Below are 114,547 nucleotides of genomic sequence, written 5' to 3' on the forward strand. Positions count from 1 at the left end.
TTGAGGAAAACATCGCTCTTGCAAGGCAATTTTTATTGGAGCAGTTTGTGAGCCGTGGCATGGTGGTTGACTTCGCTGTACACCAGCCAGACAGAGAGGACGGCGGCATACCCAATCCCCATTTTCATGTGCTTTGCCCCATCCGTCCCATCGAGCAGAACGGCAAATGGGGCTGTAAGCAGCACCGAGTTTACGAGCTGGACGAGGACGGCAACCGTATCCGGGACGCAGATGGAAACTTTGTGTTTAACGCCGTTCCCACTACCGACTGGGGTAGTCCCGAAACGCTGGAATACTGGCGGCAGACATGGGCGGAGCTATGCAACGCCAAGTTTGCTGAAAAGGGGCTTGACGTTAGTATCGACCACCGAAGCTATGAGCGTCAGGGCGTGGAGCTTCTTCCCACCGTCCATGAGGGCGCAACCGTCCGGGCAATGGAGAAGAAGGGCATACGCACCGAGAAAGGCGAGTTCAACCGCTGGATCAAAGCCACCAATGCCGTTATCCGGGACATTAAGAAGAAAATCGCTCTCCTGTTTGATTGGATTGCCGAAGCAAAAGCGGAGCTTGCCAAGCCGCAGGCACCCGACCTTGTTTCTCTGCTGAACGCCTATTACACCCAGCGCAAAGCCGGGGCGTATTCCCAGAAAGGTAAAATCAGCAACCTAAAGGAGATGAACGATACTTTCAATTATCTCCGGGCAAACGGCATTTACTCCCTTGAGGATTTGGAACGCCGTGTCAGCGAACACAGTGCGGCCACCGAGAGCTTGAAGAAAACGCTGGACGAGCAGACCGCCCGAATGAAAGCGATTAAGCGGCTCTATGACAGCTCCGCTGCTTTCCAGAACTTGAAGCCTGTCTATGACGGCTTGCAGAAAATCAAGTTTGAGAAGCCCAGAGCCAAGTACAAGGCAGAGCATGAAGCGGAACTGAAACAGTTCTACGCCGCCAGACGAAAGCTGACCGGGGAGTTCCCAGACGGCAAGGTGGATATGAAAAAGCTGTCCGACGAGTATGACGAGCTGGAACAGGCGCACGAAACCACCTATGGCGAGTTTATGGCTGTCAGAGACGATTTACACCGCCTTTGGAAGGTCAAGTCATGCGTAGATACTGCCGCCCGATTTAACGAGCGTACAGAGGAACAAAAGCTCCAAAATCGACCCCAAACACGACAGAAAAAGGAGGAACTATCCCGATGAATTACACCCAAGCACAGATTGACCGGGCAAACGCCGTCAGTCTGGAAGATTTTCTCCGCACACAGGGAGAGACACTGATAAAAAGCGGACGAGAATACCGCTGGAAAGAACATGACAGTCTGACTATCCGAGGTAACAAGTGGTTTCGCCACAGCCAGAGCAAGGGCGGCTATCCCATTGATTTTGTCATGGAGTTTTACGGCAAGTCCTTTCCCGAAGCCGTCCAGATGTTGACAGGCGAAAACGGCGAGGGACAGAGCGAAGCCAGCACAGCACCGCCCACAGCGTTTCACTTGCCCTTGCACAACAGAACAGCCGACAGAGCAATTCAATATCTTTGCGAAAGCCGAGGTCTCAACAAAACGCTTGTTGAGCCTTTTCTTCTTTCCGGGGACATTTACGAGGACGCAAAGCGGCACAATGTTGTCTTTGTTGGCAGAGACCGAAGCGGTACGCCGAGATACGCCCATGTGCGAGGAACGGCAGACCCATTCAGACAGGATATTACCGGGTCTGACAAGTCCTATCCGTTCCGCTATGAGGGAAACGGCAACCAGCTTTTTGTTTTTGAAGCGCCGATTGACCTTTTGTCCTTTATCTGCCTTTATCCGCAGGATTGGCAGACAAGAAATTATCTTGCCCTGGGCGGCGTTTCGGGCAAAGCCCTTGACCGTTTTCTTTCTGAACGCAAGGACACCCGAAAAGTATTCCTCTGCCTTGACAGCGACACCGCAGGAAGCGAAGCCTGTACCCGACTGGCACAGTCCATTCCCAGCGAGATCGCCGTCATTCGCCTTGTCCCGGCAAGGAAAGACTGGAACGATGTTCTCCGTCAGCAAGGGGACATTCCGAGCCGCAAATTTATAGCGAAAACAATCACGCTGCGAGAGCTGCCCACTGCCCAGCCTGTCCCCATGCTCCGTATGGCAGATGTGGAGCTGACGAGCGTGGATTGGTTATGGTTTCCGTATATTCCCTTTGGAAAGCTGACCATCATACAGGGCAACCCCGGCGAGGGCAAGACCTACTTTGCCATGCGTCTTGCGGCGGCTTGCACCAACCGAAAGCCTTTACCCGGTATGGAGACCCTTGAGCCTTTCAACATCATCTACCAGACCGCAGAGGACGGTCTGGGCGATACCGTCAAGCCCCGACTGATGGAAGCGGAAGCAGACCTTGAAAGAGTGCTTGTCATTGACGATAGGGACACACCGCTGACCCTTGCCGATGAGCGCATAGCAAGGGCAATCCGGGAGAACAACGCAAGGCTTGTTATCATTGACCCGGTACAGGCGTTTCTGGGCGTAGATGTGGACATGAACAGGGCAAACGAGGTGCGCCCGATATTCCGCAGTCTGGGAGACATTGCACAGGCTACCGGGTGCGCTATCGTGCTGATCGGACACCTGAACAAAGCCGCAGGAACGCAAAGCACCTACCGGGGATTGGGGTCTATCGACATTACGGCGGCAGTCCGCAGTCTGCTTTTTATCGGCAAGCTGAAGGACAGCCCCACAACGAGGGTGCTTATCCATGAGAAAAGTTCCCTTGCGCCGCCCGGACAGTCCCTTGCCTTTTCTCTGGGAGACGAGAAAGGCTTTGAGTGGATAGGGGCTTATGACATTACCGCTGACGAACTTCTTGCCGGGACAGACACCGCCAAGACCGAAAGCAAGACCGCACAGGCGCAAATGCTCATTCTGGAACTGCTTGCAGACGGAAAGCGTATGCCGAGCGCAGAGCTGGAAAAGACGGTCAATGAGCGTGGGATTTCCTCACGCACCATGAGAACGGCAAAGAGCCGTATCGGGGACAGACTTGTGACCGAGAAAGACGGCACGGCATGGGTCTGCTATCTCCGAGACTGACAACAGGAACACGGCAAGCGTGGCAAAGACGGCAAGGTTTTTATAGATACCTTAATGTTGCCGCCTTGCCTTGTTCCCTCATACTGACACCGCCCGATGATGAACAGTCACCGGGCATTTTTCATTTACAGGAGGATTTTGAATGAACAATACCGCAACCAACACCGCCACTTGCCCGACTGTCAGAAAGCAGATTGGCAAGACCACCTATATCGTCCGTGTCCATTTCAGCGAGACCGCCAAGGAGACGATGGAGGACAAAATCAAGCGTATGCTCCGTGAGGAAGTCCGCAAAATGTGACTTCTTTTTGAATTTGATGAAAAAGTCCTTGACTTTTCGTCTCTGGCAAAACGGCGAAGTCGATTTTGATTTCCTGTGGTGCCAGACTTGCCCCATTTGATATCGCAGAGCTTCGTGAGATCATGTCTTACGATGAAATGGAGCTGGATAAGATCGGAGACAGGAAAACAGCCTTGTTTCTGATTATGTCCGATACGGATACCACATTCAACTTTGTGATTGCGATGTTGCAGTCACAGCTTTTCAATCTGCTTTGCGATAAGGCAGATGATGAATATGGTGGAAGACTTCCGGTGCATGTGCGTGTCATCGCTGATGAGTTTGCCAACATCGGACAAATTCCTCAGTTTGACAAGCTGATCGCAACTATCCGAAGCAGGGAAATCTCTGCTTCTATTATTTTGCAGTCACAGAGTCAGTTAAAGGCAATGTATAAGGATAGTGCAGATACCATTCTGGGCAACTGTGATACGACTTTATTCCTTGGTGGGAAAGAGAAGACCACATTAAAGGAAATGAGTGAGCTTCTGGGTAAGGAAACCATTGACCTGTATAACACTTCGGAGACGAGGAGTAATCAGAAGTCTTTTGGATTGAATTACCAGAAAACAGGCAAACAGCTGATGACAGAAGATGAGATTGCATTCATGGATGGAGGAAAATGTATCCTGCAGATCCGTGGTGCCAGACCATTTTTCTCGGACAAATATGATATCACGAAACACAAAAACTATCGGCTTCTTGCAGATGAAAACGAGAAGAACCGATACAAAGTTGAGAAAGAGTTAAATCCGCAGTACACACCGAAATCTGAAGAAGAGGTGGAAGTAATTCATGTAGAACTGTCGGAGTAACCTTGGGAATGAACGAAAAATAATGAGGAAAGGAATAACTGACATTAGGTGCGCCGGCTTTTTAGTCGGTGTTTTTTCATTCCCGTAAACACCTGAAAAAAGTCAGTTTTGGTGAATGTATATGGCGTTTTTTAGCAGTGCAATTACAACTTTAAAAACTCTTGTAGTCGCAATCGGTGCAGGTCTTGGCGTGTGGGGTGTCGTAAACCTTCTGGAAGGATATGGGAATGACAATCCCGGCGCTAATGCTCATGTGCGGTAAAGAAGCTAAACCAAGACAAAGGCAGCCAAGGCTACCGCTATACCGTATAAGAATGGAGCAGTAACACCAAGATGTTGCTGCTTCATTTTCATATTTCCAAATTTCTTTGAACGCTGTTGACTTCTATTACGGTTAGTGATATATTTATTACAGTAACCGTAACAAGGAGGATAAACAATGCGTGATAATATGAAAGGTGGTGCGCTTACAGAAGTGACATTTTACATTTTACTTTCTCTCTATGCTCCAAAACATGGATATGCTGTCATGCAATTTATCGAAGAAAAAACAGGTGGGCGGCTTTCATTGGGAGCAGGCACTTTGTATGGTGCGCTAAACTCTTTGCAGGAAAAGAAATGGATTAAGCCTTGCGGAGATTGTGAAGGTAGAAAAAAAGAATACATCATTACCTCACTGGGAAAAGAAGTTGCGAAAAAAGAACTTGTAAGGCTTAATGAACTTGTAGAGGTTGCAAGTGGAATTATTGGAGGTACAGTATGAGAAAAAAATGTTATCATTTTTTTGGTGGTCTGTTGAATGCACAGGCGAATTGGCTGAATAAAATGTCGGAGAAGGGCTATCGTCTTATTCGAGCGGGGAAAATGTTATATGAGTTTGAAGAATGTAAACCTAATGAAGTAAAATACTGTGTAGAATTTATCGGAGAAAAATCGAAAGAGAATGCAAAAGACTATTCCCTCTTTTTGGAAGATATGGGCTATAAGGTATTTTTCAAAAATATCAATCTTAACTATTCTGTCGGTAAGGTGCGTTGGCGTCCATGGGCTGAAAAAGGCGGACGCATTGCGACCAACACTACAACCTTCAACCGTGAATTGTTGATTGTAGAAAAAGAGAATGATGGAAAGCCGTTTGAACTTCATACTTCCTATGAGGACAAGGAAAACTATTACAGAAATCTGCGTAATCCATGGTTGTTGATACTGCTTATGTTTGCAATATTTGCAGTTATAAATCATTCGATTGTTTTTGGTGTGCTTGCTTTGATTTCTCTGATTCCCGTTCTTATATATCAAATACAAATCATGCACAACAGACAAGAAGCAAAAACACAAGAATGATAATATAAATAGCAAATCCAGCCGAGCCAGTCAACGGCAAGTAAATGGGCTGCACCCACCGTTGACAGCCCCGCCTGTCCTTGCCGGTGGGTAATCAAGGGGCGACAGCAGAAAATGCTGCCGCCCTTTCCCATAATTGAAGAAAGGGGGATTTTCCATGACCGAACAGGAAGCCTATCAAGAACATATCCGCTATACCCATGATACCTATTGCCGGATTGTTATTCGCCATGCGTCCTTTGACGCTGCCCGTATGCTGGCGGCGAGGTGGAGACGGGAAATCTCTCTTGAATATTTGACCGAAGAAAAGTTTGTCCCACTAAGCACCACAGACGAGTATTTTCAAGTGCCGGACTATGGCGAAACTTATCTGTTTTCTGTCCGGGGGCAGACGATATTTTTAGATAGCTGTTCCCTTGCGGCGGCTCTTGCCGGGCTGCCGGAACAGACACAAGAGGAAATCTTTTTATATTACTTCCAGCACTTGACACAGAAAGAAATCGGAGAACAAAGCGGCTGGACACGCAGCACAATCGGGCGGCATATTCAGCTTGCCTTGAAGCGGCTGAAAGAGGAAATGGAGGTGTTGTCCCATGAGTAACCGACTTCTCCCCTATGACACTATCATAAAGGCACATGAGGGCGACCCCATAGCGATACAAGCCGTCCTTGACCGATACGCTGGATATATCCGCTACTTCTCCAACATGAACGGTTATTATAACTCTGATATGGAGGACTACATCAGAACAAAGCTGATTGAAAGCCTGTTCAAGTTTCGGCTTGACCGATAACATAAAAACTGAATATCCCGCCGCCCCGCAGCGGCACATGAAGCAGTAAATCCGAAAAAGATTTGCTGCTTTTTTTGCGCCCATTTTTGGCAAATTTCCAAATGTTCCGTATTAGACAGTGAAGCCAAAAAAGATTGCCGTTTTTTTCAGACGGCGAGCAAAACACAGTTTCCAAAACGCCTTATTGTCGGGAAAGACCACGCCGCAGGAAAAGTTCTTGCCGGAAAGTCCGTCATTTTTGCTTTTTGCGGTGTTGTAGGGAGTAAGGGGAGAACGCCGCCCGCAGCCTTTTATAAAAAAGCTGGTTATAGATTTCCCGAAAAAGTGGCAGTAGCAAGTGAACGGCAGTCCGGCAGTTTCTTAGAGCAAGATTCTACCGAGGTGCCAAAATTCGCTTATCGCTCATTTTGCCCCTGCGGGAATCTTGTTGGGGAGTGCCTTCCCCAAACCCTGCTATGCGGCTTGTGCCGCTTGAAAATCCCACCAAAAAATACTTAAAAAATCGCCCACAAAACGGCGGTAAGTGAAAGGAGTTGATACCCATAGGAAAGCGATACAATACGCCCCACCGAAGCCATGTAGTCAAGACACGCATGACCGAAGAAGAATATGCCGACTTCACAGAACGGCTAAAGAATTATGACATGAGCCAAGCCGAGTTTATCCGACAAGCCATTACAAGGGCGACCATTCGCCCCATTGTTACCGTTTCCCCGGTCAATGATGAACTGCTGTCCGCTGTTGGAAAGTTGATAGCCGAATACGGAAAAATCGGCGGCAACCTTAATCAGATCGCCCGTGCCCTCAACGAATACGGAACGCCCTACAATACGCTGTCCGTTGAAGTGCGAGCCGCCATTTCCGACCTTGCCGCCTTGAAGTTTGAAGTCTTGCGAAAGGTAGGTGACGCTGTTGGCAACATTCAAGCATATCAGCTCTAAAAATGCGGACTACGGTGCAGCCGAGCAGTATCTAACCTTTGAGCATGACGAGTTTACCATGAAGCCCACCCTTGACGAAGCCGGGCGGCTCATTCTCCGGGAGGATTACCGAATAGCCACGCTGAACTGCGGCGAGGAAGATTTTGCCGTTGCCTGTATGCGGGCAAATCTCCGATACGGCAAGAACCAAAAACGGGAAGATGTGAAAAGCCACCACTATATCATTTCCTTTGACCCACGGGACGCAGCGGACAACGGCTTGACCGTAGACCGGGCGCAAGCATTGGGCGAGGAATTTTGTGCCGAGCATTTCCCAGGACACCAAGCCATTGTCTGTACCCACCCGGACGGACACAACCACAGCGGCAATATCCATGTTCACATTGTTATCAATTCTCTGCGTATCGAGGAAGTACCCTTACTGCCCTACATGGACAGACCGGCAGATACCCGTGCCGGGTGCAAGCACCGCTGTACGGACGCTGCTATGGAATACTTCAAAGCCGAGGTCATGGAGATGTGCCACCGGGAAAATCTCTATCAAATCGACCTTTTGCATGGCAGCAAAAACCGCATTACCGAGCGTGAGTATTGGGCGCAGCGGAAAGGGCAGGCAAAGCTGGACAAGGAAGCTGCCGCCTTGCCAGCCGAGGAGCAGCCAGCCAAGCCCACGAAGTTTGAAACAGACAAGGAAAAATTGCGGCAGGCCATACGCACCGCGCTGTCCTCTGCCGCAAGCTATGGCGAGTTCGCCGCCGTTCTCTTGCAACAGGGCGTGACTGTCAAGGAGAGCCGAGGGCGGCTATCCTACCTCACGCCGGACAGGACAAAGCCCATTACCGCCCGCAAGCTGGGAGATGATTTTGACCGCGCTGCCGTTCTTACTCTTTTGGAGCAGAACGCCCACAGAGCCGCCGAAAAGACCGTACCCATACCCGAATACCATACCGCTGAAACAAACCGCACAGAGCGAGGAAAAACGCAGAAAATCGCCCCGACAGGCAACATTCAGAGAATGGTTGACCGTGCGGCGAAGCGAGCCGAGGGAAAAGGTATCGGCTATGACCGTTGGGCGGCTGTCCACAATCTCAAACAGATGGCGGCTACCGTTGCCGCTATGGAGCAATACGGCTTTACCCCGGATGAACTGGACGCAGCCCTTGTGTCTGCCAATGCGGATTTACACAGCAGCACCGCCAAGCTGAAGCCCATTGAAACGGCTATCCGTGAGAAAAAGGACTTGCAGAAACAGGTGCTTGCCTATGCCAAGACAAGAGATGTGCGTGACGGCTTGAAAAAGCAGAAAACCGATAAGGCACGCAAAGCCTACCGTGAAAAGCATGAAAGCGACTTTATCATAGCAGACGCAGCCGTAAGATATTTTCGGCAAAAAGACATTATCAAGCTGCCCACCTATAAATCGTTGCAGGCTGAAATCGAGCAGCTTACCGCCGAGAAGAACGCCCTTTACAACGAGTACCGGGCAAATAAAGAGCGTGTCCGGGAGTTGCAGACCATGAAAAGCAATCTTTCCCAAATGCACCACGGCGAACCGAGCAGACAGAAAAAGCATGAACAGGAGCGTTAAAAACCGCCCCGAAATGATACCGAAACCAAACAAAAACAGGGATATACCCTTACCCCTATCCGCAATACTCCCCGACCTCAAAACAGGGCGTACAGGGCAAAAAATCCCCGAAAATGATACCGAGAAGATACAGTTTTCCCGCCCTATCCGTGATACCCACGGAAACGGCAGAAAGGAGCGTACCAATGCCACGCATGAGCAACAAACGGCGGATTGAATGGAGCTTTTTCCTCAACCACCGAAACCGAATTACCTATAACGACCTTTGCCGGGGTTGCACCCACGATTGCAAGCAGAGTTTCCGAGCCGTGATTATCCTCTGCCACCGGTATTACTCCAAGCGTTGGAAACCAAAGGAGGACACCGCCTATGGCAGATAACCGCAAATATTACTACCTCAAACTGAAAGAAAGCTATTTTGATGATGACGCTATCGTGCTGTTGGAGAGTATGCCGGACGGTATTCTCTATTCCAACATTCTCTTGAAGCTGTACTTAAAATCGCTGAAAAACGGCGGCAAGTTGCAGCTTGACGAGAATATCCCTTACACAGCACAGATGATCGCCACTCTTACCCGTCAGCAGGTAGGCACGGTGGAACGGGCGTTAGGGATTTTTCAGCAGTTGGGGCTTGTGGAGCAGCTACACGGCGGCTTGCTCTACATGACCGATATTGAACTGATGATAGGGCAATCCTCTACCGAAGCGGAACGAAAACGGGCGGCAAGGCTTGCAAACAAGGCTTTGCCACCACCCCGGACAAACGGCGGACATTTGTCCGACATTCGTCCGCCAGAGATAGAGATAAAGAAAGAGATAGATATAGAGATAGAAAAAGAGAGAGAGTTAGAAACGGGACAAGCCCCCGCCCGCAGCTATGGCAGATACAACAATGTTTTTCTTTCCGATACGGAACTGGACGAGCTGAAAGCGGAACTGCCCGACAAATGGGAGTATTATATTGACCGCTTATCTACTCATATAGCGTCCAAAGGAACGAAATACCGCAGTCATGCAGCCACGATATACAAGTGGGCGCAGGAGGACGAAGCCAAGAAACCGCCGAAAAAAGGCATACCCGATTACACCTTTAAGGAGGGCGAGAGTTTATGACTGAACTTTTTACCGATACCGTTTTGAATATGATGACTACTACCGCAGAGCCGGAGGACTACACGGGCGAGGACGGTCTGCTTTACTGCAGCAAATGCCGCACGGCGAAAGAAGCCTACTTTCCCAAAGAAACCGCCGCATGGTTGGGGCATGACAAGCACCCGACAGAATGTGACTGCCAACGGGAGAAGCGTTTGGAATGTGAATCCGCCGAGGAACGCAGACGACACCTTAACACCGTTATGGAACTGAAACGCCGGGGCTTTACCGACCTCACCATGCAGGAATGGACTTTTGCACATGACAACGGCAAATGCCCGCAGATGAGCAAGGCACATTTATATGTGGAGCATTGGGAGCAGATGAGAGAAAACAACTATGGTCTGCTCTTGTGGGGCAAGGTAGGCACAGGAAAAAGCTATTTTGCCGGGTGCATTGCCAATGCCCTTATGGAACAGGAAATCTCCGTCCGCATGACAAACTTTTCTGCGATACTGAATGATTTAACTGCCAGCTTTGAGGGGCGAAACGAATATATCGAGCGTCTTTGCCGTTTCCCTCTGCTGATACTTGATGATTTTGGTATGGAGCGTGGCACAGAGTACGGTTTGGAACAGGTCTACAATGTAATTGACAGCCGATACCGCAGCCGAAAGCCGCTGATTGTCACCACCAATCTAAGCCTTACGGAACTGCAGAATCCACAGGACACCGCCCACGCCCGTATCTATGACCGAGTGCTTGAAATGTGTCTGCCTATCCTCTTTACAGGCAAGAACTTCCGAAAGGAAACGGCACAAGCCAAGCTCAATGGACTAAAAGAACTGTTGAAGTGAAAGGAGTTGCCTATGACAGAAAACAAACAGAATAACAATGACCGCACCGACCGCCGCCCGGACTGCGTGACGGAGATCCGCATGGGTAACACCGTGCTTGTTGTGTCCGGCTTTTTCAAGAAAGATACCACAGCCACCGCAGCCGACAAGATGATGAAAGTGCTGGAAGCGGAAACTGCTACACAAAAAACGGTGATTTAACATGATACTGAAAAGCGGTCACGCTTTTGGCGTGACCGCTGGCGGAGAAATTATAGGTTGAAAAATGCGGAGAGTGCTTTCCCCAAATCTTCGGGAGCGTCTATGTTTACTTCATGTCCAGAATTTTTAATCACTAATAATTCGGCTTGTGGTAACTGCGATTGAAGCTGTAAAGAAGCCTGTTTATTTGCTGCATCTTTCTCCCCGCAGATAACCATTACAGGGCTATTGATACACTTCAATTCTTTTTGGAAATCCAAGTTTATCATGGATTTTGACAGATTGATAAAATCCGTTTTACCAAGTCCCATGCTTTCAAATGTTCTTTTAGGCATAAACCGAAAGAGCATATTTTGAAATTGCAAGAGTTTTTTCGGCATTGTATATTGTGTCGCAACCAACGCCAAAGAGTTTATTTTATCTGGATTTTCAATCCCATATTGCAATGCGAGAATACCGCCTAAAGATAGCCCACAGATATTGACCGGTTCTGAAAATTGCTTACAGTATTCGGAGAAAGCAAGATATAAAACTTGATAGCAGACCTCTTTATCTTCAAACCAATCAAAAAGGTTCGGGCATAAAATGTCCGCACTTTTCCCCATAGTGTTAATCGTATTTTTCCAGCTTGATGATGTTTGCCCTAATCCATGAAGTAATATAGTTTTCATTTTCTCTCCTGCAATGTCTGATGTGTATTTACGGTAAAGTATATCACAGAGTTATGAACTTTTCTATCTTTTTTGCAGCGAGAAGCCGCACAGTAAAAAATCGTCATTTTACCGGGCGGTAAAGAAGCAGAAGCCGCTATACAGACAGCCGCCCCATGTGGTACAATCAAGGTACGGAATAGTGGGGCTGGCTGTCGGAAACGGAGGATTTTATGTTAAGACAGACCAACCAACAACCAATTACCGCCCTTTACCCAAGACTATCCCATGAGGACGAGCTGCAAGGCGAAAGCAATTCCATTTCCAATCAGAAGCGTATCCTTGAAACCTATGCAAAGCAGAACGGCTTTTCCAATCTGCGCTGGTACACGGACGACGGTTATTCTGGTGCGAACTTTCAAAGACCCGGTTTTCAAGCCATGCTTGCGGACATTGAAGCCGGAAAAGTCGGGACAGTTATCGTAAAGGATATGTCGAGGTTAGGGCGAAACTACCTGCAAGTGGGAATGTACACGGAAATGATTTTCCCACAGAAAGGTGTCCGCTTCATCGCTATCAATGACGGAGTGGACAGCGCACAGGGCGACAATGACTTTGCCCCGCTGCGGAATATCTTTAACGAATGGCTGGTGAGAGATACGAGCAAGAAAATCAAAGCAGTAAAACGCTCAAAAGGCATGAATGGCAAGCCCATCACAAGCAAGCCTGTGTATGGCTACCTCATGGACGAGGATGAAAATTTCATTATTGACGAGGAAGCTGCACCCGTAGTCAAGCAGATATACAACCTCTGTCTTGCCGGGAATGGTCCGACCAAGATAGCCCGTATGCTCACAGAGCAGCAAATCCCCACGCCGGGAACGCTTGAATACCGCAGGACGGGCAGCACCCGCCGCTACCACCCCGGCTATGAGTGCAAGTGGGCGACCAATACCGTAGTGCATATCCTTGAAAACCGGGAATACACAGGCTGTCTGGTAAATTTCAAGACAGAAAAACTTTCTTACAAAGTCAAGCACAGTGTAGAAAATCCCCCGGAAAAGCAAGTGATTTTCGAGAACCACCACGAGCCTATCATAGACACCCAAACATGGGAACGGGTGCAGGAGCTTCGCAAACAGCGCAAACGCCCAAACCGCTATGATGAAGTGGGTTTGTTCTCCGGCATACTGTTCTGTGCGGACTGCGGCAGCGTGATGTATCAGCAGCGATACCAGACGGACAAGCGCAAGCAGGACTGTTATATCTGCGGCAACTACAAGAAACGCACCCATGACTGTACGGCGCACTTTATCCGCACCGACCTCTTGACCGCTGGTGTACTCTCCAATCTGCGGAAAGTGACCAGCTATGCGGCAAAGCATGAAGCCCGGTTTATGAAACTCTTGATTGAGCAGAACGAGGACGGGGGCAAACGCAGGAACGCCGCCAAGAAAAAGGAACTGGAAGCCTCCGAGAAACGCATAGCCGAGTTATCCGCTATCTTCAAGCGGCTGTATGAGGACAGCGTGACCGGGCGCATATCAGACGAGCGTTTCACAGAGCTGTCGGCAGACTATGAAGCAGAGCAACGGGAGCTGAAAGAAAGAGCCGCTGCTATTCAAGCGGAGCTTTCCAAAGCACAGGAAGCCACCGTGAACGCAGAAAAGTTTATGAATGTTGTCCGGCGGCATACCAGCTTTGAAGAACTTACCCCTACTCTGCTGCGGGAGTTTGTAGAGAAAATCGTTGTGCATGAGTGCAGCTATGACGAGAACAAGACCCGCAGACAGGACATTGAGATTTATTATTCTTTTGTTGGCAAGGTGGACTTGCCCGAATAACCGCCCGACCTATCCGACACAAGAGCTAAGTGCCGGATAGGAACGGCAAAATTTTTTACACTTCTATTACTTCTTTATCGCACATCAATAAAGAGCCAGGGCATCAAACAGCTGATGGCTGGTGCCGGAATCATGCTGCTGGGAACTACCCTGATTCCACAGCTGGCAACATTGTTCTCTTAAGAGGAGTAGTAGATGAACACCATCATTGAGAGAATTACGGAAGCGATAAAGGATATCCTGATCGGGCTTATCAAGTCAAGTTTGGATAACATGTTCACGTCTGTCAATGAGCAGGTGGGAACCATAGCCGGGCAGGTGGGACAGACACCGCAGGGATGGAATGCAGGGATTTTTAATCTGATTCAGAATTTATCCCAAACAGTGATTGTCCCCATTGCGGGACTGATCATCACCTTTGTCCTGTGCTATGAATTGATCACGATGGTAACACAGAAAAACAATTTCCATGAATTTGAGACTTACAATATTTTCCTCTGGATCTTCAAAGCGTATGTAGCTATTTATCTGGTGACAAATACGTTCAATATCACGATGGCGGTCTTTGACGTTGGCCAGCATGTGGTCAACAATGCCGCCGGAGTAATTTCCGGAAACACAGCAGTGGACGCATCGGAAGCAATCACAAGGATTGTGGATGCACTGGAAGATATGGAACTGGGGGATTTGTTCCTGCTATCCATGGAAACGATGTTGATCAGTGTTACCATGCACATTCTGTCAATTATCATTACGGTAATCTTGTACGGCAGGATGATAGAAATTTACCTTTATACTTCCATAGCACCAATTCCGTTTGCCACTATGACGAATAAGGAATGGGGCAATATCGGAAACAACTATTTAAAAGGCTTGTTCGCACTGGCATTTCAGGGATTCTTCATGATGGTCTGTGTGGGAATTTATGCAGTTTTAGTAAATGCAATGACCATATCCAGTGACCTTCATGCAGCAATGTTTTCAGTAGCGGCTTATACCGTGATTCTTGCATTTTCATTATTCAAGACCGGAAGCCTTAGCAAATCAATATTCAATGCCCACTAACGGGCAGGAAAGGAGCGCATACCATGGCGTATGTACCAGTACCAAAAGACCTTACCAAGGTCAAAACAAAAGTAGCGTTAAATCTGACAAAGCGGCAGTTGATTTTCTTTTCACTTGCCGCAGTTGTGGGAATTCCGTTTTATCTGTTCATGAGAAAACCAATCGGTTCCAGTATCGCTGCCATTCTGATGGTAACGATCATGCTTCCGTTTTTCTTCATGGCGATGTATGAAAAAGACGGGCTTCCCTTTGAAAAAGTGGTGGCAAATATCATTCGACAGAAGTTTATATGTCCAGCGGTAAGACCATATAAGACAGAAAATTTTTATCAGGAGATTTCCACCCTTGTAAAAAAGGAGGGTGTGCCGGATGGCAAAAAAGACAAAGCAGGAGGCTCAGCAGGAGCGTCTGTCCCTGGCGGAAAAAAGAAACCGTCAGGAAAGAAGAAACAAAAAAAGCAGAAAAGAAAGAGAACAGGAAAAGCGTAGGAAGAAGCAGGAACGGGATCGTAGGAAACAGAAAAACATTCCTACAACTGCACAGCAGAGTATTCCGTATATTCGGATGCTGCAGGATGGTATCTGCCAGGTGACAAAGACCTTTTTCTCTAAGACAATTCAGTTTTATGACATCAATTATCAGCTGGCTTTAAATGAGGATAAGACCACGATATTTGAGAATTACTGTGATTTTTTAAATTACTTTGATTCTTCCATCAGTGTGCAGCTGTCCTTTATCAATCAGCAGGTGGATGTGGCTGAATTTGAGAAAAGTATTGATATTCCGGATCAGAACGATGACTTCAATGCCATTCGTGAGGAGTACCGGACCATGTTAAAAAATCAGCTTTCCAAGGGAAACAATGGTCTGGTGAAAACCAAGTATATCACTTTTGGAATCGAAGCAGAAAGCCTGAAGGTGGCAAGACCAAGGCTTGAAAGGATTGAAGCCGATATCCTGAACAACTTTAAAGTTCTGGGAGCACAGGCACATTCCTTAAATGGTCTGGAGCGACTGGAGATTCTGTATCATGTGTTCAACCAGGATCGGATTGAACCATTTAAGTTCCAGTACAAGATGCTGCCGGAAACAGGATTAAAGACCAAAGACTTTATTGCACCAACTTCCTTTAACTTTTCCAAGAATCAGACATTTCTGATGGGAAAGACCATGGGAAGCGTGAGTTATCTGCAGATCCTGGCACCGGAGCTTACAGACCGGATGCTTGCAGATTTCCTGGATGTGGATGACAGCATCAATGTCAATATTCATATCCAGTCCATTGACCAGAGTTCTGCGATCAAGATGATCAAGAGCAAGATTTCAGATTTGGATAAGATGAAGATTGAAGAGCAGAAGCGGGCGGTACGTTCCGGGTATGACATGGATGTGCTTCCATCGGATCTTGTGACCTACGGGGAAGAAGCAAAGAATCTGCTGGAAGATTTACAGTCCAGAAATGAGCGTATGTTTCTTGTGACAGTGTTGGTGATGAATACCGCAAAGAAGCGTCAGAAGCTGGATAACAATATCTTCCAGGTACAGGGTATCGCACAAAAATACAACTGTTCCTTAAAACAGCTGGACTATCAGCAGGAAGCAGCATTGATGTCCTGTATTCCACTGGGAGTCAATCGAATTGAGATTCAGAGAGGGCTTACCACATCGGCAACAGCGATCTTTGTGCCATTTACGACACAGGAACTGTTCCAGGAAGGGGAAGCTCTTTATTATGGATTGAATGCATTATCCAACAACATGATTATGGTTGACCGGAAGCGTCTGAAGAACCCGAATGGACTGATTCTTGGTACACCTGGTTCCGGTAAATCCTTCTCAGCAAAAAGAGAAATTACGAACTGTTTCCTGATTACGGAGGACGATATTATTATTTGTGATCCAGAAGCCGAGTATTATCCACTGGTGCAGGCACTGCACGGACAGGTCATCCGGATTTCACCGGTATCAGACCAGTATATCAATCCGATGGATCTGAACCTGAATTATTCAGAGGAAGATAATCCGCTGTCCTTAAAGGCAGATTTTATTCTGTCCCTGTGTGAACTGATTGTCGGTGGAAAGAATGGACTGGAACCGGTAGAAAAGACGATCATTGACCGTTGTGTGCGGCTGGTCTATCAGGAATATCTCGCTGATCCGGTGCCAGAGAAGATGCCGATACTGGAGGATTTATATAATCTGTTGCGGAAACAGGAAGAGCCGGAAGCACAGCGTCTGGCAACTTCATTGGAGATTTACGTTACAGGTTCCCTAAATGTATTTAATCATCGCACAAATGTGGACATCAACAACCGTATCGTATGTTTTGATATCAAGGAGCTTGGAAAACAGCTGAAGAAGATCGGGATGCTGATTGTGCAGGACCAGGTATGGAACCGAGTGACGATCAACCGTTCCGCTCATAAATCCACCCGTTACTATGTGGATGAATTCCATCTTCTCTTAAAAGAAGAACAGACAGCAGCCTACAGCGTGGAAATCTGGAAGCGATTCCGTAAATGGGGCGGTATTCCGACAGGAATTACCCAGAACATTAAGGATCTTTTAGCTTCCAGGGAAATCGAGAATATTTTTGAAAACTCTGATTTTATCTATATGCTCAACCAGGCATCCGGTGACAGGCAGATTCTGGCTAAACAGTTGAATATTTCACCAACCCAGCTGTCTTATGTAACCAACAGTAATGAGGGTGAAGGACTTCTGTTCTATGGAAATGTGATTATTCCGTTTGTAGACAGATTCCCGAAGAATTCCCTTTATAAGATTATGACAACCCGCCCGGAGGAAACAGCCGAAGCAGGGTAATACAGGAGGAGTAAAACAATGTTACAGGTAATTTCATATGGATTGACATTTTGTGGCGGTGCTGTATTTGGCATCGCTATTCTCTGTTTATTACAGGCAGGGAAAGGGTATCCGAAGAAGGAGGAGTAATCAGTGGCAGAACAGAGAATGAAAGTCAGGGATAAGAAAGTCCAGAAAATGACCAAGGATGGTCTGGTGGAAGAAAACCTGACGGATAAATCTTCTGTTCGTGTCAGTAACCGTGCCAGTGATGTGCAGATGGGAGGAAAACAGGGGGAAAAAGAAGTAAGCCTTGTGGATAAGTCTTCCCGCCAGTCTGAACGGAGTGGGAAAAATATTCGTCCCTCTGTGCAAAAATCCAGAGATGCACCGGAACTGATACGGGCAGAGAAGCAAAGTGAGGATCTTGGACAGAGTAGAAAACAGCAAAATAGAAAAAGAATCCGTGCTGAAGTCGGAAAAGAATCCAGACTTGCAGAAAAATCCGAAGCCGGACAGTCAGGGAGACTGAAAGAAAAACGTGCGGATCTATCAGAAAACAGAGGAGACAGCCGGAGAAATCAGACCGGTGGTAGCAAAAAGCCAAAACAAAAACAGCGTTTGAAGTTTGCTTATGAGGAAACTGGTGCTTCTGTGAAAAATGATAAAGATATGGAGAAATTGAACCAGATGGATACGGATGGAGTCAATTTCCGACATCAGAAACAGAAGGAAAAAGCCAAAAAGTTTTCTTATGAGGAAGCAAAAAAGAAGAAGGAAGCAAAGCAGCATTCCAAGAAGGCACAGGTCTATCAGGCAAATGATGGAGAAGCTCCTGGAAAGAAGAAATCCCGCTTGAAGTTTGGCGAAGGGGAATCTGTGAAAACAGAAAAAACTTCTGTTGTCAAGAAAGCAGGAAGTGCAGCTTCCGCAGCATTGCACCGTGAGATCAGCAAAAATGAAGACGATAATGCGGCGGTAGAAGGTGCCCATAAGTTAGAAGAAAGCGGCGAAGGTGTTTACCGGCTGGAACAGAGAAGTGCCAGACGCAGGAAACAGAGGGCATTCAGAAAAAGAAGCAGACTTGAAAGACAGGAAGAGAAACAGACACAGGCGGCAGCCCGTCAGGAACAGAAGAAACTGAAAAAACAGATTCAGAAGCAACAGATCAAACGGGATTATGCCAAAGCGAAGCGAAGTGAACAGACAGTAGGAACAGCTACAAAAGGTACGATTGATTATATCAAGAAGATTGGCGGCAAAGTCACCAACTTTTTTAAAGAAAACCGGAAGGTGTATATCAGTGTAGCAGTTCTGATCGGATTGATGTTTCTGATCATAACGAATGTCACGTCATGCTCTGCAGTGTTTTTACAAAATGTGATCACTTACACCGGAACCAGTTATCTGTCATCGGATCAGGCAATCCGGGAAGCGGAACTGTATTACACACAGCTGGAAGCTAATCTGCAGGAGCGGATCAACAATATGGAATCTGAAGAACCAGGACATGAGGAATACCGATATAACATCGGACCTATTGAGCATGATCCGTTTATCCTGATTAGTTATCTGTCTGCAAAGTATGAAGAATTTACTTTTGAACAGGTCAAGCCGGAGCTGGACGCCTTGTTTGCAGAGCAATATCATTTAACTACTGAAGCAGTCAATGAGACTGTAACGGAGACAGCAACAGTAAGAGTTGGAGAATCTTTGGGACAGGTTGTGACCAGTGGATATTGTAACTGTCCAATCTGTTGTGGTATTTGGAGCGGAGGACCGACTGCCAGTGGAGCATATCCAACTGCCAATCATACCTTAGCGGTAGATGCTTCCAATCCGTTTGTTCCAATGGGAACAAAGGTAGTTATGAATGGTGTCGAATATACCGTAGAAGATACCGGAGCTTTCGCAAGATACGGTGTACAATTTGATGTCTATTATGACAGTCATGCGGCAGCATCTGCACATGGACATCAGACCTGGGAATGTTATCTTGCAGATGATAACGGAAGCAATGAAGTCGAAGTGACCAGAATCAGAGATGTGGACACGCTGAATGTAACATTGACCAGTGGAAACCTGATGTCAATCTGTCAGGACAGGTTGGGATTTTTCCAGAAAGAACTGTTCAGTGCCTACAACGATACCAAAGGCAACCTGCAGATGTTTGCAACACCGGTTGATTTTAACTGGTATTCCAGTGTGACCAGCTATTATGGATATCGGATTCATCCAATATCAGGAGCAAATCAGTTACACAATGGTATGGATATCGGAGCACCGGAAGGGACAAAAGTAATGGCAGGGCTGACCGGAACGGTTACAACTTCTGCTTATAACGACAGCTATGGCAATTATGTTGTAATCAAGGACAGTAAAGGCTATGAACTGCGGTATGCACATTTAAGCAGCCGGAGTGTATCTGCAGGTGCATCCGTCACGAAAGGTGATGAGATCGGTCTTGTAGGAAATACCGGAAATTCTACAGGAAGCCATCTTCACATTGAACTTTTGAAAAATGGAGAGCGGTTAAACCCGATCTTTTATCTGGAAACAGGAGAAGGGACAGGCTTTGGTGGTAATGAATATACCAGTGAAGCAGCGCAACGTTTACTGGAAGAGGCTGCAAAATATCTTGGAACACCGTATGTGTGGGGCGGATATTCCCCAAGTGGATTCGATTGTTCCGGATTTGTCAGCTACTGTCTGGTTCATTCCGGGGTAAGAAATACGGGAAGGCTGACTGCACAGGGACTGTACAACATTTGTACGCCAGTATCCCAGTCAGAAGCACAGCCAGGAGATCTGATCTTCTTTACCGGAACCTACGATGCAGGAGAACCAGTAACGCATATTGGAATCTATGTGGGCAATGGTCAGATGATCCATTGTGGGCATCCGGTTCAGTACACGTCCATCAACTCTCCATACTGGCAGAGGCATTTCTATGGATTCGGGCGATGGTAAGGAAAAGGGCGGTATAACAGCCGCCCGGAAAGGAGAAGAGATGAAAAGTCTTGAAAAAGCAACGGCAGATTATGAGAAAGCCAAGGAAAAAATGGAAGCATCTAAAGCCAGATATGAAGCAGATTTAAAGCGGTTCAAGGCTGCGGAGATTGCAAAAACAGAAGCAGAAAATCTGGAAATTGTAAGAATTATCCGTGCAATGGATATGAGTATTCCGGAATTGGAAGCTTTTAAAAAGAAAATGAAAAATGAGTTGCCCGGCAGGGTAGAAATACAGAAGGAGGAAATAAAAGCCGATGATGAATCTGGAAAAAATGAAACAGAAGAAGAGAACAAATACTAAAAGCAGGGTAAAAAAGAGTCTGCTTGCAGCAACGACATTTCTTTGCCTGACAACACCTTTGCTCCAGACACAGACTGCTTATGCAGCTGAGAATACCACGCCTGCAATCACGATTGAGAAACCGGATGGATGGAAACAGGGAGAAACAACCATTGCTGTTACGGTAGATGCCAGCCATATGCCGGAAGGTTTCTCAATAGCAAAGATTGAAGCAAAAGCAGGAAAAGATGGAAGCTGGCAGGATGTAACTGGAAGCGGAAGTATCACGATCACAGGAAATCAGACAGTGTATGTGCGTGTGACAGATGGTGATGGAAAGGTGTATGAGCAGAATCGTTCTATTAAGTGTTATGACACGGAAAAGCCGACACTCTCTGCTTCCCTGACAGATGGTGTGCTGACGATTCAGGGGAATGATACAGTATCCGGGATTACTGCAGTAACAGTTAATGGCACCACTTATACAGATCTGAAGGATGGAATGCTAAGAGTGCAACTGACACAGAAAGATTTTACTACAAAACAGATTGAGATTACGGTAACAGACGGTGCCGGAAATACTTCTGAAAAGTATGTGTTGCAGAATCCTTATTATGAATGGGCAAAGAAGCAGGCAGAGAAACAGAAAACCTCCAGTGACAGCAATGGTGCAATGGCAACTACGACCAGTGCAGATGCAACGGGAACTGAAAAAACAACGACTTCTCCGCTTCCGCAGGATGCACAAGCTTCTGAGCCAACAGATGCAAAAGGAACTGTGGATGATCGGACAGTGACAGGTATTGAGGAACAGCTTAATAAAGAAGGCGAGACAGCAGATTCTGTTACTAAAACAGCTACGGAAGGCACAAAAGAGTTTTATACCATTTCAACTAAGAGTGGTAAGATTTTTTATCTGATCATCGACAATTCAAAATCTCAGGATAATGTGTATTTCCTTACAGAAGTCAGCGAGAAAGATCTGATGAACTTCACACTTTCTGATTCCGTGACACTTCCGGAAGTAGATACTGTTTATGCAGAACCAGAGAAACAGGCTGAAGAAGAAAAGCCGGAAACAACTGAGACAGCTGAGAAAGATAAGGTAGAGGATGAAATCCAGATGCCAGAAGATAAAAGTCCATTTGGAACGTATCTTCTGATTGCACTGGTTGCAGTAGGAGCTGCGGCAGGAGGATATTACTTCAAAGTCTATAAACCAAAGCATGAATATGATGACGAGGATGAGATGGAAGAGGATGAAGATGAATCCGAAGATTCAGAATCTGAAAAGCGGGAAGTAGACGATGCAGATGAGCAGGAAGAAAGTATAGAACCAGAAATCCTGAGAGACAAGGATTTTGATGATGCTGTGCTGGAAGATGAAGAAGAGGAGCAGGAGTAAATGAAATTAGTGATTGCAGAAAAGCCATCGGTTGCGATGGCACTGGCTTCCGTGATTGGAGCCAGAACAAGAAAAGATGGCTACGTGGAAGGAAACGGTTATCTCGTTTCCTGGTGCGTAGGACATCTGGTTGGATTATGTGATGCATCAGAATACGATGAAAAATATAAAAAATGGAGATATGAAGATCTGCCGATTGTGCCGGAATGTTGGAAACACAGGGTATTGGAAGGCACGAAAAAGCAGTTTGGAATCTTGAAAAAACTGATGCGAGATTCCAAAGTAGATGAAGTAATCTGTGCTACAGATGCCGGGCGGGAAGGAGAACTAATCTTCCGTCTGGTGTATGAGCAGGCAGGATGCAAAAAGCCGATGAAGCGGCTCTGGATCTCTTCCATGGAGGAACAGGCAATTAAAGATGGATTTGCGTCATTAAAAGACGGTTCGTGTTATGACAGTCTCTATCAGTCAGCACTTTGCAGGGCAAAGGCAGACTGGCTGGTGGGAATCAATGCGAGCCGTCTTTTTTCCGTTCTGTATAACCAGAATCTGAAAGTTGGAAGAGTACAGACACCAACACTTGCCATGATCGTGGATCGAAATCAGAAGATCAAGGAATTTACCAAAGAAAAATATTATATGGCTCATATCAAGTTTGACGAGATGGATGCGGTCACAGAGCATTTTCAGAAAAAAGAAGATGCAGATAGAGTGGCTGCGGACTGTATGGAGCGTATGTGCGAAGTGGAAAAGGATGATGTGAAAGAAAAAACGGTCCGTCCTCCGAAGCTCTATGATTTGACCACTCTGCAGAGGGAAGCAAACAGAATGTTTGGTTATACCGCACAGCAGACATTGGATGCCGTGCAGGAGATGTATGAGCAGAAGCTGGTCACTTATCCGAGAACAGACAGCCAGTATCTGACAGATGAGATGGGAGAAAGCACTGAAACACTGATTCAGATGTTACTTGGGAAAATGCCTTATGCTGAAGGTCTGGAATATCACCCAGACGTGAGTAAGGTATTAAATTCAAAGAAAGTATCCGATCACCATGCGATTATCCCAACCATGGAAGTAGCCAAAGCAGATATTGGTGAACTGAAAGAACGAAACCGCAAGATTTTGTATCTGATCAGTGCCAGGGTTCTGACAGCAACTGCAGATCCTTATATTTATGAAAGCCATAAATGCCAGATCACCTGCAATTATCATACGTTTTATCTCACAGCAAAGAAAACAAAGCAGGAAGGATTCAAGGCGATCGAAAATAAATTGAAACAGTTCTTTGGCGTAAAGATTGAGAAAGAAGAGCCGGAGCTGGATATCTGGGCAGGCAAGCATTATGGTCCCTGTGATTCTTTGGTATCGGAGCATTTCACACAGCCACCGAAACAGTACACAGAAGATACCCTGCTTTCTGCGATGGAACGTGCAGGGAATGAAGAACTGACCGAAGATACAGAAAAGAAAGGACTTGGTACTCCGGCAACAAGGGCAGCAATCATTGAAAAACTGATTCAGTCTGGTTTTGTGAAAAGGGAAAAGAAAAATCTGGTGCCGACAGATGATGGTAATGTATTGATTACAGTTCTGCCAGATGAGATTAAATCTCCGAAGATGACCGCAGAGTGGGAAATGGCATTGAATCACATTGCCCAGAATACAGAGACAGCAGATGAATTCCTAAATAGGATTACAGAACTGATGCAGGAACTGGTTGCCAGGTATCAGGGAATTTCAGAAGAAAAGAAAAATCAGTTTCAGGGAAAGGCAAAAGGAGAAGTCATTGGCAAATGTCCCCGATGTGGAGCAGATGTCCAGGAAGGGAAAGTAAACTTTTACTGTTCTGACCGGAACTGTACTTTTACCTTATGGAAGAATGATAAATTCCTTGCGAGTCAGGGAAAAAAGATGGATAAGACGGCAGCAAAGAAGTTCCTGTCTAAAGGAAAAATCCATTATAAGGATCTGGTATCAAGAAAAACAGGGAGACAGTACGAAGCAACTGTGGAGATGGTTGATCCCGGAGAGGGAAATGTACAGTTCAATCTGATTTTTCCACAACGATAAGTAGTGTATTGCAGGCAGTCTAAGGACTGTCTGTTTTAATACAAATATATGAAAGAGAGGACCTTAGCATGAAGAAAAAAGGTAATTTTAGAAAAGTAGTATCTGGCTTGTTGGCAGGCATGACAATGCTTAGTACAGTGCTATCTCCGATGACGGCATATGCAGCGGAGATCCAGCCAGAGGAGAAACCTCCACTTTATGAGGAAGTGAAAGACCTTCTGGATGAAGATGAGGTGGTGACTGCCAAAGATTATGAAATCGAAACAGGCAGTGTATTTAATGTGAAATCAGATTATACCGGACTGGAAATCAAGGATGATAACAAGGTTAAAGTCACATTTGAGGAAGCAAAGAATGATAAGAATGAGGATTTTACGACAGATCATGCGGACACTTACAAAGCGGTCTATTATGTGGAACCGGTAAATCAGGAGCATCCGAAGTACCAGATCAGCCGAAAGCTGATTGTGCGTGAGAAAGAAACAGAAGTGCAGACAGAAACTGAAGGGAGTGAAGCAGTAACCGAATCAGAAACAGCTGGCAGTGAACAGCAGACAGAGGAAACGGAGAATTCAGAAGCAGACTCGGAATTGCTTCCAACAGAGGAAGTGACGGAAAGCGAGATAGAAGAATTTGATTCTCAGGCAAGCGAACTATTACCGGATATGGAAGAAGATACTGAAAATACAACGGATTCGGAAACAGGTCTTACAGTATCGGATGCAATGGAGCAGGCGGAAGAGGAAGGAATTGATTTATACGCCATGGAAGCTGGTGAAACAGTCACTTTTATGGCAAAGACAAGTGCAAGAAGTGTACAGAAAGTATCTGTTACAAGAGGAACTCTGTATCGTTATGCGGATTATGGTTATGGTTCTTATCTTACCTATCAGTATACGGTTCAGTTTGGAAATGTATCTGCGACTGCTTACTGTGTACAGCCATCAAAACCGGGACCAGGAACAGGTAATTACACGATTAGTAAAGTCGGAGATGGAAAAACATTAGCTAAGGTATGTTATTACGGAACCAAGGCAGCAGGAGATGAAGGATTCTTTACAGAAGAGAATGGTTATGGAAATCTTAGTGCTGGAGCAAAATTCATTCTTGTTCATCTGGCGGCTTCTTATGCTAATGGAAGTGGCGACGCTTTTTCCGGAGCGAATAGTACAGCCAAGAATTTAGCAATGAAATTGTATAATTATTGTGTTTCACAGCCAGAAATACCGGATGTAGCAATGTCATTTTCTGATGGAGATGTAAAAGCTTATGTGGATGGCAATTCACAGAGAACCAAAGATATTACATTCAAAGCAGATAAGCTACAGACAATTACGATGAAGCTTCCGTCTGGTGTGAAACTTCATAATCTAAGCACAGGCACAACAAGTAAAGCTGGTGCAAGTGTAGAAATTTGCGGAGGAACAAAGTTTTATCTTTCTGCACCACTGACACAGGTGAGTGACGTGGCACAGAGCTGGTCTTCTACAATGAAGGGAAGTATTACAAAAGATTACTCTGCTTATAAAATCACCACCGGATCTGACACGCAGGATCTTGCGTTGGTATTTGGTGAAGGTGTGACAGATGAAAAATATATTGATTTCAAAGTGTCTTGGATTGAACAGGCTACGATCGAAATCGTAAAGAAAGACGATACAGCGGATGTCAATCTTGCAGGTGCAGTATTCGGTGTATACAGCGATGAGGCATGTACAAAGCTGATCACTCAGATGCCGGCAACAGATAAGAATGGAAAATCCTCTGTTACGATCATCAAGACACAGGATACCGTTTATCTGAAAGAGATCACAGCGCCACAGGGATATGTAGTAAATGCAACGGCAACAAATGTGAAACTGGTAGCAAGTAAGACCTCGGCTGTGACCGTGGAAAACAAGGAGCAGCTGGCAGAGCTTACCATTTACAAAGAAGGTCAGGTTCTTATCGGTGCAGAAGTCAGTGAGAGTGGAACCGTATTCCAGTATGAGAACCGCAGACAGAAAAATGCAGTATATAACGTGTATGCCGGAGCGGATATCGTAACTGCTTATGGCACAAAAGTGTACAGCAAAGGTGACTTGGTAAAAGAAAATCTGACAACAGGTGAGAATGGTTCTGTCACACTGAAAAACCTGCATCTTGGAACCTATGTGGTAAAAGAAGCAAAAGCACCGGACAATTTCTATAACGGCAGCGAAGAAAAGCCAGTGACTCTGACCTATGCCGGACAGAATAAAGAAGTTGTATTTGCAGATGTGACTTTTAACAACGAGAGACAGAAAGCAGATGTTTCCGTAGTAAAACAGGATAAAGACATCAAGAAACCACTGAATGGCGGTATTTTTGCTCTGTATGCATCCGATGATATTAGAAATGCAGACGGAACCGTTGTTGTGAAAAAAGGAACACTGATTGAGAAAGCAACTACTGGAGCAGATGGGAATGCAAAATTCACAGCGGATCTTCCGATTGGATATTCCTATTTTGTAAAAGAAGATCAGGCACCGGAAGGCTATGTAAGAAATACAGAAGATGTGTATACGTTCAAGTTTTCTTACACCAATGATAAAGAAGCAACCGTATCATTTGCCCATACCTTCAGCAATGACCGTGTGACAGCAAAGATCAATTTATTCAAAGTTGATAAAGAAACAGGAAAAGCAGTACCGCAGGGAGATGCCACACTGAAAGGTGCAGTTTATGGTCTGTATGCCCGTGAAGATATCGTGCATCCGGACGGAGCAACTGGAACTATTTATAAAGCAGGAGAACAGGTAGCTTCTCTTACAACAGATGACAAAGGACAGGCTTCTGTAAATGGCTTGTATCTTGGCAAATATTATATCAAAGAGATTACACCTCCGACCGGATACCTGGCAGATACAGAAGAGCATGATCTTACGTGCAGTTATGAAGGAGATATGACATCAGAAGTAAAAAGAGAGTGCACTTCCAGTGAGCAGGTCATCAAGCAGCCATTCCAGATCATTAAAGCAGCCAACAATGGAAAGACCGATGCAGATCTGTTATCCGGAGCTGGATTTACAGTTTATCTGAAATCTTCCCTTACAAAGAAAGCAGATGGAAGTTATGATTTTGATTCTGCAAAACCAGTAGTGAGTGGAGAAAATGGAGCAACTGAGATTTTCACAGATGAAAAAGGGTATGCCTGCAGTATTCCATTACCATTTGGAAGCTATATCGTGCGTGAGACAACAACACCGCACAACTACAAGCCAGTCGATGATTTTGAAGTGAATATCACAGAGCATCATCCAAATGAGCCACAGATCTGGCGAGTGCTTCTGGATGAAGAGTTTAAGGCAAAACTGAAAATCGTGAAAAAAGACGATGAAACAAAGAAATCCGTCCTGATTGCAGGAACAGAATTTAAAGTGTACGACTTGGACAACAAGAAGTATGTGGAACAGGTAACAACTTACCCAGTGACAACAACCCATAAGTCCTATTTTACGGACAGCCAGGGATATCTGATCATGCCGAAGAATCTGAAGATCGGACATTACCGCATTGAGGAAGTCAACGCACCGGAAGGGTACACAATCAACAAGAACTATGTAGAGATTGCGGTGGATGCAAACACAGCATACCAGATGGATTCTGAGAGCGGAGATGCCATTATTACGGTAGATTACGAGAACCATCCGGTAAAAGGAAAGCTGACGATCTATAAAAAAGGTGAAATGCTGACCGGATTCAAAAAGGATTTTGTTTATGAAGAAAGATACCTGAAGGGTGCGGAATTTAATGTCTATGCAGCTGAAAATATCTATACACCGGATTATCAGAAAGATGAAAACGGAAACAGACAGCTGATCTATGCAAAAGATGCACTGGTAACAACGGTAAAGACTGGAGAAAACGGAAAAGCAGTTGCAGAGAATCTGCCGCTTGGTTCTTACTATGTAGTAGAAAAGACTGCACCGGAAGGATTCGTACTGAACCATGACAGATCAGAAGTCGCATTTGTCTATGCCAATCAGGATACACCTGTGATCGAACAGGAAGTGACTGTTGGCGATGACCGACAGAAAGTTACAATCCAGGTAGAAAAACAGGATGCAGAAAATGGTGCAACCGTAGCTGGAGCTGTCTTTGGTATCTTTAACAAAGCGGATATTAAGGCGGATGGAAAAGTGATCGTGAAAGCAGACACACTCTTACAGGAAATGACTTCTGATAACGATGGACTTGCAGCATGTACGCTGGATCTGCCACTTGGACAGTATTATGTGAAGGAGTTAAAAGCACCGGCGGGATTTGTATCCTCTGATGAAGTTCTGAATCTGGATGCTTCTTACCAGGGACAGGATGTGAAGACAGTAAAACTGAAAACTGTGAAAAAGAACCAGCCGACAACAGTAGAAATCACGAAATCTGATGTAACAACAGGTGTGGAGCTGGATGGGGCAAAACTCACCGTTCTTGATAAAGAAGGAAATGTTGTGGATCAGTGGACGTCTGTAAAAGATCAGCCACATGTGATCAAACGCCTGACAGTTGGAGAGGAATACACTCTTCGTGAGGAAATGGCACCTTATGGATATCTGAAAGCAACGGGTGTGAAGTTCACTCTGGAAGATACCGCAGAGATTCAGAAAGTAGAGATGAAAGATGAAGTACCGACAGGACTTCTGATCATCAACAAAAATGGAGAGTTTTTGGATAAGGTAACACTTTTGGATCATGTAAAAGGTACCGTGGAGCATCTTTTTGAGTATGTAACCGGAAGCCTTACAGATGTGACGTTCGATGTATTTGCTGCGGAAGATATCAAAGCGGCAGATGGTGTCAGTGAAGATTATTTCAAAACCGATGAAAAAGTGGGAACCATTACCACAGATTCCAATGGTATTGCACAGATGGGAGATCTCCCGGCTGGAAAATACTATGTGAAGGAAGTAAAAACAGCCCATGGTTATGTGCTGGACAAAGAGCCGAGATATGTTGACCTTTCCTACCGTGATCAGGACACACCAGTCATCACTTATGATGAGAAATGGCAGAATGCCCGTCAGAAAGTAAAGGTTACGGTTCTGAAGAAAGAAAAAGATACAGAACGTGTCCTTGCAGGTGGTGTCTTCGGTCTTTATACCAGTGAAAATATCAAAAATGCAAAGGGCGAGGTACTCCTTGAGAAAGACAGTCTGATTGAGCAGCGAGTAACGGATGAAAAAGGACAGATTACTTTTACGGCAGATCTTCCAGTAGATGGAAAATACTATGTGAAAGAAATCTTTGCGCCGGACGGATTTATTACAACAGATGAAGTACAGGAATTTACCTTTGAATATGCCGGAGAAGACCAGGCAGAAGTAAGCTACGACTTTATTTTTGAGAATCAGCCAACTACAGTGGAGCTGACCAAAACAGACCTGACAACAGGAAAAGAACTTCCAGGTGCACACCTGAAAGTAACGGATTCAGATGGCAATACAGTAGATGAATGGACTTCTACGGAAGAATCCCATGTGATCAAAGAACTGGTTGTTGGTAAGGAGTACACCATGACAGAGACAAAACCAGCAGATGGATATGTCACTGCAGAAAGTATTACTTTCACAGTAGAGAATACAGCAGAGGTTCAGAAGCATGAGATGAAAGATGATGTGACAAAAGTGCAGATCAGTAAGACGGATATCACAGGAGAAACGGAGATTCCAGGTGCAAAACTGACGGTTCTTGACAAAGACGATCAGGTAGTAGAGAGCTGGACTTCCACAGAGGAAGCACACTATATCGAAAAACTTCCAATCGGTAAATATACCTTACGTGAAGAGCAGGCACCGAAAGGATATCTTCTGACATCTGATGTAACATTTGAGGTGAAGGATACCGGAGAAATTCAGAAAGTAGCTATGAAAGATGATACTGCCAAGGGAAAAGTGATTCTCAATAAGGCAGATAAATCGTCAGGAGAACCGCTGAAAGGGGTAGAATTTGAACTCCGTGACAGCAAAGGAAAGGTTCTGGAAACCTTAAAGACAGATGCTGCCGGTCATGCAGAAAGTAAGCTGTATGAGATTGCCACATTTAAGAACGGCAAATATGATACCGCTATCAAGTATTATCTGGTGGAAACAAAGACACTGGACGGATACACGCTGGATCAGACCAAGCATGAAGTGACATTTGCTTATGCAGATGACAGTACACCGGTTGTAGAAGTTACCTTTAATCTGACAAATGAGAAACCGGAAGTTCCGGAAACACCGAACACACCGGATACACCACAGTCCCATGAAGAGACGAAGGTATCAAATGCACCGAAAACAGGTGACAGCACGAATATCTGGCTGCCGATCCTGCTTCTTGTGATCTCCACAGGAGGTATGGCAGGACTTTATATCAGTAGAAAAAGGAAAACCAAATAAGGAAACTAAAACCAACGGTTATGATTGGGAGCCTCTATGTGAGGCTCCCTTTTTCATACAAAAAATCACAGAAAGGAACAGAAAACTATGATGAAAGCAATGGAAAAAAGACAGGAAGCACGAAAAAACCAGGAGAAAACAGTAAAGAGAATGATGGCTTATCAGAAGAAAGCTGAGCAGATGGTCAGCAGAAAAAGAATGAACCATCACATGATCAGAAAGGGGTAAAAGCGTATGATGAACAGAAAAGAATTTTATGAATATGTCAAAGACAATGTAAAGGAGTATCTGCCAGAGTCTTACAGGGACGCAGAAATTAAACTTCAGGAAGTAGAAAAAAACAACGGTTTGAAGCTGACAGGTATTACGATTCCAAACGGAGATCAGAGAATCGTACCGACGGTCTATCTGGATTCCCTCTACCAGGAATATATCAATGGGAAAGATGTAGATTCTTGTGTTGGGGATGTAGCTGATATGCGTATTGAAGCACAGGGTAAAGCAGAATTTTTTGATATGGGAGTTCCGGATATTCTTGATTATGAAAAGATGAAGGACAAATTACAGATGAGAATTTGTGACAAAGAATGGAATACCGATCGTTTGGCAGACAAAGTAGTCACAGAACACGGAGATTTTGCAGCTTATTATGCAGTAAATCTGGAGGAAAATGGAGAGGGAATCAGCAGTATTCCAGTAACTGTTTCTCTGATGAACGAATGGGGAGTATCTGTCGAACAGATTCAGGCAGATGCGATGATGGCAGATAAGAACAGAGGCGTGCAACTGGTGGATATGACACAGATTATCGAATCTATGATTTTTGGAGGAACACCGAAGAATCTTTTGAATGAAAAACTGGATATGGAAACTGTGGAGAATCCAATGTTCTGCCTTACCAATGAATCTAAGATGAATGGAGCTTCCCTGTTACTGCAGGAAGATATTCGAAAACAGATTGGGGAATGCCTGGGAAGTGATTACTTTGTCATCCCATCTTCCGTTCATGAAGTGCTGATTCTCCCGGATAACGGTATTTTACAGGTTCCAGAATTAAATGCGATGGTACAGGAAGTCAATGAGACACAAGTGGAAAGACAGGAACAGCTTTCTGATAAGGTTCAGTTCTGTGACAAAAAGACCGCAGTATTGGAAAATGCTGAGCGCAGGGAAGCACGTCTGGAGAAAGAAAAAGTAGCCGAAAAAGCGGAAGTAAAAGGTGGAATCCATGGAAGATTGGAGAAAGCTAAGGCAGAAATCAAGGCAAAAGGGACGGATACAATCCCAAAGAGTAAGGCGAGAGATCTTGCTACAGCATTATAAAGTGAAAAGAAAACGATGGCTTATGGGGACTGTGCAGAGCAGTCCCCAATTTTTTGAAGTTGGAGGAGAAAAGAATATGGATTGGTGTTTATATGGTGAAGACAAAAGGAGGGAAATTGATAGAGATTTAAAACCGGAATATCTTTTGGATGATTTACGGAGATATCAGGATGTATTTGGCGAAGAGTTTGGTGTGAAAGAACTTCTTATGCTGGAGGATATCAGGGTAAAGGCTATGATTGCCGGAGCACTTGCAGATATGCCGGAATTTCTTGTTGATCAGATTGGAAAAGCAAATAATAGCAGTAGCTTTCCTTCCGTGACAAGGGCAATGGAACGGATTGCCGATGTTGTAGAAGAAAAGTGGGAAGAAGAAAGGGAGTAACAGATGGCAAATAAATTATATGCAATGGAGCAGCTGACGGAGGAAGTGGCAAAGGACGTTTCCGCTAATCCGCAGGAGTGGATACGTTTTCTAAATACTGCATCCAGGCTGTACCGGTACACTTTTCCGGAACAGCTCTTGATCTATGCACAGCGTCCGGGAGCAACAGCGGTGGCTTCCATGGAAATCTGGAACCAGAAGATGTACCGATGGATTAAAAAGGGTTCCAAAGGAATTGCCCTGATAGATAACACATCCGGACCAAAAACGAAGTTACGATATGTTTTTGATGTGCAGGATACTTATAAGGTAAAAAATCTTGGCAGAGATCCACAGTTATGGAACCTTAATCCGGAAGGAGAACAACTGGTGGCAGATTATCTGCAGGAACAGCTTGCACTGGAAACAACAGAGGGAGGCTTGCCAGAGGTTCTTCACCAGGCGGCAGAAGAAAGTGTGCAGGCCTGGCTACCGGATGCTTTCGATGAATTGCAAATGGATGTATCAGGTACTTTTCTGGAAGATTTGGACGAGCAGAATCAGAAAGTGGAGTTCCGGGAATTGATGACAAACAGTGTCTGGTATGTATTACTGAACCGATGTGGACTGGATGTACAGGAATATCTGGATGCAGAGGATTTTCGGCATATTACGGATTTTAACCAGTTAAAGGTTATGGGACATCTTGGAAGTTCTGTGAATGAGATCAGCAGACCGGTATTGATGCAGATTGGACGATATGTATTGGATGATCTGGAAAAAGATCTGAAAACGGTTGCAAAAGAAAAGAAAGTAGCTTATAATAAATTTAACACGTTAATTCGTGAAAGTGAAACAAAGAACACAGAAGATAGAGAAAAAAATAAGGAGGAAACAGAGCATGAGAGAGATCACTTACAGCCAGAACGGAGAGTATCAGATTCCAGATATCAGCCTGGAAGAGACAAGAGGAACAATCGGGAAGTACGGAATGATGAGGAAAGAGTATCTGAGAAATTACAAGGTAGCCAGGTTCAACATTCTGACACTGCAGAACCGTCTGGACAGTCATCTGATGGAGATCGACAGTCAGGCAAGACAGAGAGTAGACAACCTGATGAACGAACTTCTAGAGAAAGATCCGGCACCAGACAAGATGGCAGACACAATGGCATGGACCAGACACATGAACCAGATCAAAGCACAGGCAGAGGAACTGGTGATCCAGGAGATTATTTACAGTTAAGCCTGTTCCCAACAGAAGAGGAACAGTTTGGAGAAATAAGGAAAGCGGCAGCTGCATTAGAACAGCCGGCCGCTTTTCTTATTTCCGATGAAGTAGTCGATCATATCCTTCGCACAGGTAGTGGGCAGAAAAATACACTGTTTCATATTACTGCAAGATTGATCGAAGGTCTGGACAATGAAGAAATGCAAAGCTTCCTGAAAGATGAATATGGCACCGGAGGAAAAGGATTTACCATAGATAATCAGAAAATCAGTATCTGGTACGACAACGATGGTATCCGTATCCGGCGAGGTGACTCTGCAAGAAGAAACTTTGACCGTATCGTTACGTGGGAAGAAGCTGCTGACAGGATCCGGGATATGTATGAGGAGGGAAATTACGTTGATAATCTTATCTCCAATAATGCTATCGAGCAGGAACAGAAAGAAATGACAGATCTTCTGGCACTTCATTTCCGAGATACAAATAGAAATACGGAAGAATACCGGTCTTATACGGATTGGCAGGATACCATTCGGAACGCTTGGACAGATCCAGAAGGAAAAAAAGAAATCTATCAGCAGTTTGAATGGTTACAAGCGGATATGAATGAAAATCCGAGTAATTATCATCGTTGGGAAATTCAGCACAATCCAGTATATTCTCAGCGTTTTCGTGACCTTCAGAGAGATTTCTCCTGGGTGGATCAACAATTTAAAGTAGAACGTCTAGGGCTTTCCTTTATCACACAGGATGAAATTGATGCAGTGTTAAGAAGAGGTGGCATTACTGCCGGAGGACGTAACCGGATTTACGAATATTTCATGGAACATTATGATATGAAAGATGCAGCTGAGTTCCTGAAAATGAATATGGAACAGGTGGTTCTTCACCCGGAATACCAGGAGCAGGTGCTTCCGACGCATCACATGATGCAAAAGGATTAAAACTTGCAAAAGGAAAAATTGGCAATCCAGAAGTAGAAGTTCTATTAAAGTGGAATAAGGTTGCAGAACGTGTCCGCCAGTTAATCCGCACAGATGATTATTTGTCATCGGAGGAAATGGAAAAGTACGAAGAGCGACAGGAAGCACAAAAACTGGCAGACTTGGAAGAAGCACAGCAGATGTTAGGAGAACAACAGGAGCAGGATACTTTAACCGCTGAAGATATAACTGATTTGCAATTAGTTGATTCAGAATATATGTCTGGTACCAGAACAACAATTCATGATTTTGATTGCAAAGTTAAGGGAGAAGAGAATCAACTTCAATACACATTAGAATATCATGATGATGGAGAAGGTTTCACGATTCATACGGAAAAAGATGATATTTGGAATCGAATGTCAACACAAGAATTGGAACGTCTGGATGTAAAACTTGGACAAGAAGTACTTTATTATCATTATCACAACAAAACAGTAAATGCGGATACCCTAGATAAATTACGGGAAATCAGGGAAGAAATAATGGAGGAAGAGTCCTCGTATTTCACTGCTATTTCTAATCGTGTGTGGACAGATTATGATAAAAAAGAAAAAGAATTATCTGGAGAAGTTGAGGTATCGGAAGAAAAAGAATCTTTGGAAGAGATTAACGGAATATCAGAACCGATTCCAGCAACGAACTTCCGCATCACAGATGATGAGCTTGGGCAGGGGACAGCAAAAGAAAAGTTCCGTGCCAATATCATGGCTATCCAGCTGTTAAAGAAATGTGAGGATGAGAACCGTAATGCGACACCAGAGGAACAGGAAATCTTATCCCGATACGTTGGCTGGGGAGGTCTTGCAGATGCATTTGATGAAACAAAAGCTGCATGGGAGACAGAATATCTGGAATTAAAGACGGTTCTTACACCAGAGGAATATGCGGCAGCCAGAGCTTCCACCTTAAATGCTCATTATACACAGCCGATTGTGATTGACAGTATGTATCAGGTGTTGGAGAATCTGGGATTTACAAAGGGAAATATCCTGGAGCCATCTATGGGAGTCGGGAACTTTTTTGGAATGCTTCCGGAGAATCTAAACCAGTCCAAACTTTATGGTGTGGAATTGGACAGCATCAGCGGCAGAATTGCAAAGCTGCTCTATCCTGATGCCAATATTCAGATCAAAGGTTTTGAGAAGACAGATTATCCCAATGATTTCTTTGACGTGACAATCGGAAATGTGCCATTTGGTGCATACAAGGTCAATGACCGTCAGTATGATCGCTTCAATTTCATGATTCATGATTACTTTCTTGCCAAAACGATAGATCAGTTACGTCCAGGTGGTGTGGCTGCTCTGATCACAACAAAGGGAACTATGGACAAGGCATCACCAGAAGTTCGAAAATATCTGGCAGAGAGGGCAGATCTGTTGGGAGCAATCCGACTGCCCAACACAGCTTTTAAGGCAAATGCAGGAACAGAAGTCAGTGCTGATATTTTGTTTTTCCAGAAGCGTGACAGCATGACAAAAGAGATGCCGGAGTGGGTGAATCTTGGAAGTGATACCAATGGAATTACAGTCAACCAGTATTTTGCAGACCATCCTGAAATGATTCTGGGTGAGATGAAAGAAGTATCGGGTCCATATGGTATGGAAACAACCTGTATGCCGATAGAAGGTGCTGACCTTGAACTCCAGCTTGCAGAAGCGGTCAAGAACATTCATGGAAGCATGGTATCGGCAGTAGATGTGGAAACAGAACTGGATGAGATGCCAGAGAGTATTCCGGCAGATCCGAATGTCAGAAATTACAGCTATACGGTGGTAGATGATCAGGTATATTACCGTGTCAACTCTTTGATGAATCAGGTGAAAATGCCTGCCGCCACTGCAGAACGTGTGAAAGGCATGGTTGCAATCCGTGATACTGTTCGTGAATTGATCGCCATGCAGATGGAGGAATTTGTAGCAGACGAAGAAATCCAGAAACAGCAGGAGAAACTGAATCAGGTATATGATACCTACACAGCAAAGTATGGAGTCATTGGAAGTAATGCTAACAAACGTGCATTTTCTGATGACTCTTCTTATTGTCTGCTGTGTTCACTGGAAGACTTGAATGAAGATGGAACGCTGAAACGAAAAGCGGACATGTTTACTAAGCGAACCATTAAAAAGGCGGTCGCTGTGACAAGCGTTGAGACAGCCACAGAAGCACTTGCATTGTCTCTTAACGAAAGGGCAAAGGTAGACCTTCCTTATATGGCAAAGCTGACTGGAAAGACCGAAGAGAAAATCACAGAAGAACTGGTTGGAGTTATCTTTAAGAATCCACTGACAGACCAGTGGGAAAGCGGAGATGAATATCTGTCCGGAAATGTCAGGGATAAATTAAATACTGCGAGAACCTTTGCAGAGAATCGTCCGGAATTTACACCGAATGTCCGTGCATTAGAGGCAGTTCAGCCGAGAAATCTGGAAGCGTCTGAGATTGAGGTGCGTGTTGGAGCTACATGGATTGAGCCTTCGGATTATCAGGCTTTTATGGTGGAACTGCTTCATACCCCGTGGTATCTTGCACAGAAGGAAATACAGGTAAAATACTCTGAGGTCAATGGTGAATGGCGTATTACTGGAAAAAATGCAGATAGTCCAAGGAATGCGTTTGCCTATGCAACGTATGGAACTGAGAGAGCAAATGCCTATAAGATTCTGGAAGATACCCTGAACCTGAAAGATGTCCGCATTTATGATAAGAGTGTCAATGAGAATGGTGATGAAATCCGTGTCCTTAATAAGAAAGAAACCATGCTGGCATCACAGAAGCAGGATGCCATGAAAGTAGCATTTAAGGATTGGATTTTTAAAGATCAGCAGAGGCGTGAAAGACTGGTAAAAGTTTACAATGAACGATTTAACAGTATCCGTCCCCGTGAATATGATGGCAGTCATTTGACTTTCCCAGGAATGAATCCGGAAATAGAGCTTCGCCCGCATCAGAAAAATGCTGTTGCACATCAGCTTTACGGAGAGAATGTGCTTCTGGCTCATGTAGTAGGAGCTGGGAAGACTTACGAGATGGTAGCGGCTGCAATGGAGAGCAAACGTCTGGGATTATCACAGAAGAATTTATTTGTCGTGCCGAATCATCTGACAGAGCAGTGGGGAGCAGAATTCCTGCAGTTATATCCGGGAGCCAATATCCTGGTAGCAACCAAGAAAGATTTTGAACCGGCGAACCGGAAAAAGTTCTGTGCCAGAATCGCTATGGGAAATTACGATGCTATTATTATTGGTCATTCCCAGTTTGAGCGTATACCAATCTCTGATGAGAGGCAGGAAGCTATGCTGCGGAAGCAGATTGATGATCTGGAAATGGCGATTCAGAGTGCAAGGTATGAACAGGATGGCGGACGTTATACCGTCAAACAGATTGAAAAAACCAGAAAGACACTGCAGACAAGGCTGGAAAAGCTGAATCAGAAAGAAAAAAAAGATCAGGTAGTTACGTTTGAAGAACTGGGAGTAGATCACTTGTATGTAGATGAAGCACACAGCTATAAAAATGCGTTTCTCTATACAAAAATGAGGAATGTAGCCGGGATTGCACAGAACGAAGCACAGAAGTCGGCAGATATGTTCAATAAATGTCAGTATCTGGATGAGATTACTGGAGGAAAAGGCATTACTTTTGCCACGGGCACACCAATCAGCAATAGTATGACGGAATTATATGTTATGCAGCGATATCTGCAGAACAGTAAATTACAAAATATGGGACTTGGACTGTTTGATTCCTGGGCTTCCACTTTTGGAGAAGTTGTCACGAGCATCGAACTTGCTCCCGAGGGCTATACTTTAGTAGGACGATAAATAATGCGTTCCTAAATTGAAAATAGGTTATCAAAGTCGGTTGCAGAATTTCAAAAAATATTTTTTTGATTCTTTGAAAAACAGTTCCGCTTTGTATCCCTATTTTCTCCTATTGGTAGAGGGAGTAATACTTTTAATACCAAAACAGATTACATAAAGAAAGGAGGATAAGAGAATGTCAAGGACTTCAAAGATTACAGCACTCTATGAGCGTTTATCAAGAGATGATGACCTCAATGGTGAGTCAAATTCAATCACCAACCAAAAGAAATACTTGGAAGATTATGCTCGCAGAAATGGGTTCACGAATATTCGCCATTTTACTGACGATGGTTTTTCGGGTGTGAATTTCAATCGTCCGAGTTTTCAAGAACTGATTAAGGAAGTAGAAGCAGGAAATGTCGCAACGATTATTGTTAAGGATATGAGCCGATTAGGACGAAACTATCTGCAAGTCGGCTTTTATACGGAAGTTCTGTTCCCACAGAAAGATGTCCGTTTTCTTGCAATAAACAACAGTATTGACAGCAACAATGCTTCGGATAATGACTTTGCCCCGTTTTTGAATATAATGAACGAGTGGTATGCCAAAGACACAAGCAATAAAATCAAGGCTGTGTTTGATGCCCGTATGAAAGACGGAAAGCGATGTAGCGGTTCTATTCCCTATGGATATAACCGATTAGCAACCGACAAACAAACGCTTGTCGTTGACCCTGTGGCTTCTGAGGTGGTAAAGCGTATCTTTCTGCTTGCCAACGAGGGCAAAAGTCCGAGAGCAATCGCTGAATTGCTTACCGAAGAAAAGGTTTTAATTCCGGCAGCACACGCAAAGGAATATCACCCCGAACAGTATAATGGAACGAAGTTTTCAGACCCATATACTTGGGGAATGTCAACCATAAGAGCGATTTTGAGCAGACAGGAATATCTTGGTCATACTGTTTTGCGTAAGTCGGTCAGCACCAATTTCAAACTGCACAAAAGGAAAAATACCGATGAAGATGAACAGTATGTATTTTATAATACGCACGAGCCTATCATCTCGCAGGAACTTTGGGACAGCGTTCAGAAGCGAAAGAAACGAGCCAACAGAACAGCGGCAAGAGGAACGCACAGCAATCGTTTAAGCGGTTATCTGTTCTGTGCTGACTGTGGCAGAAGAATGACCTTGCAAACGCATTACAGTAAAAAAGACCGTTCGTTACAGTATTCTTACCGTTGCGGTGGGTATGCCAGCAGAGTAAACTCCTGCACTGCCCATTCGATTAGTGCTGATAATGTTGAAGCCTTGATATTATCGACTGTAAAACGATTATCAAGATTTGTTCTGAATGACGAAGAAGCCTTTGCAAAGGAACTTCAAGTATTGTGGAACGAAAAGCAGACAGAAAAGCCAAAGCACAATAAATCGGAGTTGCAGCGTTTTCAGAAGCGATACGATGAACTGTCAAAACTTATTCGTGGGTTGTATGAAAATCTTGTTTCGGGATTACTGCCCGAAAGACAGTACAAGCAACTAATGAAGCAGTATGATGATGAGCAGGCTGAACTGGAAACGAAAATTGAGGAAATGCAAAAGGAACTGACCGAAGAAAAGGCGAATACGGTTGATATTAAGCATTTCATTTCTTTGATACGCAAGTGCAAAGAGCCGACAGAAATTTCCGATTTGATGTTTGCCGAACTCATTGACAAGATTGTGGTTTATGAAGCAGAGGGTGTGGGAAAAGCAAGGACACAAAAGGTTGATATTTATTTCAACTATGTGGGGCAGGTCGATATTGCCTACACAGAAGAAGAACTTGCTGAAATCAAGGCACAGGAAGAACAGATTGAAATGGAACGACTGGCAAAACAGCGTGAGCGTGAAAAAGTTTACCGAGAGAAGCGAAAGGCGAAAAAACTCGCTGAAAACGGTGGAGAAATCGTAAAAGCAAAGGTATGCCCCCATTGTCAAAAGGAGTTTGTACCTACAAGCAACCGACAGATATTCTGTTCAAAGGATTGTTGCTATCAGGCAAGGCAAGACCAAAAGAAAGCCGACAGAGAAGCAGAAAAAGGAAATCATTATTATCGTCAGCGTGTCTGTGCTGTGTGTGGCAGTACCTACTGGCCTACACACAGTCAGCAGAAATTCTGTTCCGAAGAATGTCAAAAACAAAATCACAACGAAAAATCTTTGGAATTTTACCATAAGAAGCAAAAGGAGAAATCAAAATGCAAAGATTTATTACAGACGAAAGAACCGGTATCCAGTACGAACTCATCGGAGATTATTACTATCCCTGCTTGACGATAGAAAACGAAGAACCGCCCACTCTCACAAAATACGGAAGAATGAGGGAAAGATATTTAAGGGAACACAGGAAAATCTTGTATATCAATCTGCTTACAAGCGGAAAGTTATATGAACACCTTGCCGATATTGATACTTCGGCGTGTGATATGGCGGAGTATCTGATAAAGGAAATGGCAAGAAAGCAGGGTGTGACGGAAGAACTGAAAGGAAAGGATATGATGAAATGGATAGGATTGATGAACAATATCCGAGCCTGTGCAGATGAGATTGTATTGAACGATATTGTGTATTCTTAATAGCATACCAGCCGAAAAGGAACTGCTGTCTTAACGGATGGCAGTTTTTCTTTTTCGGGAAGTATTTAAGAAGTTATTAAGTCGTGAGTATAATCGAAGTGGCTAAGTTGAAAAATTCACAAAAATATGGTACAATACGTCTAAATCAGCGAGATAAATCCGAAGTTGTGGAGGTAAAATATAGATGAATCAAGGTAGAATTATTGTAATCACAGGTGCGCCGGGGACAGGAAAAACTACAACGGCATCTGTTGTTGCAAAAGAATCAGATTTGGAAAAGTCTGTACATATGCACACAGATGACTTTTATCATTATTTGAGTAAAGGGGCAATACCACCGCATTTGCCAGAATCAAATGAGCAAAATTTGATTGTCATTGAAGCGTTTTTAGAAGCTGCGAAGCGATATGCTCGTGGTGGATATGATGTAATTGTAGATGGCATTGTAGGACCGTGGTTTTTAGAGCCGTGGCTCAACATTGTTCAAGAGCATTATGAAGTACACTATATCGTTTTAAGGGCAAGTAAAGAAGAAACCATGAAGCGAGCTATCGAACGCTCAAAGTTAGACAGAGAAACAAATATTGAATTAGTTGAAACAATGTGGAATCAATTTTCCAATTTAGGAATCTATGAATTAAATGTTATAGATACAACTGCGCATTCAATCAAAGATACTGTTTCAGCAGTAAAAGAAAAAATAGTAAGCGGTACGGCCTTACTATTTTAGACAATTATTGGTGGTAAGTTTGTTAAAATTAGAACATTCAAATTGCCTAATCAAGAATTGCCAGAAAATGTTTATTATTATGACTCTATTTAGTTATTAAGAATGAGGTGCAAAGATGGATATTATAAGTAGAAAATACATAAATGAAGGCTTTAATAGTAAGGCATATATTATAAATGATGATTATATTTTACTTGATGGAGTAAATCAAAATTCATATAAAAACTATCAAAAATATGTGAACGTAATTAATCAAATAAGTAATGTTAAATCGTTGGAAATACCAAGAATTATTGAATTGATTGAGCCTTGCGAAGAATATCCAAATGGCGCATTAATTTATAAAATGATTAAAGGACATACTTTTAGAAAAGAACATATTGAAATAGTTAATTTAGATAATATTGCTAAAAAACTCGCTGAATTTATGGATGAATTATATGAAATAAGAGTTGATTTTGATAAAGATGAATATATAAAAAATGAATTAGAAATAACTGAACAAAGTGTTATTGAATTAAAAGAATATTTAAGTGAATCTAATTATGAAAAAATATTATCTTGGTTTAATGAATATAAAAACTATTTATTAACATTTAATGATTATCATTTTATACACGGAGATTTATGGTATGAGAATTATATTCTTAACGATAATAACGAATTAGTTGGAATAGTGGATTTTGAAGGCTCTGGTATGGGTGATCCTGCTTATGATATTGCTGCACTTTATTATTTAGGAACAGGTTTTATAAATAAGGTATTAAGTTATTATAAATATACAGATGAAGATTTAATCAAAAGAGTATCAATGTTAATAAAGGCACGTGAAATTGCTGATTTTGATGATATGGTTAAAAACTATCCGGAAGAAGTAGAAGAACAAGTTGATAAAATAAAGAAAGTTTTATAAATGGTGGTACAAATGGATATATATGAGTTAATGAAACAAGTTAAACATCGGTGTACAAGGGGTACAAACAAGATAAAATAGAAATGAGGGGCGATAGAGCGGAAATGTCAGATTTTCCACTCTATCTGAACACGGTCGCTGGTGGCCTTGATTGTAGAGATCAAACCATCGGCGGCTTTTCTTTTGTCGTCAAAATCTATGCTGTTCCAGTTATCGAGATAATAGGATAACTTCTTTATCTGCTGGGGAGATATGGTTTCAACGCTCAATTCGGCGATTGCTTTTGAAATGGTCTGGCGTCGGGTGTCCAGTTCTTCAATTTTTTTGTTGGCGTAGGCAAGCAAGGTCGCATTGGCTCCGGTCAGCGTATCCAGCAGCTTTTCAATTTCTGCCTCCACCTGTGCCAGTTCCACTTGATAGGCGGTCAGCTTCGGATTGACTTTTTCCTCCCTGCCGTGGAGTATCTGAAAGTCTTTGAACTTCTCCTGCATGGCCGAGAAAATGAATTGCTCAAATTCTTCTTTGCGGATTTTCCCGCAGCCCGGACAGCCTTTGTTTTCCGTCCGTTTGGTACAGCGGAAATATCCGGTGCTGTTTGGTACATGGGTGGCTTTCAGAGCATACCCACAATGCCCGCATTTGACTTTTCCGGCCAGCCAAGTATTTTTCGGTTTCCGTCCCTGCTGGAATGTGGTATTTGCCATAAGTTTTTTCCGGCATTTAAGCCATGTGTCAGAGGAAATGAGTGCTTCGTGGGGAGCGATAACAAGTATCTGGTCTTTTAAGCACCTGTCCTTGTCCTCCTTCACATCCCGCCCCTGATAGAGATAGCAGCCGTTTGTTCCGGCAAAGTCGGAAGCGTCATTGACAATCGCTGCACCCTGACTCTTGAAAAATTCGTACAGCTCCAAGTCGGCCTGTGCATAAACGGGGTTTCTTAAAAGCTGGGAAAGAAATGTACGGAACATGGATTTGCCATAAATTTTTATGTCATGTTCCTCGAAGTATCGAGTAATATCTCCGAAGGAGGTTTCCGGTTCAGCGTACATTTCAAACATCAGCCGAACATGGTCGGCGGCTATGGGGTCGGCAACCATTTTCTTTGTGCGGATACCCTCTACCACAGTAGGCTCCAACTGATAACCGTATGGCGCCTGACCGCTCATGTGGAAGCCTTTCAGACACCGGGAATAGTAGGCGTCTGTGACACGCTTCTGAATTGTCTCACGTTCAAGCTGGGCGAATACAATGCAGATATTCAGCATGGCCCGGCCCATCGGGGTCGAAGTATCAAACTTTTCCGTGGAGGATACAAACTCTACATCATACTCTTGAAACAGCTCCATCATCGTTGCAAAGTCCAGAATAGAGCGGCTTATACGGTCCAGCTTGTACACGATGACCCGCCGAACCTTTCCCTTGCGGATCTCGCCCAACAGCTTTTGAAACTCCGGCCTGTCCGTATTTTTACCGGAATAGCCTTTGTCCTTGAATACCCGGCAGCTCCCACCTTTCAATTCATACTTGCAAAAGTCGATCTGACTTTCAATGCTGATACTGTCCTTGCGGTCTACTGACTGTCTTGCGTAAATACAATCTTCTCTGATAAATTCCATATTGGGCTCCTTTCCTTGTTGGAATGGAGCTACCAACCTTACAACTATATTATACCATCAGCAGCCCCGGACAACAATGTTGCGAATGATTAGGGAAATCTGTCTCCATATTTGCGGAACACCTCATAAAGACAACGCTCAATTTCTTTTTTGCGCTGTGCTTTCTCCTTCGGGGGAAGTACCGGCGTGAGGCTTTCCAGCACAATGATCTTCCCTTGAAATGCGACAGACTTTGTTTCTCGTTCATAAGTGACAGCTTGCGTCATTGAAAACCTCCTTTGCGAAAGTGCGTGTATATGCCTGCCTTTCCCACTTGTCCCGTGGGGAAATGTCAAAAGACGGCACCCAGCAGGTGCCGCCCTTTGAGCTTTCTCCACTTCGGGTCGATGTGACCCGAGGTCAGTAAGGACTGGAATGGTACTTTTCTTTGGCGTCCTCCACGCTGTTGAGGTCAAATACTTCATAAAGCTGCCCCACAACACGCCGTATATCCTTCTTTGAAAATCCGCAGTCCTCCATTGCCATAATGACATAACCGCGGCAGGCGTCATTGCTCCATTCGTCCGTTTCCAAGCCGGGGATCATTCCAAACGCATTTCCCATAAAGTGCTCCTTTTTTGAAAAGATGGGGAGCCACGCCGGATTGGTTGGCCTATCATCAGACAGCATTGCCGGGGGCTCCCCATAGGTTTTCACTTCATTTCAGACACACCGGACGGGCATAGGCTTCATGCCCCATAGTATTTCAACTCTCCCCATTCTGATGGCAAGGCGTTCTCATTGCCTGCGACGGCTCACGGCTTGCAAGGCCGCTTCAACGCTCGGACTGTGACTAAACGCAAGTATCCGGGTTCTGCGCCTGTTCCGGTGGAGCCAGCCTTGCCCCACCTATGGCATGGACCTGTTCGCTCGCTCAGTTTTACAAAGACTGTATTCTCTGAAATCCGAGGTCATGGCGGGTCTGTCACACAGCGCGTTCCCCTTCGTATCCGGGTGTCTTTTTATTCAATTTTCAATCTGCATGAGGCTTGTCTGAACCTCGGGCCATTGTGACCCGAAGTGTTTTGCCTCTCATAAGCCATTTCATTTTCCGGCCTAAATCGGTACGCCTTACAAAGAATTTTTCAAAATTTTTTCTAAGCGCCGCAGACCTCGCTCGATTGCGACACGAACCACTTTTTCATGGACGCCCTCTGCCCGGGCAATGTCCTGTTTGGTCATGCCGAGAATGAAATGAGCATAAATCCGTTTTGCCTGTTTGTCCGGCAAACTGGAAATCGCTGCGTGAAGCTCCTGCATGGTCACTTTCCGCTCATACAGTTCATGGGGCGATAAGGCGACAAAGACAGCTTCGTGCTCCAGCCCGTCGTCCCGATCAAGGGAATAGTAGGCTTTGTGGCGGTATGTACGCAGCCGATAAGCAGCCTCTTTACGCTCAAACTCTTTGAACATTTCTGCAACTTCTTCCGATACTTCCATGAAGCAATCCGATGTATAAAATGGGTAATAGTCCCGCAAATTGATAATAGCCATATTGACCTCCGTTTCGGTTGTTGGTTGACGAGTGACCGAAACGAAGGCGGCGGGGAGCGGCACCGGGGAATGACTTCGGGCCAACATGACCCGAAGCTAACGCATAAGAACGCAAAAGCGCCCGGGCGGCATGAAGCCACACGGACGCATGAAATGACATAATAATTAAGGTTCCAACAAATTTCGCATACATAGCCGGAATAACCCGGAGGCGGAGCTATGCTTTTTTTAACTGATGTAGGTCATGGGTGCTATGAAAAAAGGCAAAAATAGACACGGCGGCAATCCTCCTATATGCCGCCGTGGATTTACACGGTGTTAGGTCGTCGTTGGTTTAGGATAGACGAAAAGAAACGGCGGCTCTGATTTTCTCAAAACCGCCGTATCAGTCGATGATACAGAAAAGCGCACGAAATCCTCTGCCCGTCAGCGGTTTTTTTCTTTTCCCCGCTGTGGAGGCAGATGTTTGAATATGTAGGTATGTTTCATGCCGCAAAGGCCAAAACATACCGTGTTAGTCAGTCAATTTGAATTAGAGTTCAATTCTTGCTTTCGATGGCTTATCTTCACAATAGGTAACTTTAATCGTTGTTCCCTTGTCAGGGACTTTGTTTCCTGCGCCAATCCATTTTCGGCAGATGTAATCTTTTCCGTCTATCGTATATTTGACCTTGATAGTATGCGGAAAGGCTGCGCCATCCATAGCATGAGCGCGGACAGGTTTACGATTTACTTTTAACCACCATTGTTTTGTAACTGAAATTACAGTTCCCATTGTTTCTTTTTCCATAAGTTATACCTCCGATGATATTTTCGATTGATGATACCTATTTTCTGTTCAACCTTTTCTTTGTTTGTTGTAAATGCGGAACGCTGCTGCGCCGGTGGCCGCCAACTGTACCAGAATCAGCACCGCGAACAGGCCGAAGCTCTCATAGTAGAACAGTTCATCCCAAAACAGGAGAACATCACAGAGAGTAGTCAAGGCAACCGACCAGCGGATGTGCCGGGCCAGCCATTGCCGGAACACCAGCACAAGGGCAATGGGCGGGACGATCAGCAGCGCCAGATTCAAAATCAATGTCGGGGTCAGTTCCATTGCGTCGCCTCCTACTTTTTTAAGATAGCGCCATGTGCTTTTTGAACAAGTAATCTACGATTTGTAAAATGCTCATACTCAAAACTCCTTTCAAGGCTTCCTGTTGCTAATAAAAAAGCAGAGCCAATCATAAAAAGAGTGTTCTCCTTTTATGTTATCGGCTCTGCGGCTGTGCGTCTGGCGCTTTGATAACGGTTACATGGAATTGTTCAATGTCGATTAGACATTCACTTTTACATTTTGGACAAAAGAGAGGAAAATTTTTAAGTACGGTATCTTCCCGAATTTTGTCGCGTGTTTTATTCCCGCAGACTGGGCAGCGGATGAACTCTGTTTTCTCCATATTGTTCACTCCGAATTGCGATCATTCTTTTTCTTATCCCGATATTTCCGTATGAGTTTATTACGGATAGGAACGCCAACACCAAGCAAAAGCACAACTGCCAAAATTGTGAAATCCATACAATCACCTCACATTTCTTTGTTCTTCATAATCCGAATGGACAAGAAGATCGAAACCGCATACATCACGACAATAACAAAAACCGCAAAGAAAACGAGAAGTATCGGAAAAGATTCAACGACTGAAATAATTGATTTCCCGATAGCTGGCATTTTAGAGAGAAGAAGTAAAGTCACCAAAAAACCGGCCACTGGAATATACATAAATACCCGTCCTTTGATTGAGCCGTACTTGTAATATCCCGGAATCTGGAACACAGTATAGAGTGCAAATAAGAATACTCCTGCAATAGCGGCAGTTACAATGTCAAATACGCCAACTGTTTCACCCAGCACTTTCAAGACAAGCGGCTGTGCAATCAAAGAAATAATCAGGGAAAGAAGCCCCATTGTAAGGACGAAAACATAGCGTCCGATCACAAGCTCACTTTTACGAACCGGTAAAATACCAAACAGCCGATCCATACTGTTTTTTTCTGTGATGGAAAAGGTATATCCCGTCGTCATGGCAATAAAGCACATAGCAAATGATACCCCTGTCAGTAAAGAACGATTGATTGCGGCAAACACAATCGGCAGAAGCAGGGTAAAGCAAATCGTCTTAAAATATGGTTTTACCAATGCAATATCTAATTTTGTGGATTTCAAAATATTACTCATAATCGTCACCTTTCTTGCTTGTAAACACTACAATTTCATCAATAGTGGCAGGCTCAACAGTCAGGTTGGAGAAATCGTTAATATCTTCGGTTTTCATCAGAGCCTCAAATCCCGTAGGGAATGTACGAATACCAGCCGCCTTATTTTTCAGATCATCGGACAGTTCCTCAATTCCACCTTTTACAATGCGGAACATATCTACAAAATCATCTTTGCTGCCAGTAAAGAACAACTCGCCATAACTGATGTAGGTAATATAATCGGCTGCACGCTCCAAATCGCCTGTGATATGGGTGGAGAACAAAACACTATGTTCGCCATCTTCAATATACTCTGAAAGAATTTTCAAAAGTTCATCTCTGGAAACCGGATCAAGTCCACTGGTCGGCTCGTCAAGGATCAGCAGTTTGGCGTCGTATGAAAACGCACAGGCAAGCATTAACTTCATCTGCATACCTTTGGAAAGTTCTTTTACCTTTTTGGTTGGTGCAATGTGAAATTTCCGTAACATATCCGCAAATTTCTGGCTGTCCCAATTTGGATAAAATACCGAAATGGATTTTTCAACCTGCGACACTTTCCAATCATCACTGAAATAATTTGTATCGAAAACAACGCCCAGCTCTGATTTTACTTTTTGTTCTTCTGCGATATTATCCAGCCCCATCACTTTGACTGTGCCGCCGGTGCGCTTGAGCATATTCAAAATCAGTTTGATTGTCGTTGTTTTGCCAGAACCATTCGGGCCGATCAAGCCCATAATATACCCCTTTGGCAAAGTAAAGCTGATATTGTGAAGTTGAAAAGAATCAAAAGATTTTGAAAGATTCGTTACCTCTAAATAATTAGTCATCTGTTTTTACCTCCGTTAAAATGTCCAAAAGGCGATGTAATTCCTCTGTGGATAGATTTGCCATTCTTGCAGCTTTTATTGCTTCGGTGAGATTGTTTTCTACTTTGCAAATAAGCTGCTCCTTAATCAGTTCTGAACCAGACCCCATTACGAAACATCCGCGCCCCTGCACATTTTTAACAAAGCCCTCTTGCTCTAATTCTGTGTATGCCTTTGTCACTGTTAAGACGCTGATCTTTAGGTCTTTGGCAAGTGTTCTAAGGGAGGGCAAAGTTTCTTCGGCTTGAAGCTCGCCAGATAAAATAGCCGCCTTGATCTGCTGTTTAATCTGCTCGTATATGGGGACGCCAGATACATTTGAAATAATCAGTTTCATTTCTGCATCCTCCGTGTGTTTTAACTGTTATGCTATTGTGTATAACAGTATAACACAGAGAAAAAATAATGTCAATGAATGAATGGATGTTTGTGTTTTCAAGGTTCAAGAAAACATAGCGGAAATGAAATACCACCTTACATCATATTTCATTACATTTTCATAATCCAACCCGAAATGTACAATGATATAGGGTGATATGAGAATGAACCAAGATGAAAGAAGGTTTGACTTTCACGGCCTCGGGGCGGCTCTCAAAAGAGCCAGAGAAGAAAAGGGCTGGACACAAGCCTATGTTGCGGAATTAGTAGACCGTGACTCCCGTACCATTATGAATATTGAGAACAAAGGTCAGTATCCCAGTTTCGACCTTTTTGTTAAACTCATTACCATGTTTGACGTTTCAGTTGACCAATTTATTCATGCGGACGGAGGGGCAAGGTCAAGCTCTTGCAGAAAGCACATTGATGTACTTCTAAACTCCATGAATGAAAAAGAGCTTGTCGTGATAGAAGCCACAGCCGAGGGCATTAAGAAAGCCAGAGAAACGGAGGTTCCAGAATAAGGGCCTCTGTTTTTTTGCGCCATTTTAGGGGCTGCCGCTAAGTGGCAAGCAATGCCTCTGTGGCCACAAGTGGCACAAAGGCGGCTTGTTGGGGCTCGCCCCAAACCCGTATCTTCGGGCCAACATGGCCCGAAGTGTCAGCGTCGCTTTGCTCCTTGTTTTCATAACCTTAACGCTCCTTTTCCTGCTTTCTTCCCGGTTCGGTGTAGCCCATCAGAGTGTCAATGTTCGCTTTGATCGTGACGATCTCCTGCATATCCCGTCGTGCCTTTTGATATTCTCCATAGAGCTGTTTTTTCTTTGCTGTGAGCTTACGGCCTTCTTCCTTCAGCACATCCATTTTGGGGAGCTTCGCCCCGCCCAGCAGAGAGCGCATTTCCGCTTGTGCAGCCCGGTACAGTTCAAGGTCGGCCTCATGCTCCGCAAGGAATTTCCGGCTGTACTTCGTCGCCTTATACTGCTCAAAGACTGGACGGGTTTTGGCATACTGAACCGTTGCGGCCTTTAGCCCGGCATTGGTTTTCATGGCCTGTTCCGTCTGCTTGATCTGCTCGGAAATGGTATGAAAACGGTCTGCTGCCTCGGTGGCTTTCTGTGCCAACTGCTCATAATCGGTCAGGCCATTGTCCTGTATATAAGCAAGAGCGGCGGCCATCTGCTTAATGTTAAATACCTTCGCCCAGCGTTCATATCCCGGCCCCTTACCGGCAGCCAGCTTTGCTTGAATATCCACCGCCAGACTGATTTTCCGCTCCGAGCGCCCGGGGCGTTTTTCTTTGCCCTCAATGGCGGACAGAACATCTTGCAAGTCGTGGCCGTCCCCCAGCGTGGAGGCACGCAGACGGGTGAAGCGTTCCTGTCCCTGCCCGGTCAGCCGGAAGCTGATACCGCCGCCCCGAACCGTCTTGACCTCATACCCGGCCCGCTTCATCAAATTGAGAAATTCGTCCAAATCAGCGGGGCGTTCCGCCAACGCAGTATCAATGGCAAGGCGCAGCCTGTCCTGATAGGAAAGCGGCCCTTTCCGGTCTTTCTGCCACTCTCCATAGTTCCGATACTTGCCCTTGCTCCGGGGCTTCGGGTTCTCCACGATGGATAGCCCGTTTTCAAGGCACAGCCTGTCAGAGAGCCGCCGAAGGGCGAAGCTGGAGCCCCAAAAATTTCGGAATTTCCGGGTGCAGTCAAGGGTGGTGGAGTTGTAATAAATGTGACAATGGATGTGCTGCTTATCGGTGTGCGTGGTAACGATAAAAGCGTGCCGCCCCTTTGTCCAGCGCATAGCCAGCTCATAGCCGATACGGTTCGCCTCCTTCGGGGTGATCTCGCCCGGATAGAAGGATTGTCGTATCTGATAGCACAGCACATTATTTTCTTTCTTCTGTTCCCGGCCCGTCATAGCGGCATAGCTGGCCTTTGCCAAAAGGAACTCGTCCGCCACGGTGGCCGGATCACATTCATAAGCGGAGATATACTTTCCGCTTTCTGTTTTCTCCGGGTCCTTGCCATAGTCCAGACAATCCCGGATAGCCTCAGCAATCGTTTCGCCTTCGCCCGCATGGCGCTGTAACAAAGTTGTGGTAGCCAAAAATCATTCCTCCTTTCCATGAGAAAGGGGCGGCCCATTCAGACCGCCCCGACTTCAGGCCAACATGGCCCGAGGCTGCTTAACTTGCCAGAAACCGATACAGAGCGGATTTACCTCCGTCCAGCGCCCAAAGAAGGGAGCCCGCCGCTGCTTGCAATCCATACGGCGAAAGAAGGAAAGCAAGAAACAGAAATATAATCCCGCCTATGGGCGTCGGCGTGCCCTTAGTGTCTAAGGGATTTATTCAGCGTTTCCGCTTTCGGCTCGTTTTTTCAGATATTCCCGTACCGGCTCACTCGTCAATGCAAGCCTAAGAAGTGCTGCGGCTTCCTCGTCGCTCATGTTCTTTGCTTCCGGCACAATGCTTTCAAAGACTGCGCCCCGAACGATAAGGCGGTGGCTGCGCGTTCTGCGTTCCTCTTTGGATAACTTCTGACGCAACATCTTTTCCCGGTTCTCAAACTGCCGGATTTTCTTCTTTCCGTCCTCAATCTCGACTTGCAGTTCCTCGCGGGTTTTCTCTTTTGGTTTTGTCATGGTTGGTTGCTCCTTTCTGCTCATAGGCATAGAAAAAGGACAGTCGATTTTCTCGGCTGCCCTTGTGAGTGGGTTATTTTATTTATGTTGTGTGCTGTTGAAAAAACACTTTATCCGATGTTCAATACATCATGGATTACCCAGGGTTGAACTGTAACCATAACCATATATATATAAATTACAAACAAAAGCACTTCGACCGTACCATTAACATTCTCGGATTGAAGTTTTTTTCTAAAATTATTCGGCAAAGCTTTTGATAACAGATAATAAATCCAATATCCCAAACAGGCTCCAGCCGTATTTATAATAAGGTCATTTATATCCGATGAACCCCAGCCAAACATCTGAACAATTTCAACAGATAAAGAGAATAGAAAGCCAGTTAATGCAACTGTCTTTATGTGATGATACTTTTTATACAGAAATGGCAGGAAAACTCCTAAAGGTACAAACAAAATTAAATTAAGTATAGTATCTATTGGTCCGGTTATCATACCGAGAAACGGAATCAGAGAAATCTTTGGACTAAATGATATTGTGCTTGTATAACCAATACCTGCTACGGTTAAAATTCCAAATAGATAATAGCAAAACACAAATACAGCAGCAATATGAAGAAGGCTTTGCTCTCTTCCCGATTTTCTAAGATATAAAAAATACAATATGAGAATTGGAACTATAAACACATACCCGCTAATTGAACGGATAAGAATGTCAGAAATTGGTAACATTTTTTCACTCCTTTACTTGCTATCAAAAATTGTTTTCAAGTATATTATACATAATCGTGAGCCAAAATTAAAGTCGCATATTATTAAGTTTTTCTTCAATTTGTCTGAATACCTGTGCTTGTATCTACATCATTTTAGCCTGTCGGCGGCGTTGTTCTCTCTGGCGTACCGCCGCGCTGCTTCCCGGCGTTCCTCGCTGTATGGGGCGGTCAGCCGGAAAGAGAAACGCCCCTTTGCAATATCAAACTCCATGCAACCTGTTTCGGGGTCTGCGTCAGTCTTGCAGCACTCGTCGGCTTATCATCCGATATGTAGCCGGAGCCTTGACGGTGAGAAAAACGGTGCCGTTTGAAGAACCGGCGCAAGTCGTCATACGCCTGCCGGTAATTGGCTCCGGGGTAATGCTCTTTTAATTGATGGGTGTCCAGATCAAAATTTAAGGCTTTGAAATATTTTCTCTCCAAAACTCAAGCCCTCATTGCTGTTTTTTCCTGATAGTGGGTCAACAGATCTTCTTCATTGAAATCATCTGGACTGTCAGAATCGTCACTGTCACAAAGACGCCACACAGAAACATTATCCATGAACCATGTCTGCCGCTTCAAGGTATTGACGATCCGGCCGAACAGACTAAAATCCCTCGCTCTGCCGCAGTCACGGAATACCAAAGCGCCGGAACCATCCTCCATACGGGGAAGGCCCACGGTTTGGAATGTATGATTGATTGTGTTGTAAATGCCATCCAGCCGGTACTTATTTTCGGCTGTGATTTTATCATCATTCATGCGAATAACCATTTTCAGCATGGTATCAGCCTCCCTTCTTGAATTATTATATCATTATAGAGCTGGTTCTACAATCTTGAAAATCTGAATTTTTTATGACGGGCTTCGGGTCATGCTGGTCCGAAGTGGTAAAAAAAGAGCAGGGCGGCAAGCCCCGCAACGGAAGCCTGCCGCCCTCGTCTTACTTTGCCACCAGCTCGGAGAGCTCCCGCAGCACCTTTGACACCTCGCCCCACAGCTTTTCATAGTCCCGCTTCAATCCGTCGATTTCCTCCGGGTACACGCCATAGGTATGTGCGTGTATGGCAACCTGATTGAGATTGTTAGAACAGCGCCGTTGCAGAGAGATCAGCTCTTTTACGGGCGCAAGGTCGATGTGCAGGATATACCCATTCAGAGCCATTTTCCGTACATAAGCCCCGGCGTTGGAAATGCCCGCCTCAGCCATCCGTTCATGGATGGCTGCCAGCTCGTCCGGCGTTACCATGACGTGCAGATGGACATTCCGCTTGCGGTTCTCCATCAGCGTTCCAGCTCCCGGCCTTTCCGGCGCTCTTTGGGTTCCTTTACCTTATCCAGCGGTTTTGCGTCCAGCTCCGGGGGCGTGGGCGGGATGGGCGTGTTGTTGGGTACGCCGTCGATCATGTTGCAGTTCTGCTCTGTGGAGAGCTCGGCGGTTTTCAGATAGTTGTCTTTTTCGTGCATGGCGATCCTCCTTTATCGTTCCTCATGGTTTTTATGGCTCCGCTTCTGGCCGGGCTCCTTCGGGGGTTCCTGCCCTCTGGTTTCATCTTTGAGCCGGGCAGTAATGGATGGGCGCACCCGGTCAGGATTGCCCGGTGCTGGTTTCAGCTCATAATCCTCCATCTGCTTTTCGGTCAGCGGCTTTGCGTAGGTCAGTTCGCCCCATGCCATCAGCCTGCCGTCTGCCACAGGACGCCGCCTGTCATCATCGTAGTTGACGATGGAAAGAGGCTGGTTATCCGGCGGCTTCGGGTAAGTTCCTATGTCCACGGGCCGCTGGGTGGAATAATAGCGGTAAACGCCCTCCGGTCCCAGCTCGGTATGCTTGACCGCCGCATGGTAAAACTGCTGATAGTCGTCCACCCGGCGGTCAAAGTCCCTCTGCGCCCATGCCTGACTGGTTCCATAGCGACCCCAGTAGTAATCCCGATGGCCGTTTTCCCCCTCGGTAAACTGCCAGGTCACAAAGGGGCTCGGCGCTCCCGGATTATGCCCCAGCGCAAAGCCGTGTCCGGTTTCAAAGGTGGCAGCTTTCAAAATCACATATCCTTGTACTGTCTCCAAGAGATACCTCCTTTCTGTGCCTCGGGCTAACATGACCCGAAGTGCTGGATGTTACGAAATAAGAGGGCAGACCGGGGAGAAATGTAATAAGATATTCCCACCCCGGAAACACCCTCAAAAAAGCCCGGAATGTCAAGCCTTTGGAGGTGGCAAATCGTAACAGCCGCCCGGCCTTTTCTCCCGCATTTTCCTCATGCGTTCCCGGCTTTTTCGGCGGTTCCCTTCGGCCTTGCAGGCGTCGGAACAGTAGGCTTGACGCCCCTCGGGCAAAAACGCCTTTCCGCAGACCGCACAGGCTCGCAGCTCCGGGGAGATGCCTTCCGTTGTCAACGACGCTTGAAGCTCCGGGTTAAGAGGCAGGACAGCCTCACGGAAATAACGGCAGTACGCCCCTGTCCAGCACTTGTGCAGCATATAGCAGGCACAGTCAAGAGGAAGGCACAGGCCGCTTTCTCGGTCATAGTTGGCGCACATCCCCGTGACCAGAGAACGGATTTTTTTCTTCTCGTCACGGGTCAGCTCCCGGGCGTCCATTTAAGACTTCGGGCCACGATGGCCCGAAGGGCGGGGCTCCACGATCAGCGCCCGGAACTTCTTCCGGCACTGTTTTTTCTTTCCTTTGCACTCCTTGTAATAACGGCATCCCTTACAAGGGTCGTCATTGTCCCAGCCGGGGTGCGGTACTTCCTTCATCATTCGTTCAAAAGGGCTGCTTGTAAAATTCATTCTCATTCCTCCGTATCTTCCTCCCATGGCGGGGTATCTTCGTCCTCGGGTTCCTCTGCGATCTCCTCCAGCTCCCCGTCCTCATATTCGCAGTAATCATCTTCCAAATCCGGGGCCTCATGCTTCGGCTTGTAAATCTTGAAATAGTAACCAATCCCACCGCCGGCCAGCACCACCGCACCGATCAGGAGCAGAGAGAGAAGGGGGCTGTCCTTTTTCTCCGGCTCGGGTTCCGGTACTTCCTCCACCGGTTCGGTGGGCTTTGGCTCTGGCTCAGGGGCCACTTCTTTGGGCGGTTCCTTACCCTGTTCAGCAAGAGGCAGAAGGTCGTCTGTGGTAACGGTATTGAGGAAATAGACGTTCTCGCTGGTTTTCTGTTTGTCGATCACCAGATAAAACACGCTCTCGTCTGCTGTGGTGATGGTGTAGAACTCCTCGTATTATAAAGTAGTAGTTATTAGAGTCCCTCTCCAAGGACAAAATGCTACAATAGACAAGGTGCTGTGGATTGGTTTAAACCTCCTACCGCAAGACGGTTTCGGAAAGGCTCCAACCACGGCTCTTTGTTTTTAGTGTTAATCAGTTAGATACCGCCAGACGGTTTATATAGAACGAGGTTACATAGCAAAGAGGTGTGGCTCTAAGCAGCACTGTAAAATAAAACGCCGGAGGTAAAAAGAAATGATTTTTGTTGGTATCGATGTTGCAAAGGACAAGCACGATTGCTTTATCCTCAACTCGGAAGGAACGGTCTTGGCAGATGTATTTACCATTGCCAATAACCGCATCGGTTTTGAGACGCTTCTTTCAAGAATCCAAAGCTGTTCCCAAGGTGAAAGCAAAATAAAAGTAGGGCTTGAAGCCACAGGACATTACAGCTACAATCTGCTGGGGTTTCTTTTAGACAGCGGCCTGGCAACCTATGTCATTAACCCTCTGCACACGAACCTCTACCGGAAAAGTCTCAGCCTGCGAAGAACCAAAACAGATCGGATAGACGCGCGTACCATTGCAATGATGCTCATGTCTGATGTGGACCTCAAGTCCTACTCAAATACAGCATACCACAATGAAGAGCTAAAGTCACTAACCAGATACAGATTTGATAAGGTAAAAGAGCGCGCCAAGCTGAAAAGCTCCGTTGCGCGGTTAGTGAATATTCTGTTTCCGGAGCTTGAAAAGCTGGTCTCAAGTCTGCACATCGCTGTTGTATACGCACTGCTAAGCAACTATCCGGGTGCAAGCTATATCGCAAACGCTAATACTGAAGAACTCGCTGAGACTCTTTGCACCGCCTCTAAAGGTCGTTATACCAAGTCTAAAACCGCGGAAATCCAAGTAGCCGCAGGGGTCTCCATTGGCTCGAAAATGCCTGCTAAGTCTATGGAGTTGAAACACACGATTGCTCTCATCCGCGAGCTGGACAAAGAAATTTCTGAGGTAGAATCCGCAATTGACAAGATTACATCTCAGATGGATTCTCCCATCTTTACAATCCCCGGTATTGGCCGACATATGGGTGCAATGATTCTTGCTGAAGTTGGAGATTTTTCCAACTTTGCAAGCGCAGACAAGCTGCTGGCTTATGCTGGACTCTCTCCATCTACATATCAGTCAGGGCAACTGCAAAACTGTTATGCTCACATGGAAAAGCGTGGCTCCAGATATTTGCGATATGCTCTTTTCAATGCCGCCAAATATGTCTGCCTTTGGTGTCCTACATTCTCGGCCTATCTTGAAAAGAAGCGTTCTGAGGGAAAGCATTACAATGTTGCCATCTCTCATGCTGCTAAAAAGCTGGTAAGGCTTATTTTTGCTATGCAGCGTTCTGGGAAAGCCTTCTTAGCTGATTATTAAGCGTGCGATTTTATACGGAGCGAGTATCCGACAACGGATGCTCTTGTTTGCTATACCAATTTTCACCACCTTAAAATTTCTCTCGAAAATTTTGTTTTGGGGCTTGACTTTTAATAGTTAGTCTTTCCGGCCCGGTCAGCCAGCACCTCATAGATCCCGGCCATAATGTAATCGGCACAAGGGAGGGCAATCGCATTTCCCAGCGCCTTGTAGCGTTGCAGAGGCCGGATCTCCATGCCGTCCGCCCCGTACTTTGTCCAGCCCTCCGGCAGCCCCATCAGCCGTTCACTTTCTGTTTCCGTCAGAAAACGGATACAGCCGCCCTCCGGGTCGCCCTCATACCAGAAGGCAAAGGGCGTTACATCACTGGCTAAAAGAGTGGGAAAAGGGTCAGTTGGTAATCCGAAGCTGTTTCGGAAGGCCGTTTCTTCCTGCCTTTTTGCCGCTCCCCGCATACGGAAGCACTGAAAGGGGTGGATGACTGGTATCTGCCGCCCTGTTTCAAAAGAAGCTGTTCGATCTCCTTCGGCGGCGGCCCGCCCGCCCTCTCCGCAAGGCGGAGGAAGTGGGAGCATTGGACGGGGCTTAAATAGTATGTCTGCGGCACGTCTGCCTCCAAAATCCGCCACGACGAAAATCCGCTGCCTTCGTGCCAGCCTTCGGGAGCCTGCCCAATACTGGGCGTCCATGAGCCGCCAGCACACATCAGGCGTTCCCCCTCGCACCATTCCGGCGTTTCCCCATTTTCCCGAAGGAGGCATTGGAACTTCGGTGTCCGAGAAGGCGGATAGGACGGCTCTAAAGTCCATCCGGTCATTTGTAGAAAACGCTCCCATGACGTTTTCCCAAACAGCGATAGCTGGATATAGGTTATCAGTAGCATCCCTCATTTCCTGTATGATACGAAACGCCTGATAGAACAGGCTTGATTTTGCCCCGGCAAGGCCGGAGCGGTTGCCGATCAGAGAAAGGTTCTGACAGGGAGAGCCGAAGGTTATCACATGGACCGGCGGGATTTTCCCGCCGTCCACCTTCGTAATATCTCCCAAATGCGCCATATCGGGAAAGTGCCTTTTGGTTATGGAGATGGGCGCTTTTTCAATCTCGCTGGCCCATACCGGACGGATACCGCACCGGGAAGCAGCCAGAGGGAACACGCCGATCCCGTCAAAAAGGCTCCCCAGCTTAATGTCCGGCATGGCCCGGGGTGCCGTGTCCCTTCACGGCAAGCACCCCTTCCAGCGTGGTCGCCGCAATGCCCAGCCGCCCGGCAACCGCAATATCGTTTTTCACATCCTCGTCCACAACGCTGCCGCAGACGATCAGAGTATGGGAACGCCGCAGCATATCCCGGCGCATATCAATCCCGGCTTTGTGTTCCTCGGGAACGCTGTCATTCAAAAACAGCGGCAGGTACAAGAGCGGGCAGATCGGGGAAAAGCCCGCCTCATAAGCAAGGCGGCAGTAGTGGGCCGCCAGTTCCATATCAACATCCGGCTCGCCGCTCCATGCGGCGGTCAGGTATGCTAAAGGTCGTTTCATTGGTTGAGCCTCCATTTCTGTTTTGGTTTAGGGAAAAGCAAGAGTTCGCCCAACCCCTCCGCCCCTTCCCCCGGGAAGGGGAACGGCTCTGGAGAATTTATATCCCCGTCGCTTGACCGGGAAAAAGCATAACCGGGAGAAATCCGTCAAGGGTGCCTCTGGCACCGCCTGCGGCGGCGCTGCCCTTGACTGATTTTCCCGGCTATGCTACGGAATAACTGGCGACGGGGAATAATTTATATCTCCAGAGCTTCGGGGCGCGGGGCAGAGCCCCGCAATCCTCGGGCCATGCTGACCCGAAGTTTGGGCTTACTTTTCCTGTTCGGTTTTCTTCTCCGGCTTTTCATGTTCCTTCTGCTGACCCTTCCAGTCGTCCAGCAGCTTGATGATCTGGTCCTTCATTTCCCTCGGCGTAGTTTCCTTGCCGAAATACTTGCTCAGTTCCGCACCTGTCAAAATCACTTTGTCTACCTCCTTTTTGTCCTCCATCATAATGCCGTCGATTACATCCCCGTTGAGCAGTTTCTTTTCGTCCAGCTCCCGCATACGCTTTGCCTGTGCCTGTGAAGGCGAGGACTGCTGGCTGTCAATGGCGACGGCGATATAGTTCTGGTTCTTCTTGCCGATATAGGAAAGCTCCACCGCCGTAGTAAAGCCCAGCTTTTTTTCATCCATCAGCTTCATTAGGTCGGGAACCAGCTCATTGAGACGGATATACCGCTGCACCTGCTTGACCGCCATCTTATTGCGCTCGGCCACAATCTCGTTGGAGCGTTTGCCTGCGTCCTTCGGGTCAATCTGGCCCGAAGTGCGGGAGCCCTGGTGCTTGATAGCCTCAAGCTGCATTTTCAAGGCTTTGGCCCGCTCACTGGGGAGGATTTCTTCACGCTGGTTCAGATTATCCTCGACCATCTGGGTGATGGCTTCATCGTCTGTCAGGTTTCGGACGATACAGGGCATATCCGCATACCCGGCAAGCTCGCTGGCTTTCTGGCGGCGGTGGCCGGACACGATCTCATAGCCGCCATCCTCACGGGGACGGACGATAGCGGGCTGGGTCACGCCCTTGTCCTTGACGCTGGACACCATAGCCCGCATTTCTTCATCGTCCCGGACTTCAAAGGGATGGTTTTTGAAGGCGTGGAGCTCGTTCAGCTTGATATAGACGATCTGCTCCTTGCCCCGGCGTGGTGCATCCTGCGGCTTTTCGGATTCCTTCGGAGCGGGAGCGGCCTGTACCGTTGGAGCCGTTTTTTTCTCCGGTTCCTTTTTGACCACCTTTTCCGGTTTCTGTGCAGGAGCTTTGGGCTTCGGGGTTGCGGCCTTGTCCTTATCTGCTTTCGGGGGACGGCCCCGGCGCTTCGGCTGTTCCGGCTCTTTGGGTTTTTCCTCCGCTTTCTTCGGAGCCTCCGGCTGCTTTTCCGGTTTCTCCACTTTTGCCGGGTCAGGCTTTTCCACGCTGGGAGCTGCCGCCCGTTCCTCGACCTTTTTTTCCTTCATAATTTCAGCGAAGTTATAGACGGAAACCTGCGGGTTCTTTACCTCCGGTTCCGTCTTTTTTTCCGGCTCCGGAGAAACGGAAACCTTCTCCGGCTCTTTTGGGGGAGCGGGAGGCGTTTCCTTGCCCGGCCCGCTATCCGTTACCGGCTGTTCCGGCGTTTTTGTGGTTTTATCATCTGCCATAAGCATTTACCTCCTGTTTTTTGGCATGAAAAAAGAGGCTCAACTTTTCAGTCAAGCCCCCGTGGGAAGTTCCTCCTTTCTCCGCCATGATACAAAAATACCGCCCGTAGTCTCGTTTGGGCGGTACTTTGTGTAAGATTGGCAGTCCATTATTAAGTTTTTTATTATGTTCCCTTTGTACACCGTTGCAATGAATGGGTTAAAGAAATATTACAAGATAATTATGTTGGAGTTTATTTTCACGGCTCATTAAGATTAGGAAGTTTTAATCCGAATAAATCTGATTTAGACTTTATTATAGTTGTAAAAGAAAAAATAAATTCAGAAACAAAACAATTTATTTGGGATAAAATGTTAGAAAATGAGCAATTATTTCCTAAAAAAGGTTTTGAATTTAGTGTTGTACTAGAAGATAATTGTAGAAATATAAAACATCCAATACCTTACGAACTTCACGGTAGCAGAGATTGGATAGAAAGATATAAGGAAGATAAAACAATAGTCATCAATGATGATTATAAAGTTGACCCTGATCTAGCAAGTCATTTCAATGTTATAAATGTTCCAAATGATAAGATGGATTTTGGTAAGCCATCAAAAGAAGTGTTTTCAAAAGTACCAAAGGAATACATTATTGATTCCAATTATTCTGATACATTAGATTGTGTAGAAGAAATTGTGAATAATCCCGTATATTGTATTTTAAACCTTTGTAGATTTTATGCACTAATCAGAGATGATTTAACTTTATCAAAATATGATGGTGGTAAATGGGCATTAGAAAATATGGATTCAAATTATAATGATGTTATTAAAAATGCTATGGAAGATTATTTAAGTGATACAAATAATAGTTATGATAATACAAGATTAAAGGAATTTGCTGGGGAAGCAATTAGTTTAATTAATGATTGTGTAAATACTAATAAAATTAGAAAATAAAATAGTAGATGGAGTTGAGATAGATGGAATATAAATTATTAGAAGAACAAGATTTGGAACTTATGCTAGATTTTGTTGATGATGAAAATACAAAATATAATGTAGATGTTTTAAAAAAATTTATAGATAATAAAAATGATTTTGGATTTATTGCAAAGATAAATAATAAGATAGTAGGTTTTGCTTTTGGTTATATTTTATTAAAACCAGATGGAAGAAAAGTATTCTATCTTGACGCTATTGATGTTATGCCAGACTTTCAAGGCAAAGGTTATGGAACAGGTTTAATATCATTTGCTCGTGATTATGCTAAAACTATTGATTGTTATGAAATGTTTTTAATAACAAATAGAAGTAATATTTCTGCTTGTAAATGTTATGAAAAAGCAGGAGGAATAAATGACGCAGATGATGAAGTAGTGTATGTGTATGATTTTAGGGAGGAAAATTAATGGAAATAGTACAAGATAAAATAAGAATAAGAACTTTGACAAATGATGATTTTCCTTTAATGCTAAAATGGTTAACTGATGATAGAGTATTAGAATTTTATGGTGGTAGAGATAAAAAATATACATTAGAATCATTAAAAGAGCATTATACTGAAAAATGGGAAGATGAAGTATTTAGAGTAATTATAGAATATGATAATGTTCCTATTGGATATGGACAAGTATATAAAATGTATGATGAACTTTATTCTGATTATCATTATCCAAAAACAAATGAAATAGTTTATGGAATGGATCAGTTTATAGGAGAACCTGAATATTGGAGTAAAGGCATTGGCTCAAAATATACAAAAATGATTTTTGAGTTTTTAAAAAAAGAAAGAAATGCTAATGCAGTTATTTTAGACCCTCATAAGAATAATCCAAGAGCAATTAGGTCATATCAGAAATCTGGATTTAGAATAATTGAAGATTTGCCAGAACACGAGTTGCACGAGGGTAAAAAAGAAGATTGCTATTTAATGGAATATAGGTATGATGATAATGTTACAAATGTTAAAGCAATGAAATACTTAATAGAACATTACTTTGAAGATTTTAAAGTTGAAAGTATTAAGGTAATTGGTAGTGGATATGATAGTGTAGCATATTTAGTAAATGGAGAATACATATTTAAAACAAAATTTAGTGCTAATAAGAAAAAAGGATATGAAAAAGAAAAAGCAATTTATGATTTCTTAAATCAAAGATTAAATACTAATATAAAAATACCAAATGTAAAATATTCATATTTTAGTGATGATATTTCTATATTAGGTTATAAAGAAATAAAAGGAACTTTTTTAACACCAGAAATATATTTTGCTTTATCAAAAGAAAAGCAAGAATTATTAAAGCAAGATATTGCTATGTTTTTAAGACAAATGCACGATTTAGATTATAGTGAAATAAGTTTGTATACGATAGACAATAAACAAAATGTTTTGGAAGAATATCAATTACTCAAAGACACAATATATGATAGTCTTACTGATATTGAAAAACAATATGTAGAAGACTTTATGCAAAGATTACATAGTACAACTATATTTGATGGTAAAAAATGCTTATGCCATAATGATTTTAGTTGTAATCATTTATTACTTGATGATGAAAATAGATTATGTGGTGTAATAGATTTTGGAGATTCTGGAATTATAGATGAATACTGTGATTTCATATATTTGCTAGAAGATAGTGAAGAAGAAATTGGCGTGTCTTTTGGAGAAGATATATTAAGATTATACGGAAATATTGATATTTCAAAAGCAAAGGAATATCAAGATGTTGTAGAACAATATTATCCAATAGAAACTATTGTATATGGTATTAAAAATAATAGACCTGATTTTATAGAAAAAGGTAGAAAAGAGATTTATATAAGAACTCGCAAAGATGAAAAATTAAGGAAGTGATGATATGGTTAAAAACTATCCGGAAGAAGTAGAAGAACAAGTTGATAAAATAAAGAAAGTTTTATAAATGGTGGTACAAATGGATATATATGATTTAATGAAACAAGTTAATGACGCATTCAATCAAAGATACTGTTTCAGCAGTAAAAGAAAAAATAGTAAGCGGTACGGCTTTACTATTTTAGACAATCCCAGTTTGTCAGTATCTTAAATAGAATATATGTGACAGAAAACATCGTAGAAATACGGTGTTTTCTGTTACCCAAAACCCCACAATTTCATACATAACCACAGGTTAGTACGAATACCTTGTGTGATTTTTTGAAAGGCTTAGAAAGGCAATTTTGCCCGATTTTCGCCCCGAAAAATGACAGAAACAAGGCAGTAAGTATCTTCCCTGTGGTTTTTTTGTTTTCAGGCGGAAAGGAGGATTGATATGCCGAGAATGAGCAAGAAACGGAAACAAGAGTGGGCGTTGTTTCTGAATGAAAGAAATCGCATTACCTACAACGAACTTTGCAGAAAGTGCAGTAATGACTGCAAGCAGAGTTTCCGCTGTATCGTAGTGCTTTGCCCGAAGTATTTATCGAAAAGGAGAACGAAGAACAATGAAGCAGACGGAAAATGAAATGAATGTAAATGTACCTCTTGAAGTTATCAAGGCAAGTGAAATCGAACCGAAAGAAGTGAAATGGCTGTGGTATCCGTATATTCCGTTCGGCAAGGTTACGCTGTTGCAGGGCGATCCGGGCGATGGAAAAAGCAAGTTAATGCTTTCCATTGCCGCCCTACTCTCTAAGGGCGAACCTCTGCCCTTTACTGAAACGGAAGAAACCGAGCCTATGACTATCATCTATCAGACAACGGAAGATGACGCAGACGATACGGTAGTACCCCGATTTAATTCAGCCGGTGGGAATGGAGAAAATCTTATCTTCATCAAGGAAGATGAAAAGTCTTTATCCTTTGGGGATAACCGTATTGCTGAAGCAATCGAAAGGTATCACGCAAAACTTTTAATTCTTGACCCGATGAGTTCCTATATCGGAGAGAACTGTTCAATGAACAATGCCAACGAAACACGAGCAGAGTTTAATCATCTGATTGCGGTTGCGAAGAATACTGGCTGTGCAATCGTGATTATCGCTCATATGAACAAGATGAGAGATACCAATCCACTTTATCGTACCAATGGTTCTATTGATATTGCGGGTGCTGCAAGAAGTATTCTTGCAATCACACGCACACCGAACAAAGAAGCACCAGCGGAAAGATATATGGTGCAAGTGAAATCCAACCTTGCCCCGACAGGCTCTGCAATTCTCTTTGAGGTTGCAGAAAAAGGAGTGGACTTTATCTCTGAAATGGAAATGACAGCAGAAGAAGCGTTCCAATCCCTTGCCCCTAAAATGGGCAGACCGAACGATAAGGAAATCAAGGCAAAAGAATTTCTTTTGGAAATGCTGAAAGACGGAGAAATGCTTTCTTCGGATTGCGAAGAAAGACTTGAAGCCGCAGGGTTCAAGAAATCGACCATCAAAAAGGCAAAGAAGAAAGCAGGAGTTATCTCCAAAAAGAAAGGCTTTCTGTGGTACTGGTCTTTGCCGATGGGCGATATACCGAGAGAATAATGCAGGCTGTCTGATGAGTGGACAGTCTGTTTTTATGATTGAGGTATCATAAGGAGGTCAAGGGGGAACTCCCTTGCCCACGACATCTTTGCAGACGAAGTCTGAAAGTGTCATAGTGGGTTACACACATTCAAAGAATGTTGTGTAATGGCTTCGCCCCTGTCTGGAAAGGAGAGTAAAATGGCAAAAACCAACAAGGCAGATATGAGTTGTGCAAGGGTAAAACAGTACACCGCTTCTGATGTGAGCAAGGCGGAAAGGCACAACGAACGCAAGAATGAAACCTATGAAAATATGAATGTAATTGTGGAACGAATACCCTTTAATGTGCATTTCAAAAAACCGACTGCCCCGACCTATATGGAACAGTTAAAGCAGATGGAAACAGACGGGCAGGTGTCGCTTCGTGGGTTAAGGAAAGACGCAACACTCTTTAATGAGATTGTGATTGATGTGAACACGATGTACTTCGAGCGTAACGGTGGTTATGAATACGCAAAGCAGTTTTATGAAGAAGCCTATCATTTCATCGAAGAAAAATTCGGTGCTGACAATGTTATATCGGCAGTAATGCACGCTGATGAAATCAATGTAGCGGCAACCGAAGAACTTGGAAAAGAGGTTTACCACTATCATCTTCACGCTATGGTTCTGCCTGTGGTGGAGAAAGAAATCTTATGGAGTAAGCGTTGCAAAGACCCCGAACTGCGAGGAACGGTCAAGGCGGTTGTTAATCAGATAAGCCATTCAAAGAAATGGAAATCGGATATTCCGCTGACCGATGAAAAAGGAAATCCATTGCTAAGAAAGAACGGGAAACCGATGTTCCGAGCTTCGTACAGCATACTGCAAGATGAGTTGTTTCACTATATGACGGAACAAGGGTTCAAAGGCTTTCAGCGTGGCGAATACGGAAGTACGGCAGAGCATTTGACTTCCCTGCAATATCAAATCAAACAGGATAAAGAGCGATTGGAGAAGTTGCAGAAGCGTATTCAAAAGGAACAGGTTAAGTATGAGCCTGCCCGTCATATTTCCAAAACCTTAAACGAGATTGACAGTATGGGGCAGAAAACAATCACAGGTAAAATGGCAATCTCCAAAGAGGATTATTCTGAGCTGACTTCCCTTGCCAAAGAGGGCATTACCAGTCGTGCGGAAATCAATAAATTGGAGCAGAGTGCAAATTATTACCGACAGAAATATTTTGACAGTGCAAATGCACTGGAAAGAATGAAAACCAAATACAACGAACTGAAAGAAAAGTGCAGACCTTTTCTTGAAGCGTTGGAGCATTTCCCCGAAGTTGCTAAACTTTTTACCGAAAAAGTGAAGCAACTTTTTTCTTTTAAGGAAGCACAGGAACGAGCCGAAAAAGAAGCAAGGGAAAAAGAAAGACAGGAGCGTATCAAGGCACGAAGAAACAAGCGTGGTATGGAAAGATAACCATTTCCATTGTACTTGCAACTTAATGACTTCTTGATATGTTCAGATGAAACAGGCTGTATTTGTGGGGTGTTCTAAACGGAATGCCCCACAGTCAATTTATGAAAAGGAGAAACGGACGATATGAAAGAAAACACTTTATCTTATACAACACGAATAGGTAAAACCACTTTTATTGTAAATGTGAAGCAATCGGAAAGTGCGAAGAAGCCTTTGAATACGGTGTTTCAAGAAATATGCAGACACGAGATGTTGGGAGATTTTTCAGCGGATAAATATTTGAATTTAGAAAACTTACAAAAATCATCTTGACAAACTCGTTCCCGAAGGAACAGGATATCGTGCAAAGTCCAGATTTGCACGGTTTTATAATATCCCGGAACTGATGAATATGTTCAAGGAGATTGCAGATATCAAGACTTCCGATCAGTTAAAGCTTCCTGTGCCGGAAGCAGAATATGAAACAGTGGTGCTGAAACCAACGGAACAGCAGAAAGAAATCGTAGAAAGCCTTGGAGAACGTGCGGAAGTTGTCAGAAATGGCGGAGTAGATGCCGCGGTTGATAATATGCTGAAAATCACCAATGATGGAAGAAAGTTAGCATTGGATCAGCGTTTAGTGAACGAATTATTGCCAGACAATCCGGAAAGCAAGATATCAGTCTGTGCAGAGAAAAGCTATGAAATCTGGAAAGACACAGCAGCACAGAAATCAGCACAATTGATTTTCTGTGATTTGAGTACACCGAAAGGCGATGGCAGTTTTAATGTCTACGACGACCTGAAACGGAAACTGATGGAAAAAGGAGTGCCGGAAAAAGAGATTGCTTTTATTCATGATGCAAATACAGAAGCAAAGAAGACGGAGCTGTTTGGAAAAGTGAAATCCGGACAGGTTCGTTTTTTGATTGGTTCTACAGCAAAGATGGGTGCAGGAACCAATGTGCAGGATCGTCTGATTGCGTTGCATCATCTGGATATTGGCTGGAAACCATCTGACTTGGAACAGAGGGAAGGACGTATTATCCGTCAGGGAAACCATAATAAAAAGGTTCATATCTTCCGGTATGTAACTGAATCCACATTTGACAGCTACATGTGGCAGTTGATTGAGAACAAGCAGAAATTCATTTCTCAGATTATGACCAGCAAAGCACCTGTGCGAAGCTGTGAAGATGTAGACGAAGCGGCACTTTCCTATGCAGAGGTCAAAGCTCTTGCAACCGGAAATCCGGCAGTAAAAGAGAAGATGGCATTGGATGTTGATGTGGCAAAATTAAAACTTTTAAAAGCCAACCACATGAATAACCAGTATCGACTGGAAGATGATATTGCAAGGAATTTTCCACAACAGATTGCAAAACTGACAGAGATCATTGACAGCTACAAGGCAGACATCGCTCATTTTTCTGAGTACAAAATCACAGATCCAGAGCAGTTTTCTATGGAAATCAGTGGCAAAGTGTTCACAGAAAAGAAAGAGGCAGGAGCGGCTCTTCTGGCGGTCTGCAAAGAAATTAAGTCTGTGGATGCAGCTATGGATATTGGAAGCTATCAGGGATTTAACATGAGAATCCAATTCGACAGTTGGAGCAAAGAGTTTATCCTGTCTGTAAAGCATGAATCGGTAGCTAAAGTTCGATTGGGAGCCGATGCTCTAGGAAATATCACTCGTATCAATAATCTTTTAGAAAGTTATCCGGAGAAACTGGCAGAAGCAGAACAACGGCTGGAAACGGTACAGGAGCAGATGACAAACGCCAAAGAGGAAGTCGGGAAGCCATTTCCAAAAGAAGAGGAACTGAACCAAAAACTGGAGCGACTGTCAGAGTTAAATGCACTTCTCAATATGGATGAACGGGAAGATACAGAAACAGAGCAGTCGGAATCAAAAGAGAAAGAAGAAAGACCGGCACGAGGTTCTATCCATGAGAAACTGCAGATTTATAAGGAAAAGAGTCAGCGGGAAAGTGAAACTGGCAAGGAAACCAGAAAACGGGACTTCGGTCTGGAATAAAGAGGAAAGATGGCATAATTTGGTAGAAGAAGGTTCTGTCGGTTATGCCATTTTTTAGAACACAGGAGGAATTTATATGGCAAGAAACAGGATAACGGGTAGAGAAACACAGAAAATGCAGGAATACACGCAGGGACAGATCAGTCAGGCAGAGCGTAGAGGCATAGAATTTCCAACAGATGTAAAAGAACAGCTTTTTGAATATGCGAATCTGATCGGTGAGGAAGAGAAAGTTAGGACTCTGGTAAGAAATCTAGCAGATGCAGTGATCCAGGCAGATGAAGAAGGGGTAGAGGATCTACTGGATGATGCAAGAATGGATATTCAGGATCTACCAGATCCAACCATAGGTAAGCTGGAATTACGTGATTATGGATATACAGCAGAAGACATGGTGCCGCTTAGAAAAGAAGCAGCTTTGGATTATCACAGAATGGGTTCTAAGATTTATTGCCTGGGCAGCGATGGCAGCAAGGGAGAGTATGCAAGTAAAGAAATGATACAGGCGCATGAAGGTCTGTTTGGCATGGAATCGCAGATGTGGGAACGGATAGAGGAGAATGACCTGGATTATGCCGATGAAGATTTTGGAGCATTTCAGGAGCCTATGAGTGTCATTGAGCAGGAAGAAGCACTGAAATTATACGATGCCGGAGCAGATATCTATCTGATCACTAATTTTTCATCACCAATGTATGTCACGGAACGCATGGAAATTGAACGAGGACCGGAGCATTATCAGATGTCTATGACAGAACTGGAGCGTTTCCGTAACCTGGAATGGGAAATGCAGAAATATCCGCAGATTCAGTCTTTGAAAGAGGCAAACCTGTTGTTAGGAACAAGGCGAACCTTTGGTATTTATCAGATCAAGGACGATTCACCGGGCGAAAACTATGCATTTATGAATATGCGCTTTATTGAAAGTCATGGTATGCAGATAAAAAAAGAAGATTATAAGCTGGTCTATGTTGGGGAATTATCGGGAAATATGTCACTGGATGATATTTTTGAAAGGTTCAACATTGATAGACCGGAAGATTTCCGTGGGCATTCCCTGTCTGTCAGTGATATCATAGTTCTGAATGACGGGGAAAAAGTAACCGCTCATTTTGTAGACAGTATCAGTTTTGAACAGCTGGATTCTTTCCTGAATCTGGAAGAACAGGTTCTTAGTGAACTGGCATATGAGGTAGGAGAACGTTACTTTGCTATTCAGAGAACAGAAGAAGGATATGATTATTCGTTTTACGATGAAGATTTTCGTCTGATGGATGGTGGCGTCTATGAAAATGATCAAATTTCTATTGAAGAAGCGGCAGAGGAACTTCTGGAAGACGAAGGCTGGACTGGAGAACGCATCCGTGGAGATTATGATCAGTTGATGGAAAAAGTAGAAGAAATGGATGAAGTTGTAATGGCAGAGATTCAGAAAAGCCAGGGCGAATATAAGCCTTTGGCAAAGGTGGAGGAACTGGAAGAGGCGAATTATAACATGATTGATAACGTCCTTAATAATATGCCACCGAAGAAAGAGCCTTATCTGGAATATTTCGCCACAGAATGTGATGAGTTCCATGATATGGGAGCTTATGAAAAAAGTACCGATGTTAATCAGATTGCTGCGGTCTATGAAAAATATAGGGAGAATCCTAAAACTGCGTATCTGGGATGCTCAATGGGAATTATTTATCGTGATCCGGAAGACAGTTACTATGATGAAGCCGAATTTGCGATCGTTAAAGGGAATACCGTATTCGGAGATCTGATGGATGATGTTCGATTTTATGGAGAACTTGCACTGGTACGGGAAGGGATCGAGAAAATTCATGAAGCATTGCCGGACTACAAGTATGTACCGATGAGGGATGTTCGAGAAGCAATGTATCCTGAGAAAATGACCACAGAACAGCTGGCAGAGGCACTGGATGAGATTGCAGAAGCTTTTGATCCGTATGAGTATCGAGATAATGTGGAGAGGGGAGAAAATACGGTGCAGGAAGTAATGCTGGATTTGAGAAGTGGAAATATTCATTCCTATATTTCATATCTGAAGGATATTGTAGACGAAGAATGCGATCTGTCTGTTCGTGCAGGAGTATTGATTGAAAGACTGAAAGCCTATGAACCTGAACTTCCAAAGGATATGGAACCAATGGTGTATGTAAACTATTGTGAAGAAAGTGATCTCATGAATCCAAGATGTCAGAAGCTGTCTGAGCTGGATGCAAAAACAGCAGAAATGGATAAAGAATGGTATGCAAAACGTGATCCGAAGACAGAGGAACCTACAAAAATTGCAAAGATATATGTGACTGTATATTATGCGGAAAAAGGTGAACAGATGCTGCATCATTTTAAGAAGTCAATGGATATTGGAAATGGACATGGCGGTATTGTGAGTCAGTTGAAGTATGATAATGAAATGAAGCTTACAGATGAGTATTGGATCAATTACCAGAAAGGCAAAGGAAGTGAAGAGTTCCAAAAGTATATGGAAGATCTGACAGACATGCAGAATCATGTGCTTCCGTATCTGCAGAGTTTTTGCAATCTGGAGGAAAAAGGTGTGAAGGAGAGACGAGAACAGCAGATAGCAGAAAGATATGAAGGAAGAGCAGATGAGAGGGTAACAAGTACCGAAGCGAATGAAGTTGTTAAGGATGTAGGAAAAACAGATAGAAAACCGGCACAGCAGAAGCAGGCGGTAGATGGAAAAGATAAGAAATTATCCATTCATGAACGGCTTGAGATCAATAAGAGGATTATTCAAGAAAAGCAGGGAAAAGATAAAACGGAGAGAGGAGTTGATTTGGGTGTAAGGACAGTGTAGAATAAGCAGAACGAGTCGGAGGTCATGGATGATAACGTGGCTTCCGGCTTTATTGCGTATTGTCGGAAGAATTATAAATGGTATAATGAATGTAAATGCGATAAAAGAATGTCGCCTGTTATGCGACTTCCAAATGAGAAAAGTGTGTTATTCTGAGATCAAACAAGAGGCTAATAGAGTCAGGAGGATGACATTATGAGTAAAAAAGGATATAGCAGACCAGGATTCTTTGGATCCATAAACCATTATGATGCAAACGGAAAAAAGTAGGCGAGAGCAGACCAGGATTCTTTGGTGGTATGAACGACTATGATGCAAATGGAAAGAAAATCGGACATAGTTCGCCTTCCTTTTTTGGTGGTATGAATCATTATGACAATAACGGGCATAAAGTAGGTGAGAGTCGACCAGGATTCTTTGGCGGTTTAAACCATTATGATGACAAGGGGCATAAGCGGGGGCATAGCAATCCAGGATTTTTAGGTGGATTCAATCATTACGGTTAAAACTGCACAGAGAGCAGCACAAGCGGCAAGGGCTGCGGCAAAAGCCGCCGTGGTTACGGTAAAGGCGATTGCCAAAGCGACCGCACTTGCCATTAAAGCGATTATTGCCGGAACGAAAGCCTTGATTGCCGCTATCGCCGCAGGCGGCTGGGTGGCGGTTTTGGTTATTATCGTGATTTGCCTGATTGGTATGATCCTCGGCTCAGTATTTGGCATTTTCTTCTCAGACGAAGATTCCGGCACTGGAATGAGTATGCAGACCGTTGTGCAGGAAATCAATACCGAATACGATACCAAGCTGCAAGAGGAAAAGAACTCGGTATCCTATGATGTTCTTGAAATGAGTGGCAGCAGAGCCGTTTGGAAAGAGGTGCTTGCCGTTTACTCTGTAAAAACGAATACGGATCAAGATAACCCCCAAGAGGTTGCCACAATGGACGATGGCAAAAAGCAACTCTTAAAAGACATCTTTTGGGAGATGAATCAAATATCTTCCCGAACAGAGAGCAAGACCGAAACAGTTATTACCGAAACCGATGACGGACACGGTAATATCGTGGAAACTGAAAGCACGGTCACACAAACCTATCTGTATATTACCGTCAGCCACAAGACTGCCGAGGAAATGGCGGCGCAATATGGTTTTAACGAAGAACAGAAAGGCTACCTCGCTGAACTGCTTGCAGATGAAAACAATTACCTTTGGTCACAGGTGCTTTACGGCATTACAGGCGGCGACGGACAGATCGTGACCGTTGCACTCTCTCTGGTTGGCAATGTGGGCGGTCAGCCGTATTGGTCGTGGTACGGTTTTAACTCCCGTGTAGAATGGTGTGCTTGCTTTGTATCTTGGTGTGCCAACGAGTGCGGCTATATCGACGCTGGAGTTATCCCAAAATATGCAGGCTGTGTCAACGGAGTACAATGGTTTAAGGATCGTGGACAATGGCTGGATGGCAGCGCCGAGCCTGCCCCCGGAATGATTATTTTCTTCGATTGGGCAGACGAAAGTGGTCAGGATGGATTATCCGACCATACGGGTATTGTTCAAAAGGTCGAAAACGGCAAGGTTTATACGGTCGAGGGCAACTCCGGCGACAGTTGCCGAGTCAATGAGTATTCTATCGGTTATTACGAGATTCTTGGCTACGGCGCACCTGCCTATTAAAATACACAAGCCGCCTGCATTTTGCAGGCGGTTGGATTACATATCAGAAAGATATTGTGCCGGTTTGAAAACTAAAAGTCTCAAAATACAGACTTAATAATTGCGATTTCACTCTCAAAGTGCTATAATACAAACTATATTTGGGTGGAGGTGCGGAAATGAAAGTACGGTACAACAAACTTTGGAAACTTCTGATTGACAAGGGAATGAAAAAGAGTCAATTACGAGAAGCGGTCGGGGCAAGCAAAAGTACATTTGCGAAACTCGGAAAAAATGAAAATGTTACCCTTCCCGTGCTGTTGAATATATGCGAATACTTAGAGTGTGATTTTGGCGACATAATGGAAGCCGTACCCGAAAATGAGGTGTAGGATCAATGAACAAGAAGATTTTAATTGTGGATGACGAAAAAGAAATCGTTGATCTGCTTGAAGTGTATTTGAGTAACGATGGTTATTCAGTATATAAATGTTATAATGGGTTAGAGGCGATGAAATGTATCAAACAGTCGCAGATTGATTTAGCGATACTTGATATTATGCTGCCGGATATTGATGGTTTTCGACTTTGCCAAAAAATTCGGGAAAAGTTTTACTTCCCTATTATTATGCTTACCGCCAAAATTGAGGATAGCGACAAGATTATGGGGCTTACGATTGGTGCGGATGATTATATAACGAAACCGTTTAATCCTTTAGAGGTTGTGGCAAGAGTAAAGACGCAATTAAGGCGTTATCAGAGCTATAACAGTCCTAATTTGAGCCAATCCGAAGAAAAAGACGAGTATGACATCAGAGGTCTACTGATAAACAGAGTCAGCCACAAGTGCTACTTGTATGGCAAAGAAATAGCCTTGACTCCGTTGGAGTTTTCTATTCTGTGGTATCTGTGCGAACATCAGGGGAAAGTTGTCGCCTCGGAGGAATTATTTGAAGCCGTGTGGAAAGAAAAGTATCTTCGCAACAGTAACAATACGGTAATGGCGCACATTGGGCGGCTTCGGGAAAAATTGAATGAACCTTCAAAAAATCCGAAGTTCATTAAAACTGTTTGGGGGGTAGGGTATGAAATTGAATAAAAAAGAAAAAAACTATCTGCTCTCTACCTTGTTCAAAGGGTATGTAATTCAATGTGCGATTTGCTCTGTGCTTATTTTTGGCGGTACTTTTCTTTTAGGAATTATGGCAGAGGAAATTCTCCGCAAGTATGTTTTGTATTATTACTTGTATTACAGAACAGTATATCTTTATATAGTGGCTGTAATCGTGTGGGGTGGCTGTATTATATACATGACATACCTACTTTTGAAAAAAGTAGTCGCCTATGTGTACGAGGTACAGGCTGCGACAGGAAAAATGTTCGATCAGAATGTCAGTTACATTGAAATGTCCCCGGAGTTGAGTGAAATCGCCGCTAACATCAATCAGTTAAAACAAGAGGCTGAAAGTAATGCAAGGCTTGCAAAAGAAAATGAGCAGCGAAAAAATGACCTGATTATGTATCTTGCACACGATTTGAAAACACCGCTTTCTTCTGTAATCGGGTATCTTACTTTACTGCGTGATGAGTCGCAAATCTCAAAGGAACTTCGAGAAAAGTACCTTTCAATCACTCTTGGTAAGGCAGAACGGTTAGAGGATCTGATTAACGAGTTTTTCGAGATAACACGATTCAATATATACGATATTACATTACAATACACGAAAATCAATTTAACTCGCCTGCTGGAGCAACTTGTATATGAATTTAAGCCTATGCTCAAATCAAAGAATTTGCAATGTAATCTTTGTGTTGATGATGATATAATGCTTCGATGTGACGCAGACAAAATTCAGCGTGTTTTTGATAACCTTTTGAGAAATGCGGTTATCTACAGTTTTGAAAATACGGATATCACGATCAGCGCACAATGTCAGGAAGATACGGTCAGCATTATTTTTTGTAACCACGGCGATACTCTGCCGGAAGAAAAGTTAAACAGGATTTTCGAGCAGTTTTATCGGCTTGACGCAGCGAGAAGTACAAGCAGTGGAGGAGCTGGATTAGGTTTGGCGATTGCAAAGCAGATTGTTGAACTACACAATGGTACAATCGTTGCAGAGAGCCAAGAGGATCAAAACAAGTTTTCAATTACTTTGCCGTTGGCGTAGGAAAATTGTAAGAATTTGCATAGAAAAAAAGAGGAATATCTTACGAGCAATCAAGAAAATACGGGCTTCTGTTTTGGTACAATAAAAGTATCAAGATAGAGGCTCGTATTTTTTGTGATACAGCATAAGGAGGAATGATGAAGTTGCTAAGAAAACAAATGCTGCTATGTTCTATTTTGTTTCTTGTATTTACGCTATCTGCCTGCTCTGCAATTGGGCAGACAGACGAAAACAATCTTACAGATAGTGCAACATCCGCAGAAAAAACGGTATCAGTTGTACGAGGGACAATTACTCCAACCGTTTCAACGCAAACGACTATTGTTCCGGCAGTACCGTTTATTATTTTCTCACCCGAAAATGGCATATTTAATACAGCGGTAGAATTAGAAGAAAAAATCACTGCCGGGCAAATTATTGGAACTGTGAACGGCAAAGAATTGAAATCTCCGGTGGATGGTACAATTACCTCTATTGCCCCATCCAATGAAAGCGTACCGAGTAATTATCCCGTAGCGATAGTGCATTATACAGGATTTGCCCTCAATGTAGAGGCAGATAATTTTTTGAGTACCTTACCGGAGTATGCAGAGTTGAAAGCAAAATTTCAAGTATATGATGGTGTAGGACCAACCGATATGATTGCCGTGGTGTCGCCTGCCGCAGATGAAAATGCGTTTACGGGAATCGTGCCGCAAGAGGGCATTCTGCAATGCTTGATCAGTCAAACAGTCGATGTGAAATCGGGGCAAAGTGCAACGGTAGTCATAACGGCGACAACGAGAAATGATGTCCTTATATTGCCGCTGTCGGTAATAGCGGGTAGACAAGGGACGGGATTGGTTACTGTAATTACTCCGAATGGAGAAAGAGTGGAAACAAAAGTGACATTGGGTGTGACAGACGGAGCCAATATAGAAATACTGTCCGGCTTAGAGGAGGGCGATGTAGTTTCTGCTACTCCGCCAAACCTTGATCCGAGGGGGATTTGATAAAATGAAAGGAATTTCCGAAAAGACTTTAATCAAAATAAAGGATTTGAAAGCAAGCGTCAAATTGAATAATGGCGATATGCTGACAACAGTAACCAACGCTAATATGGAATTGCAACGAGGGCGCAGTTATGCCATTGTCGGAAAGTCCGGCTCAGGCAAAACAAGCCTTATATCCATTATTGGCTTGTTAAATCGGGAATATGAGGGCGAGTACCTTTATGATGGTATATCTATTTCTGCTTTGAAAGACCGTGATCTGTCTATACTGCGAGCCAATAATATCGGATTTGTATTTCAGAACTACTCTCTGATTAAGCACTTGCGGGTATGGGAAAATATCGAATTACCCCTACTCTATGCCAAAAAGTCGTTTACCGCCAAACAGCGTCACGAGATAATTACAGGCTTGCTAAAAAGTGTCGGCTTAGAAAGCAAGGAAAATGATTACCCAATCAATTTGTCCGGCGGTGAACAACAAAGAGTTGCAATCGCAAGGGCGCTTGCAGTATCTCCGGAAGCCATTTTATGTGATGAGCCTACGGGAGCGTTGGATAAAAAGACGGGAACGCAGATTATGGAACTGTTGCACAGCGTCGTAAAAGAAAATGGAATTATGCTGCTGTTGGTTACGCACGATCCTGATATTGCAGATACCTGTGATACGATTTTTGAAATGGATGGAGGGAGGATAACTTGTGCTAAAAATGATACTTAAAGACCTTCGTCTGTCTCCACTTAGAAGTATTCTGACAAGTGTTTCAATGCTTGTAGGCATTATCGCAATGCTTGGATCGGTATTAGTTGGTACGCTTGGACGGGAGTATTTGATTTCCGTAAACGCACAGGTATATGGCTGGTCACCTACTTACTCATTCGTGATAACGGAATCCGATTTTCACGATAGAAATAAAATGGAACAATTATTCCAGAGATTTGAAGCCATTGATGATGTAGCCGCTGTTACTTTTTCTATGGGAGAAGATATTCGATTTGCACCAATGAAAGATTTAACGCCAATACCGCCGAATGATGTTTACCAAAACCTGATGGCTTTTGATTTAGTTTGCACCACGGAGGCATATAGTCAAGTCTATAATCTTCCAATGACATCCGGTAGATGGTTAGAGCCTTCGAGTGAGGGCGGATCGCTTGAAGTGGTCATAAACAAAGAAGCTAAAAACTATTTTAATGATTCGCCCTATGCTGCAGGAAATGTAAAAAGCACACTTTCGTTAACCCCATTCAATATTGTCGGAGTAGTAAACGATGGCAGGGATTTTCCGACTATCTATGCGGATTCTGCGGCGATCCTCAATTTCGCACCAGCAATGTGGCAAGTACAAAATGCAAATGTGTATTGGCATCCCACAACAGGACTGACAATCGAACAGATACATTCTGCCCTTGGCGACATTTTGACTGATACCATTGGCGGTTACTGGGAAAGTGCTGGGCGGAGTGATATTGGAGATACCTATGATTCGGTATTGTCCATACTGCAATTAGGGCTTTTGGTTACTTCGCTTTTGTTGCTGTTTGTTTCCGTATTAGGGCAGATCAATATCGGACTATCTTCATTGGAACAGCGCACACATGAGTTGCTGATCCGCAGAGCGATAGGTGCTTCACGAACAAATATTGTGGCATTGGTTTTAGGCTCACAGTTGATTTTATCAATATTCGTTTGCTTTGCAGCTATTTTGATTTCGCTGATTTTGGTGCATTGTATTGGAGCGTTGCTCCCTGTGGATTCCCCGGTGGGAACACCGAGTTATCCAATCAGCGTTGCTGTTGTTGCAGTTGCTGTGTCTGTGCTTACAGCATTATTGGGCGGATTATTACCAGCATTGAAAGCAGCAAAATTAGAGCCTGCATTGGCTCTTAGATAATAAAACTCAATTCAAGGAGGAAACAAAATGAAACGAACAATCTCAAAATCCGAAAGACCGTACAGACTGTTATTGTGTGTTATGATTTCTTTGCTGGTGATTATGCTGGCAGGCTGCTCCACTTCTTCGGACTCCGACACAAACACAAGAGGTTTCACGGACTTTGCTACCATTGAAGAAGAATACCTAACGACCATTGAGAGTTTGAATTGGCCGGAGGGCTTTACGCCGCCTGATGCTTTGGAAGGCGAAGATACGGGAGCGTCTTTTCAGATAGGATATGGCGATACAAGAGCATCTAACCTTTGGGAATATTCTTGGATGCAGGAATGGCTTGATACTTACAATACGGATTCGGAAAGGGCGGCAAAAGCCTTAGCTGAACTCGAAAAAGCCTTTGATATGCCTTATATGGGAACAGATCGCTGTGATGACGCCACACGCAAATATCTTCGTGATAATATTGATAAAGCTAAGTTGGGAGATCCGTCTGGATTTACAGAGTGTATTCAGGCAAATTATGCCGATTAAAAATGGCACATAGGAGTTTTGATGTTGGGAGGTGAGCACATATATGCAGAGAAAACGCCGTAAGAAAAAACGATTTGGAGTATTTTTGTTTTTGCTTGTAGTTTGTATCGGCATAGGTATAATGTTTGTGCCGTGGGCAATGCAGCCGGAAAATTTCAGAGAGGTAAAGAATAAAATAAATGGTTTTCTCTACAAAGAAGATTTTCCTGACTCTTATAATGCAAAATCGCTGATTTTGGTGGATTGTTCTGATGATGAAATATTTGTTTCAAAAAACGAGAACGAGCCACAAATTCCTGCAAGTTTAGCCAAGCTGTTTGTTATTGAGTATGCGTCAACTTTAGCAGACCTTGATAGTATCGTTGTTGCAGACTATGGTGCTATTTCACTCACGAAACCTGGCTCGTCTGTTGCTCAAATCAAGGAAAAAGAATACTTTTTACACAATCTATTTGCGGCAATGTTAGTACCGTCAGGGAATGACGCAGCTTATGTGGTTGCTGATTATTGTGGAGGATTACTTTCGCCGCAAGCAGAAAGCTGTCAAGAGCGTGTGAGGATTTTCATGGAGAACTTAAACCTGCATTTGCAACAGCAGGGGTACTTAGACACAGTTTTATATGATCCGAGTGGTTTTGATATGGAGGCACTTACCACTACTTTAGATTTGAAAGAAGTAGTATATCGGTTGTTGGAATACTCGTGGTTTAGAGAAATTGTATCTCAAAACACTTATACGGCAACACTGCCTGATGGCAGTACACAAATATGGCAGAATACAAACGCCTTCCTTGATCCGACATCCGAATATTACAACGAAAATGTATGCGGAATTAAGACTGGCTCTCTGTCTGACGACTATAACTTGATTGTGCTTTATCAGCAGCACGGAAAAGAGTTTTTGATATGCAGTTTAGGCTCTCAGTCCGATTCCTCTCGTTATGACGATGTGAATTTTATTCTGAAAACGATTGATGAATCGTATTATCTCACGCAATAAATCTTATGTTGTCCAAGACAAAAAAACTAACCAAGGGGGGTGATAATATCGGACGAATCGTAATAATGGAGTTCAAAGCACAAGACTCAACAGCCTTTGACGATATGCTGGCTTTTGTAAAACAGCACCCTGATTTTGAAAAATTAGAGACTTCATATGAGCCGACATTATCCCTTTCCGGCTTAGAAATCAATTTGAGCCGGCGCAGAGTTATCAATAACGGTCAGGAAATTGAACTGACCGTCAAAGAGTACGATATACTCTGCTTGCTCGCAGCCAATAAAGGTCGTGTTCTTACATACGAGCAGATTTATGATAAGGTGTGGGGCGAAATATCAGCAGGCAATGAAAAGGATACCGTAGGCTTTCGCATTCGGAATCTTCGTAAAAAACTTTGTGATACAAACTCTCACTTTTCCATAGATAGTGTTCGTGAGATCGGCTACCGCTTTAACAGTCAGTAAGCAGTCCCTCGTAGTTCATAATGAATTGCGAGGGATTATTCATTTTCTAAGACGGTATGTCGGAATTTGATAAATCCCTGCAAATGTTGATTTTATACGACTGTTAAGAGCAATATCGTGTCTAAACTTGCGACTGGACTTTGCATTTTCTACGAGTTATCTTCGTAATATCTCGGCATTATACTACTGGAATGTTTATCATAAACAGGGCATGATTTATGGCAGAATGGGCAGTCGTTCTCGTGCCATTTATTAGGTCTTGCTTGGATACGAATATGTTTAACTCCATTCTTATCAGAGTAAAGATTACAATTTTTTATAACTGTGTTCTTGACATTAAGGACACTTTTGCATAATGTATTAACTGAAGCCACTTGTGAATACTCCTTTTGTGTTTTTCTTCGCAGTTAATACATTAAAGGACACAAGTGTTTTTTCAATATGGTGTTGTTAATTTATGGTGTTAGGCTTCCACCATTATGCCAGAAGCCTCATATAAATTTATTGGGAAGAGTTACCGATCAAGTTTTCTCAGAATCCGAAGAATGGGATATTGATACGGTGTCAGAAACTATTGCATCGGAATATGAAAGAGCAACGAATCTTTCGATAAATAAAGAGAAGCAGAATTTGCCAATAGAAGAAAAACGAACGATAGATGTTAAAGAAATACGAGAATGGCTGAACTTTATTATTACGATTATATCAGTTGTTTTGGGAGTTACGAATTCTTCAGCAACAACGATAAATAATTACAATTATACACAACAAGTCAATAATTATTACATCGTTGGAATGGGATATGATGCGAAGGAGCTAAATACGACTAAATATAGAATCGTTAATAGAGAATCTATTGTACGACTGAAGCATGACTGCCATTCGATTGTAATTGAAAAGCTTGAGGAAGGGAAAGTTGTTAGAATTATAGATAAATATAAAAAGTGGCGACAGATAATTTGGGAGAATGAAGATGGTGAAGAATGTATGGGGTGGATTCAAAATTATAGATTAACTGAGTTTAAAGTGCCTAGAAATAAATGATGTATATTTGATGAAATAGAATCTATAAGTGAAGGAAGTATTATGTGTGGTAGATATTATATTGATTCTGATATGGCAGATGAAATCGAAAAAGTAGTGCATGATATAGACCAACGGATCCGGCAGGAACATTTTGCAGGAGATATCTTTCCAACCAATGTAGCACCGATCATTGAAAAATCAGAACATGGATTGAAACTGGATGTTTGCAAGTGGGGATATCCATTGTCACAAGGAAAGAATCTGGTTATAAATGCAAGAGCAGAATCTGTTATGGACAAACCTTCTTTTCGAAATGGAATCCTCTATCACCGCATTTTGATACCGGCAAGTGGGTTCTATGAATGGAATCGGTTAAAAGAGAAAAATACATTTTCCAGATATGATGCACCAGTATTGTATATGGCTGGCTTCTGTGATTGGTTTGAGAATGAACGACGATTTGTGATTATGACTACAGCAGCCAATGAATCTATGATAAAAGTACATGATCGTATGCCGCTGATATTGGAAAAAGGACAGCTGAAAGATTGGTTCGATGACAGGAAAATGGAGCAAATTCTGCATCAGGTACCGGTTCAGCTAAAACGAGAGGCAGAATACGAACAGCAGAGCTTATTCTTATAATGGTTCAGAGGAGAAATAGAAAGATGCAAATATTTGTTGATGCAGATGCCTGCCCAGTGGTTGCGATCATTGAAAAGATTGCAAAAGATAATAGTGTTCCGGTAATGTTGTTGTGTGATACAAACCATGTTCTGTCATCGACTTATAGTAAAGTTGTTGTTGTCGGTGCAGGAGCAGATGCAGTAGATTATAAACTGATTAGTATCTGCCATAAAGGAGATATTGTCGTATCACAGGACTATGGTGTGGCTGCAATGGCATTGGGAAAAGGTGCTTATGCTATTCATCAATCAGGTAAATGGTACACGGATGATAATATTGATCAGATGCTAATGGAACGTCACCTGAGTAAAAAAGCCAGAAGAAGTTCCCGTAAATGTCATGTCAAGGGACCGAAGAAGCGGACGGAGGAAGATGATGAAAGATTCGCTCAGTCTTTTGAAAAAATGCTTTTGATGGCACGGGAGAAAGAAGGCAGATGAGGAATTGTAGATGCAGAGGAACGACAGAAGCTATAAAGACTTAAAACAAAAACAGAAGAGTGCAATAGCAGATAAAACATACAAAATGCACTTGAAGTTTTATCTTGAGAATCAGCGAATGCCGGATGCTACTGAAATGAATGATATATGCAAAAGTTTGTTTACGGCAGTTCAATCGCTTGCTCCTAAAACGGAATATGAAGAATTTTATAAAATTGTTGAAAAGCGTGAAAAGAGTTATGAAGAACGTATCCTGAGAGACATTCAGAATGGAATTATAATAGAAACACTTATGGCAAAAAAACATAAGAAAACGCCGGAAGAAAAAGCAGCTGTTGCGAAACAAAAGAAGCAGCAGAGGCGAGCAAGACGGAAACAAGAAACAAGAGATAATCTGGCTAAAGAAGAAATCTTGCAAGATGACAGATTTTTCGTTATTGCCGGTTATACCTCCGGAGGTGCACCGTATGGTGTCACCTGGGAGGAAATGGGTCTGAAACCTTGGGAAGATTTGGAAGAGAATAATTGAGTTGTCAGTGCAATCTTATTTATCTCTTGTGACAGAAACAGGTTCCCGTTTTGCCGGAAGTAAGTCTGAATTGATTTCAGGAGCATCGAGCAGCACAGAGAAATTTTGCTGAATGATATCCAGTGTTTTCTGCTTTTTCTGTAATTTCTGTTTTTCCCGGATGGTAGCAGCTTGTTCAGATTCAAGATTTTCAATCCGCTTCTGGATTTTTTCAGAGCTAGGGATTTTGGTAACACCGAGATCCTGAAGCTCTTTTTTTAGTGAATCGTGGAGTTGGTATTCTGCCAGATGCTTGGAACGGTATTCTTTTGGATTTTTTGCAGATTTGCAATCTTCTATCACTTTACGGCAGAGCCGGTAAGAATCACAGTGTTTCTGAATGACTTTCTGCGTGCTTAGCTCACTGGTGATGTGTGCTATTCTCTGATCAGCCGCTTTAACAGAAGCATCAACATCAGAAACATGCTGCCTGAAATCCTCATAATTCAGTAGGTTATTTTCTGAAAGATAGTTGAAGGTGCGGGCTGCCTCTTTTAGATTATTGAGTTTTGCCCAATGTTCAAATCCTTCTCGATTGCCAGTCGTTACATACGTGGAGATATTGATATACAGGCGAGCTTCTCTGGACAGATGTTTTGGAGTTTTCACTTTGCTACGATTTTTAGCTAAGCGGATGCGGACGTTTTCTTCCGTATAATAACTTCCCAGAGATTTCATATAAGTGAAATTTTTTTGTTCCGGTGCACGGAAAGAAAGATGCTTTCCCTGCCGGACTTCATATCCAGCTAACTGCATTTTTTGTAGAAATTCCTCATAGTTGATGGAAGTCCAGATTGCTTTATCAACTGCAACACGTAGCTTGGCTTTCCAACTGGTGCCACGATGATATTCCATGTTCTCTTTATAGCTTTTTCCTTTTTCTCCGGTTGGCATACTGGTGGCAAGTCCATTTTCCAGGCAGATACGATTACTGATTCTGCAGAGTTTATGGTAGCTCCGCTTATTGGAAACATACTTGTGATGATCAACAAAGCTTGCAGCGTTGAAGATGATATGGTTATGAATGTGCTTTTTATCAACATGGGTACTGATCACGTATTCATATTTTCCTTTCAGTACTTCGGCTGCAAATTGCTGTCCTAAGCGATGGGCAGTTTCGGCATCAACTTCTCCAGGTTTAAATGACTGGATCAGATGAAATGCCAGGTTATCACCTTTGTCCATTCCATTCTTTTTTGCCATTTCTCTAGTCATGGAAAATTCGAGATCAGCAGTTTCCGGGGAACAGCCAAAACTGGAAACCAGCAGTTTTTCATCAGTCTTGTCTGGATTCGTGATATAGTCCAGAGCTTTCTTGTCTGTTACTTTAATGGGGAAGATCTTAATATATGCCATAGTTCTTTCACCATCTCTTTCAATTCTTGCATTTCTTCCGGATATAGATCTCCGGTGGTATTTACCTTTTTTGCAATCTGGTTGATATTTATGCCAATCTTGTGCATTTCCTCATACTGTTTCTTCAGAGGAGTTGTATCTGTGTTGACGATGTAGCCGTCGATTGCCATCTTACGCAGATAAGCTCCCATGTTCTTGGTTTTTGATTCTATCATCTTCCTGCGGATTAGCTTTCGTTCTTCTTCTGTGACATAAAAATGAATTTCTTTGTTTCTTTTTCTTTCAGCCATTAGCAGTTTCTCCTTTCTGAGAGGGCAGTAGTATCGTTGCTTTCAGCGTTTTTCAATTCAGGGCAGGGTACCCTAAATTGGGATTTTCCGGAAGTGTATCCTCACTTCCTGTCCTTGCTGTTTTACCCCTCTATTAGTTAAAGTCAGGAGAACCGGGAAAATGCAAAGGAATTTGGCAGGTAGTACGGGAACCGAAAATATGGTATGATTATGGGCAGGATATCAGAAGAATCAGGAGTTGAATAAACTGTGAAGAAAGAAGAAATTTTTGAATATGTGAAGAAACAGTATGGTACGATGCCGGAGTATTTATGGGCACAATCACCAGATAATGCTGTGCTGCGACATAAGAATGGAAAATGGTATGCTGTGGTCATGAGCGTTGAAAAATGCAAACTCGGATTAGAAGGAAATGAATTTGTCGATATTATGGATGTAAAATGTGATCCGGAAATGACAAGTATGATTATTCAGACCTTTGGATTTTTGCCAGGATACCATATGAACAAACAGCACTGGATCACAATTTTACTAGATGGTTCGGTCAGTGAAGCAAAGATACTGGACTTTTTGGATATGAGTTATGACCTGATTGATGGTAATTTTAAAAACTAAAAAGAATATGAGGTGAGTACAATAGCAAAATCAGTAAAAAACGAACATTATGTACCAAGAAGATATTTAAGCCATTTTGCGAATGAAAAGAGATTTTTTGTGTTTGATAAGGAAAAAGAGCAAATCAGACCGGGATCAATAGAAGACTATGCCAGTGAGAGATACTTTTATGATATTGATTTCGAGGCACTCAAGGCAGATAAGATGCAACAAGATCCAGACTTTGTGTTTGAACCAGAAATTGAAAAAATAATGAAAGAAGTGGATGAACAGCATATTGAAAAATGGTTTGGAGAAAATGTTGAGACATGGTTATTTGATCCAATAGATACTATTATCTCAACGTTTGTAATGAGTAATCCTGCGAAATTGAATGTTACAGAAGTGATTTCAGAAAAGAATCTCGATTATCTTTCGTTATATATTTCGCTACAGATAATTAGATCAAAAGAATTTAGAAATTATATAATTGAAATGAATGAAAGAGTACCAGTATTATTGGCGAAGAAAATGGCTCTTCAAAAAAAGGATTATGAGCAGCTTGAGTTTTTGGAAAATATCAAAATGAAAGTCAAAAATAAAAATTATGAAAAACTTTTACATGCTCAAATTTTAATGAATGAAGAGGTTTCGTATAAAGTTGCTGAAATGCTTCGCAGTAAAATATGGGTGATAGGATATAACACATCTGATGTAGATTTAATAACATCAGACAATCCAGTTGTGAGATATGGGCGGTTGGGAAAACATGGGTTGAATAGTAAAGGAATCGAAATAATGTTTCCTATTACACCCAAATTGATAATATGTATTCGAGATCCAGAATATTTTTGGTTCGATGCAGATGTACACAAACACTTTCAGAAATTAGCAAAAGATGAAATCGAATATTACAATTCATTTCAAGTATTACAAAGTTATAGATATGTTTTTGGTAAGAAAAAGGAATTTCAATCAGTGAGCGACATTATAAAACACAGACCGGAACTAAAAGATATTAACAGAGAAAAAATATTGATGGGATAATTATAAAATAGTATATATAAAAGAAAACCGAGGATTTTGCTCCTCGGTTTTCTGGTAAATGGAGTGTTTCAGTCTTCAATTTGAAAAATCTCTTCTACTGGCATTTTTAGATAATGTGCCAGACGGATTGCAATTTCGAGAGAGGCATTTCGCTCACCACGCTCAATGCGTCCGATGGTATCACTGCAAGATCCGACAGCTTTTGCAAGATCTGCCTGAACGAGATTTCGTTCTTCACGGATATCTTTAAGTGTGTTGTTAATTGCCATTTTATCACTTCCTTTATTATTTTCAGCAAGAGCAGGCTAGAAGTCTGCAGTTGATCTTTAATGAAAACCAGGGATTTCTGCCCCTTTGCATTTTCCGATTACTTTCCCAAAGATTTTAAAAGAATCAGACTCATAAATCTGGATTGGATGATACTTTTCATTCAATGAAACAAGGTAAACTCCATCTGGTCCATCATGCAGTTCTTTGATATAGGTATTGCCATTGAGATAGAAGATACCGATTTCACCGTTGGAGATACTGTCTTGTTTATGAACCCATGCAACATCTCCCGTATGATACATCGGTTCCATACTGTCACCAGATATGCGGATTCCAAAATCCGTTTTTTCGGGTGCAAGATGACCGACATTGTAGATTTCTTTTACACTGTCTTCAATATAATTTCCAGTACCGGCAGAAGCTGGCTCTACTGCAATCGGCTGATAATTTTCAAATTGAATAATCTCAGCTCTATGCGGAAGATACTTTCTGGATGCCCGCAGTAGATTGGCAAATTCAATGATCTTAGCTTTGCCGTCTTCATTCAAATTTTCCATGACATGATCAAATGGATTTTCACCTAAAAACGCTTCGTATATATCTTCAATATCTAAAATCTGACAAACTGTCAGGATTGTATGTAAAGATGGTTCTCTTGTCTGATTCTCCCATTTGGAGACTGCTTTCGTAGTAACGTCAATTCCTTCCTGAGCAAGTAAGTCCACCAGATCTGCCTGGGAGTAGCCTTTCTTTTTTCTGTTTTCTACTAATATTTCTCCGAAAGCACGCATATGTTCGCCTCATTTCTTTTTAATTTTTCTATATGCATTATAATCCGAATAAAATTAAAAATCAAGAAAAATCTCCATAACGGAGAAAATACGACCAAGATGTCGCTTGACTATCTCCAATACGGAGAGATATACTAAGCATACAGAACTTGATAAGACAATAAACCAAAAAGAGAGTAGGTGGTGGAGTTAATGAGAGACAGGACAATTCTTCATAGCGACATGAATTCATTTTATGCAAGTGTGGAAATGCTGCATCACCCGGAATTTGCCGGAATGCCTCTTGCAGTTGGAGGTGATCCGGAAGCCAGACATGGAATTGTGCTGACAGCAAATTATATTGCGAAGCGAAAAGGTGTAAAGACTGGAATGGCATTATGGCAGGCAAAACAGATTTGTCCGGAAATCATATTTGTACCACCACGGATGGGTTTGTATTTACGATTTTCACAGATGGCAAGGGAAATCTATTCGGAGTATACGGACAAGATCGAGCCATATGGGATTGATGAAGCCTGGCTGGATGTATCAGACAGCAGAAATCTGAAAGGAAGCGGAATAACGATTGCAAGAGAAATCAGCCATCGGATTAAATATGAACTGGGTGTAACGGTAAGTATTGGGATTTCCTGGAATAAGATTTATGCGAAACTCGGTTCTGATTACAAAAAGCCAGATGCGATTACAGAGTTTAACCTGGAGAATTATAAAAGTATGATTTGGCAGCTTCCTGCATCGGATCTGCTTTATGTTGGAAGACAGACTCGGAAGAAACTTCAGAAGCTGGGGATCCGAACCATTGGCGAACTTGCAGAAAGTGATGAAGCAATGTTAGAAAGCCATTTTGGAAAGATGGGAATTGTGTTATGGTCATTTGCAAATGGCTGGGACAATGATCCGGTTTGCAAAGATGGGTATACAGCTCCGGTGAAGTCAATCGGCAATAGCACCACAACTCCAAGAGATTTGGAAGATGATCTGGATGTCTGGATCATTCAGATGGCGTTAGCAGAAAGCGTAGCTGCACGATTACGAAAACATGGATTTAAATGTAAAACGATAGAAATTACGGTCCGAGATAATGGCTTGTTTAGTTTTTCGAGGCAGAAACAATTACATCATCCGACAAATATAACAGATGAGATTGTGACAGCAGCATTTCAATTGTTTAAAGATCATTATAAATGGGAGCATCCAATTAGAAGCCTTGGTATTCGAGCAGTAGATCTTGTGTTGGATGATATTCCCTTCCAGTTGGAACTTTTTGGTAATCAAGAGAAACAGGAAAAATTGGAAAAGATGGATTGCACTGTAGATGAGATCAGACGACGGTTTGGTTATTTCAGTATACAGAGAGCAGTTATGTATCAGGATAAAGTCTTATCCCACTTGGACGCTGGTACACATACGGTTCATCCACACAGTTATTTTCATGGATAATGGGAGGGATAGATTTGAAACAGACATTAACCAGAAAACAGGAAGAAAGCTATCAGTATATTTTGAATTATACGAAGGAGCATGGATATCCGCCGACAGTTCGGGAATTTGGAAAACTGATCGGAGTAAGATTAACGTCATCTGCTTTTTCCAGAATCAAGCAGTTGGAGCAAAATGGATATATCCGAAGGATTCCGGCATCGCCAAGAGCAATAGAGATCTTATAGTGAGGTGCCGGTATGAATAAAGTATATGTAGATGTAGTGGCAGAGTTTCGGAAAGACGGAAAACTGGTTCCTATATTTTTCACCTGGGAAGATGGAAGAAAATATAACATTGACAGAATTTTGAAAATCGAGCGATGTGCCAGCAGAAAGGCAGGCGGTGTAGGAATGATGTACACCTGTATGATACAGGGGCAGGAAAGCCATTTGTTTTATGAAGTGGATAAATGGTTTATGGAGAGAAAGTGATACAGAATCGTAAAGAAAATATTCTACGTTAGCCTTATAATAGTGTCATGAAAGGAAGGAGGAATCACAATGAATAATCTAGTAGAACAGATACTTGAACTAATTAAAGGAAAGAAAACAGCTATTGATATGCAGGCGATTATGTTCCAGTCAAGAAGTACGACTTATAGGAAATTAAAAGATGAAGGAACTTCAATAAGTGAAATTAAAAATTTGTATCAAGATTGTGGAGCATTTTCAGTAATCAGAAAAAAAGATGATATGTCTAGGAGAGCATTTAAAGAAGAATTATCAAAATTTTTGCTGTGTGATCCGGATGATGTATGGAAAAGATTTAATGAACGCTACAATATGGGGGTTATTGAGTACAAAAAGAAAATAAAAAAGAAAAATCAATTAACGGACTTAGAGTTTGATTTACTAAAGAGACAAATATTATTCATAATAAGAAGAGAGCCACATACGTTAAAACAATTATGCGAGATCACAAATAGATCAAGAAGCTATGTTTTAGCTGCGCTGAAAGACCTGGATCAGGTTCTTGGAGGATATGGAGGTGGACTTGGAAAAGGGTATTTTATAGTGAGTTCGGAGGAAGAAAGATTATTACATGCTTCATGGTGTGCAAATTGGAAAAAATCAATGCAGTATTGTTAGATAATTAATGATTATTAACCGGCAGGGATAGTCACTTTCCCTTTATATTCCTGCAGGTTTTACATAAGAAGATGGATTCCGGTCAGCAAAGGCAGCTCCCACAATGCCTTTTGGATATCCGCTTCTGCAAATTGTAGTAAGTAATTGCTTCCCATCAAAATCATGGGGAAAGCGAACTGGTCTGAAAGACCGCCAGTTAGTGTGATGATGATAAGGAGATTTTGAAACTGATGACAGACAGAGATTATGCAATTAAATCAATGAAAGAGATTACCTTCCAGATGGCAAGCCATGCACAGGATTATCTGGAAGTAACGATGGAGAGACATTATACAGATATCAAGGAACTGATGACAAGCTATCAGAAATTGATTTTGGAAAATCAGATTGTGTTAGAAGAATTGGATATGGAGTGCCAGGAGAAAATCAATGAAGATATGGCATATGCGTTGAGTTATCTGAGCATTTATAACAATCAGCTGAATGTGCCAAAGATGCACCGGGAAATGAATAACCTGATGATTATTTACGGCTTGTCAGATATGATCTATCGTGGAATGACACTGGTAAAGTTCTATGCACCGAATGGTGTGATGCTCAGTGAGATTCTTCATTCCTGTTTTTGCAGTCATTATAATAAGACAGATGTGGAAGTACAGCAGGAGTTAGGCGTAGGCAGGACTTCTTTTTATAAAATGAAGAAGCAGGCACTTGGATATTTAGGATTTTATTTTTATGAGATAGTGGTACCGCAGGCAAAAGATAAAAGATTTAAACCATCACTGGGCGTTGAGGAAGAGTAGGTGAATAATATGAGATACGAAGATTCGATGAAGGGTGTAGCTGATCAGATAATCAAAGAACAGCAGCGAGCCAGTAAAATTAAAAACAATCCAGAAGAATTCCATTGGCATGACGAATATGCAACGTTGAATTTCTTTCGGTTTATCTGTAAAAATATCGGTAACTTGGGAAATGGAGAAATTGAAAAAATGGTCACACGCTTAAAGCACATAGATCAGAAAGCAGTGGAAAACCATGTGAATGGTGCTGTCTGGGCATTTGATTATGATAAGATGTTCTGTGTACTGATGGAAAATGAAATTTGCCGAAAGGTGTGTGAAAAGAATAAATATAATAGTTGGACGAAGCTGATTGGACAGTATTGTGTTTCAATGGCTTAAAGATGAAGAAAGTGTTGCTGGAGAAAAAATACTCTCCAGCAACTTCGTTTTTGATGAATAAAGGTCAGTTTTTTGTTTAACTATTCTCACTATTATTTGATTCAGTGATTTTTTTCTTCTTTGGAGAAACCAGTTTGTGACCGGAATAAATGGACATGCCCATACAAAGCAATGAAGAATAGGCAAAATATTTATGTGCAGTCATAGATTTTCTGATTCCAGAATAAATGCATCCCAACATACAGAAAAGTGCTCCGAGGGACCAGTATTTATGCGATTTCATGATTTGATACCTCCTTTGATTTAACTGATTCTATCATAACGCTTTTTTACGAATATGCAAAGAAAATCTTGAAATATAGTTCTATAGAATTAGAACTTGGTTTTGCGATTCTGTATATTTAAGATATTCACAAGTATACTAAATTCAGAACGATTATTCGTTCTGGAGGAGGTGTTACGATGGATTTGAAAGCAGTAGGACAGCGAATCAAATCAGCACGAGAAGCAAAAAATCTCACGCAAGAGGAACTGGCTGCATTAGTAAATTTAAGTCCGACGCATGTGAGTGTAATAGAGAGAGGCTTGAAAGTTACAAAATTGGATACCTTTGTTGCAATTGCAAATGCATTAGATGTTTCTGCAGATACTCTTTTGATTGATGTTGTGGCACATTCAGTTACAGGTGTTACCAATGAGCTGGCAGAGAAAATAGAAAAACTTCCGATCAAAGAGCAGAAAAAAATTATCAAAGTAATCCATACATTATTGGAAGAATAATATGACAAAACTAGGAAGAGCAAGTAGCTCTTCTTTTTTTTGCCCCTTTATCCAGCTTTAAGTTGTAAAGTGTCTTTTCATGACAATAGAAATATGCTAAATTAGTTCTATAGAACAAGATATAATTCTACCTGTATATTGGAGGAAAATGAATGAGAGAGAAAACTATTTATGAGAAGATTGCAGAAAAGTACAACACAACACCAGAAGAGGTACGCAGAGAAATGCAGATAGCCATAGATGCAGGATTTGATAATCCCGATCCGGCTGTGCAGGAAGAATGGAAGAAAATGACACTTAAAGGAGACAGACCTACACCGGAAGAAGTAGTCAATTACGCAGTAAAACAATTTAAAGGAAATTAATGAAAATATGAAGAAAAAGATAATTGCAGTGATAACAGGAGCAGTGATCTTGATAATTGCTGCGGGAAGTATTTATGGTAAAACTGAATCCGGTCATAAGAGAGGTGAACCGGATGTGGTAGGAACATTTTCCGTAAATCGAGATGAAAATATTACAGTGGTTGCTAACCGGGGACATATCGGGGATAAAGAAGCTTTTGCAAGAGAACTTTTGCAGATGTACAAGGATGATTCATTTTATTCGACAAAATTCTCCACAGACAGGGGATATGCGACGAGTCTTGATATGAACATCTATTTATGGAAAGAGGATATTGAAGATGGGGAATCGGTAATGACAGCCGAATACAGACCTGTAGAATATGGTAAAAACTATGATGTTGTCCATAATCCTGATAAATTTCAACTATATATAGATGGAAAAGAAGTAGAAGAATAATACAGTGAACTTTTTATACTGAAATATGTACGATTTCAATAATGACATGAACTTATGGGAACGTATTGCGGATACGTTGTGAACTTTATCCTGATACAATGATTATGCTGATGAAAGAAGGCATAGATAACTGAATACAAGAAAGAGACGAAAGCCTCAGTAGTTAAGAAAAAGACTACTGGGGCTTTTTTTCGTGCCTGAATTTCTCGGCCAATAACTGCGGGTATGTCCCGGCAGGATAAAGGCGGAGCAGGCATGATCCTAAACAAAGGTCCACCTTCTGAATTTGAAACGAGCAACAAGATTTCAAATTCAGGAGGAACGGATATGTATATTGAACACCCATATTTTTATGAAGGAAAGTACTACGCAAATATTGATGGAGAAATGATTGAGATTACAAAAGAAGTTGCGTATGCAATGAACAATTTTTACAGAAGCAGCAAGGCAAAAAAAGTTGAGATTAAGAATGAAGAGGGGAAAGTCGTGGATAAGATGCTGCGGGAGGTACCTTACAGTGGACAGTCCATTGATGGGGAAGGATTCATGATTGAAGATTTTCCGGATCTGAATTGTGACGTGGAGCACAGTGTACTGACGAAAATGGAACAGCAGGATATTCATGAAGTGATCGATCAGCTGAATACCGAGGAACGCATGATTATTTACGGCATTTTCTTTGAAAACAAGACACAGACACAGATGGCAGAGATTATGGGGATTTCCAGACAGGTATTAGCTTACAAGCTGAAAACGATCCTTAATAAAATGCGTGAAATGTATATGAAAAAAATTTTTTGAAAAATTTCGGAATTTTTTTTGCATCTGCCGAAGTCATTTGACTTTAGTAATTAGAGGAGCTTTAAGGACTCCCTAAAATGCACCATGATAACTGAATATCCAATAATAACTGATGTGACATTTCATACAGTGAGCACGAGGAAGATGCCGCTATAGGATTATAAGACGTAAGAAACTTTTTAGAGCTAATAATACTGCGAAAAAGCACTGACCAAAGCCAGTCGGCAGGCTGGTGATGCGATGACATGTGTGAGATGCGATACACTTGCAGACCCTGAGAAGTCTGTAACTGGTAAACCTATGAACTGCCAGAGCCTGGAAACGAGAGTTTTTGGGTTGTGGTCCGGAGTGTAGCATCCGGACAGGTTATTATTCCCTTCCTGCAGATGCAGGAGTAACGATTCGGGGTATCGAGGATAAATAGAATCGAGCGAGCACTGTTTAATAATCAAATTGGCTATAGAGGTTATGCGGCAGAGCTTTCCATCTTGGAAAGGAACTCTGCCGTATTCCTGTGGAGCCAATATAGCGCTATGAATGCTTTACAAATTAAAAAGATTGGAGAGATGACAAGTGACGATTCGAAGAGGAGATATCTTATGGGCGGATCTCGGTATGTTCCCGACAACTTCGGTTCAGGGAGGAGTAAGACCGGTGATCGTAGTAAGTAATAACAAAGCTAATACATATAGTTCAGTCATTACAGTAGTTCCGCTGACGTCAAGAATATATAAGAAGCGGTATTTACCAACGCATGTATTTATCAGTAAATACGACATGACAGGGATCCGAAAAGGAAGCCTGGCATTGGCTGAACAGGTTATGAGCATTTCTACAAAATGCATTATTGAGAAATGCGGAAGAGTAAATAAGTGGAGCCTGGATCGGGTACTGAAAGCAGTACGGATTCAGATGGGAATGGAAGGAGAAGGTCATGACTGCGGAAGAATATAGAAACTATCTGGAAACGGATTTTGATGATGTAGATCTGAAGGAATTGAAGGACATCCGAAAAATAAGGATTGACCGGAATCAGACGAAAGAAAAAAGAATAGCTCAATATCTCAGACAGGTGGGAAATCCCTATCTTGTCTGTATAGGAAATGTAAAAGTGAAAATACGGTTTGCAAACAATGGAGTATCTTTTGAAGATGCATTTGAGGAACTTTTGCTTTCTGTATAAAAAGTGATGGTAAAATCTGAAGAGTTATGTTAATATGGAGGCGAGGAATTCAGGACTCCTCATTCCAATCAGGACAAAATCGACTCACCCTCTGGGTTTTACCAATGTTGATGGAAAGGTAAAACTAAGGAGGATGAAGATGAATCATATTAACAATTCAAAGAAAATCTATCATGCAGCCATTTATGTTCGTTTATCGAAAGAAGATGGCGATGTTGCTACTGTTGGAAAGCGTGAAAGCAACAGTATCTCAAATCAGAAAGATCTGATAAAAAATTTCCTAAAAGATAAAAAGGATATAGTTGTTGTATCAGAACGGGTGGATGACGGTTACAGTGGTTCTAATTTTGAACGTCCTGCATTTCAGATGATGCTGGAAGATATCAAAAAAGGAATTGTGGATTGTGTTGTCGTAAAAGACCTTTCCCGTTTTGGACGTGAGTATATTGATGCCGGAAAGTATATCGAAAGATTATTTCCGGCTCTTGGTGTGCGGTTTATTGCAATCAATGATCATTATGACAGCTTGGAAGGAAAAAGTCAGGCAGATGAAATCGTGATTCCGTTCAAGAATCTTATTAACGATGCATATTGCCGTGACATTTCTATCAAAATAAGAAGTCACCTGGAAGTAAAGAGAAAAAATGGAGAATATATTGGAGCGTTTACACCGTATGGCTACCAGAAAGATTCAGATAATAAAAACAAACTGGTGATAGATGTATATGCGGCAGGTATCGTCAAAGAAATTTACCGCATGAAATTATCAGGAATGAGCCAGACAGCAATTGCCAATGCATTGAACAAACAGGGTGTTCTTTCACCAATGGAATATAAGCACAGTCTTGGAATAAGGATTCAGGATAATTTTAAAACACACGAACAGGCAGAATGGAGCGCCATGTCGGTAAAAAGAATCCTTGAAAATGAAGTATACACAGGAACTCTGGTACAGGGAAAAAGGACAACACCAAACCATAAAGTAAAAAAAATGATGAAAAAGCCAGAGACAGATTGGGTTAGAATTGAAAAAAATCATGAGGCTATCGTATCGGAACGAGAATTTGCACTGGTGCAGAGATTATTAGGGATAGATACAAGAACTTCTCCGAACGAAGAAAAGGTATATCCATTGTCTGGACTTGTGGTTTGTGGAGACTGTGGGGCAATGATGATCAAACGGGATGTCCCGGCAGGAGGAAAGATATACGCTTACTATATCTGTTCCAGACATGCGGCTACGAAAGCGTGTGCGGCACACAGAATACCAATGAGAAAATTGGAAGAAACAGTATTGGAACTGGTAAAAATCCACATTGAAAATATTCTTGACATGAAAAAGATCATGGATTTTATTCATGCAGTTCCGTTTCAGGAATTGGATATTAAAGAATTAGAAGCCAGAAAAGAAGCGAAAGAGAAGGAAGCCAACCGTTGCAGAGAATTAAGGGATTATCTGTACGAAGACTTTCGTGAAGGAATCATATCAAAAGAAGACTATAAAGAACTTCATGACGGGTACACGGAAAAACGAAAAAAAGCCGAGGAAGCAATCCGAAACATTGATCAGCAGATCAGAGAAATTCTGGAATCAAAAAGTGATAAATATCATTGGCTGGATTATTTTGCCGCACATCAGAATATACAAGAACTTACAAGAACGGTTGCGGTTGAACTGATTGATCAGATATTGGTATATGACAAAAAACATATTGAAGTCAGATTTAATTTTGATGACTGTTATCAATCCCTATTACGGCAGATACAGTCAATGGGGTGTGATGTCAGCACAAGCATGGACGGAAGAATAGAAATTCAAAAGAGGGAGGTCGTATAAATGGCTCGAAAATCAAGAAAAGTAGATTATGTAAATATTGGAAATAAAGAAAATTTGGTTACAGAAGCTGAAAACCAGTGTGAAAAAGTTTCACATGCAGCCCTTTATGCAAGGCTTTCTTATGAGAGTGAAAAGAACAGAGAAAGAAATACTATAGAGACGCAGATGGTTCTGCTTCATAATTTCGTAAAAGAACAGAAAGATATAGTGGTTGCAAAGGAATATTTTGATATATCTAAAACCGGAACTAATTTTGAGAGAGATGGTTTTAATGAGATGATGCAGGACATCAAAGAGGGAAATATTGACTGTGTTATTGTTAAAGATCTTTCTAGGCTTGGAAGAAATTATGTAGAGGCGGGGAGCTATATTGAAAGAGTGTTCCCATTCTTTAATGTGCGTTTTATTTCGGTGAATGATCATTATGATTCGTTCAGAGATGACATAAGCCTGCTGATCAGCATGTCAAACGTGTACAATGAGTTTTATTCCAGAGATTTGGCAAAAAAAATAAGAAGTTCATACCGGACGAGCTGGGAAAATGGTGAATTTCCTTCGGGCCAGATGGCTTATGGCTATGAAAAGGACAAGGATAATCCTCATCAGCTGGTTCCAGATCCGATAGCAGCACCTGTGGTGAAAAAGATATTTCAGTATTTTATTGATGGAATGACTTATGCAGAGATTGCCCGGAAATTAAATGCGGAGGAGTATCTTTGCCCGAAAGCCTACAAGCTGGATAAAGCAGGAAAAGCAAATGAAAAGTCAGCGACATGGACATGGAGTGGAGGAACAGTCCACAAAATCCTTGAGAATCAATATTATGCAGGTGATAGTGTGCATAATCAGTTTACCAATGATTCCTGGGCAGCACAGAAACAGAAAATGAATCAGAAAGAAGAATGGATTATTATCAAAAACACCCATGAGGCACTTGTGAGCAGAAAGGATTTTGAAGCGGTACAGGAAAAGATTGGTCATATCGTAAAACGGGTTAATGAGGCTCGTAAATCAAATGGCAATAATGTAAGAGACTTTAACTTTTTCAAGCAGAAAATTGTATGCGCAGACTGTGGGAAAACCATGTATTTATACGGGAAAACTAAAGGCAATCATCGTAGATTTTACTGTGGAAATAATAAACTTTACGGGAAGTGTACACCACATTCTATCACTGATTTGGAAGTGAATGATTATGTGCTGCGTGTGATACGTGCACATATCAATGTATATGTTGAAAATGTAGATTTGATTCGTCGGTTGAATCAAAGGCAGGAAAGCATTAAAAAGTATGATGTATTTAACAGGGAAATCAAGAAATGCCGGAAAGAACTGGAGAAAGTGGCAGTACACCGGGAAAGATTGTTTGAGGATTACGTGTGTCGGATTATTGATGCAGAACAGTATGAAACATTTTCAAAGCAGGATGCGGAAACAGAAAAAGAGATCCAGAATAATATGGAGATTTTATTAAAGCATCAGGTTGGATATGAAAAAAATTTTCACACAGAGGAAGAGTGGGAAAAATTGATCAATAAATACCGCAATACGAGAACACTGACTAAGGAAATGGTCAAAGCTTTTGTGGAAAAAATCGAAATACATGAAAGCGGTTCTATTACGGTACATTTGGTATATGATGACATGTTGGAAGAATTAAGAAAATATGCAAAAGAACGGGAGGCTGAGTCATGCCAGTAACAGAATGTATTGCTGTTTATATCAGACTTTCGTCGGAGGATAATGATGTAGATGGCAGTATAAAAGCCGAAAGCAACAGTGTCAGTGCACAGAGAATGCTGATAAATGAATTTATAAAAAAACAGGACGAATTTATTAACTGTCCAGTAGTTGAATATGTAGACGATGGGTACAGTGGTACAAACTTTAACCGTCCCGGATTTCAGAGGATGATGGAAGATGCAAAAGCAGGACGCATAAAAAGTATTGTTATAAAGGATTTTTCAAGATTTGGAAGGGATTATCTGGAAGTGGGAAATTATCTGGAAAAAATCCTGCCGGTTCTTGGTATTCGAATTATCTCAATTAACGATGGTTTTGACAGTATCAATTCTTCTGGTTTTACTGGAGGGATGAGTGTAGCGTTAAAAAACATGCTGAACGCAATGTACAGTAGAGATTTGTCCAGAAAAGTTCGTTCTGCTATGAAAACACATGCTAAAAACGGTGAATATATGCCGGCTTTTCCAAAATATGGATATATTAAGGATCCAGAAAATAAGCATCATCTGGTTATAGATCCAGAAGCAGCTAAAACAGTAAAACTGATATTCACAATGGCGGCAGATGGAAAAACAAAAGGACAGATAGCAAAATATCTGAACGAAACCCATGTGCTTACATGCCGGGAGTATATGTGCAGAAAAGGAATAAAAATGCACAGGGAAGACGAAAAAGAAAAGAAACTTTGGTCAGTCACAACAATATCAGATATGCTCAAAAACGAAGTGTATCTTGGAAAAATTATTTGGAATAAAAAGAAAGTGGCAAGAACAGGAAGCAATAAATTGGTTTCCAACGATAAAGAGGAGTGGATTGTTGTAGAGAATGCACATGAACCAATTATATCCGATGAATTATTCTGGAAAGCAAATGAGAAAGCGTTTACTAACCAGAAAAGGGTTCCTGTAAAAAGAGGAGTAGCCTGCCCTATTTTCTTTTGCCCGACCTGTGGAAGAAGACTTGGTTTTAACAGCAGAGAGACTGGATATCGCTGTATGCAGGCACATATCAGTGGTCTTAGCGGGTGTGCGGAAAGTAAAATGAACAGGAAAGAAGCAGAAGAAACAGTACTGGATGCAGCTAGAAATATGGCACAATTCATTTCGGAAAATCTTGAGAAAAAGAAAAGAGAATGGCATAAAGCAATTTTGAAAGAAGAAATTATCGCAACACTGGAAAGTGAAAAAAAGCGACTCTCGTCAAGAAAGATGAAACTATATTCTGATTATCGTTCAGAAGTGTTGGATAAGGAAGGGTATATGGAAGAACTGGAAAAAACGACTTCCCGTATTTCAGAAATCACTTTGCAGATAACAGAATTGGAGAATGAGATTGCTACAGCGAAGAAAAAATTTGATGAAGCAACAGAAAAAGAAATGGAAGTAAATGAGATTGCAGCATTGCAGGATTTTGACAAAATACAGCTGTCAAAGATTATTGAGAAAGTCTTTATTTATGGACCAGGACGTATGGAGATAAACTGGAAGATGGATGACATTTTCTACAAAGAAGAAAAAGCATAAACTAAATAAGATTGTTCGCAGGGAGCATCACTGGATGGAAACAGTGGTGCTTTTTGCGAATTAAAAGCAAATTTTTTTTAGACTTATATTGACAAAAGCAGAACTTTTGGCTCTGAATCCGAAAGATGTGGATTTGAAAAAGAGAACAATTGCTATCACAAAATCATATCAACGTCTTGGTAAGAAAGATGTGATCACTCCACCAAAAACATCGAAAAGCAAGAGAGTGATTACCATTCCAGAGTTTCTGGCTGCAGATATCAAAGATTATATGGACAGCTTATATGATTTGCAGGAGGACGACAGGTTGTTCCCTATTACGAAATATTATCTGGAGCATGAAATGCAGCGAGGAATTAAAGAAAGTGGCGTAAAGCGGATAAGAGTACACGATTTGAGGCATTCCCATGCAAGTATGTTGATCGAACTGGGATTTTCGCCATTGGAGATTGCGAATCGGCTCGGCCATGAAAAAGTGGAAACTACGCTGAATACCTACTCACATCTTTATCCAAACAAGCAGACAAAACTGGCTGAACGGCTGGATAGGGAGTACAACTGGGTACAATCATTCAGGTTATGATCGAGAAGGTTACAATCGTGCGGGATATAATGCAGAAGGCTATGATCGAGATGGTTATAACCGAAATGGGTATGATATCAAATTGTAATTGTCCTTTTGCTGCTGGCAGACGAGTGATCTGCAAGCATATGATAGCCTTGTATTTTACAGCAGAACCTACAGTTGTGGACGAGTTTCTGAAAAAGGTGGAAGAATGGGAGAAGGAGGAAGAAGAGGAGGAACGGCAGCATTTTGAGGAACTTCGGGAATATGTAAACAGTCTTTCGGAGGTGGAATTGCAAGAGCAATTATATAATGCGCTTGTGGAGTTGGAAGATAGAAGAAATGGTTATTGGTAGAGAATAAGATGAAGTCGGGAAATCCATTCATACGCGGATTCTCCGACTTTTTCATAATATCGCGCAACGTCCTGATGTTCGCATTTAAAAGAAAAATGTAAAATAAACTTGACATAATGCACGCGAAATATTACAATGAACTCAACAAGACAAAACACGTAATATAAAAAACAAGGAGGAGGGTTTTTATGTTGAACCATAGTTTTGCCGCACTATTGAGTTTTACGTTAATATTTTGTATCATTTTTCTTGTCACCAGGAAAAAAGCCGGTGCACTGCATTATGATGAAATGCAGCTGCAGATCCGGGGGGATGCGTATAAGCTGGGTTTTTCGGCAGTTATTGTGCTGCTGGCTGTGACGGGACTTTTGTATGACGCAGATGGTTTGAATATCTCGAATTATATGACAACCGATATGCTGCTGTTCGTGATCTTATATGCAGGAGTTACTGTGTTTGCTGTATATTCTATCTTGAACAATGCATTCTTCCGGGTACTGGAAAACGGAAACCGGTATCTTCTGTTATGCGTATTTCTTATTGTGAGCAACGGCGCATCTTTATTCCAGAGCATCCGCAGCGGTCGTTTTTTGGAACATGGTGTGCTGGACTTTGGGGCGGGAGGGGCTAACCTTCTGTGCGTAATCTGTTTCCTGCTGATTTCCGGAGCTATCGTGATTCGAAAAGCCGGTAGAAATGAGGAAGAAGATGAAGAATCTTAGAATGAAGGCTGCGAGAGCCGGAAAGGATCTGTCGCAGGAAGAACTTGCAAAGCTTTGCAGTGTGTCCCGGCAGACGATCAGCGCAATTGAAAAGGGAGACTATAATCCAAGCATTTACTTATGCATCGCAATCTGCAAGGCACTGGATAAAACACTGGATGATTTATTCTGGCCGGAAGAATAGGACGGATTGACAGACAACAGGAGAAACGACATATGGATACTACAAAAAGAAAAGGAACGATCAGTGTTACAATTACATACATCTGCTGGGGATTACTCACCGTATTTTGGAATCTTCTTGCAGAGGTAAATTCCGCTTATGTACTGGCCCAGAGAGTGGTCTGGTCCATGATTTTTATGTTTGGCCATCTGGCCGTGACCGGGCGGATGGGAGATATCAGAAAGATCTTTCATGATAAAAAGACAGTGTTCTGCTGCATGGTCAGTGGTGTGCTGGTGTGTATTAACTGGGGCGTATATATTTTCGCTATCAATTCGGGACATGTGCTGGATGCCAGCCTGGGATATTTTCTGGAGCCGATTTTTGTCACAGCCATCGGCGTGTTTTTCTTTCATGAAAGGATGAGCCGGTTAGAGCAGATGACGGCACTGTTTTCCCTGATTGGAGTGGGGTATCTGATTGGTGTGTACCGGATGGTTCCGGTTATGGCTATGGTGATCGGGTTGAGCTTTGCTTTTTACGGAGCTGTGAAAAAGAGTGTGCATTTAGATGCAGGACTTTCCCTGTTTGCGGAAACGTTGTTTGTGACGCCGATCGCGCTTCTTTTCTGTATTTACAGCGAAATGAATGGTAATGGAAGTCTGGGAGTCCTTCATGGAATGCAGTTTCTGCTTTTTCCGATAGCAGGAGCGATTACTTCTGTGCCGCTTTTGTTATTTAACAGGGGAGTCCGCATGATTCCTTATTATTTGACGGGGATTTTGATGTATGTGAATCCTACGATTCAGTTCCTTATGGAACTCTTTTATTTCCATGAACCGCTGGAGGTTCACCGCCTGATCGCGTTTTGCTTTATCTGGGTGGGCGTCGGATTTACGCTATGGCATAATGTAAAAGAAATGAAGAAATAAGATAAAACGGGAGATTTGTTATGAACGACAATTACAATCCATTAGATAAAGAATTAAACCGGCTGGTACAGGTTATTGCCCGTCTTCGCGCGGAGGACGGATGCCCCTGGGACCGGGAGCAGACTCATGGTTCCCTGAAAGCAGCCTGTGTGGAGGAGGCCGCGGAGGTGGTTGGCGGCATCAACATTCTGGAGCAGACGGGAAATGCAGAGAACTTAAAAGAAGAGTTGGGCGACCTGCTTTTGCAGGTGGTCATGCATGCGCAGATTGCAAAGGAAGAAGGCTTATTTACGCTGGAGGATGTCATGCGTGGAATCACGGATAAAATGATTCGCCGGCACCCGCATGTGTTTGGAACCACAGCGGTTTCCGGCTCGGATGAAGTTCTGGTGAACTGGGCTGAAATCAAGAAACAGGAAAAAGAGGGAAAAGAGTGGATGGAAAGCTATCTGCCCGGCGCGTTTGATGAGGCAGAAGAACTGATCGGAGCGGCAAGAAAACGAAAAGGGTTTCGGTAATTATAATGCTTTTTTGCTTTTCCAGGGACACCCTGTGTTGTAGCCATGTTCCTGCCAGTAAGCATCATCGACTGTGCTCATTTTCTTGTGCTTATGCAGAAAACGATAGAGGGTGAACTCGCACCATACTTTCGGCGACGGAGTCAGATGTCTGGCACAGTGCCGGACATTCCGGGCGGTACATGTTACCTTATGCTGAATGGATTTCCGGAAAGATTCCGGCAGATCATTCCAGGCGTAATCCCATACGCTTTGGGAAATGCAGTGGGTTCTCGCGAATCCCAGGTTTTCTGTACTGTCTTTGATATCGCGGACGGTGGAGCGCATACCGCCGCCTGCAGCTGTGTTAATGATGACTGCCTGCTTTTTCATGAAAGTAAGATCAGGGCGGTGAACCATCCAACGGTATGCGAGGTGGTCAAGCAGGGATTTCATCTGTCCAGGAACATGATATACATAAGTGGGCGCACAGAACAGAATCAGCCCGGACTGTTCCATAGCCTCAAGGATGGGCGCCATGGCGGCAGCACCTCCGCAGGCCTGCTCTTTTCCAAGGATGCAGGCGCGGCATCCGGTACAGATGTGAGGCATGTCATCCGGGAGAAAGAAGGAAAAACAGGTTCCATCTTCCAGGAGTTCTTTGATGAGCATCTGTGCGATCTGGTAAGTGCTTGATCTGGTTTTTCGGCCGGAAGCGTAAATTACCGTGATATTCATAGGCAGTTCCTCTAAAAGCAGATATAGATTCCGGGTCAGGGAATGCAGTGCCCCGGTACCTGTATTATAATAATGGAATGGCCGTCTGTCGAGAAAAATGTCTGAATTACGGCATTCTTACACTTTTCTAAAGCCTTTTTGCAGCTGGTTGATAAGATGATAAGAAGAAATTTTATACTTGACATTTCTCAGTTCCATTGCTATCATTGCTTTAAACCATTGAAGAGGAAGTTGTACCATATAAGCAGTCTCACAGAGAGTTCGGGGTGGTGGAATCCGGACAGAGTGTCGTGGTAAGTGGGCCTCAGAGGGCAAGGTGAAAGGAAATGGTCTGGAAAACAGGTCAGACTTTAGTAGCTGCGACGCAACGGTCAGCGTTAACGGACCAGGAATGTAATGGCATTCTGTAAAGAGTGGGTGCTTGGCACCAAACAAGGTGGTACCGCAGGTATATAACAGCCTGTCCTTGAACGTAGTTCAGGGGCGGGCTTTTTTTGTTTCATAGGAAATAGTGTCTTATGAAATAAAAACGCTCCGCCGGACTCTTGAATGTCAGCCGGAGGTGCCAGGAACAATTTCCAGACAGCTCCTGAAGATTTTTACAGCACAGGAAACAAGAGAAAGGAAGGAAAAAAGTATGAGTGAAGAGAGAAAACTTCAGTTTCGGGGCGGAATCGGGATGTCGCTGATTCCGGTAGCAATTTATGTGTTCTTCTGCATGGTGCTTTTCATTGGATTTAAGGCCTTCAATATGGAGGCACTTGCGGTAGGTGGTTTTCTGGCGCTTCTGATCGGCGGCGTTTTCTGTACCAGCTACAGTGATTTTTGGGAGAGTGCCATCAAGGGCATTTCCTCAATCACATCGGTGTCGGTTGTTGTGATTTTATTGCTGGTCGGTATGTTCAGTGCTCTGATTAAACTGTGCGGCCTTTCCGGCGGTTTTGTGTGGATCGCGAATGCGGTTGGCATGAAGGGCGGCATCTTTGTGGCATTTACATTTATTGCTTCCTGCATTGTTTCCACGGCAACCGGCTCTTCCATCGGAACCATGTTTATCGCGTTTCCGATTTTTTATCCGGCTGGCATTATGCTGGGCGCGAATGAAATGATGATGGCGGGATGTATTGTGTCTGGCGCAATTTTCGGTGACAATCTGGCTCCGATTTCAGATACGACCATTGCATCTGCATCGACCCAGCAGTTTAAAAATGGAAAGCCGGCAGATATCGGCGGTGTTGTTTCCAGTCGTATTAAATATTCCGCAGTAGCAGGCCTGATCACGATTGTAATCTTTGCGGTCTTTGGTGGTATGGGCGGTGTATATGAGGGCGGTTCCATTGACGCGGCAGCCAATCCGGTTTCTTTGGTGATGCTGATTCCGGTTGTTCTGATGTTAACTGTTTCAACAAAAACGAGAAATATTTACGAAGGTATTTTAGTGGGTCTGGTAACGGGTACTGTGGTTGGCCTGGCAGCAGGACTTTTCACTCCGGCACAGGTATTTTCCAACGACGCGGCAAACAATGCAGCAGTAGGCTTTTTGATCGATGGCATCAACAACATTTTGCCGACCTGCGCACTGGTCATTTCGGTATTTGGCATCATGGGAGTTTTGAGTGATGCAGGTATGCTGAATCTGATTGCTGAGAAGATTCTGAACAGCAGGATGGCGAACACCACCCATGGGGTAGAGCTAATCTGTATGATGGGTATCGCGTTTACGACCATTCTGTTAGGCGGCGTGACCAGTGCTTCCATTTTGACATTTGGACCTATTTTAAATAAGATTGGAGCGGCAAGAAATATTCATCCATACCGCAGGGCAAACCTATTGGATGGTACGGCCAACAGTCTCCCGGCCATCATTCCGTTTATGAGTGTGTTTGTATTTATCGGATCTGCCCTGACCGGACTTTCTCCTGTTGTTGTAGCAGGCGGAACCATTTATGGCTTTGTATTATTTGCTGTATTTTTGGGGGCAGTGCTGACTGGCTGGGGATGTCAGAAAGAAGAATAAAAAGGAGCAGACAGAATGGACGATACATTTACTTTATATGATTTAAAAGTGGAAGTGGTAGCCACAGACCGGCCGATGGTGTGCAGCCACAGGGCGGGAGATTATTTTCTGGTTCAGGGGGAGAATCTGGTGTTCCCGAAAGATACATCCTTTTCCATGTATTCTTTAAGTGCCCTTATTCCGCTGCTTCCGGCAAAGCAGCGGCCATTGGACCCGAATGACTGGATGCTTTCGGATACCGAGATCGCCTGTCCGGATCCAAACTGTGGAGCCAGATTTAAAATTACAAGAGTAGGAAAACGGATTCAGAGTCATGGACAGTGCACGGTGGTGCCGATCCAAAGGCCGGAGTGAGAAAACAAAATTTAAGAAAAGAGGAAATCTGTCATGCAGAAAAAATGTCAATTTAAAAATGGATATACCTTTAACCGTGTTATCAATGGATGCTGGCAGCTGTCTGCGGAACATTGTCTGCAGGGCCATCTGGACTACGATGATGCCATTCGCGCGTTTCATGAGCTGGTGGAGCAGGGCTTTACAACGTTTGACTGTGCGGATATTTATACGGGTGCAGAGGAAGTGTTGGGCCGGTTTGTTATGGAATTAAAAGAAAGCGGCCATTATCAGGAGGAGGATATTCAGATCCACACCAAATTCGTGCCGGATAAAGATGTGCTTCCGGTCATCAATATGAAGTACACAGAAGGAATTGTGGACCGGTCTTTGAAGAGAATGCACCGGGAGGCGCTGGATCTGGTTCAGTTCCATTGGTGGGATTTTGATGTTCCGGGTATGATGGAGACTGCGTTTGATCTGGTAAGGCTGCAGGAAAAAGGAAAAATCCGCAACATCGGCATGTGCAACATGGACACTAATGCGTTAAAACAGATGGTGGATGCGGGAATTCCGGTGGTATCCAATCAGGCACAGTATTCTGTATTTGACCGCCGTCCGGAACGCACACTTCTGGATTACAGCGCGGAGCATGGTATTTATACCTTTGCGTATGGCACGCTGGCAGGGGGATTTCTGGCGGAGCGCTACATGGGAAAAAAATATGAGGCACCGGAAACCCGTTCCCAGGTTAAGTATATGCAGATCATTGAGGATTCGTTGGGCTGGGATGGCATGCAGAAGCTGCTTCCGGTACTGAAGGCCATTGCGGATCATCATGGAGTGACGATTGCCAATGTGGCAACCCAGTATATCTTAAATCAGAAGAGCGTAGGGGCGGTTATGGTTGGAACGAGAAACTCCAAACATGTGAAGTCCAATCTTCAGACACTGGAATTTGATCTGACAGAAGACGAAATGAAACAGATCCGTGATTTCGTGGACCAGTATCCGACACCGGAGGGAGAGTGCTATGAATTAGAGCGGACTTCTCCAAGATATAAGGGAATTATCCTGACAGATCGAAATCATGTGGAATAACCAGGAGGAGCGAAACGAGTGAAGCTGGAAAATTATGAGGTTCATTTACCAAACTATTCAATCGGAGATAAGATTTATGATAAAATCGGTCCGGTCTGCGAATCTTATGGAAAAAAGGTTCTGATCATTGGCGGCAGGCGGGCACTGAACGCTGCGGAAGACAAAATCCGGGCCTATGTGGCGAAAACCAATCTGGAGATCATCGGAACAAAGATTTATGGAACAGACTGTACTTACGCGACAGTAGAGAAGCTGCGTGAACTGCCGGAATACGAAGAAGCAGATATGGCGCCGGCAACAATTGAGTTTGAATAGTTGGAGCAGAGCTTCAAAGCCTTTATTTTCAAGGGTTTTGAGGCTCTTTTCTTTTAGAATTGCATTTTGATTGCATTTTTTTATTCAACTGCTCTGTGATAGATTGCTGTATGCTGATTGCTGGTGTAATCGGCAACACTGGTTGTTGCCGGAGTATAAGTGAGAACGCCAGTTAATTTTTTGGCAACTTCCACGTTGGTGTTGGGATATAAATGTCCATAGGTTCCTAACGTGGTCTGTATCTTTTCATGCCCCAGACGTTCTTTAATCAATAAAGGATTTTCTCCCATACTGATGAGCAGGGAAGCATGGGAATGTCTGAGTGCATGAATTTTGATACGGTGTACGCCTGCCAATCCAGCAAGTTTTTCTAATGCCCGTGGGAGGGTGTGCTTACTGGTGGGAATCCCATTATAGCTTAGTACAAGGTCACAGTCCTTTAAAACCTTTTGCTGTACTTCCTGCCATGCTTTTAATTCTTTAATGGTATCTGTGTCAATATAGATAGTGCGAATACTGGCTTGTGTCTTTGGTTCCACAAATTTGTATTCATCCATTGTTTTATAGTACAGCGTTTTCGTTATACTTAAAAGTCCGGTTTCAAAGTTGATGTCCGACCATTGCAGGGCTGCGGCTTCTCCGATTCTCATTCCAGTCATAAACAGGAGCCAGTATGAAATGAAAAGGTAATGTTCGTAATAATCGCCCTTGTAGAGTAGGGAAATTACCTTTTGAAATTCATCCAGTGTCCAAAAATCCACTTTTGTTTTCTTGCTCTTGATGTTTCCTATCATTCGTGACGGATTTTTCTTTGCAAGACCGAGAACAACTGCTCTGTCAAAGGCAATGGAGAGCATACCCTGTACAATACGGATATAGTTTGGACTAAATTCTTTTGCGAGTTCAAGCTGCCAGTTTTGGACGTTAATGGGTTCTATCTCATCCACCGTCATTTTGTAAAAGTATGAAAAATGTTTCTGAATGGTAGAACGGCGGTTCAGATAGGTACTTTCCTTTACCTGTGTTTTATACCAAGGTAGGTAAGTCTCTTCAATGAACTGCTGAAAGGATAGCTGCTGTTTCTTTTCTGTCAATTCCTCTGTGGATGTAAGCATAAGCTTTGAATATGCTTCTCTGGCTTCCTTTTTTGTCTTGAATCCGCTTTTGTATTTCTGAATCTGTTTTCCGGTAATCGGGTGGAAACCTAAGTTTGCTCTAAAATAATAAGTTCCGTTTTCTGCTTTCTTAATAGGGTCTTTTGCCATGATTTCACTCCTTACATAAATGTGCAAGAAGTACAATCAGTTTGATTTATCAGTAAAAGTAATCCCTAACAATTCTTCCACAGCTTCTCTGGGAACCCTGTCCAGTTTGCGTGACTGATAGTAGGTATGCCCTTTTGAAATCATAAGTTTTTTTGCTTCTCTTATGATGTCTGCTGCGAATGAAGTCCCATAACCCAGTTCTATTAAGTCTTTTTTTGTTACTGTAATCATGTTCCTCCTTTCCATAGACCAGATATGGAACCCTCAATATCTGTCTATATTATATCAGATTTTGTGGCAAAAGTAATATTAAGATTGTATTTCCTGCGAATAGTTATTTGATTTTGAATGAAAAATTCTAATTCAAAATAGTATATAAGCAAGCCGAGCAGCTTTCGCTAAAGCTCATGGGAATCTCACCCCTGCATGGTTCTCATCCAGCCGTACCCTTTGCCAGCGGTGCTACATCATCACACGGACTAAGGCTGTACGGAAGTATCATTATCACAATAGAAAGGTCATGGCGGCAGCTCTGCGGTAAGCTGCTTATGGAACGCTGGCAGGAATCGCTATCCGGTATCATCCCTCCTTTGGTGGGTTACGGCGTGCCAGCCCAACGGCTCTCTTTCTATCGAAACGTATTCGGCTGCTTTATGCTGCGTTGATTAGACGCTTTCTTTTTCAAGGAACAATCCGGCTTTGTCAGCCTGTTAAAATGCACTGGTGATAATGCACTTTAATAGGCTGGCAAGCTCTGTCTGGGAAGCATGGGCTTGTCCATGCTTCCACAGGAGAGCGTTATTTTTACTTTGGTTCCCTGATTTCAAAAGATAAAATCTTTGCAATCAGACGTGTTTCCATCCGGCGGCGTAGGGTTTCATCTACAACCATGTGGGTATTCCCATATTCGTCTTTCATGGGACGCATGGAACGGCTGGCAATAAAACCGCTGTAATGGCGTACAATCTGGTTGACTGCTTCAATATCACCGTCCGCAGCCCTTACAATTACAGGAAACGGAATCATAGGGTGCTTTGCTGTCATGCTTCTTCCTCCATAAATTTTTTGATAAATTCCAGTCCGGCGTGTCTTCTTCTCTGGATGGTAGAACGGTTGACTTCCAGAATTTTTGAAATTTCCGTATCGTCAAATCCGAGGAAATAATATCTCAGGATAACGTCACGTTTCTTTCCATCCAGATTTTCTAATGCTTCTGCTAATAGGCTGTTTTCAATGCGGACAGTAAATCCATCCATTTCAAAAGTATGGAAATGGGAGGGATAGGTGTCTTCGGAAGAAAACAGATTGACGGTGTAATCGTCCATATCACAGAACAGGGTTTCCCGTTTACACTGTCTGGACAACGCTTTGAGATAGTCTTTGCGTTCATCTTCCATAGCGACTTTACAGATATAATCAAACTGGTTCTCTATGGTTGTCTGAAATTCAGATGGCTTCATCATTGCTCACCCCCTTTCCAGCCTTGAAAGGGAGCGAGTTGATAGGAATTTCTGCTTCTTTCCCCCTTTTCGCTCTTAGTCCCGACAGGACAGGGGCTGCAGTTGCGTTTTGAGAAGAAAAATTTAAAAACTTTTTCTTCCAACTAAAAAAGCACGCAAACAGACGATATTTCTGCTTGTGTGCTTCGATAGTTCTTGCTATGTATTGTGAAAAACCATATTGCAGGTCAGACTTTTCTAGCGTAGGTGGATGGCTTTTTTTAACGGTTTACCGAATGTAGATATATTTAAGAAAATATTTTGCATAGCGGCTTCCTCCTGTAAGCCGCCGGAGCCTAAAAAAAGCTGACTTTAATACAACCTCCATGTGTTCTGGAAAAAAGAAAGACGGCGGCTTTTATTAAACCGTCGTCTGGAAAGGCTTATGTGATTTTGACGCAAGAAAAGTGTACTGCCAAATAACGGTTTTTTTTATTTCCGTTTCAGCAGCATAGTTTTATCTTTGGTACACATAATAGGAACTGTAAAACTGTACAATACGTTTTTCTATACCTGTCACTATTATAACAGGAACAGTAAAATGTACAGAGGTGGTGTATTATGCGTAAAAAAGAAGATAAATATGATTTCAGGGCTTTGGGGCTTGCCATAAAAGAAGCCCGTAAAAAACAGGGTTTGACCCGTGAACAGGTGGGAGCAATGATTGAGATTGACCCACGTTATTTAACCAATATTGAGAACAAAGGGCAGCATCCCAGCTTACAGGTGCTTTACGACCTTGTATCTCTGCTGAATGTATCAGTGGATGAGTTTTTCTTGCCTGCCAGCAGTCAGGTGAAAAGTACCAAACGCAGGCAGTTAGAAAACAAAATAGACAATTTCACAGACGCTGACCTTGTTATTATGGAAAGCGTCGCAGATGGTATTGTCAAATCTAAGGAAGTGGGGGAAATGTAAATCCTCCACTTTTGTTTATAATTGCAGTGATATTAGAATTGATACTCTGCAATATTTTTGAAATCATTGTTCAACACATAATATACCTTATTTTTAGCAACGGAATATACAAAAGAAACTCTGGTTGCCCAAAGTCCTTCCTGACGTACTGACCTAAGTACATCAAAGGCGTTGGAAATAGAGAAGTTTTCTCCATATCCTTGCAGTAAATCCTTTGCCTTTTCATATCTGTTATCCCCAGATAAAACATATGGATTAGTCAATTCTGGTTTTAGAATGGAGTAATTTGTTATTAAGGAATATTTTTCTTTTTCCAAACGATACCCAATCCCCGGTTCAATAATGAGAACACGCCCAGTTCTATCCGAAAACATAGCCTGCATAGTAGTGTCAGGAGCATAAGTAATTTTCTTTTTTTTCACTATTTCCAATGAATCATCAAAAGAGAGGTTGCCTTTTATAAAATTTTCTGTCAAATCAGCTATTGTATAGCATGATTCATTACCGCAAAATTGTGCATTGTCATTTCCATGTACATACAACAATGTGCCAACATTCCCATTTCTATTGATTCCGTGAAAAGAGTGATACTTATTATCGGACATTTTTATCCCTATAAAAAAACGGTCTTTTTCAGCAATTATGGTATGTTCCCATTCAGAAAGGTCAATATCAAAATTGAACCCAACAATGGTTTCTTTCCCATTATACACAAATCTTGTACACATATTTGTAGTTCCTTTCATAAACTAATTATAGTAGTATCAAAACTAATTATATTAGCAATATTAAATATTATAATACAATTTGTCAATATAAAAGTTCTTTTTTTCTAACCTAATTATTGACTTCGCTAATTTAATTACTTAAAATGAGGTAAATGATGTGAAGAAAGAGGAAAATGAATATGCGAGTTACAAGAGCCGAAGTTATAAAAACAGCGTCTGATATGGCTGATAGAAATGGACTTCATAATGTTTCTTTGAAAGCTATTGCTGAAAATTTAGGGATTCGTACCCCCTCCTTATATAATCATATAGGAAGTTTGGATGAACTTCTTAGGGAGATAGCACATAGTGGTATGCGTACTATGAATGAAAAAATGATTCGTGCAGCAATCGGTAAGACAGGGGATTCAGCGTTAAAATTAGTGGCAGTTGAATATCTTAATTATATGATTGAACATCCCGGTGTGTATGAAATAATTCAATGGGCTAGTTGGAATGGAACAGAGGAAACAGCAATCATTTTTAATGATTATCTATCTTTACTTAAAACACTTATTTGCTCATGTGGCTTTAATCCAGATAAGACCACTGAAATTTTGAGCATGGTAACAGGTATGCTTCATGGTTATACAACATTACAATTAAGATATGCCTTTTCAAATCCTGATAAAGTAAGAAAAGAATTATCCGAAGCAATTGATACACTACTGCTGGGAGCTAATCAAAAATATAAAGATTAAACGAAAATTTCTTTTAAATACTTTGTAAGAGAAACGTGCAAATCTCCAAATGAGAAATGCACGTTTCTCTATAACTATTTCACAATTTTCCAGTTTTCCCCGTTCTTTTCCAGCACAAGGTAAAACTGCGATACCTGTGTTGTCATGGTCTGGTTATCCAGATATTTTACTGCAAGGGAAGCTGTCACCTGATTTCCGTTTCGGTTGTAGACAGGATTTACCAGTTCCGAGAAGATATATTCTTTCCCCACAGGTTTCAGCACGCCCTCATTCACATAATAGGTCAGCTCTTTTGCGGTTGCCGTAGGGTACAGCTTGAAAAAGGTAGTGAGAAATTCGTTGATTTCCTCCGTGGTGATGGAATCCACCGTACCGTCACTTTGTACCGCTTTTGGGGTGTAACCGGATTTTACAGGAACGCTGGTGATGGTTGGGTTCTGGATAATCGTCAGGTTTCCAGAGCCGTCCACATAGACCGTCACCTGATAGGCGGAACGGACGGTTTTACTGGATTCTCCCTCTGTGATACGCTGTTCCACTGTATAGGTCACTTGATAATGCTGCTCCTTTTCTTTTGTAATTTCCCATATCTGAAAATCGGTCAGGGCAGACGATACGGGGATGTCCTTTCGGACAGTATCTACATTCAGGGCTTGCAGCTCTCCGGTGAGATACCCTTTTAAAGCGTTTGTCCGGTTGTCAATGGAAGTGGCGGACTGTTCCCATGAATAGTAGACTTCTGCGAAATTCTCCACAAAGTTTTCTATCTTGTGAGTGTCGAGGATGGTTTCCTCAATCACTTTGGTTTCATGGACAGTATGAATGTCTATCGCCGTGAAATTCTTATAGACGGCAAACAGGAAGCTCACTGCCAGCAGCACCCACAGGGCAATCACAGTTTTTTTGTGGGTATTGACTTTGTAAACTTTCAGTTTCTTTTCTTTCTGCTTTTTCTGGTTATCCTCTTTTCTAATCTGAATCATATCGGTTCATCCTTTCTTATTTTTTGATTCGTCCGGCTCCGGCAAGGTGCTGTTGCCAGTAGGAGCCTGTCAGGTCTGCATAACCAATGGGATTTCCGGCATGGTACATCCGGTTATTTCCCACATACAGCCCCACATGGGTGATGTAGGTTCCGGCGTTGTAGGTGGAGTGGAAAAAGACCAAATCCCCTGCTTTTGCTTCGGACAGGGGGATGTGCTGCGTCACATTATACTGTTCCTGTGCTGTACGTGGCAGGGCGATTCCTGCCTTGCCATAGCACCACTGCACCAGTCCCGAACAGTCAAAGGAAGTGGAGGGGGAATCGCCCCCGTACACATACGTCCAGCCCTCATACTTTAAGGCTTCCTCCATGATAGCCTGTACCGTTTCATCATCAAACTGTGCCACAGTCAGGTATTGCGATACCAAGAGGACATAGAACATATTCCCGTAGGAATACCGCCAGCCCCCGTTTTTCTCTACGGCAACAGGGTTAGTGTAGGTAACTTTCTTTCCACCGGATTTGTCCCTTGCGAAGCTCTCTGCCAGTTCAAAGGTGTACGTTTTCCCGTGTCCTGCTACATAATCTAAAAAACCGCCGCCGTAGTTATAGGACTGAATCACGCTGTTTAAGTCACAGCCCTTTGTTTCTGCTGCTGCGAGCAGTTCCGAGAAATACTTGCAGCCCTGTTTGATGGATTCCTCTGTACTAAGGGAGTTCGGAGGAAGCCCCAGAGATTCCGAGGACTGCATAACGTCTTCCAGCGTGCCGCCGGATTCCACCTGAATGATGGCGAGCAGCACATTTAAGTATTCCTCTATGCCATATTCCCTTGCATACTTTTCCAGCATAGGTTTATGGGCGAGGACTTCCTGTGATACGCTCACGCCCCCATAGATAAGGTTTCCGCCGCTTCCGCCGTCTTCCTCATCCGAGAAGACAATTACCACCAAAAGGAGCAGGGAGAACATCATCACGAACACGCCGGAACAGGCAAAGAAAAGGTGTCTTAACTTCATGGTTTCTCCCCTTGCTTTTGTTTGGCAGCCGCTTTTACCGTTTTTGTCCACTCCTTTCTGGCGGTGGTACGCCGGATGGTAAAGTTCGATTCTTTTACCACAGGGGCAGCCCGTTTCCTTTCCGGTATCACAGGAGCCGTATCATTCTGGACAGGTCTTGCCGGATGGGGAGCAGCAGGGGTGATGGTGGGACTTGTCTTTTGTCTTTCCTCTGG

Annotated in this window: 124 protein-coding genes and 6 pseudogenes (1 of these 130 cut by a window edge); 90 read left to right on the top strand and 40 right to left on the bottom strand. The window is 43.0% G+C overall.

Annotation, left to right across the window (positions count from 1 at the left end; genetic code table 11):
* The 15 genes and pseudogenes from DWZ40_RS14195 to DWZ40_RS14280 form a co-directional block, all read left to right on the top strand.
* Window positions 1-1,205, top strand: a 1,205-nt coding sequence (locus DWZ40_RS14195) for a MobA/MobL family protein (RefSeq protein WP_118543663.1), incomplete at its 5' end; no start/stop codon positions are given.
* Window positions 1,202-3,073 carry an AAA family ATPase gene (locus DWZ40_RS14200; protein ID WP_118543664.1) on the top strand — a complete coding sequence of 624 codons (1,872 nt, stop codon included), beginning with the start codon at window positions 1,202-1,204 and terminating at the stop codon, window positions 3,071-3,073. The genes DWZ40_RS14195 and DWZ40_RS14200, both read left to right, overlap by 4 nt.
* A gap of 142 nt (window positions 3,074-3,215) precedes the next feature.
* Window positions 3,216-3,374, top strand: coding sequence for a transposon-encoded TnpW family protein (locus DWZ40_RS14205; RefSeq protein ID WP_002596227.1), 159 nt, complete (start codon window positions 3,216-3,218; stop codon window positions 3,372-3,374).
* Between the two features lie 41 nt (window positions 3,375-3,415).
* Window positions 3,416-4,228, top strand: a pseudogene (locus tag DWZ40_RS14210) (TraM recognition domain-containing protein); the annotation flags it as partial.
* 121 nt (window positions 4,229-4,349) lie between these two features.
* Window positions 4,350-4,478 (top strand): annotated as a pseudogene (locus DWZ40_RS14215) (Maff2 family protein); the annotation flags it as partial.
* Between the two features lie 189 nt (window positions 4,479-4,667).
* Window positions 4,668-4,991: a PadR family transcriptional regulator gene (locus DWZ40_RS14220; RefSeq protein WP_055247170.1), complete on the top strand. Its 324-nt coding sequence runs from the start codon at window positions 4,668-4,670 to the stop codon at window positions 4,989-4,991.
* Entirely contained in the window at window positions 4,988-5,572 is a 585-nt protein-coding gene (locus DWZ40_RS14225; RefSeq protein ID WP_118300897.1) for a DUF2812 domain-containing protein, read from the top strand. The genes DWZ40_RS14220 and DWZ40_RS14225 overlap by 4 nt, the downstream gene beginning before the upstream one ends.
* Window positions 5,573-5,729: 157 nt before the next feature.
* On the top strand, window positions 5,730-6,173 hold the full coding sequence (locus tag DWZ40_RS14230; protein ID WP_007054578.1) for a sigma-70 family RNA polymerase sigma factor: 444 nt from the start codon (window positions 5,730-5,732) through the stop codon (window positions 6,171-6,173).
* Complete coding sequence (locus tag DWZ40_RS14235; protein WP_118300895.1) at window positions 6,166-6,366, top strand: helix-turn-helix domain-containing protein; 201 nt, start codon at window positions 6,166-6,168, stop codon at window positions 6,364-6,366. Before DWZ40_RS14230 ends, DWZ40_RS14235 begins: the two co-directional genes overlap by 8 nt.
* Before the next feature lie 542 nt (window positions 6,367-6,908).
* On the top strand, window positions 6,909-7,307 hold the full coding sequence (gene mobC, locus DWZ40_RS14250) for a plasmid mobilization relaxosome protein MobC (RefSeq protein WP_118300937.1): 399 nt from the start codon (window positions 6,909-6,911) through the stop codon (window positions 7,305-7,307).
* Window positions 7,279-8,895 carry a relaxase/mobilization nuclease domain-containing protein gene (locus DWZ40_RS14255; protein WP_118300891.1) on the top strand — a complete coding sequence of 539 codons (1,617 nt, stop codon included), beginning with the start codon at window positions 7,279-7,281 and terminating at the stop codon, window positions 8,893-8,895. Before mobC (DWZ40_RS14250) ends, DWZ40_RS14255 begins: the two co-directional genes overlap by 29 nt.
* A gap of 185 nt (window positions 8,896-9,080) precedes the next feature.
* On the top strand, window positions 9,081-9,275 hold the full coding sequence (locus DWZ40_RS20110; RefSeq protein ID WP_081731938.1) for a hypothetical protein: 195 nt from the start codon (window positions 9,081-9,083) through the stop codon (window positions 9,273-9,275).
* On the top strand, window positions 9,265-10,008 hold the full coding sequence (locus DWZ40_RS14270; RefSeq protein ID WP_024738893.1) for a phage replisome organizer N-terminal domain-containing protein: 744 nt from the start codon (window positions 9,265-9,267) through the stop codon (window positions 10,006-10,008). Before DWZ40_RS20110 ends, DWZ40_RS14270 begins: the two co-directional genes overlap by 11 nt.
* Window positions 10,005-10,844, top strand: a complete 840-nt coding sequence (locus DWZ40_RS14275) for an ATP-binding protein (protein ID WP_118543665.1) — start codon at window positions 10,005-10,007, stop codon at window positions 10,842-10,844. Before DWZ40_RS14270 ends, DWZ40_RS14275 begins: the two co-directional genes overlap by 4 nt.
* Window positions 10,845-10,856: 12 nt before the next feature.
* Window positions 10,857-11,045 carry a transposon-encoded TnpW family protein gene (locus DWZ40_RS14280; RefSeq protein WP_024738895.1) on the top strand — a complete coding sequence of 63 codons (189 nt, stop codon included), beginning with the start codon at window positions 10,857-10,859 and terminating at the stop codon, window positions 11,043-11,045.
* Window positions 11,046-11,095: 50 nt separating this feature from the next.
* Here the strand turns inward: DWZ40_RS14280 and DWZ40_RS14285 are convergent, their stop codons facing one another.
* Entirely contained in the window at window positions 11,096-11,716 is a 621-nt protein-coding gene (locus DWZ40_RS14285; RefSeq protein WP_024738896.1) for an alpha/beta fold hydrolase, read from the bottom strand.
* Between the two features lie 212 nt (window positions 11,717-11,928).
* Between DWZ40_RS14285 and DWZ40_RS14290 the strand changes: the two genes are divergently transcribed.
* The 20 genes and pseudogenes from DWZ40_RS14290 (at window position 11,929) to DWZ40_RS14375 (ending at window position 42,546) form a co-directional block, all read left to right on the top strand.
* Window positions 11,929-13,539 carry a recombinase family protein gene (locus DWZ40_RS14290; protein ID WP_002569232.1) on the top strand — a complete coding sequence of 537 codons (1,611 nt, stop codon included), beginning with the start codon at window positions 11,929-11,931 and terminating at the stop codon, window positions 13,537-13,539.
* Between the two features lie 90 nt (window positions 13,540-13,629).
* A pseudogene (locus tag DWZ40_RS20465) lies at window positions 13,630-13,722 on the top strand (Maff2 family protein); the annotation flags it as partial.
* Window positions 13,723-13,734: 12 nt separating this feature from the next.
* Complete coding sequence (locus DWZ40_RS14300) at window positions 13,735-14,604, top strand: VirB6/TrbL-like conjugal transfer protein, CD1112 family (protein WP_027090294.1); 870 nt, start codon at window positions 13,735-13,737, stop codon at window positions 14,602-14,604.
* A gap of 23 nt (window positions 14,605-14,627) precedes the next feature.
* Window positions 14,628-15,092, top strand: coding sequence for a PrgI family protein (locus DWZ40_RS14305; RefSeq protein ID WP_012744297.1), 465 nt, complete (start codon window positions 14,628-14,630; stop codon window positions 15,090-15,092).
* Window positions 14,974-17,430, top strand: coding sequence for a VirB4-like conjugal transfer ATPase, CD1110 family (locus DWZ40_RS14310; RefSeq protein ID WP_027090295.1), 2,457 nt, complete (start codon window positions 14,974-14,976; stop codon window positions 17,428-17,430). Before DWZ40_RS14305 ends, DWZ40_RS14310 begins: the two co-directional genes overlap by 119 nt.
* 18 nt (window positions 17,431-17,448) lie before the next feature.
* Window positions 17,449-17,559, top strand: coding sequence for a DUF3789 domain-containing protein (locus tag DWZ40_RS14315; RefSeq protein ID WP_118342920.1), 111 nt, complete (start codon window positions 17,449-17,451; stop codon window positions 17,557-17,559).
* 48 nt (window positions 17,560-17,607) lie between these two features.
* Window positions 17,608-20,379, top strand: coding sequence for a peptidoglycan DD-metalloendopeptidase family protein (locus DWZ40_RS14320; protein WP_347560100.1), 2,772 nt, complete (start codon window positions 17,608-17,610; stop codon window positions 20,377-20,379).
* Between the two features lie 40 nt (window positions 20,380-20,419).
* Entirely contained in the window at window positions 20,420-20,722 is a 303-nt protein-coding gene (locus DWZ40_RS14325) for a DUF4315 family protein (protein WP_023922642.1), read from the top strand.
* Window positions 20,676-22,106 (top strand): DUF4366 domain-containing protein, encoded by a 1,431-nt coding sequence (locus tag DWZ40_RS14330; RefSeq protein WP_347560096.1) that lies wholly within the window; start codon window positions 20,676-20,678, stop codon window positions 22,104-22,106. Before DWZ40_RS14325 ends, DWZ40_RS14330 begins: the two co-directional genes overlap by 47 nt.
* A complete protein-coding gene (locus DWZ40_RS14335; protein WP_118543666.1) occupies window positions 22,107-24,179 on the top strand; it encodes a DNA topoisomerase 3 in 2,073 nt (690 codons plus the stop codon).
* A 68-nt stretch (window positions 24,180-24,247) separates the two neighbouring features.
* The gene (locus DWZ40_RS14340) at window positions 24,248-30,577 is read left to right on the top strand and encodes a SpaA isopeptide-forming pilin-related protein (protein ID WP_118543667.1); all 6,330 of its coding nucleotides are present in this window, start codon (window positions 24,248-24,250) and stop codon (window positions 30,575-30,577) included.
* Window positions 30,578-30,664: 87 nt separating this feature from the next.
* Entirely contained in the window at window positions 30,665-30,805 is a 141-nt protein-coding gene (locus DWZ40_RS19630; RefSeq protein WP_008688072.1) for a hypothetical protein, read from the top strand.
* A gap of 6 nt (window positions 30,806-30,811) precedes the next feature.
* A complete protein-coding gene (locus DWZ40_RS14345) occupies window positions 30,812-31,900 on the top strand; it encodes a DUF5688 family protein (RefSeq protein WP_118342922.1) in 1,089 nt (362 codons plus the stop codon).
* Window positions 31,901-31,976: 76 nt separating this feature from the next.
* The gene (locus DWZ40_RS14350; protein WP_023922639.1) at window positions 31,977-32,285 is read left to right on the top strand and encodes a hypothetical protein; all 309 of its coding nucleotides are present in this window, start codon (window positions 31,977-31,979) and stop codon (window positions 32,283-32,285) included.
* A 3-nt stretch (window positions 32,286-32,288) separates the two neighbouring features.
* Window positions 32,289-34,439 (top strand): hypothetical protein, encoded by a 2,151-nt coding sequence (locus DWZ40_RS20470; RefSeq protein WP_347560097.1) that lies wholly within the window; start codon window positions 32,289-32,291, stop codon window positions 34,437-34,439.
* Between the two features lie 674 nt (window positions 34,440-35,113).
* Window positions 35,114-38,284 (top strand): annotated as a pseudogene (locus DWZ40_RS20475) (DEAD/DEAH box helicase family protein); the annotation flags it as partial.
* A gap of 196 nt (window positions 38,285-38,480) precedes the next feature.
* Entirely contained in the window at window positions 38,481-40,601 is a 2,121-nt protein-coding gene (locus DWZ40_RS14360; protein ID WP_004452872.1) for a recombinase family protein, read from the top strand.
* Window positions 40,526-40,903: a TnpV protein gene (locus DWZ40_RS14365; protein ID WP_032511034.1), complete on the top strand. Its 378-nt coding sequence runs from the start codon at window positions 40,526-40,528 to the stop codon at window positions 40,901-40,903. The genes DWZ40_RS14360 and DWZ40_RS14365 overlap by 76 nt, the downstream gene beginning before the upstream one ends.
* Before the next feature lie 184 nt (window positions 40,904-41,087).
* Entirely contained in the window at window positions 41,088-41,633 is a 546-nt protein-coding gene (locus DWZ40_RS14370) for an AAA family ATPase (RefSeq protein WP_004452869.1), read from the top strand.
* Between the two features lie 115 nt (window positions 41,634-41,748).
* Complete coding sequence (locus DWZ40_RS14375) at window positions 41,749-42,546, top strand: aminoglycoside 3'-phosphotransferase/choline kinase family protein (RefSeq protein WP_004452867.1); 798 nt, start codon at window positions 41,749-41,751, stop codon at window positions 42,544-42,546.
* A 107-nt stretch (window positions 42,547-42,653) separates the two neighbouring features.
* Here the strand turns inward: DWZ40_RS14375 and DWZ40_RS14380 are convergent, their stop codons facing one another.
* The 10 genes from DWZ40_RS14380 to DWZ40_RS14420 form a co-directional block, all read right to left on the bottom strand.
* A complete protein-coding gene (locus DWZ40_RS14380; protein ID WP_109258369.1) occupies window positions 42,654-44,162 on the bottom strand; it encodes a recombinase family protein in 1,509 nt (502 codons plus the stop codon).
* An 89-nt stretch (window positions 44,163-44,251) separates the two neighbouring features.
* Window positions 44,252-44,428, bottom strand: a complete 177-nt coding sequence (locus tag DWZ40_RS19635) for a hypothetical protein (RefSeq protein ID WP_165483719.1) — start codon at window positions 44,426-44,428, stop codon at window positions 44,252-44,254.
* A 133-nt stretch (window positions 44,429-44,561) separates the two neighbouring features.
* The gene (locus tag DWZ40_RS14385) at window positions 44,562-44,765 is read right to left on the bottom strand and encodes a hypothetical protein (RefSeq protein WP_118709570.1); all 204 of its coding nucleotides are present in this window, start codon (window positions 44,763-44,765) and stop codon (window positions 44,562-44,564) included.
* Between the two features lie 507 nt (window positions 44,766-45,272).
* Complete coding sequence (locus DWZ40_RS14390; protein WP_015564337.1) at window positions 45,273-45,695, bottom strand: sigma factor-like helix-turn-helix DNA-binding protein; 423 nt, start codon at window positions 45,693-45,695, stop codon at window positions 45,273-45,275.
* Between the two features lie 532 nt (window positions 45,696-46,227).
* Window positions 46,228-46,485, bottom strand: coding sequence for a hypothetical protein (locus DWZ40_RS14395; RefSeq protein WP_008689645.1), 258 nt, complete (start codon window positions 46,483-46,485; stop codon window positions 46,228-46,230).
* Window positions 46,486-46,533: 48 nt separating this feature from the next.
* Window positions 46,534-46,794, bottom strand: a complete 261-nt coding sequence (locus DWZ40_RS14400; protein ID WP_109258367.1) for a hypothetical protein — start codon at window positions 46,792-46,794, stop codon at window positions 46,534-46,536.
* A 154-nt stretch (window positions 46,795-46,948) separates the two neighbouring features.
* Window positions 46,949-47,137, bottom strand: coding sequence for a cysteine-rich KTR domain-containing protein (locus DWZ40_RS14405; RefSeq protein ID WP_109258366.1), 189 nt, complete (start codon window positions 47,135-47,137; stop codon window positions 46,949-46,951).
* Window positions 47,138-47,265: 128 nt separating this feature from the next.
* The gene (locus DWZ40_RS14410; protein WP_109258365.1) at window positions 47,266-47,916 is read right to left on the bottom strand and encodes an ABC-2 transporter permease; all 651 of its coding nucleotides are present in this window, start codon (window positions 47,914-47,916) and stop codon (window positions 47,266-47,268) included.
* Window positions 47,909-48,769, bottom strand: a complete 861-nt coding sequence (locus DWZ40_RS14415) for an ABC transporter ATP-binding protein (RefSeq protein WP_109258364.1) — start codon at window positions 48,767-48,769, stop codon at window positions 47,909-47,911. The genes DWZ40_RS14410 and DWZ40_RS14415 overlap by 8 nt, the downstream gene beginning before the upstream one ends.
* Window positions 48,762-49,145 (bottom strand): GntR family transcriptional regulator, encoded by a 384-nt coding sequence (locus DWZ40_RS14420; RefSeq protein ID WP_002578893.1) that lies wholly within the window; start codon window positions 49,143-49,145, stop codon window positions 48,762-48,764. The genes DWZ40_RS14415 and DWZ40_RS14420 overlap by 8 nt, the downstream gene beginning before the upstream one ends.
* 199 nt (window positions 49,146-49,344) lie before the next feature.
* Between DWZ40_RS14420 and DWZ40_RS14425 the strand changes: the two genes are divergently transcribed.
* Window positions 49,345-49,710 carry a helix-turn-helix transcriptional regulator gene (locus DWZ40_RS14425; RefSeq protein ID WP_004064252.1) on the top strand — a complete coding sequence of 122 codons (366 nt, stop codon included), beginning with the start codon at window positions 49,345-49,347 and terminating at the stop codon, window positions 49,708-49,710.
* A gap of 169 nt (window positions 49,711-49,879) precedes the next feature.
* Here DWZ40_RS14425 and DWZ40_RS14430 read toward each other — a convergent pair whose 3' ends face one another.
* The 12 genes and pseudogenes from DWZ40_RS14430 to DWZ40_RS14480 all read right to left on the bottom strand — a co-directional run.
* Window positions 49,880-51,295, bottom strand: a complete 1,416-nt coding sequence (locus tag DWZ40_RS14430) for a relaxase/mobilization nuclease domain-containing protein (protein ID WP_118543668.1) — start codon at window positions 51,293-51,295, stop codon at window positions 49,880-49,882.
* Window positions 51,296-51,374: 79 nt separating this feature from the next.
* Complete coding sequence (locus DWZ40_RS20480) at window positions 51,375-51,539, bottom strand: CD1845 family protein (protein ID WP_347560101.1); 165 nt, start codon at window positions 51,537-51,539, stop codon at window positions 51,375-51,377.
* The gene (locus DWZ40_RS14435) at window positions 51,536-51,832 is read right to left on the bottom strand and encodes a DUF3847 domain-containing protein (protein ID WP_109258935.1); all 297 of its coding nucleotides are present in this window, start codon (window positions 51,830-51,832) and stop codon (window positions 51,536-51,538) included. Before DWZ40_RS14435 ends, DWZ40_RS20480 begins: the two co-directional genes overlap by 4 nt.
* 110 nt (window positions 51,833-51,942) lie before the next feature.
* Window positions 51,943-52,566, bottom strand: coding sequence for a VanZ family protein (locus DWZ40_RS14440; protein ID WP_118293572.1), 624 nt, complete (start codon window positions 52,564-52,566; stop codon window positions 51,943-51,945).
* A 209-nt stretch (window positions 52,567-52,775) separates the two neighbouring features.
* Window positions 52,776-53,030 (bottom strand): hypothetical protein, encoded by a 255-nt coding sequence (locus DWZ40_RS14445; protein ID WP_109258359.1) that lies wholly within the window; start codon window positions 53,028-53,030, stop codon window positions 52,776-52,778.
* Window positions 53,031-53,033: 3 nt separating this feature from the next.
* Window positions 53,034-53,372, bottom strand: coding sequence for a hypothetical protein (locus DWZ40_RS14450; protein WP_016306492.1), 339 nt, complete (start codon window positions 53,370-53,372; stop codon window positions 53,034-53,036).
* Window positions 53,373-53,532: 160 nt separating this feature from the next.
* The gene (gene mobC / locus DWZ40_RS14455; RefSeq protein WP_012741672.1) at window positions 53,533-53,874 is read right to left on the bottom strand and encodes a plasmid mobilization relaxosome protein MobC; all 342 of its coding nucleotides are present in this window, start codon (window positions 53,872-53,874) and stop codon (window positions 53,533-53,535) included.
* Complete coding sequence (locus DWZ40_RS14460) at window positions 53,874-54,056, bottom strand: DUF4316 domain-containing protein (RefSeq protein WP_003500078.1); 183 nt, start codon at window positions 54,054-54,056, stop codon at window positions 53,874-53,876. Before DWZ40_RS14460 ends, mobC (DWZ40_RS14455) begins: the two co-directional genes overlap by 1 nt.
* A gap of 12 nt (window positions 54,057-54,068) precedes the next feature.
* Window positions 54,069-54,659, bottom strand: coding sequence for a hypothetical protein (locus DWZ40_RS14465; protein ID WP_199574569.1), 591 nt, complete (start codon window positions 54,657-54,659; stop codon window positions 54,069-54,071).
* 132 nt (window positions 54,660-54,791) lie between these two features.
* On the bottom strand, window positions 54,792-55,193 hold the full coding sequence (locus tag DWZ40_RS14470; protein ID WP_012741674.1) for a cysteine-rich VLP protein: 402 nt from the start codon (window positions 55,191-55,193) through the stop codon (window positions 54,792-54,794).
* Window positions 55,194-55,391, bottom strand: coding sequence for a hypothetical protein (locus DWZ40_RS14475; protein WP_005927616.1), 198 nt, complete (start codon window positions 55,389-55,391; stop codon window positions 55,194-55,196). It lies immediately after the preceding gene.
* A pseudogene (locus DWZ40_RS14480) lies at window positions 55,388-55,822 on the bottom strand (DUF4366 domain-containing protein); the annotation flags it as partial. The pseudogene DWZ40_RS14480 and the gene DWZ40_RS14475, both read right to left, overlap by 4 nt.
* 244 nt (window positions 55,823-56,066) lie before the next feature.
* Between DWZ40_RS14480 and DWZ40_RS14485 the strand changes: the two are divergent.
* Complete coding sequence (locus tag DWZ40_RS14485) at window positions 56,067-57,242, top strand: IS110 family transposase (RefSeq protein WP_117515912.1); 1,176 nt, start codon at window positions 56,067-56,069, stop codon at window positions 57,240-57,242.
* 110 nt (window positions 57,243-57,352) lie between these two features.
* On the opposite strand, the gene DWZ40_RS14490 is transcribed toward DWZ40_RS14485, so the two are convergent.
* The 3 genes from DWZ40_RS14490 to DWZ40_RS14500 form a co-directional block, all read right to left on the bottom strand.
* Window positions 57,353-58,441: a DNA cytosine methyltransferase gene (locus DWZ40_RS14490; protein WP_118543669.1), complete on the bottom strand. Its 1,089-nt coding sequence runs from the start codon at window positions 58,439-58,441 to the stop codon at window positions 57,353-57,355.
* Window positions 58,428-58,784, bottom strand: a complete 357-nt coding sequence (locus tag DWZ40_RS14495) for a hypothetical protein (protein WP_009901612.1) — start codon at window positions 58,782-58,784, stop codon at window positions 58,428-58,430. Before DWZ40_RS14495 ends, DWZ40_RS14490 begins: the two co-directional genes overlap by 14 nt.
* A gap of 309 nt (window positions 58,785-59,093) precedes the next feature.
* Window positions 59,094-60,473 (bottom strand): ParB/RepB/Spo0J family partition protein, encoded by a 1,380-nt coding sequence (locus DWZ40_RS14500; RefSeq protein ID WP_118004755.1) that lies wholly within the window; start codon window positions 60,471-60,473, stop codon window positions 59,094-59,096.
* 345 nt (window positions 60,474-60,818) lie between these two features.
* On the opposite strand from DWZ40_RS14500, the gene DWZ40_RS14505 reads away from it, so the two are divergent.
* From DWZ40_RS14505 to DWZ40_RS20135, 24 genes and pseudogenes are all read left to right on the top strand, one after another.
* The gene (locus DWZ40_RS14505; RefSeq protein WP_057097544.1) at window positions 60,819-61,409 is read left to right on the top strand and encodes a DUF4111 domain-containing protein; all 591 of its coding nucleotides are present in this window, start codon (window positions 60,819-60,821) and stop codon (window positions 61,407-61,409) included.
* A gap of 23 nt (window positions 61,410-61,432) precedes the next feature.
* A complete protein-coding gene (locus DWZ40_RS14510; protein ID WP_004452860.1) occupies window positions 61,433-61,861 on the top strand; it encodes a GNAT family N-acetyltransferase in 429 nt (142 codons plus the stop codon).
* A complete protein-coding gene (gene aph(2'')-I, locus DWZ40_RS20485) occupies window positions 61,861-63,315 on the top strand; it encodes an APH(2'')-Ia/If/Ih family aminoglycoside O-phosphotransferase (protein WP_004452859.1) in 1,455 nt (484 codons plus the stop codon). Before DWZ40_RS14510 ends, aph(2'')-I begins: the two co-directional genes overlap by 1 nt.
* A 436-nt stretch (window positions 63,316-63,751) precedes the next feature.
* Window positions 63,752-63,943 carry a hypothetical protein gene (locus DWZ40_RS20125; RefSeq protein ID WP_044906491.1) on the top strand — a complete coding sequence of 64 codons (192 nt, stop codon included), beginning with the start codon at window positions 63,752-63,754 and terminating at the stop codon, window positions 63,941-63,943.
* Window positions 63,924-64,946: an AAA family ATPase gene (locus DWZ40_RS14525; protein WP_004452858.1), complete on the top strand. Its 1,023-nt coding sequence runs from the start codon at window positions 63,924-63,926 to the stop codon at window positions 64,944-64,946. Before DWZ40_RS20125 ends, DWZ40_RS14525 begins: the two co-directional genes overlap by 20 nt.
* A gap of 180 nt (window positions 64,947-65,126) precedes the next feature.
* Window positions 65,127-66,392 carry a plasmid recombination protein gene (locus DWZ40_RS14530; RefSeq protein WP_021391154.1) on the top strand — a complete coding sequence of 422 codons (1,266 nt, stop codon included), beginning with the start codon at window positions 65,127-65,129 and terminating at the stop codon, window positions 66,390-66,392.
* A 123-nt stretch (window positions 66,393-66,515) separates the two neighbouring features.
* Window positions 66,516-66,704 (top strand): transposon-encoded TnpW family protein, encoded by a 189-nt coding sequence (locus tag DWZ40_RS14535; protein ID WP_004452856.1) that lies wholly within the window; start codon window positions 66,516-66,518, stop codon window positions 66,702-66,704.
* 73 nt (window positions 66,705-66,777) lie between these two features.
* Window positions 66,778-68,409: a helicase C-terminal domain-containing protein gene (locus DWZ40_RS20130; protein ID WP_117822339.1), complete on the top strand. Its 1,632-nt coding sequence runs from the start codon at window positions 66,778-66,780 to the stop codon at window positions 68,407-68,409.
* Window positions 68,410-68,485: 76 nt separating this feature from the next.
* Window positions 68,486-71,242 (top strand): YodL domain-containing protein, encoded by a 2,757-nt coding sequence (locus tag DWZ40_RS14545; protein ID WP_015514513.1) that lies wholly within the window; start codon window positions 68,486-68,488, stop codon window positions 71,240-71,242.
* A gap of 299 nt (window positions 71,243-71,541) precedes the next feature.
* Window positions 71,542-71,748, top strand: coding sequence for a hypothetical protein (locus DWZ40_RS14550; protein ID WP_012744284.1), 207 nt, complete (start codon window positions 71,542-71,544; stop codon window positions 71,746-71,748).
* Window positions 71,741-72,916, top strand: a pseudogene (locus tag DWZ40_RS14555) (CHAP domain-containing protein); the annotation flags it as partial. The gene DWZ40_RS14550 and the pseudogene DWZ40_RS14555, both read left to right, overlap by 8 nt.
* Window positions 72,917-73,074: 158 nt before the next feature.
* Window positions 73,075-73,287, top strand: a complete 213-nt coding sequence (locus tag DWZ40_RS14560; RefSeq protein WP_008703822.1) for a helix-turn-helix transcriptional regulator — start codon at window positions 73,075-73,077, stop codon at window positions 73,285-73,287.
* A 5-nt stretch (window positions 73,288-73,292) separates the two neighbouring features.
* The gene (gene vanR, locus DWZ40_RS14565) at window positions 73,293-73,994 is read left to right on the top strand and encodes a VanR-ABDEGLN family response regulator transcription factor (protein WP_004853366.1); all 702 of its coding nucleotides are present in this window, start codon (window positions 73,293-73,295) and stop codon (window positions 73,992-73,994) included.
* A complete protein-coding gene (locus tag DWZ40_RS14570) occupies window positions 73,981-75,066 on the top strand; it encodes a HAMP domain-containing sensor histidine kinase (protein WP_008703821.1) in 1,086 nt (361 codons plus the stop codon). Before vanR ends, DWZ40_RS14570 begins: the two co-directional genes overlap by 14 nt.
* A 134-nt stretch (window positions 75,067-75,200) precedes the next feature.
* A complete protein-coding gene (locus DWZ40_RS14575) occupies window positions 75,201-76,058 on the top strand; it encodes a hypothetical protein (RefSeq protein ID WP_117449615.1) in 858 nt (285 codons plus the stop codon).
* Window positions 76,059-76,062: 4 nt separating this feature from the next.
* Window positions 76,063-76,776, top strand: a complete 714-nt coding sequence (locus DWZ40_RS14580; protein WP_004853372.1) for an ABC transporter ATP-binding protein — start codon at window positions 76,063-76,065, stop codon at window positions 76,774-76,776.
* Entirely contained in the window at window positions 76,766-77,950 is a 1,185-nt protein-coding gene (locus DWZ40_RS14585; protein ID WP_117456454.1) for an ABC transporter permease, read from the top strand. The genes DWZ40_RS14580 and DWZ40_RS14585 overlap by 11 nt, the downstream gene beginning before the upstream one ends.
* A gap of 27 nt (window positions 77,951-77,977) precedes the next feature.
* A complete protein-coding gene (locus DWZ40_RS14590; protein ID WP_015514509.1) occupies window positions 77,978-78,481 on the top strand; it encodes a hypothetical protein in 504 nt (167 codons plus the stop codon).
* 43 nt (window positions 78,482-78,524) lie between these two features.
* Window positions 78,525-79,481, top strand: coding sequence for a peptidase S11 (locus DWZ40_RS14595; RefSeq protein ID WP_012744280.1), 957 nt, complete (start codon window positions 78,525-78,527; stop codon window positions 79,479-79,481).
* Window positions 79,482-79,486: 5 nt separating this feature from the next.
* Window positions 79,487-79,945 carry a winged helix-turn-helix domain-containing protein gene (locus tag DWZ40_RS14600; RefSeq protein WP_118543670.1) on the top strand — a complete coding sequence of 153 codons (459 nt, stop codon included), beginning with the start codon at window positions 79,487-79,489 and terminating at the stop codon, window positions 79,943-79,945.
* A 504-nt stretch (window positions 79,946-80,449) separates the two neighbouring features.
* On the top strand, window positions 80,450-80,989 hold the full coding sequence (locus DWZ40_RS14605; RefSeq protein WP_243035351.1) for a hypothetical protein: 540 nt from the start codon (window positions 80,450-80,452) through the stop codon (window positions 80,987-80,989).
* A 42-nt stretch (window positions 80,990-81,031) separates the two neighbouring features.
* Complete coding sequence (locus DWZ40_RS14610; protein WP_012744277.1) at window positions 81,032-81,616, top strand: SOS response-associated peptidase family protein; 585 nt, start codon at window positions 81,032-81,034, stop codon at window positions 81,614-81,616.
* Window positions 81,617-81,639: 23 nt separating this feature from the next.
* Window positions 81,640-82,098 (top strand): YaiI/YqxD family protein, encoded by a 459-nt coding sequence (locus DWZ40_RS14615; protein WP_015514506.1) that lies wholly within the window; start codon window positions 81,640-81,642, stop codon window positions 82,096-82,098.
* A 10-nt stretch (window positions 82,099-82,108) separates the two neighbouring features.
* A complete protein-coding gene (locus DWZ40_RS20135; protein WP_012744275.1) occupies window positions 82,109-82,627 on the top strand; it encodes a hypothetical protein in 519 nt (172 codons plus the stop codon).
* 15 nt (window positions 82,628-82,642) lie between these two features.
* Here DWZ40_RS20135 and DWZ40_RS14625 read toward each other — a convergent pair whose 3' ends face one another.
* Together DWZ40_RS14625 and DWZ40_RS14630 are read right to left on the bottom strand one after the other, a co-directional pair.
* Window positions 82,643-84,022 (bottom strand): relaxase/mobilization nuclease domain-containing protein, encoded by a 1,380-nt coding sequence (locus tag DWZ40_RS14625; protein ID WP_117649063.1) that lies wholly within the window; start codon window positions 84,020-84,022, stop codon window positions 82,643-82,645.
* Complete coding sequence (locus tag DWZ40_RS14630; RefSeq protein ID WP_012744273.1) at window positions 83,989-84,312, bottom strand: MobC family plasmid mobilization relaxosome protein; 324 nt, start codon at window positions 84,310-84,312, stop codon at window positions 83,989-83,991. The genes DWZ40_RS14625 and DWZ40_RS14630 overlap by 34 nt, the downstream gene beginning before the upstream one ends.
* 249 nt (window positions 84,313-84,561) lie before the next feature.
* Between DWZ40_RS14630 and DWZ40_RS14635 the strand changes: the two genes are divergently transcribed.
* Both DWZ40_RS14635 and DWZ40_RS14640 read left to right on the top strand, forming a co-directional pair.
* A complete protein-coding gene (locus tag DWZ40_RS14635) occupies window positions 84,562-84,927 on the top strand; it encodes an MmcQ/YjbR family DNA-binding protein (protein ID WP_118543671.1) in 366 nt (121 codons plus the stop codon).
* Between the two features lie 12 nt (window positions 84,928-84,939).
* Window positions 84,940-85,953: a DUF4238 domain-containing protein gene (locus DWZ40_RS14640; protein ID WP_118087871.1), complete on the top strand. Its 1,014-nt coding sequence runs from the start codon at window positions 84,940-84,942 to the stop codon at window positions 85,951-85,953.
* Between the two features lie 68 nt (window positions 85,954-86,021).
* Here the strand turns inward: DWZ40_RS14640 and DWZ40_RS14645 are convergent, their stop codons facing one another.
* Together DWZ40_RS14645 and DWZ40_RS14650 are read right to left on the bottom strand one after the other, a co-directional pair.
* A complete protein-coding gene (locus DWZ40_RS14645; RefSeq protein ID WP_054335619.1) occupies window positions 86,022-86,222 on the bottom strand; it encodes a helix-turn-helix domain-containing protein in 201 nt (66 codons plus the stop codon).
* A gap of 57 nt (window positions 86,223-86,279) precedes the next feature.
* The gene (locus DWZ40_RS14650) at window positions 86,280-87,014 is read right to left on the bottom strand and encodes a S24 family peptidase (protein ID WP_118543672.1); all 735 of its coding nucleotides are present in this window, start codon (window positions 87,012-87,014) and stop codon (window positions 86,280-86,282) included.
* A 192-nt stretch (window positions 87,015-87,206) separates the two neighbouring features.
* Between DWZ40_RS14650 and dinB the strand changes: the two genes are divergently transcribed.
* The 6 genes from dinB (at window position 87,207) to DWZ40_RS14680 (ending at window position 90,768) form a co-directional block, all read left to right on the top strand.
* The gene (gene dinB, locus DWZ40_RS14655; RefSeq protein WP_118543673.1) at window positions 87,207-88,454 is read left to right on the top strand and encodes a DNA polymerase IV; all 1,248 of its coding nucleotides are present in this window, start codon (window positions 87,207-87,209) and stop codon (window positions 88,452-88,454) included.
* Between the two features lie 14 nt (window positions 88,455-88,468).
* Window positions 88,469-88,681: a DNA-binding protein gene (locus tag DWZ40_RS14660; RefSeq protein WP_118543674.1), complete on the top strand. Its 213-nt coding sequence runs from the start codon at window positions 88,469-88,471 to the stop codon at window positions 88,679-88,681.
* A gap of 12 nt (window positions 88,682-88,693) precedes the next feature.
* Window positions 88,694-88,927, top strand: coding sequence for a hypothetical protein (locus DWZ40_RS14665; RefSeq protein WP_118543675.1), 234 nt, complete (start codon window positions 88,694-88,696; stop codon window positions 88,925-88,927).
* Window positions 88,928-88,996: 69 nt separating this feature from the next.
* On the top strand, window positions 88,997-89,584 hold the full coding sequence (locus DWZ40_RS14670) for a MarR family transcriptional regulator (RefSeq protein ID WP_118543676.1): 588 nt from the start codon (window positions 88,997-88,999) through the stop codon (window positions 89,582-89,584).
* Between the two features lie 230 nt (window positions 89,585-89,814).
* Window positions 89,815-90,387 (top strand): hypothetical protein, encoded by a 573-nt coding sequence (locus tag DWZ40_RS14675; RefSeq protein ID WP_054335622.1) that lies wholly within the window; start codon window positions 89,815-89,817, stop codon window positions 90,385-90,387.
* Between the two features lie 9 nt (window positions 90,388-90,396).
* Entirely contained in the window at window positions 90,397-90,768 is a 372-nt protein-coding gene (locus tag DWZ40_RS14680) for a hypothetical protein (RefSeq protein WP_054335661.1), read from the top strand.
* Window positions 90,769-90,844: 76 nt separating this feature from the next.
* On the opposite strand, the gene DWZ40_RS20140 is transcribed toward DWZ40_RS14680, so the two are convergent.
* Window positions 90,845-91,051 (bottom strand): DUF6219 family protein, encoded by a 207-nt coding sequence (locus DWZ40_RS20140; protein ID WP_054752894.1) that lies wholly within the window; start codon window positions 91,049-91,051, stop codon window positions 90,845-90,847.
* Window positions 91,052-91,230: 179 nt separating this feature from the next.
* On the opposite strand from DWZ40_RS20140, the gene DWZ40_RS14690 reads away from it, so the two are divergent.
* From DWZ40_RS14690 to DWZ40_RS14765, 15 genes are all read left to right on the top strand, one after another.
* Window positions 91,231-91,548: a helix-turn-helix transcriptional regulator gene (locus DWZ40_RS14690; protein WP_117457281.1), complete on the top strand. Its 318-nt coding sequence runs from the start codon at window positions 91,231-91,233 to the stop codon at window positions 91,546-91,548.
* A 152-nt stretch (window positions 91,549-91,700) separates the two neighbouring features.
* Window positions 91,701-91,913, top strand: coding sequence for a sporulation initiation factor Spo0A C-terminal domain-containing protein (locus DWZ40_RS14695; protein WP_055182410.1), 213 nt, complete (start codon window positions 91,701-91,703; stop codon window positions 91,911-91,913).
* A 7-nt stretch (window positions 91,914-91,920) separates the two neighbouring features.
* Window positions 91,921-92,352, top strand: a complete 432-nt coding sequence (locus DWZ40_RS14700; RefSeq protein ID WP_118543677.1) for a hypothetical protein — start codon at window positions 91,921-91,923, stop codon at window positions 92,350-92,352.
* Window positions 92,353-92,679: 327 nt separating this feature from the next.
* On the top strand, window positions 92,680-93,153 hold the full coding sequence (locus tag DWZ40_RS14705; RefSeq protein WP_182431758.1) for a sigma factor-like helix-turn-helix DNA-binding protein: 474 nt from the start codon (window positions 92,680-92,682) through the stop codon (window positions 93,151-93,153).
* A gap of 573 nt (window positions 93,154-93,726) precedes the next feature.
* A complete protein-coding gene (locus tag DWZ40_RS14715; RefSeq protein ID WP_027089935.1) occupies window positions 93,727-94,107 on the top strand; it encodes a type II toxin-antitoxin system PemK/MazF family toxin in 381 nt (126 codons plus the stop codon).
* Entirely contained in the window at window positions 94,088-94,336 is a 249-nt protein-coding gene (locus tag DWZ40_RS14720) for a DUF6870 family protein (RefSeq protein WP_005344286.1), read from the top strand. The genes DWZ40_RS14715 and DWZ40_RS14720 overlap by 20 nt, the downstream gene beginning before the upstream one ends.
* A 139-nt stretch (window positions 94,337-94,475) precedes the next feature.
* The gene (locus tag DWZ40_RS14725) at window positions 94,476-96,173 is read left to right on the top strand and encodes a recombinase family protein (RefSeq protein WP_118543679.1); all 1,698 of its coding nucleotides are present in this window, start codon (window positions 94,476-94,478) and stop codon (window positions 96,171-96,173) included.
* Window positions 96,174-97,874, top strand: a complete 1,701-nt coding sequence (locus tag DWZ40_RS14730) for a recombinase family protein (protein ID WP_118543680.1) — start codon at window positions 96,174-96,176, stop codon at window positions 97,872-97,874. It abuts the gene before it with no gap.
* Window positions 97,865-99,439, top strand: a complete 1,575-nt coding sequence (locus tag DWZ40_RS14735) for a recombinase family protein (protein ID WP_118543681.1) — start codon at window positions 97,865-97,867, stop codon at window positions 99,437-99,439. Before DWZ40_RS14730 ends, DWZ40_RS14735 begins: the two co-directional genes overlap by 10 nt.
* Before the next feature lie 88 nt (window positions 99,440-99,527).
* Complete coding sequence (locus DWZ40_RS14740; protein WP_347560099.1) at window positions 99,528-100,022, top strand: site-specific integrase; 495 nt, start codon at window positions 99,528-99,530, stop codon at window positions 100,020-100,022.
* A complete protein-coding gene (locus tag DWZ40_RS14745) occupies window positions 100,019-100,360 on the top strand; it encodes an SWIM zinc finger family protein (RefSeq protein WP_118543682.1) in 342 nt (113 codons plus the stop codon). Before DWZ40_RS14740 ends, DWZ40_RS14745 begins: the two co-directional genes overlap by 4 nt.
* Before the next feature lie 188 nt (window positions 100,361-100,548).
* Window positions 100,549-101,082 (top strand): hypothetical protein, encoded by a 534-nt coding sequence (locus DWZ40_RS14750; RefSeq protein ID WP_118543683.1) that lies wholly within the window; start codon window positions 100,549-100,551, stop codon window positions 101,080-101,082.
* On the top strand, window positions 101,069-101,266 hold the full coding sequence (locus tag DWZ40_RS14755) for a helix-turn-helix transcriptional regulator (protein WP_118543684.1): 198 nt from the start codon (window positions 101,069-101,071) through the stop codon (window positions 101,264-101,266). Before DWZ40_RS14750 ends, DWZ40_RS14755 begins: the two co-directional genes overlap by 14 nt.
* Before the next feature lie 32 nt (window positions 101,267-101,298).
* Window positions 101,299-102,177 carry an EamA family transporter RarD gene (rarD, locus tag DWZ40_RS14760; protein ID WP_118543685.1) on the top strand — a complete coding sequence of 293 codons (879 nt, stop codon included), beginning with the start codon at window positions 101,299-101,301 and terminating at the stop codon, window positions 102,175-102,177.
* 20 nt (window positions 102,178-102,197) lie between these two features.
* Window positions 102,198-102,695, top strand: coding sequence for a MazG family protein (locus tag DWZ40_RS14765; RefSeq protein WP_118543686.1), 498 nt, complete (start codon window positions 102,198-102,200; stop codon window positions 102,693-102,695).
* Here DWZ40_RS14765 and DWZ40_RS14770 read toward each other — a convergent pair whose 3' ends face one another.
* The gene (locus tag DWZ40_RS14770; RefSeq protein WP_118543687.1) at window positions 102,696-103,412 is read right to left on the bottom strand and encodes an NAD(P)H-dependent oxidoreductase; all 717 of its coding nucleotides are present in this window, start codon (window positions 103,410-103,412) and stop codon (window positions 102,696-102,698) included.
* A gap of 637 nt (window positions 103,413-104,049) precedes the next feature.
* On the opposite strand from DWZ40_RS14770, the gene DWZ40_RS14775 reads away from it, so the two are divergent.
* Genes DWZ40_RS14775 through DWZ40_RS14790 form a run of 4 tightly spaced genes read left to right on the top strand, consistent with a single transcriptional unit; the run spans window position 104,050 to window position 107,178 of the window.
* Window positions 104,050-105,429, top strand: coding sequence for a Na+/H+ antiporter NhaC family protein (locus DWZ40_RS14775; protein ID WP_118543697.1), 1,380 nt, complete (start codon window positions 104,050-104,052; stop codon window positions 105,427-105,429).
* Between the two features lie 15 nt (window positions 105,430-105,444).
* On the top strand, window positions 105,445-105,783 hold the full coding sequence (locus DWZ40_RS14780; RefSeq protein WP_118543688.1) for a TIGR04076 family protein: 339 nt from the start codon (window positions 105,445-105,447) through the stop codon (window positions 105,781-105,783).
* 33 nt (window positions 105,784-105,816) lie between these two features.
* Window positions 105,817-106,863 carry an aldo/keto reductase gene (locus DWZ40_RS14785; RefSeq protein WP_118543689.1) on the top strand — a complete coding sequence of 349 codons (1,047 nt, stop codon included), beginning with the start codon at window positions 105,817-105,819 and terminating at the stop codon, window positions 106,861-106,863.
* Window positions 106,864-106,881: 18 nt separating this feature from the next.
* A complete protein-coding gene (locus DWZ40_RS14790; protein WP_243031995.1) occupies window positions 106,882-107,178 on the top strand; it encodes a hypothetical protein in 297 nt (98 codons plus the stop codon).
* 80 nt (window positions 107,179-107,258) lie between these two features.
* Here DWZ40_RS14790 and DWZ40_RS14795 read toward each other — a convergent pair whose 3' ends face one another.
* The 4 genes from DWZ40_RS14795 to DWZ40_RS14815 form a co-directional block, all read right to left on the bottom strand.
* Window positions 107,259-108,443, bottom strand: coding sequence for a site-specific integrase (locus tag DWZ40_RS14795; RefSeq protein ID WP_011861907.1), 1,185 nt, complete (start codon window positions 108,441-108,443; stop codon window positions 107,259-107,261).
* A 36-nt stretch (window positions 108,444-108,479) separates the two neighbouring features.
* Window positions 108,480-108,674: a DUF3173 domain-containing protein gene (locus DWZ40_RS14800; RefSeq protein ID WP_011861908.1), complete on the bottom strand. Its 195-nt coding sequence runs from the start codon at window positions 108,672-108,674 to the stop codon at window positions 108,480-108,482.
* A gap of 573 nt (window positions 108,675-109,247) precedes the next feature.
* Window positions 109,248-109,487 (bottom strand): helix-turn-helix domain-containing protein, encoded by a 240-nt coding sequence (locus DWZ40_RS14810; protein WP_009255079.1) that lies wholly within the window; start codon window positions 109,485-109,487, stop codon window positions 109,248-109,250.
* Window positions 109,484-109,903, bottom strand: a complete 420-nt coding sequence (locus DWZ40_RS14815) for a sigma factor-like helix-turn-helix DNA-binding protein (protein ID WP_009255078.1) — start codon at window positions 109,901-109,903, stop codon at window positions 109,484-109,486. Before DWZ40_RS14815 ends, DWZ40_RS14810 begins: the two co-directional genes overlap by 4 nt.
* A 600-nt stretch (window positions 109,904-110,503) precedes the next feature.
* Here DWZ40_RS14815 and DWZ40_RS14820 point away from each other — a divergent pair.
* Entirely contained in the window at window positions 110,504-110,860 is a 357-nt protein-coding gene (locus DWZ40_RS14820; RefSeq protein WP_009009558.1) for a helix-turn-helix domain-containing protein, read from the top strand.
* Window positions 110,861-110,892: 32 nt separating this feature from the next.
* Here DWZ40_RS14820 and DWZ40_RS14825 read toward each other — a convergent pair whose 3' ends face one another.
* On the bottom strand, window positions 110,893-111,588 hold the full coding sequence (locus tag DWZ40_RS14825; protein WP_118543691.1) for a conjugal transfer protein: 696 nt from the start codon (window positions 111,586-111,588) through the stop codon (window positions 110,893-110,895).
* 179 nt (window positions 111,589-111,767) lie between these two features.
* Here DWZ40_RS14825 and DWZ40_RS14830 point away from each other — a divergent pair, with 179 nt between their 5' ends.
* A complete protein-coding gene (locus DWZ40_RS14830) occupies window positions 111,768-112,328 on the top strand; it encodes a TetR/AcrR family transcriptional regulator (RefSeq protein WP_103900079.1) in 561 nt (186 codons plus the stop codon).
* A gap of 74 nt (window positions 112,329-112,402) precedes the next feature.
* On the opposite strand, the gene DWZ40_RS14835 is transcribed toward DWZ40_RS14830, so the two are convergent.
* The 3 genes from DWZ40_RS14835 to DWZ40_RS14845 all read right to left on the bottom strand — a co-directional run.
* Window positions 112,403-113,311: a conjugal transfer protein gene (locus DWZ40_RS14835; protein WP_118543692.1), complete on the bottom strand. Its 909-nt coding sequence runs from the start codon at window positions 113,309-113,311 to the stop codon at window positions 112,403-112,405.
* A 16-nt stretch (window positions 113,312-113,327) separates the two neighbouring features.
* Entirely contained in the window at window positions 113,328-114,332 is a 1,005-nt protein-coding gene (locus tag DWZ40_RS14840; protein WP_118543693.1) for a bifunctional lysozyme/C40 family peptidase, read from the bottom strand.
* The coding region annotated (locus DWZ40_RS14845; protein WP_118543698.1) for a YtxH domain-containing protein crosses the window boundary (this coding region is incomplete at its 5' end): on the bottom strand, window positions 114,329-114,547 show 219 of its 1,620 nt. 1,401 nt of the annotated region lie beyond the right edge of the window. The genes DWZ40_RS14840 and DWZ40_RS14845, both read right to left, overlap by 4 nt.

The organism is Clostridium sp. AF32-12BH (genome assembly GCF_003477935.1).
Classification (GTDB): domain Bacteria; phylum Bacillota; class Clostridia; order Lachnospirales; family Lachnospiraceae; genus Brotaphodocola.

Excerpts from the sequence above, each read along its gene's own strand:
- DWZ40_RS14200 (WP_118543664.1), top strand. The coding sequence starts at position 1,202 with ATGAATTACACCCAAGCACAGATTGACCGGGCAAACGCCGTCAGTCTG.
- DWZ40_RS14205 (WP_002596227.1), top strand. The coding sequence starts at position 3,216 with ATGAACAATACCGCAACCAACACCGCCACTTGCCCGACTGTCAGAAAG.
- DWZ40_RS14220 (WP_055247170.1), top strand. The coding sequence starts at position 4,668 with ATGCGTGATAATATGAAAGGTGGTGCGCTTACAGAAGTGACATTTTAC.
- DWZ40_RS14225 (WP_118300897.1), top strand. The coding sequence starts at position 4,988 with ATGAGAAAAAAATGTTATCATTTTTTTGGTGGTCTGTTGAATGCACAG.
- DWZ40_RS14230 (WP_007054578.1), top strand. The coding sequence starts at position 5,730 with ATGACCGAACAGGAAGCCTATCAAGAACATATCCGCTATACCCATGAT.
- DWZ40_RS14235 (WP_118300895.1), top strand. The coding sequence starts at position 6,166 with ATGAGTAACCGACTTCTCCCCTATGACACTATCATAAAGGCACATGAG.
- DWZ40_RS20110 (WP_081731938.1), top strand. The coding sequence starts at position 9,081 with ATGCCACGCATGAGCAACAAACGGCGGATTGAATGGAGCTTTTTCCTC.
- DWZ40_RS14270 (WP_024738893.1), top strand. The coding sequence starts at position 9,265 with ATGGCAGATAACCGCAAATATTACTACCTCAAACTGAAAGAAAGCTAT.
- DWZ40_RS14275 (WP_118543665.1), top strand. The coding sequence starts at position 10,005 with ATGACTGAACTTTTTACCGATACCGTTTTGAATATGATGACTACTACC.
- DWZ40_RS14280 (WP_024738895.1), top strand. The coding sequence starts at position 10,857 with ATGACAGAAAACAAACAGAATAACAATGACCGCACCGACCGCCGCCCG.
- DWZ40_RS14285 (WP_024738896.1), bottom strand. The coding sequence starts at position 11,716 with ATGAAAACTATATTACTTCATGGATTAGGGCAAACATCATCAAGCTGG.
- DWZ40_RS14290 (WP_002569232.1), top strand. The coding sequence starts at position 11,929 with ATGTTAAGACAGACCAACCAACAACCAATTACCGCCCTTTACCCAAGA.
- DWZ40_RS14300 (WP_027090294.1), top strand. The coding sequence starts at position 13,735 with ATGAACACCATCATTGAGAGAATTACGGAAGCGATAAAGGATATCCTG.
- DWZ40_RS14305 (WP_012744297.1), top strand. The coding sequence starts at position 14,628 with ATGGCGTATGTACCAGTACCAAAAGACCTTACCAAGGTCAAAACAAAA.
- DWZ40_RS14310 (WP_027090295.1), top strand. The coding sequence starts at position 14,974 with ATGGCAAAAAAGACAAAGCAGGAGGCTCAGCAGGAGCGTCTGTCCCTG.
- DWZ40_RS14315 (WP_118342920.1), top strand. The coding sequence starts at position 17,449 with ATGTTACAGGTAATTTCATATGGATTGACATTTTGTGGCGGTGCTGTA.
- DWZ40_RS14320 (WP_347560100.1), top strand. The coding sequence starts at position 17,608 with ATGACCAAGGATGGTCTGGTGGAAGAAAACCTGACGGATAAATCTTCT.
- DWZ40_RS14325 (WP_023922642.1), top strand. The coding sequence starts at position 20,420 with ATGAAAAGTCTTGAAAAAGCAACGGCAGATTATGAGAAAGCCAAGGAA.
- DWZ40_RS14330 (WP_347560096.1), top strand. The coding sequence starts at position 20,676 with ATGATGAATCTGGAAAAAATGAAACAGAAGAAGAGAACAAATACTAAA.
- DWZ40_RS14335 (WP_118543666.1), top strand. The coding sequence starts at position 22,107 with ATGAAATTAGTGATTGCAGAAAAGCCATCGGTTGCGATGGCACTGGCT.
- DWZ40_RS14340 (WP_118543667.1), top strand. The coding sequence starts at position 24,248 with ATGAAGAAAAAAGGTAATTTTAGAAAAGTAGTATCTGGCTTGTTGGCA.
- DWZ40_RS19630 (WP_008688072.1), top strand. The coding sequence starts at position 30,665 with ATGATGAAAGCAATGGAAAAAAGACAGGAAGCACGAAAAAACCAGGAG.
- DWZ40_RS14345 (WP_118342922.1), top strand. The coding sequence starts at position 30,812 with ATGATGAACAGAAAAGAATTTTATGAATATGTCAAAGACAATGTAAAG.
- DWZ40_RS14350 (WP_023922639.1), top strand. The coding sequence starts at position 31,977 with ATGGATTGGTGTTTATATGGTGAAGACAAAAGGAGGGAAATTGATAGA.
- DWZ40_RS20470 (WP_347560097.1), top strand. The coding sequence starts at position 32,289 with ATGGCAAATAAATTATATGCAATGGAGCAGCTGACGGAGGAAGTGGCA.
- DWZ40_RS14360 (WP_004452872.1), top strand. The coding sequence starts at position 38,481 with ATGTCAAGGACTTCAAAGATTACAGCACTCTATGAGCGTTTATCAAGA.
- DWZ40_RS14365 (WP_032511034.1), top strand. The coding sequence starts at position 40,526 with ATGCAAAGATTTATTACAGACGAAAGAACCGGTATCCAGTACGAACTC.
- DWZ40_RS14370 (WP_004452869.1), top strand. The coding sequence starts at position 41,088 with ATGAATCAAGGTAGAATTATTGTAATCACAGGTGCGCCGGGGACAGGA.
- DWZ40_RS14375 (WP_004452867.1), top strand. The coding sequence starts at position 41,749 with ATGGATATTATAAGTAGAAAATACATAAATGAAGGCTTTAATAGTAAG.
- DWZ40_RS14380 (WP_109258369.1), bottom strand. The coding sequence starts at position 44,162 with ATGGAATTTATCAGAGAAGATTGTATTTACGCAAGACAGTCAGTAGAC.
- DWZ40_RS19635 (WP_165483719.1), bottom strand. The coding sequence starts at position 44,428 with ATGACGCAAGCTGTCACTTATGAACGAGAAACAAAGTCTGTCGCATTT.
- DWZ40_RS14385 (WP_118709570.1), bottom strand. The coding sequence starts at position 44,765 with ATGGGAAATGCGTTTGGAATGATCCCCGGCTTGGAAACGGACGAATGG.
- DWZ40_RS14390 (WP_015564337.1), bottom strand. The coding sequence starts at position 45,695 with ATGGCTATTATCAATTTGCGGGACTATTACCCATTTTATACATCGGAT.
- DWZ40_RS14395 (WP_008689645.1), bottom strand. The coding sequence starts at position 46,485 with ATGGAAAAAGAAACAATGGGAACTGTAATTTCAGTTACAAAACAATGG.
- DWZ40_RS14400 (WP_109258367.1), bottom strand. The coding sequence starts at position 46,794 with ATGGAACTGACCCCGACATTGATTTTGAATCTGGCGCTGCTGATCGTC.
- DWZ40_RS14405 (WP_109258366.1), bottom strand. The coding sequence starts at position 47,137 with ATGGAGAAAACAGAGTTCATCCGCTGCCCAGTCTGCGGGAATAAAACA.
- DWZ40_RS14410 (WP_109258365.1), bottom strand. The coding sequence starts at position 47,916 with ATGAGTAATATTTTGAAATCCACAAAATTAGATATTGCATTGGTAAAA.
- DWZ40_RS14415 (WP_109258364.1), bottom strand. The coding sequence starts at position 48,769 with ATGACTAATTATTTAGAGGTAACGAATCTTTCAAAATCTTTTGATTCT.
- DWZ40_RS14420 (WP_002578893.1), bottom strand. The coding sequence starts at position 49,145 with ATGAAACTGATTATTTCAAATGTATCTGGCGTCCCCATATACGAGCAG.
- DWZ40_RS14425 (WP_004064252.1), top strand. The coding sequence starts at position 49,345 with ATGAGAATGAACCAAGATGAAAGAAGGTTTGACTTTCACGGCCTCGGG.
- DWZ40_RS14435 (WP_109258935.1), bottom strand. The coding sequence starts at position 51,832 with ATGACAAAACCAAAAGAGAAAACCCGCGAGGAACTGCAAGTCGAGATT.
- DWZ40_RS14440 (WP_118293572.1), bottom strand. The coding sequence starts at position 52,566 with ATGTTACCAATTTCTGACATTCTTATCCGTTCAATTAGCGGGTATGTG.
- DWZ40_RS14450 (WP_016306492.1), bottom strand. The coding sequence starts at position 53,372 with ATGCTGAAAATGGTTATTCGCATGAATGATGATAAAATCACAGCCGAA.
- mobC (WP_012741672.1), bottom strand. The coding sequence starts at position 53,874 with ATGGAGAACCGCAAGCGGAATGTCCATCTGCACGTCATGGTAACGCCG.
- DWZ40_RS14460 (WP_003500078.1), bottom strand. The coding sequence starts at position 54,056 with ATGCACGAAAAAGACAACTATCTGAAAACCGCCGAGCTCTCCACAGAG.
- DWZ40_RS14470 (WP_012741674.1), bottom strand. The coding sequence starts at position 55,193 with ATGGACGCCCGGGAGCTGACCCGTGACGAGAAGAAAAAAATCCGTTCT.
- DWZ40_RS14475 (WP_005927616.1), bottom strand. The coding sequence starts at position 55,391 with ATGAGAATGAATTTTACAAGCAGCCCTTTTGAACGAATGATGAAGGAA.
- DWZ40_RS14485 (WP_117515912.1), top strand. The coding sequence starts at position 56,067 with ATGATTTTTGTTGGTATCGATGTTGCAAAGGACAAGCACGATTGCTTT.
- DWZ40_RS14490 (WP_118543669.1), bottom strand. The coding sequence starts at position 58,441 with ATGCCGGACATTAAGCTGGGGAGCCTTTTTGACGGGATCGGCGTGTTC.
- DWZ40_RS14495 (WP_009901612.1), bottom strand. The coding sequence starts at position 58,784 with ATGAAACGACCTTTAGCATACCTGACCGCCGCATGGAGCGGCGAGCCG.
- DWZ40_RS14500 (WP_118004755.1), bottom strand. The coding sequence starts at position 60,473 with ATGCTTATGGCAGATGATAAAACCACAAAAACGCCGGAACAGCCGGTA.
- DWZ40_RS14505 (WP_057097544.1), top strand. The coding sequence starts at position 60,819 with ATGTTAGAAAATGAGCAATTATTTCCTAAAAAAGGTTTTGAATTTAGT.
- DWZ40_RS14510 (WP_004452860.1), top strand. The coding sequence starts at position 61,433 with ATGGAATATAAATTATTAGAAGAACAAGATTTGGAACTTATGCTAGAT.
- DWZ40_RS20125 (WP_044906491.1), top strand. The coding sequence starts at position 63,752 with ATGCCGAGAATGAGCAAGAAACGGAAACAAGAGTGGGCGTTGTTTCTG.
- DWZ40_RS14525 (WP_004452858.1), top strand. The coding sequence starts at position 63,924 with ATGAAGCAGACGGAAAATGAAATGAATGTAAATGTACCTCTTGAAGTT.
- DWZ40_RS14530 (WP_021391154.1), top strand. The coding sequence starts at position 65,127 with ATGGCAAAAACCAACAAGGCAGATATGAGTTGTGCAAGGGTAAAACAG.
- DWZ40_RS14535 (WP_004452856.1), top strand. The coding sequence starts at position 66,516 with ATGAAAGAAAACACTTTATCTTATACAACACGAATAGGTAAAACCACT.
- DWZ40_RS20130 (WP_117822339.1), top strand. The coding sequence starts at position 66,778 with ATGAATATGTTCAAGGAGATTGCAGATATCAAGACTTCCGATCAGTTA.
- DWZ40_RS14545 (WP_015514513.1), top strand. The coding sequence starts at position 68,486 with ATGGCAAGAAACAGGATAACGGGTAGAGAAACACAGAAAATGCAGGAA.
- DWZ40_RS14550 (WP_012744284.1), top strand. The coding sequence starts at position 71,542 with ATGAACGACTATGATGCAAATGGAAAGAAAATCGGACATAGTTCGCCT.
- DWZ40_RS14560 (WP_008703822.1), top strand. The coding sequence starts at position 73,075 with ATGAAAGTACGGTACAACAAACTTTGGAAACTTCTGATTGACAAGGGA.
- vanR (WP_004853366.1), top strand. The coding sequence starts at position 73,293 with ATGAACAAGAAGATTTTAATTGTGGATGACGAAAAAGAAATCGTTGAT.
- DWZ40_RS14570 (WP_008703821.1), top strand. The coding sequence starts at position 73,981 with ATGAAATTGAATAAAAAAGAAAAAAACTATCTGCTCTCTACCTTGTTC.
- DWZ40_RS14575 (WP_117449615.1), top strand. The coding sequence starts at position 75,201 with ATGATGAAGTTGCTAAGAAAACAAATGCTGCTATGTTCTATTTTGTTT.
- DWZ40_RS14580 (WP_004853372.1), top strand. The coding sequence starts at position 76,063 with ATGAAAGGAATTTCCGAAAAGACTTTAATCAAAATAAAGGATTTGAAA.
- DWZ40_RS14585 (WP_117456454.1), top strand. The coding sequence starts at position 76,766 with ATGATACTTAAAGACCTTCGTCTGTCTCCACTTAGAAGTATTCTGACA.
- DWZ40_RS14590 (WP_015514509.1), top strand. The coding sequence starts at position 77,978 with ATGAAACGAACAATCTCAAAATCCGAAAGACCGTACAGACTGTTATTG.
- DWZ40_RS14595 (WP_012744280.1), top strand. The coding sequence starts at position 78,525 with ATGCAGAGAAAACGCCGTAAGAAAAAACGATTTGGAGTATTTTTGTTT.
- DWZ40_RS14600 (WP_118543670.1), top strand. The coding sequence starts at position 79,487 with ATGTTGTCCAAGACAAAAAAACTAACCAAGGGGGGTGATAATATCGGA.
- DWZ40_RS14610 (WP_012744277.1), top strand. The coding sequence starts at position 81,032 with ATGTGTGGTAGATATTATATTGATTCTGATATGGCAGATGAAATCGAA.
- DWZ40_RS14615 (WP_015514506.1), top strand. The coding sequence starts at position 81,640 with ATGCAAATATTTGTTGATGCAGATGCCTGCCCAGTGGTTGCGATCATT.
- DWZ40_RS20135 (WP_012744275.1), top strand. The coding sequence starts at position 82,109 with ATGCAGAGGAACGACAGAAGCTATAAAGACTTAAAACAAAAACAGAAG.
- DWZ40_RS14625 (WP_117649063.1), bottom strand. The coding sequence starts at position 84,022 with ATGGCATATATTAAGATCTTCCCCATTAAAGTAACAGACAAGAAAGCT.
- DWZ40_RS14630 (WP_012744273.1), bottom strand. The coding sequence starts at position 84,312 with ATGGCTGAAAGAAAAAGAAACAAAGAAATTCATTTTTATGTCACAGAA.
- DWZ40_RS14645 (WP_054335619.1), bottom strand. The coding sequence starts at position 86,222 with ATGGCAATTAACAACACACTTAAAGATATCCGTGAAGAACGAAATCTC.
- DWZ40_RS14650 (WP_118543672.1), bottom strand. The coding sequence starts at position 87,014 with ATGCGTGCTTTCGGAGAAATATTAGTAGAAAACAGAAAAAAGAAAGGC.
- dinB (WP_118543673.1), top strand. The coding sequence starts at position 87,207 with ATGAGAGACAGGACAATTCTTCATAGCGACATGAATTCATTTTATGCA.
- DWZ40_RS14665 (WP_118543675.1), top strand. The coding sequence starts at position 88,694 with ATGAATAAAGTATATGTAGATGTAGTGGCAGAGTTTCGGAAAGACGGA.
- DWZ40_RS14670 (WP_118543676.1), top strand. The coding sequence starts at position 88,997 with ATGAATAATCTAGTAGAACAGATACTTGAACTAATTAAAGGAAAGAAA.
- DWZ40_RS14675 (WP_054335622.1), top strand. The coding sequence starts at position 89,815 with ATGACAGACAGAGATTATGCAATTAAATCAATGAAAGAGATTACCTTC.
- DWZ40_RS14680 (WP_054335661.1), top strand. The coding sequence starts at position 90,397 with ATGAGATACGAAGATTCGATGAAGGGTGTAGCTGATCAGATAATCAAA.
- DWZ40_RS20140 (WP_054752894.1), bottom strand. The coding sequence starts at position 91,051 with ATGAAATCGCATAAATACTGGTCCCTCGGAGCACTTTTCTGTATGTTG.
- DWZ40_RS14690 (WP_117457281.1), top strand. The coding sequence starts at position 91,231 with ATGGATTTGAAAGCAGTAGGACAGCGAATCAAATCAGCACGAGAAGCA.
- DWZ40_RS14695 (WP_055182410.1), top strand. The coding sequence starts at position 91,701 with ATGAGAGAGAAAACTATTTATGAGAAGATTGCAGAAAAGTACAACACA.
- DWZ40_RS14700 (WP_118543677.1), top strand. The coding sequence starts at position 91,921 with ATGAAGAAAAAGATAATTGCAGTGATAACAGGAGCAGTGATCTTGATA.
- DWZ40_RS14705 (WP_182431758.1), top strand. The coding sequence starts at position 92,680 with ATGTATATTGAACACCCATATTTTTATGAAGGAAAGTACTACGCAAAT.
- DWZ40_RS14720 (WP_005344286.1), top strand. The coding sequence starts at position 94,088 with ATGACTGCGGAAGAATATAGAAACTATCTGGAAACGGATTTTGATGAT.
- DWZ40_RS14725 (WP_118543679.1), top strand. The coding sequence starts at position 94,476 with ATGAATCATATTAACAATTCAAAGAAAATCTATCATGCAGCCATTTAT.
- DWZ40_RS14730 (WP_118543680.1), top strand. The coding sequence starts at position 96,174 with ATGGCTCGAAAATCAAGAAAAGTAGATTATGTAAATATTGGAAATAAA.
- DWZ40_RS14735 (WP_118543681.1), top strand. The coding sequence starts at position 97,865 with ATGCCAGTAACAGAATGTATTGCTGTTTATATCAGACTTTCGTCGGAG.
- DWZ40_RS14745 (WP_118543682.1), top strand. The coding sequence starts at position 100,019 with ATGATCGAGAAGGTTACAATCGTGCGGGATATAATGCAGAAGGCTATG.
- DWZ40_RS14750 (WP_118543683.1), top strand. The coding sequence starts at position 100,549 with ATGTTGAACCATAGTTTTGCCGCACTATTGAGTTTTACGTTAATATTT.
- DWZ40_RS14755 (WP_118543684.1), top strand. The coding sequence starts at position 101,069 with ATGAAGAATCTTAGAATGAAGGCTGCGAGAGCCGGAAAGGATCTGTCG.
- rarD (WP_118543685.1), top strand. The coding sequence starts at position 101,299 with ATGGATACTACAAAAAGAAAAGGAACGATCAGTGTTACAATTACATAC.
- DWZ40_RS14765 (WP_118543686.1), top strand. The coding sequence starts at position 102,198 with ATGAACGACAATTACAATCCATTAGATAAAGAATTAAACCGGCTGGTA.
- DWZ40_RS14770 (WP_118543687.1), bottom strand. The coding sequence starts at position 103,412 with ATGAATATCACGGTAATTTACGCTTCCGGCCGAAAAACCAGATCAAGC.
- DWZ40_RS14775 (WP_118543697.1), top strand. The coding sequence starts at position 104,050 with ATGAGTGAAGAGAGAAAACTTCAGTTTCGGGGCGGAATCGGGATGTCG.
- DWZ40_RS14780 (WP_118543688.1), top strand. The coding sequence starts at position 105,445 with ATGGACGATACATTTACTTTATATGATTTAAAAGTGGAAGTGGTAGCC.
- DWZ40_RS14785 (WP_118543689.1), top strand. The coding sequence starts at position 105,817 with ATGCAGAAAAAATGTCAATTTAAAAATGGATATACCTTTAACCGTGTT.
- DWZ40_RS14795 (WP_011861907.1), bottom strand. The coding sequence starts at position 108,443 with ATGGCAAAAGACCCTATTAAGAAAGCAGAAAACGGAACTTATTATTTT.
- DWZ40_RS14800 (WP_011861908.1), bottom strand. The coding sequence starts at position 108,674 with ATGATTACAGTAACAAAAAAAGACTTAATAGAACTGGGTTATGGGACT.
- DWZ40_RS14810 (WP_009255079.1), bottom strand. The coding sequence starts at position 109,487 with ATGACAGCAAAGCACCCTATGATTCCGTTTCCTGTAATTGTAAGGGCT.
- DWZ40_RS14815 (WP_009255078.1), bottom strand. The coding sequence starts at position 109,903 with ATGAAGCCATCTGAATTTCAGACAACCATAGAGAACCAGTTTGATTAT.
- DWZ40_RS14820 (WP_009009558.1), top strand. The coding sequence starts at position 110,504 with ATGCGTAAAAAAGAAGATAAATATGATTTCAGGGCTTTGGGGCTTGCC.
- DWZ40_RS14825 (WP_118543691.1), bottom strand. The coding sequence starts at position 111,588 with ATGTGTACAAGATTTGTGTATAATGGGAAAGAAACCATTGTTGGGTTC.
- DWZ40_RS14830 (WP_103900079.1), top strand. The coding sequence starts at position 111,768 with ATGCGAGTTACAAGAGCCGAAGTTATAAAAACAGCGTCTGATATGGCT.
- DWZ40_RS14835 (WP_118543692.1), bottom strand. The coding sequence starts at position 113,311 with ATGATTCAGATTAGAAAAGAGGATAACCAGAAAAAGCAGAAAGAAAAG.
- DWZ40_RS14840 (WP_118543693.1), bottom strand. The coding sequence starts at position 114,332 with ATGAAGTTAAGACACCTTTTCTTTGCCTGTTCCGGCGTGTTCGTGATG.